Here is a 97611-nt window from a genome sequence, read left to right on the forward strand (position 1 = left end):
CGGTGGTCTTGGCCTGATTGTTTTCTGCAATGTTCAGTACGTCGTCGCCAGCGATAACGCCGATGGTGATGGCCGCTGTGGGCGCCGTGGTGTCAAAGCTGACATCGCGGGTGGCCGTTGCGGAGCCGGGGTTGCCGGCTGCGTCATAGGTCACGACCTTGGCGTCAATGCTTTGGTCGGCGCGCAGATCAGCGGTGTTTACCTGGGTACTATAGCTGAGCGTGCCGCCGGTGTTCACGACCGAGGTGGTGTAGGTGTGGCCGTTGACCGTCAGGGTGACGGTGTCGCCAGCCTTGACGTCGCCGCCTACGGTGCCGCCCACGGTGGTCTTGGTCTGGGCGTTTTCAGCAATGTTGAGCACGTCGTCGCCAGCGATCACACCAATGGTGATGGCCGCAGTGGGCGCCGTGGTGTCAAAATTGACCGTGCGGGTGGCCGTATCGGAACCGGGGTTGCCAGCGTCGTCATAGGTCACGACCTTGGCGTCAATGCTGTGGTCGGCGCGCAGGTCGGCAGTGTCCACCTGGGTGCTGTAGCCGAGCTTGTTGCCGCTAATATTGACAACCGAGGTGGTGTAGGTGTGGCCGTTGACTGTCAGGGTGACGGTGTCGCCCAGCTTGACGTCCTCACCCACGGTGCCGCCCACGGTGGTCTTGGCCTGGGCATTTTCCACAATATTCAGCACGTCGTCACCGGCGATGACGCCGATGGTGATTTCCGCATGGGGCGCGTGGGTGTCAAAGCTCACCGTGCGGCTGGCTGTGGCAAACCCAAGGTTGCCCGCTGCGTCACGAGTTATGACTATGGCGTCAACTTCGTGATCTGCGCGCAGATCGAACGTGTTCACCTCTACCTGATACCCGAGCGTACCATTGGTGCTTACGGCCGTGGTGGTATATTCGTGCCCATTGACCAGCAGGGTAATGGTGTCACCTTCTTTGACATCGCCGCCAACCGTGCCGCCTACCAGGGTTTTGGCCTGATTGTTTTCTGCAATGTTCAGCACGTCGTCACCGGCAATGACGCCGATGGTGATGGCCGCCGCGGGAGGTGTAAGGTCAAAGCTGACCGTACGGCTGGCGGTGGCTTCTGCGGGGTTGCCGGCAGCGTCATAGGTCACGACCTTGGCATCGATGCTGTGGTCGAAGCGCAGGTCGGAGGTTCTTACATAGGTTTCATAACCCAGTACACCGTTGTTGCTGACAACCGTGGTGTTGTAGGTGTGCCCGTTAACGGTAAGGGTAACGGTGTCACCAGCCTTGACGTCGCCGCTCACCGTGCCGCCGACCAAGGTTTTCAAATGCATGTTTTCAACGATGTTGAGTACATCATCGCCCGCGATAACGCCGACAGTGATGCCCGCAGTGGGGGGCGTAGTGTCGACATCAATGGTCCGGCTGGCGCTAGCCTCGGCAGGGTTGCCGGCAGCGTCATAGGTCACGACCTTGGCATCAATGCTGTGGTCGGCCGAAAGATCAGATGTTGCCACCTGAGTCTGGTAGCCGAGCACGCCGTTGGTGCTCACCACGGTCGCGGTGTATTCGTGCCCGTTGACGGTGAGGGTGACGGTGTCGCCAGCCTTGACGTCGCCGCTCACCGTGCCACCCACAAGGGTTGTTGGCTTGCCGCTCTCGGCAATGTTGAGCACGTCGTCGCCCGCGATAACGCCGATGGTAATGCCGGCGGTCGGGGGCGTAGTGTCAACATCAATGGTACGACTGGTGGTGGCTTCGGCAGGGTTGCCAGCGTCGTCATAGGTCACAACCTTGGCATCAATGCTGTGGTCGGCCGAAAGATCAGATGTTGCCACCTGAGTCTGGTAGCCGAGCACGCCGTTGGTGCTCACCACGGTCGCGGTGTATTCGTGCCCGTTGACGGTGAGGGTGACGGTGTCGCCAGCCTTGACGTCGCCGCTCACGGTGCCGCCCACGAGGGTTGTTTCCTTGCCGCTCTCAACAATGTTGAGCACATCGTCGCCAGCGATAACGCCGATGGTAATGCCCGCAGCGGGGGGGGTAACGTCCACGCCGATTCCGCGGGTGGCTGTGGCTACGCCGGGGTTGCCCGCTTCATCATAGGTTACAACCCTGGCGTCAATGGTGTGGTCGCTTATGAGGTCGGCGGAGCTGACACTGGCCTGGTAGCCCAGCACGCCGTTGCCAAGGTCAACCACCTTGGTGGTGTATTCGTGCCCGTTTACTGTCAGGGTGACGGTGTCGCCCACCTTTACATCGCCGCTCACCGTGCCGCTTATAGCGGTGTTGGGCTGCTCGCTTTCTGCCTTGTTCATCACGTCATCGCCAGCGATAACGTTAATGGTAATATTGGCAGCAGGGGCTTCCGTATCCTGGGTGAAGCTGTCATGGGCCTGCGCCGTGGCGGTGTTGCCAGCAGCGTCAGCCACGGTGATGGAAGTGGTCACTTCCTGCACCGTGGAGTTTTTGAACATCGCGCCGTCAACCTCAAGGGTGTAGCTGTAGGTGCCATCTGCATTGTGGGTCAGTGTGGCATTGCCAAGCGTAATGTTGCCAAGCTTCAGTTCAACCGTGTTGGGAATCGACGCAGTGTCGGTACTTACTGTCACAATGCCCGAAAGCGTCACGCTCTTTTCAGAGGCAGCTTCGGCGATGTTCAGAACCTTGTCGCCGTTGGCGGTGGTCAGGTTCAGGGTAATGGCTACCTGCGGGGGAGTGGTGTCAACCGGAGCGGCCGCGGCCAACGGTACCGTAGCCGTGGTAAACTGCGCGCCCTGACCAGCAGCACCGCCATCGAGCTGAAGATCAAGTCCGCCAAGAGAGTTCAGGCCGTCTACAAGCCCTGCATTGGTGTAGTCCTGGTATCCACCACCACGCGTGGGGCCAGCGGCCGGACCAGCCGCAGGGGCAAGGTCGGGACCAAAGGCGTTGAAGAAGTCCGCGCCAGCGATCAGCTGACCGTCAACCTCAAACGAGGGGATGGCTTCCTTGTTGTACTGGGTATAAAAATTTTGCAACTCAATGGACGAGCCATCATCAAACCGGAAGAACAGGCTGTCTGATCCCTGCGGTCTGTCTATGCTGACCTGGTCAGCTGCAAAGTCGAGAACCATGCGGGCATCTGGCGCGCTGGGAACAACAATGTTCTGTCCTGCTGCGGGGCGGGTGAGCTTGATGTCTGCCATGGGATTACCTTCTTTTGGGCGCATGATACAACGCCCGGTTATGCGCACATAACACCATGAATAACACGGCGGGTGCGCTTAACTGATGAGAGACGCCATAGTGCGTCGCAATAGCAGGGAGAAAAAGAAGGGTTGGCCTTCCCGAATAAAAAGGAGCCATCAACGGCAAAGTGCTGCCGGAAGTCCTTTTTACCGATGCACCCAAACCTGAGGCAGGCTCTGGCACATAAGTCAACAGACCTGTGGATGCCTAGGGTCGGCATCCGCCAGATGCCCAAGCAAACAGAAAAAGCTCGCTCAAGTGGCATTCTTATTCTGGCAAATGAACTCTGCTCCGGTTTGGTGTTGGTGTCAAGTTAATCGAATTTAAAATATCCCTGCTCGGAAAGACAGTTTTTGGGCGTTCGAGATTTGCTATAAACTTATGTAAATGCATAATGTTACATGTTGATGAAGATAGCGGGGAATTAGGGTTTATTATATTTTCCCGAGCCTCTTGTCGCTGGCCTCACGGTCGGCTTCAGAGGGTGTGGAGACAGCAAGTGGCATTGTTCTGCTGATGGGGTGGCCGTGATGTTTTAATGGTAGAGGCAGGCGCTATATGGTATGGGCAAGTATGTCTTGCATGGATAACAATCGGCTGAAAAATGCTGTTTGTACTTGTGCCGCCTGCAATAGCCCCCTTTGAGTGGCCAAATTTACTATATTGCTTCTGGCTCGGAGGCCTCCTATGGCTGAGTGCGTGGTAAACGTTACCGTAACTTCATTCAATAGGTGCCAGTCCACCATTAACTGCATCAACGCACTGAAAAAAACAGAATTCAACAGCTGGCATCTGACTGTTGTGGACAATAACAGTGTGGACGGGTCTGTCGATTGCCTCAAGGCTCTGCATACCGAGGGCGTTATTGATACGTTGTTGCTGTGCAGGCGCAATATGGGTGTGGCCGTGGCAGCAAACCTTGGTTGGGCGGCGGTGCCCGCCCAGAATTACGTAAAGCTCGACAACGATGTTGAAGTGCTGCGCGCTGACTGGCTCGAAACCCTGCTGCAAACAGTACAGTATGGCCCCGATATTGGCTGTGCGGGATATTATATTGACGATGCGTGGCTAGGTGTGCCGGAAGGAGCCGCCAGTTTTGCGGTTGAATACAGCGTGGGCTCGTGCATTCTTATTCCGCAGGCCACGCACGAACGCCTGGGATTCTGGAATGAAGACTACGGACTGTATGGCATTGAAGATTCTGATTTCAGCTCACGGCTCAAGGCCGCAGGGCTGAAAAATCTCTACGTGGCCAACAGCGAGCAGTACATACGGCACCAGCACGCATTGTACAGGGAAAACACGCTGCTTGACGACGAGATCCGCAAGACAAACGGCCTTTCTGCCGAATACCGGGGCATGTTTTATTTTCACAACGCCCTTTATTTTTCTGGCGTTCGTCCTTTGCGGGTAGAGCGCAAATTTATGGAGCGCCGCCTCGATAACGGCACCTACGATTTTTATCCCGACCCGGCCTACCTGCGGGCAGAAATGCGCTACGCCGCCGATCGCAAGGATTTTATCCAGCACTATATCGCCGCCGAGCAGGAATCCGAACAGAATAGAGAAGCCTGACCGCTGTCCGTGCACTACAGCACAATACATCAAAAGGCCGCTCTGTGAGAGCGGCCCTTTACATTTCAGGGGGCATCATGGGCCTGCGGCATCCTCACTCTGCCCCAGGCCCGTTGCTGAACGATTTTATCTCATCAGCGGGTTCGTTCGCGCGTTCTTCCTGCTGCTCGCCCTTTTTTAGGGGGGTCAGGCGAAAAAGCTGCCCTCGAGAACCGTTGGCGGTGTATCCCTGAAAAACTCCGCCTACCTTTTGCTGGTTGTTTTTCAGGTCGAGGGCCAGCCCGGTTTCCTGATTTATAAGGCAGTAAAACTCATCTTTGCGTATTACCTGCCACCGTTGGTTTTTTCCCCCATGCCAGGGGAATGTGATGATGGGTACACCGTTGTATTTTTCACTTCTGAATGAATCAAGAACCAGATGATAGCTCTGCTCGGTTACTTTATAATAATCGTTGCCCAGATGTTCAAAACTCCAGATATGTGACGGTGAATACTTTTTCAGGGCCACACGGGGTGGCCTCTCGCCGGTTGAAAAAAACACCGTGTGGGCGCTGTCTGCCATCTGCATCAGATATAATCCATTGGGAATCACCGCGGCCAGCGTCAGCTGGGGTAGCAAAAGGAAGGGCAGGGCCAGTCGCACGACTTTTTTGCTGAGGGCAGCGAGGCCCGGCGTCGCAAATCTGGTGGTCTTCATCACATTCCTCTTGGTGTGGGCCAGTTAACGCGCGCGTTGCGCGATGATGACGCATAGACTTCTGGTTTATATCAGCCGCAAAAGATTGCTGCAAACCACCAGATGTGCAGTAGTATTTGTGCCTTTGGCAGGCTTTGGCCGAGTGTGTCGCTGGGCATGGTTGGTTATGGAGATATTTGCTTGTATATTTATATTTTTTAAATTATCGAATTTTTAAGATCTAGCTTCAATTTTTTTATCTATATAATATATATTAATAAAAATTTATATCGCTAAAAAAATTGATAAAGAATAAATTATTTTTAAAAAACCATAAACAGATAATTATTTGTGACGACAAATATGAATATTGATTTCATGAAATTTAAAACAGCCTTTTCGTTCGTGGGAAATTTACAGCATGGAGGCAACGTATGGTGAAAATTACAACTATGCAGAAGATTTTCGGCCTGTGCTTGATGCTTTCACTTTTTACCGTGGCTGTCGGTTCGTTTGGAGTTGTCGAACTGGGCGGGATCTCTGACGACGTTGATGAACTATACACCATCCATATGAAAGGCCTCGATGTTGCCCGGGATGTCAACATATGTGTGCTGCGCATTGTGCGTGAAGAAAAAGACCTGATTATCAGCACGTCGGAAGAAGAAAACCAGGCGCAGCTGAAAGCTCTGCATGCGGAATATTCCGTTCTGGACAAGTATCTTCATGAATTGCCGGGGTATTTTGTTTCCAAAGAAGGGCAGTATCTGGTTTCGCAGCTTTTGTCGGTAATTAGCGACTGGCGCGATGTGCATAAAAAAATAGTGGAGCTTGGCAGCACTACCGACCCTGCCATGAATGCAAAAGCGCAGCAGGTTTCATCCACCGATGGGCGGCAAAAAGTGCGCAAGCTGGCAGAAACCATCCGGGCTGTGGCGGCGACAAAAATGGACTTTGCCCGTCGCGTCAGCGAGCAGAGCCGCAGTGATTATTTGCTCGCCAGAAATGTCACCGTGCTTGGCGTTGTGGTTTCCGTGTTGCTGGGAGTGTGCATGGGCGGTTGTCTTTCGCGCAACATGCTACGTCAGCTGGGCGACGAGCCTGCTTCGCTTGCGGCTCTGGCGTTACGCATTGCCGGGGGTGACCTGGAAGCGCAGTTTAACCCCGCCAGAAAAGAAACAGGCGTTTTTGGTGCCATGAAGCATATGGTAGAAACCCTCAAAGGCAAGATCGCCGAGGCAGATCAAAAGAGCCGGGAGGCTGCCGAAGAATCGGAAAAAGCCCAGTTGGCCACGGCCGAGGCGCACGAGGCCCGCAAGCAGGCCGAGCGCGCCAAAGCCGAGGGCATGTTGCAGGCAGCCGGAGAGCTTGAAGGTGTGGTGGAAATCGTCACCTCCGCCTCAGAAGAACTTTCTGCTCAGGTGGAGCAATCGAGCCGGGGGGCCGACGAGCAGTCTGCCCGCGTGCGCGAAACAGCCACTGCCATGGAGCAGATGAACGCCACCGTGCTGGAGGTTGCAAAAAATGCCCAACTGGCGGCAGATGTATCGGGCAAAGCCCATAAACAAGCCCTTGAAGGCGCGCAGATTGTAAGCGATGCGGTCAAGGGCATTGAGGATGTGCACACGCAGTCGTTGTCCATAAAAAGGGATATGGACGAGCTGGGCAAACAGGCTGAAGGCATCGGGGAGATTATGAACGTGATCGCCGACATTGCCGATCAGACCAACCTGCTTGCTCTCAACGCGGCCATAGAAGCCGCGCGCGCAGGTGACGCGGGACGCGGTTTTGCCGTTGTCGCAGATGAGGTGCGCAAGCTGGCAGAAAAAACCATGTCTGCGACGCACGAAGTGGGCAACGCCATCAAGGGCATTCAGGAAGGAACCAGCAAGAACATCGCCAACGTGGACAAGGCTGGCGATTCCATAGCGCAGGCCAACAAGCTGTCGATACGCTCTGGTGAATCACTGAAGTTGATTCTTGAGTATGTTCAGGAAGTAAATGAGCAGGTGCAGTCCATCGCCACCGCCAGCGAAGAGCAATCGGCTGCCAGCGAAGAAATCAACCGCTCGGTAGAGCAGGTGGCCACCATCTCTTCTGAAACAGCGCAGGCCATGGAACAGGCAGCGAGGGCTGTGGCCGACCTTGCGCAGCAGTCGCAGGTATTGCGGCGCCTGATTGCCGACATGAAAGACCAGGGCTGATGGGCGATACAGTAAAAAAAGGGCCGTCCTGGTTGGGGCGGCCCTTTGAGGTGAAATATGTGTTGGCGTAGGGCCTACATCATTTCATTAAGGCCCTGCAGGTGCGCTTTTGATCCAGCCACCAGCAGCACGTCGCCTGCCTGCACAACCGTATCTGCACGGGTTTTTTGCAAAATGGAACTTTCCTGATTCTTGATGGCAAGAATGATCACGTCGTGCGTCTTGGTCAGGGCTGCTTCTGCCAGGCTTTTGCCCACCAGAGGGGAGTTGTCGGAGACCAGAAATTCGTCAAGCAGCACTTCGTCATTGGCGTTGCTGCGGTGCAGAAACGATTCGACCAGCGGGCGCTGGATGGCCTGGGCTATGGATTGCCCGCCAATCATGTGCGGCAGTATCACGCGGTTAGCCCCGGCTGTTTTCAGCTTGCTGATGTGGCGGTTGTCGCTGGCACGCGAAACAATATATAGATCGGGGTTCATGGCGCGGGCCGAAAGCACCACGTAGACATTGGCCGGATCGTTGGACATGGACGCAACCAGTGCCTTGGCCCGGCTGAGGCCAACGCGCATCATTACATTGTCCGAGGTGGCGTCTCCCCGCACAAGAAAATAGCCGGCACTTTCAATTTCTTCAGACTTTTTGTCGTCGGTTTCAACCACCACCACATCCACACCATCTGCGGCAAGCTCGGCGGCCACCACTCTTCCCACAAGCCCGAACCCACACAAAACGCAATGGCCAGAAAGGGCCGCGATCGCCTTGTCCACTCTGCGCCTCCGCATCATTTGAAAAACGCGCCCCTCAGATGCCAGCTGAACAAAATAGCCGATGAGAAGGGCAAAATAGACTACGCCAGAAATAATTACACAAGAAGTAAGTACCTTTCCTGCATGGTCCAAGGGGTATACTTCGCCAAACCCAATTGTGGAAAGGGTGATAAGTACCATGTAAAAACCATCAAAAAGCGGCCAGCCTTCGATGTACATGTACCCAAGAGTGCCAAGAACAAATATAATGAAGAGCACTGCACCATTCAGTAGTATGGGCCAGAAAATGCCCATCCTTTGCCTGAAGCGCAACATGCGTAGATAAAGCCGTTTTCTTAAGCTTGTTTTCATCGTTGTGCAGCCTGCCTGTTCTTGGCATGGATGAACACCCTCAAGCGAAGACAAGTTCGGCTGAGGGGAATTTCGTTCAATTTGGTGCGTAAAATGTGGTTTACGAGTGATTTGGCAATATTTCAACAGAATATGCAGCCTGGGAGAAGAATTTTTATGAATATCGGGCATCCATTTCTCTGGGCAAATGCTCCAAACATCTGCCGGTAAAAACTGTTGCGTGCGCATCAATAATGTGTGTGGTTTACCGTAATTGTCATATATAATTTATCTATAGGAATGCATTTATTGCTTTATAAGAAAATAATATACTCAGAGCCAATTGATGTAAAAAAAAATAACGAAGAATGCACTCATATTCCTTGATATGCAAAATTTTGTGCACTTGAATTTTTTATTCCTGATGTAAAAATAAATTCAATTGGTCCGATAGATGTGGTGGCAGTCAAGGGGATTCTGAATGAGTTTTATTGCCCAATGGGCTTGAGCGATTGCTGGAAAAAATTATGGCATGATTTTTTTTGAATACAATCTGACTTTGGTTGAAAAGATCATATGTAGTGTTGAAAATTTGAACTGATTTGTATTAATTCATAATAATTATCTTTGTGAAAAAAATCATACTAAATTGTATTTGCTCTTTGAAACAGGTTGGTGAATCAGTCATTTTTAATCAATTTTTTGGAATCAATATTATGAGTATAAGCAATGATGTAATTCAATAGTGTATATTTATGTCTTTGATTGACTTGAAATGTTAAAACTCTTGAGTTTTTTTCTATATTACTACCTTTTTGGTGAGTTTTTTTGATTTTGAAGTTATTGGGGATGGTATTTGCTGTTTGCAGGCTATAGATATCTCTAGATATGGATAGGGTATTTTTTTAGCCCGTGTATATATTGTTCTCTATACGTTGCAAGAAGGTCTATTTAATTAGGAGCGCTCATCGCTCTAATTGGGTTGACACAAATTGCATTATCGAAATAGTGTTTGTGCTGAAACCTTGTAGTTCAAAAGCTTTTTAACTTAATATATCGCGGAGACGAAATGGACGATTTTTTAAAGGGTGCTTTGGAAATCTCCAAGGCGCAGGCGGGCGTACGTGTTATGAGCGCGGAAGAAATCACGGCCTATGTCCAAAAGGTCGCTGTAAGCATTCGCGCTGTGGCCATGGGCGAAGCTGCTAGTGAGCCTGACTTTGATGGGGTTGTGCTTGAAGCCAGAAAGTCGATCAAGGAAAAAAGCGTTACCTGCCTTGAGTGCGGTAAGAGCTTTAAGATATTGACGAAGCGTCATCTGGCGACCCACGGTCTCACCACCGAGGAATACCTTGAAAAGTGGGGCTTCAAAAAGGGTGCACCCCTGGCCTGCAAGGCTCTGCAGCGTGAACGCCGCAAAAAGATGAATGACATGAAGCTGTGGGAACGCAGGATGACCGCTCAAAAGTAGAGCTTTGCGCATTCTGAGCGTTTTTCTGATTATCGTATGTCCTAAACAGCGCAACGGGAAGCAGACCGGCCCTCTACAGGGCCGTTCCCATAGTGCGGCAGGGATGCCGTCGGGAGGGGAGCGTTTTTGCATTTTTTTGCATTTTCGCACAGAATTGCGCGCAAATACGCTCCACCCAAACCGGGCAAACCTTAAAGGACAGAGTACTCATGAGCATGTCAGACAAGCCGCGCCGTGCCATCTTTCTGGACAGAGACGGCACGCTGAACAGGGATACCGGCTACGTTCACCGCAAGCAAGACTGGCAATGGCTGCCGGGCGTTGTTGAAACGCTCAAGCGATTCCATGCCGTGGGGTATCTGCTTGTGGTGGTGAGCAACCAGTCTGGTCTGGCAAGGGGCATGTTTAGCGAGGATGACCTCCATGCGCTGGAAGCCTGGATACGTGAAGACCTTGCTGCCCAAGATGCCGTGATTGACGCCTGGTATTACTGCCCACACCTGCCTGAAATCACAGGTCCCTGTGACTGTCGCAAGCCTGAACCCGGTTTGATTCTGCGGGCGGCGGCTGATCTGAATATTGATCTTGCGCGTTCATGGATGATAGGCGACCGCGTGCGTGACGTGCAGGCGGGCCTTGCTGCCGGGTGCAGTTGCGTACTTTTGCGCTCCCCCGTGGGTGCGTACGAAGACAACGTGCCTGTGCCCGAGGGAGTCAAGGTTGTGCCGCACCTTCCGGCAGCGGGAGTGCACATACTTGCGCCTGAAATGCGCGCGCACAGACTTACAAAGCTACCAGGCGGCAGTTGTGGCGGTGGGTGTCCTGGCAGGGTCGCCCCGTAGATTAGCGAAAAAATAATCCATAAGCTTTTGGGCCTGCTCAGGCAGCCCTGCGCACAGCAGAACTACAAGATCCCATGCCCGCCGGATGCCGCATATTGCGCGGCTCGGCGGGCATGGGATCTTATGGCTTTCAGCGGGCAGACCCGCAACGCTGTCAGGTGTACTGCGGTTCGTTTTCCTTGATAATCTGAAAGGCCTTCATGGCCTTGATGGTGCCGGGCAGCCCCTGATATTTGGTAACGCCAGCCACCGTGCAATTGAGCATGTCCTCGTGGTCTGTATCGAGCACCAGTATGTCGCCCACCTGCATGCGCAGCAGCTGGTTGCCCGTAATGGTGGTGCGGCCAAAATGCACCTTCATTTCCACAGGGGTTTCCAGCAGGCGTTCCTTGAGGCGGGCCACCCAGGCGTGGTCAACTTCAAGGCGCTCGGTCTGGAAACTGGCATGCAGTTTTGAGCGGATAGGTTCAATGGTGGCGTAGGGCAGGCAGATGATCATGGAACCCAGGGCAGTATCAAGCTCGACTTCAAAGGTGATGACCACCACCACGTCGCTGGGCGGCACAATGGCCGCAAACTGCGGGTTGATTTCGCTGCGCACCAGTTCAAGCTTCACATCGTGCACGGGCCGCCACGATTCTTCCATGTTTTCAAGGGCGATCTTGACGATTTTGTCCACCACGGCCTGTTCGATGCGCGTAAATTCGCGGCCTTCGACCTTGGGCTGCGAACCCGCGCCGCCAAACACGTTTTCGACCAGCGCAAAAACCAGGCGCGAGTCAACAACCATGATGGCATTGCCGCGCAGGGGATCCATCTTGAAAATATTGATGGACGTGGGGACCGGCAGCGAGCGCATGAATTCGCCAAACTTGGTCATGTCGATGGAAATGGGGTTCAACTCCACCCGCTTACGCACAGAATTTGAAAGAGCATTGGTGCAAAGCCGCGAAAAACGGTCATTGACGATTTCAAGCACGGGCATACGCCCGCGGATGATGCGATCCTGATTGGCAAGGTCAAAAGAGACAATGCCGGATTCATCTTCCTGCGTTTCCGTTTCGTTTTCGATTTCCCCGCCGGAAAGGCCGCGCAGCAGGGCATCAACTTCGTCTTGCGCCAGAACTTTATTCATGCCAGCCTCGGAACAGTCGTGAAAAAGTGTGTTGCGGTGCAAAATTTCCGCGCACGACCATGCAGCTGAAATATGCAAGATAAAGGCCAGTTTGACAAGCGGATGCTGCGCCCTCCGCAGGCGGTCCACATGGGACTGGGTATTTACAATACTACTGGCGCGCTTGCCTTTGGCGGAGCCTTAAGGCAGGCTATTTAGATGATAGTGCGTCTTTTACCGGCCAGCGGCCACCCCCTGAAAACCCCGGCAGAACGCGCCTTGCCTGCCCCGGGGCTCACTGTTGCCGCCAGTGCCGGGCAAAGCCTTTCGCATGCAATCTGGCTTTCTGGTCAGGTGTACCCCGTGTCGCTGTGCGGGGGCCTTGGTCACTGTGGGCGTTGCAGGGTGCGCTTTGTGCACAACGCGCCATCGGTTCTGCCAGCAGAAAATGTGGTTTTTACCCCGCAACAGCTGGAGGAAGGCTGGCGGCTGGCCTGCCGCCGTCAAGTACCCGACACTGCGGCCATGCCCTCGGGCGGCCCAAGCGTACTTGAGCTGGAATTGCCGCCAGAAAGCATGGCACCTTTGTTCGATAGCCCGCAAAAGGGTGGGGCGGCCGGGCTGTTTTTGCCGGGGGCCAGAGTTCTGGCCGGGCCAGAGGCCCTGACTCCGGGTCTGCCTCTAGCCGGGTTGCGCGCTCTGGTGCTGGCCGTTGATCTGGGCACAACCTCACTGTGCTGGCGTGCTCTGGATATGCAGGGTGTCCCGATGGCCGAAGGCCGCACTCTCAACCCTCAGGCTGGCGCCGGGGCGGACATAATGTCGCGTCTTGCCGTGGCAAGCACGCCAGAAGGGCGCGATCTGCTGGCCCAGCTGGTGCGGCACGATCTGCAAAGGATTACTGATTCTCTTGTCCGGGCGGGCGTGGGGCGCGTGGAGCACATGTGCCTTGCTGCCAATACTGCCATGACCGATATTTTTCTCAACCGCGATGTTCAGGGCCTGTGCGCCGCTCCGTACAGGCTTGCCCACGGTGGGGACGAAACAGCCTTCGTGCCCGGCTTGCCGCCGGTTTATATTCCGCCCTTGCCCGCGCCCTTTGTGGGCGGAGATATGAGCGCCGGGCTGATGGCCCTGCTTGAGGCTGATATTCCCCGTCCCTTTGTGTTGGCCGATCTTGGCACAAACGGCGAGTTGGCCCTGGTGACGGAAGCTGGCGACCTGTGGTTGACCAGCGTGCCCCTTGGCCCCGCGCTGGAGGGTATTGGGCCCGAATGCGGCCAGCTGGCTGGCCCCGGTGTGGTGACGGGTTTTGCGCTAACGCCCATGGGCTTTGCCGCGCGTTTTTATGAAGGGCCAGAAATCGCGCAGCCGCACGCTCAAGCCGCAGATCAGTCTCCGGTTCATAGCGCCGGAGGCGGAAACTGTCCTTGTCCCGCTTGCCAGCAGGCCGAAAGTGCCGTAGGGCAGGTGCGGCCACATGAACAGAAGAGTGGGGCACGGGGCATCAGCGCCACAGGGTATCTTTCGTTGCTGGCCCTTTTGCTGCGCGCGGGCGTACTGCGCGACGACGGCCAGTTTGTGGCGGCCCCGGCCATGCCTCTGGCCAGAAAACTGGCCGCCGGGCTGGAACTGCCCGAACCCGGCAGCAGGCTCGGCGCGCGTTTGCGCCTGCCGCACGGCTTGTGGCTGGCGGCGGCAGATGTGGAAGAACTGCTGAAGGTCAAAGCGGCCTTTACCCTTGCCCTCTACACCCTGCTGCAGGCAGCGGGCCTGCCTGTGGGCGGCCTTGCAAGCCTGTGCCTGGCCGGTACTCTGGGTGAATATGCCAACCCGGACGACCTCGAAACCGTGGGTTTTGTACCCACAGCCCTGAGCCACCGCATACGCGCCGTGGGCAATACCTCGCTGGACGGAGCAGCCCTGCTGGCCCTCAATGGCGACAAGGCTGCAACCCTGTCCCGCATGTGCCGCGATGCCGTGGTCATTTCTCTTGTAGATCAACCAAATTTTCACACCGAATATCTGCGCCATATGCGCTTTGGAGTTTAAATGTCTGCGAACGATGATTTTTCCCGCAATTCCGGTGGGCGTGGCCGCCCTGGTGACCGTGCCGACGACCGTCGCCCTTCGCGCCCCGCAGAGAGGCGCGATGACCGACGTGATGACCGCCGTAATGATCGACCCGCCGACAGGCCGGGTGACCGCTTTGGCGATCGCCGTCCTTCGCGCCCCGGCGACCGCCGTAATGACCGCGATGGTGGCCGCCCCGGTGACAGGTCGGGCGACCGTCGCCCCTCGCGTCCCGCTGACAGGCGTGATGATCGGCGCGATGACAGGCGCGACGACCGCCGTTCGCCCAATACTCCCAGAGACCGCTACGGCAGGCCCGCCCTGCGCCCAGAAAAGCGCGATGGCGGCAAACGCTTTGCGCCCTCGGCCCAGCGCAATGACGACCGCTCTGGCGAGCACACCACCGAGCGTCCGCGCCATGCGCCGCGTCCTTTTGAAGTAGGGGCGTGGCCTGCGGTCAAGGCACTCTTTCCGCCGCTTTCGGCAGAGGCCACTCGTATTCTCGATATGCTGCCCGAAGCGCTGGCAAAGGTGTGGCCCCTTAACAGCGCGCACCGACGTACCCTGCCCGATGATGTTGCCCAGCTTTCGCGACTGCTCACCACAGAACGCGCGGGTCTTGACCGCCCGTACTGGAGCTCCCCGGCGTCCATCAGCGCCTACCTGTATTATTTTCTGCCATGGAACCTTGTGCGCCTCACGCGGGTTCTTGCCAGCCTGCCCTTGCCCGATCCCCGCAGCGTTGCGCCCCAGGGGGGCGAGGCTCTGCTGGTGGATGTGGGCTCTGGCCCGCTGACCCTGCCGCTGGCGCTCTGGCTGGCGAAGCCCGAGTGGCGCTCTGCGCCCCTGCGCGTGCTGGCGCTCGACACATCTTCGCAGCCGCTTGAATTGGGTAAAACCCTTATGGAAGTGCTGGGCGAGCTCACCGGGCAGCCTGTCTGGCCTGTACGGGTGGTACGCGCCTCTCTCGATCAGGTTGTGCGGCAGGCCGCGCCCCTGCTTTCGGGTGGCAAGGCCCGCCCCTGGCTGATCAGCGCCGCCAACGTGCTCAACGAGCTGCGTTTTGGCAAAAAACGTTCGCGTGGGGCCAGTGCCATTGAGGAAGAAGACGAATTTGATTCGCTGGACAACGATGGCGTGGATTTTGACGGCAACCCGGCTGCGGAAGGCGCAGAGGTGGACAAGCCCGAGGGCTGCCGCGAGGATCGTCTGGACAGTTTTCTCGAATCCCTTTCGCCCCTTTTTGACCATGTGGGAAATGCGGAGGCCGATGCCTCTGCAGCCGCCGGGCCAGCCCTGCTATTTGTGGAGCCGGGTACGCGCCTTGGCGGGTCAACTATCATGCGCCTGCGCCAGCTGGCCGTGGACGGCGGGCTTACAGCCCTTGCCCCCTGCACTCATCAGCTCGATTGCCCGCTGCTGCGCGGGCAGGGTGGCCGCACATGGTGCCACTTTACCTTTGGCAGCGAGGGGGCACCCCAGTGGCTCGAAGACCTTTCGCTGGCCGCTGACCTTGGAAAAAGCAGCCTGAGCCTTTCGCCCCTGCTGCTTGCTGCTCTGCCAGAATCTGAAGCAGCAGCGGGCAATCCCGTGGCCTCCCGTGTGCTTTCTGCGCCCTTTGTGGTTCCCGGCCTTGCGGGCCGGGCGCGCTACGCCTGCTCATGCAAGGGCCTGCTGCTGCTGGAAAATGCCGAGGCTCTGGCCTCTGGTGATGCCCTCGCTGTGAATCTTGCCGCCAGTGTGCAGCGTGACCGCAAAAGCGGAGCCCTGCTGGTGAGCCCCCCGGCTCGCCCCGGTGCTGATGATGTGTTGACCCGCCGCCCGGACAGGGCCTACGGGCAGGACAAGCCCCATGGGCAGGACAGACAAGGCGGGCGTGATGGCCGTGATTTTCGCGATGGCCGTGGCCGTGATGGTGATAACCGCCGCGACAGCCGCGATGGGCGTGAAGGACGTGAAGGGCGTGATAATCGGGATAGCAGGGGCCAAAGGCCCGCTCCCTACCGCAAGGATGGCGACAGGCCCGCAGGCCGCGACCAGTCTGACCGTCCGGCCCGCACCCCACATGGCGACCGCCAGCAGCGCGATGACCGCCCACGGAGGGATGACCGCAATGGCCAGGGCGGGCGGCCTCCGCGTCCGCAGGGTAATGACAGGCCACGTCGTGACGACCGGCAAGACCGTTCAGACCGACAGGATCGTGGTGGTCGGCAAGATCGTAATGACCGCCAGGAACGCAATGGCCGTCAGGACAGGCAGGACAGAAACAACCGTGGCGGCCAGAGCCGTGACGGAGGGCGTGCCCCCAACCGGGACCGAAGCGGTGGGCGTGAAGGCGGCCAGAGCAGACGCTCCGGCCCGCGCGGCGGCAAGCCTTAACCGGGCTGACATGCTGTTACAGCGTCTATGACACAACGCCTGAAATGAATATCGGGGGCGGGCTTTTGCCCGCCCCTTGCCATTGGTGAACCTTTTCAGGCTGGTTGTGTTGTTTACGCCACTGTCTTGCCTACCTAATGTGCGGTCGGTTTTGTGCGCTGTACACATGGTGCAGGTGGATTACCCATTTTAATGAACATGCCGTGTCTGTCGAACGCGGAAAAATTTTGAAAAAGGTCAGGTTCCCAAGCCCGCGCCAATGGCCCAAAATCGAGGAGAGAGCAAAGTTTGAGAGAAATAATCAATACTATTGATTATTTTTATTGTTAATTATTCTATTTATTTTAGTATGTTAATGGAATAATGCGGATATTCGGGGGCTTTTTTTCAGTTCTGTTCCGTGTATACTGCTTCTTTGTCACACGCTCTCAGTGTAGGCCGCCCAGTGCGGCTTCTGTTTGGGGACTACATTTTCTTGCGCGGCAGGCATCATTTCCTCTGCCGTCAGATTTAAAAAAAAGGGTTGTTTTTCATGTTCGCAATGCCCAAGAATTTGCCGCAGCCGCAGCTGAAACCCAACACGGAAGTTGTTCTGCAAAAGCGCTACCTGCGCAAGGATATGACTGGCCGACAAATTGAAACCCCACGCGATCTCTTCTGGCGCGTGGCCGCTTCCATAGCCGCCGAGGAGGCCAAGTACGCACAGTCTACCTGCAAGGGTGAGGATCTGGCGCGCGCCTTTTACAACCTCATGACCACATGGAAGTTTCTGCCCAATTCGCCCACGCTCATGAACGCGGGTACTGATTTGGGTCAGCTTTCGGCCTGTTTTGTACTGCCTGTGGGCGACTCCATCGAAGAAATTTTTGACGCGGTCAAATACGCGGCCATGATCCACAAATCTGGCGGCGGTACGGGCTTTTCCTTTTCGCGCCTGCGCCCCAAGGACAGCCGTGTGGGCTCAACCGGCGGTGTTGCCTCTGGTCCCGTGTCGTTCTTGCGTATTTTCAACACGGCCACAGAGCAGGTAAAGCAGGGCGGAACCCGGCGCGGTGCCAACATGGGCATTCTGCGCGTAGACCACCCCGATATCCTTGAATTTATCCGCGCCAAGGAAAAAGAAGGCGAGTTCAACAACTTCAATCTTTCTGTGGGCCTGACCGAAGTGTTCATGCGTGCCGTTGAAAACGACGAGCACTATGACCTTGTGGCCCCCAATTCTGGCGAAGTGATAAACCGCCTGCGTGCGCGCGAGATTTTTGAGCTGCTGGTCAAAAAGGCTTGGCAGTCGGGCGATCCGGGCATTGTGTTTCTCGATCGCATCAACCGCGACAACCCCACCCCCGACCAGGGCGAGATCGAATCTACCAACCCCTGCGGCGAGCAGCCCCTGCTGCCTTATGAAGCCTGCAACCTGGGGTCCATCAATCTTTCGTGTTTTTATGTCACCGGGCACAACGGGGAAGCCGACCCCGCCCGCGAGGGCATTGACTGGGCCGAACTCAAACGCGTGGTGCACCTTTCTGTGCGCTTTCTCGACAACGTCATCGACGCCTCGCGGTTTCCGCTCGACAGCATCACCGAAACCGTGCGCAAAAACCGCAAGATCGGTCTCGGCGTCATGGGTTTTGCCGATCTGCTCTATCAGCTTGAGGTGGCCTATGATTCGCAGCAGGGCATCGAGCTTGGCGAGCGCATCATGGCCTTTATTCAGGAAGAAGGGCACAATGCTTCGGCTCAGCTGGCCACAGAGCGCGGGGCTTTCCCGGCCTATGCCACCTCGGTATACGGCAAAAAGAAGCTTGGCCCCTACCGCAACGCCACGGTAACCACCATTGCTCCTACGGGTACGCTCTCCATCATCGCGGGCTGCTCTTCGGGTGTGGAACCGCTGTTTGCCCTGTGCTTTACGCGCAATATTCTTGACGGCGAGCGCCTTGTGGAGGTGAATCCCCATTTTGAGGCGGCTCTGGGCGAGGCTGGTCTGTTCAGCCACGAGCTTATGGATGCCGTGGTAGCCAAGGGGTCCATTCAGGAAATGGACTATCTGCCCGCCACCCTGCGCAAGGTTTATGTAACGGCCATGGATATTGCTCCGGTGTGGCATCTGCGCATGCAGGCGGCCTTTCAGCGGCACACCGACAATGCCGTGTCAAAGACTGTAAATCTGTCCAACAGTGCGACAGAGCAGGATATTTTTGATATTTACTGGCTGGCCTATCAGGAAGGCTGCAAGGGCGTAACCGTGTACCGTGACGGCTGCAAGAGTATTCAGGTGCTGGCTACGGGCGAAGGCCAAAAGAAAATGGACGGCGAAACGGGCGCAGCCCCAATGCAGTCTTCTGCGGCGGAGCAGGCCGGTGCTGGCGTGCGCAAGCGCCCCGACATCGTATGGGGCTTTACGCAAAAGGTTCCCACCGGGCTTGGCGTCATGTATCTCACGGTCAACGAGGTGGACGGCAAACCCTTTGAGGTCTTTGCCACCATTGGCAAATCTGGCCGTTCCATCACCGCCAAGGCCGAGGCCATTGGCCGTCTGGTTTCGCTGGCTCTGCGCTCGGGCGTGCATGTGCGCGACGTGGTTGCCCAGATCAAGGGTATAGGCGGCGAGCACCCCGTGTTTCGCGGTAAAGGGCTGCTGCTCTCCATTCCCGATGCCATCGCCTGGGTACTGGAAAAGCGCTACCTCAAGGATGAGCACATCGGCGACGTCAACGACCTGCAAGCCCAGAATTGCCCGGAATGCGGCGAGCCCCTGGTGTTTCAGGAAGGCTGCCTTATCTGCCCGAGCTGCGGTTTTTCGCGCTGCGGGTAAGGCCAGGCATTAACGAATCAGCAAGCGTTTCGGCATGATGACTTGCGGGGAGGAGTGCTCTTTTGTACAAGAGATTCCTTCCCGCATTATTTTTTACAAGACGGTTCACACATGAAATGGATTACGCATCAGGCTACAGCCGTGGCGGCGGCGCTGGCGCTGCACCTGCCTCTTGGAGGCGTTGCGGCTGCCTGCGCAGGGGCCGTGCTGCCCGATGTGCTCGATCAGCGCATGGCCGGGCTTGCGCCCACCCGCAGGGGCCAGCAAAAGATATTCAACGCCATACACAGGGGAACCACCCACTGGTTTGGCTGGTGGCTGGCCATATGCGTGGCGGCTCTGGTGCTGCCCAGCGCCAGTCTTGGTTCGCTGGGGCGTGATGCTCTGGTGGGACTGGGCTTTGGCGGATTGAGCCACGTGCTGCTGGACATGCTGACACCCTCGGGCGTGCCGCTTACGCCGTTTTCGCGCCAGAACAAGATTTCGCTCAAGCTGTGCTCAACTGGCAGCCTTGGGGAATACTGCTTTCTGGCTTGCGTTGTGGGCTTGAGCTGGCTGCTGTACCATGATGACCTGTTGCGGCTCACGCACAAGCTGGCCCGCTCGCACCTCTTTTAACACGTGCGGCACTCCGCCCTGGTGGCGGCGCTTATCGCAGCAACCGGGCGGTTTGCCGATGCTGGTCAAAATCCTTCTCACACCTCTGCTTATCCTGCTTTGCCTGCTGGCGGCCCGCCGCTGGGGGGCCTTTGTGGGCGGGGTCATTGCGGGGTTGCCGCTCATTTCCGGTCCGGTTTCTTTTTTTCTCACGCTGGAGCAGGGCCCGGCCTTTTCAGCCACGGCCTCGTTCAACACACTGCTGGGCGTACTGGCCTGCACGGCAACGGCCCTCATCTATCCGTGGCTGGCGGCCACGGGTTTGCCCTGGTTTGTGGCCCTGCCTGTGGCCCTGTGCGGCTTTTTTGGCGGTGGCTGGAGCGTGCTGCACATGTCCTTTACACCGCTGTGGGCAGTGTTGCTGTCTTCTCTTGCGCCTGCGTTGGTGCTGGTGTGTCTGCCGAGGGTTGTGGCCCGTGTTGAGCACGGCCACGCCATGTCGGCCTATGTGCGGGTGCCGGTGCAGATGGCCTGTGGGGCCACCCTTGTCTTTGCAGTGACGGAAGCCGCCCACTGGCTCGGACCCGGCTGGAGCGGCGTGCTCATGTTTTTTCCCGTTATGGTCTGTTCCATCGTGCCCTTTGCCCACGCCACGCTGGGGGCAGCGGCCGTGGTAAGCATTTTTCGCGGCATCATGGCTGGGTGGTTTGGCTGTATAGCCTTTGCGGTGGTGGTGATGACAGGGGTCGAGCGCCTGCCGTTATGGCTGTGCTACAGCCTTGCGTCGAGCGCGGCCCTGCTGGCGGGGGCGGTGATTTCCCTGCTCGAGCGGCGCTTGCAGCAGTGGCAGGCCGCGCGGCAGGGTAGATAGGGTCTGGCGGGTTGATCAGGCCGCACTGCGCTTGCGCCGCAGGCGTTGCAGCACAGGCTCCAGCGTCTCGGGCGCGCACTGCCAGGCAATGGGCAAAAACAGGGCAGCAAAGGCACATCCGCCAAGCATCAGCACCACGCAGGCCTTGAGAATGGGCGATAGCGCAAAGGTGCGCATGCACACCTCTGAGACCCACCAGCTGGCAGCCGAGGCAGGCAGGCAGCAGAATGTCACCCGCAGGCCCAGCCCGGTCAGCCCCGCAAACGCCCCACTGCCGTGGCGGCGAATCCATATGCCCACCAGCCACAGCACATACAGGCTCACACTCAGGCCCGAAAGGGCGGCGATAGCCCACGCGCCGTGCGGCACGGCCCACCAGTAATAAACCGGTATGCACAGGGCAGTCATGATACTGCCGGTTACCGCCGGGGTAATTGTGTCGCCGTGGGCGTAGTAGGCGCGCACCAGTACCATGTAAATTATCCAGAAGGGTGTGGCGGCCAGCATGATGCGCGTGAGCGGCAGGGTCGCCAGCGTATCCGCAGGGCTGAAGCGCCCGCCCTGAAATATCACGCCCAGAATGGGCCAGCTTGTGGCCGCCATGCAGAAAGCGCAGGGAATGATAAGCGCCACGCTGGCCCGCAGGGCCGTGCGCAGGGTGGTGTTGAAGCTTTCTGTTTCGCCCTGTGCCAGCAGAGCCACCAGAAAGGGATATGAGGCCACGGCGGCTGCCTGCCCCACCAGTCCCACGGGAACCTGGGTTATGCGCCGCGCGTAGTTGAGCAGGCTCACCGCGCCGTCGCCAGCCAGACTGCCAAACACCCGCAAAAACTGTTCGTCCAGCATCATGATGGTCTGCCCCAGCATGAGGGGCAGGGCCGTGAGCATGAATTTGCCCATGAGCTCGTGCCGCCAGACCACGCCCAGTCGCAGACCCTGCTGTGCTGCCACCCGCAGGGGCAGCACAAAGGTGCCAAGAGCCGCGCCTATGGTAACGCCCACACAGTAGCCGGTCATGCCGTCCATGTGGACCAGAAGCCACGGGGGCAGGGCGCTTTGCGCCGTTTGCGTGGTTGCCAGCCAGGGCAGCAGCAGGCCCACGGCAATGATGGCTCCGTTGTAGATGAGCGGGGCCAGCGCCGGAACGCGGAACTGCCGCCGCATGAACAGCAGGGCTGTCACGCACGCGCCGCACAAAAAGAATATCTGGGCGGGCAGAATGATGCGCATGAAAAAGGCCAGCCGCACCCACTGTTCCGGCGTAAAACCGGGGGCCACCAGTCGCGCCAGCCACGGCGCAAAGGCCATGCCGCCGATTGTCAGCATGGTGGAGGCGGCGGCCATCCAGCAGAACACGCACGAAAAAAAATTCCAGGCATCGGCCTCATCCTCCTGAAACCTGCGGGTCAGCAGGGGGATGATGGTGATGGACATAAAGCCGCCAGCCAGCAGGTAGTTGATGATGTCCGGCACCACAAAGGCGGCAAAGTACATGTCTGACTCGCCGCCAGCGCCAAACTGCCACGATATGATCTTGTCGCGCGCAAGACCCATGAGGCGCGAAAGAATCGTGCTGGCCGCCAGTATGAGGGCGGCAGCCCCCATACGTTGCTGGGCTGTGAGCAGCGCCATCAGCGGCCCCGTTTTTTGCCGGTTTGACCGCCAGACCTTTTGGCACCAGAGCTGTTGCCACCAAAGCCGGAACCGCCACCACGGCGGCTGGTTTTGCTTCTGTTTCCGCCCTTGCCGCCACCATTGCCCTTGCTCTGGCCACCGCTCTTTCCGCCTTCGTCACCGGGCGAGGTGATCTTCCAGCCAGAGCGCGAGCCGCCGGGGCGGCTGGTGTGGCCAGGTTTTGCGCCGCCCTTGTGTGCAGACCTGCCAGCGGGTTTGCGGGCAGATTTGCCCCTTCCCCGCCAGTTGCCCTGAGCAGCCTTGGGCAGCTCCAGCGGCATGAGGCGAATCTCCAGCCGGCCAAGGTTCACCTCTGCCAGCGCCACCTCAAGGCTCTGCCCCATGCGCCACATGACGCCAGAACGCTGGCCCACAAGGCTCATGGTGTGCTGATCAAAGTCGTACCAGTCGTCGCCAAGGTCATCGATGCGGATCATGCCCTCCACAGGCATGTTGGCCAGCTCCACAAATATGCCAAAGTCGGTAACACCGGCCACCATGCCCTTGAAGTGCTCGCCCACACGGGGCAGCAGGGCAAGGCAACCCATGCGGCGGTCCATTTCGCGTTCGCAGGCCATGGCCGCGCGCTCGCGCCGGTTGATCTGGTCGCCGATGCGCAGCAGCTTCTGCCCTGCGGGCAGAGCGCCCACACCAATGCCCATCGCGGTTTTGAGGGCGCGGTGGGTCAGCAGGTCGGCGTATCGGCGAATGGGCGAGGTAAAGTGGCAATAGGCCTGCGAGGCAAGGCCAAAGTGTCCCTCGTTAAAGGGCTGATAGCGGGCCTGAGGCATGGCCCGCAGGCAGAGCCGGTTGACCAGAAATTCCTGATCCGTGCCCTGCACGCGGGCAAGTATGCCCTGCATGGCAGCGGCATCGGGCCGGGCTGGCAGATCTTGCATGCCCACGCCCGCAAGGGTGTCAAAAAGACTCTCGAGCCGTTCTGGATCGGGCAGCGGGTGCACACGGTACAGAAAGGGCATGCCCACGTCGCGCAGATAGCGCGCCACGGCTTCGTTGGCCGCGATCATGAATTCTTCAATAAGCCTGTGGGCGTCGTGCCGCTGGCGGTGGCCCATCCAGACCACGCGCCCGGCTTCGTCCAGGCGGCTGTCTGCCTCTGGCAGGTCAAAATCAAGGCTGCCGCGCTGCCTGCGGGCATCGCGCAGGGCCGCGTACAGGGCAAAGGCCCTTTGCAGCATGGTAATGACTTCTTCGCCGCGCGGGTTTTCGCGCAGGTTGGCAATGGCTGCGGTGTCGTTGTCGAGCATGCAGGCCTTGACCTGATTGTAGGTCAGCCGCGCTGCGGAACGCATGACCACCTGCGCAAAGCGCGGTTTGCCGGGTTTGCCCTGTGCGGTAAAAGGAATCTCTGCCATCATGGCCAGCCGGTCCACATCGGGGCGCAGGCTGCACAGCCCGTTGGAAAGCACCTCTGGCAGCATGGGTTCGACCGATTTGGGAAAATACCACGAGTTGCCGCGCGCTAGGGCCTCGGCATCCAGAGCGCCAGTGCTGCCGTTGCCGCGCGGGCGCACGTAGTGGCTCACGTCGGCAATGGCCACGCGCAGCAGCCAGCCGCCGCCCGGGCGGTCCTCCACCTGTACGGCGTCGTCAAAATCGCGGGCATCCGCGCCGTCAATGGTCACAAGGGGCAGACTGCGCACATCTTCGCGGTCACGCATGTCTTCTACCGTGGGGCCGTCGGGCAGCTGCTGGGCTTCTGCCAGCGCGCCAGCGGGAAAGTCGCGCGGCACTTCGTGATTGAGCTTGACCAACTCTTCCTGCACGGCCACGTCATCTTCGCGTCCGTAGTCGCCCACAATGCGGGCTGTCCACAGGTCAGAGGCCAGCCTCTGCTGGGGAGCAAGCAGCACCAGTGTGCCGGGCTGGGGTGGGGTATCGCCCGCAGCCAGCTCCACGCTGAAATTCACGGTGAGACGGGCGTCTGCAGGGCGGCAAAAAAGTGTATTGCCGGTACGGTGGGCTGCATGGGCGGGAATTTCGGCAAGGCCGCGTTCCACCACTTCTATAATGCGGCCTTCGGGCGAGGGGCCGCGGGCTGCGCCGGGGCTGAGGGCCACGCGTACGATATCCTGATGCCATGCCTCGCCGGTCTGCGCGGCGGGAATGTACACGTCGCGCGCGCCGGTAAATTCAAGCCTGCTGTCGCGGTTGTTTTCGCCCTCATTTACGGGGCGCATGGGCGTGACAAAGCCCCCGCCGTCGCGCAGCGCGCTGAAGCGGCCCACAATGTGCTTGAGGGCTTCTGGGCGCGTCCACAGGCCGCCGCGCAGGCGCAAAAGACGGCCCTGCTCGGCAAGGCCGGTCAGCATTGCCTCAAGGTCGCCTTTGGCTCGGCGGGCAAGGCCCAAGACGCGCAAAATGCCGTCCACTCGCATGGGCCGCGACTGGGCCGCAAGTGCGTCCAGCAGCTCTTCACGCGAGGGAAAGCCTGGTTTGTGTGCGAGAGCGCCGGGCGCTCCACGCTGGGATTTTTTCTTTTTCATAGTGTTCCGTAGAGCGAAAGAAGGGGGCAAAAGGCCTGGCCTTTCGCCCCCGATCGCTCAAATTTCAGGCTGCGTTGGCGCAGTACCGCATCACTCGCGGTTGCCGCCGAAGAGGCGCAGCATCATGAGGAAAAGGTTGATGAAATCAAGGTACAGGGTCAGCGCGCCAAGAATGGCGCCACGGCGCACGGCGGTTCCGTCCTCAAGGGGGGCGTTTTCGCCAAACTGGCGCAGCTTCTGGGTGTCATAGGCGGTCAGGCCGGTGAAGATGAGCACGCCCACGCAGCTGATGATAAAGTCCATCATGCTGCTTTTGAGGAAGATGTTCACCAGCGAGGCAATGACAATACCGATGAGGCCCATGAACAGGAAGCTGCCCATGGCCGTAAGGTCACGCTTGGTGACCGTGCCGTAAACCGACATGGCCAGGAATGTGCCCGTGGTGACCAGAAACGCGTTGGCAATGGACGCAATGGGGTAGACCACAAAGATGGACGACAGGGTTGCGCCGGTTACCGCCGAATAGAGCAGGAACAGGCCCGTGGCCGTGCCACCAGACATTTTGTGAACCGCCGCCGAAAGGGCGATGACAAGACCGAATTGGGCCACCAGCATGAGAATGAGCACGATGGTGTTGCCAAAGATGGCAGCCTGTATGGCAGGCGAGCTGGCAACTGCGTAGGCCACCACGGTGGTTACTGCAAGACCTGCGGTCATCCACTGATAAACCTGACGCATGTAAATGGAAACGACGCTACTGGCGGCGCTTTGAGCAACACTGCGGCTATACGACATTATATCCTCCGAAAAGCAGTTGAAGGCGCTCGGCCCGTGGCGGCTGCGGCTCCAAGTCGCAGTGCCGTCGTCGGGCCTGAAGTTTGTCTTCTGCCTTTAAGTATAATAACGCCAGCGCCATTTAGCAAGGGCCGCAGGGGCAAAGTTCGGCTGCAGCCCTGTTGTCGCAGTGTGCTGGTGTGTTTGGGCCCGGGCACGCCCTTGCTGCACGTGAGCCCCCGTGCTACCGTGCGGCCTGCCGGGGCATACCCGGCATACCATACCGTGAGGAGTATACCATGAAATCATTTCGCGTATTTTTTCGTGCGCTTACCTTGACTCTTTGCCTCGGAGCCGCTCTTGCGGTGGCTGGTCAGGCCCGGGCTGCCGATCCCGACCCTGCCGTGAAGCTCGAGACCAACATGGGCGACATTATTGTGCGCCTTGATTCGCGCAAGGCCCCCATCAGCACGGCCAACTTTGTGCAGTATGTCAAATCGGGTTTTTATGACGGCACGGTCTTTCACCGTGTTATCAAAAACTTCATGATTCAGGGCGGCGGCATGACTGCCGACCTCAAGCAGAAGTCGACCCGCGCTTCCATACGCAACGAAGCCGACAACGGTCTGAAGAACAAAAAGTACACCATCGCCATGGCCCGCACCGGCGAGCCGCATTCGGCCTCTTCGCAGTTCTTCATCAACACCAAGGACAACGACTTCCTCGACTTCAAGAGTCAGACTCCCCAGGGCTGGGGCTACGCCGTGTTTGGCAAGGTCATCAAGGGACAGGAAGTGGTAGACAAGATTGCCGCTGTGCAGACCGGCAAAAAGGGCTACTACGACGACGTGCCCATGGAAAATGTGGTCATCAAGAAGGCCGTGATTGTGGAATAGACCGCAACAGATATGACACGTGGTGGCCTTGCCACCCGTGCGCAGGCGGAGGGTTCGTTGAGCCCTCCGCTTTTCTATTGGTCGGCAAGCTCCGGGGCCAGTTCCTGCACCTGATCTGGCGCGTGGTCAGCGCTGCCTGTGACCTGTTCGCGGCTCAGTTCGTACATGTTGCCCCAGGCCCTGAGCGATTCCATGATCGGCACAAGTGATTCACCCAGCGGTGTGAGCGCATAGTCCACCCTAGGTGGAACCGTTCCGTAGACCTTGCGGCTCACCAGACCGTCGTCTTCCAGTTCGCGCAGCTGGCGCACTAGCATGCGCTCGCTGATTTCTGGCAGGGTGCGCCGCAATTGGCCGAAGCGGATGACCTTTTGCAACGACAGAAAATAGATGACCAGCAGCTTCCACTTGCCGCCAATGAGTTGCAGGGTGAGCTCAAAGTGGCAACGGTAATTGCCCATTACAGGCGGGCATTGGGGCATGTTTTCCATGGGGTGACCTGTGCCTTTTACACTATATATTTTGTTAGTACCTACTACAGATGTTACAATATGATTTTTTTTTCAGTACTTCAACTTTTGCAGATTAGGGGTATCATATGCTCAAAACTACCCATCAGGAGATGAACATGAAGGTACTGGCCATAAACGGAAGCCCCAGAAAGAACGGTAATACGGCATTTTTGCTGAGCAGGGCGCTTGAACCCCTGCAAACTGCGGGATGGGAAACAGAACTGGTGCAGCTTGGCGGCAAAAAAATTCAGGGATGCCGGGGCTGTGGTAAATGTGCAGAACTTAAGAATGGCCGCTGTGTTTTTGACAAAGATCTGCTCAACGAGCTGCTGCAAAAAATGCTGGCGGCGGACGCCATGATTCTGGGCACGCCCTGCTATTTCACCGACATGACGGCAGAGTTGAAGGCCTTGGTGGATAGGGCGGGATATGTGGCCTATGTGAACGGCGGGCTGTTTCAGGGCAAGATTGGCGCAGCTGTGGTGGCTGCTGGCAGGGCAGGGGCTACCCACGCCTACGACAGCATCAACCATATGTTTTTGATGTCAAAGATGCTCGTGCCCGGTTCCACATACTGGAACCTCGGCTATGGCGATGCAGAGGGCGATGTGCAGGCCGACAGCTTTGCGCTGAACAACATGCTGCATCTCGGCAGGGCCATAGACTGGCTTGGCAAGGCGGTTGCGCCGCACATGGCAGGCTACCCCTCTGTGTAGGGCAAACGGCGAAAGTGGATTGTGCAGGGGCAGGAGCGGAAAACGAAGCGAAACGGGGAGGCGGCCTACTTGCCCGCCAGTGCGGCAAAGCGGCGTACTGTCAGATGGCACACGGCCACGGCCAACGCGTCCGAGGTGTCCAGCGCCCAGTTGGCGTTTTTGACGTTGAGCAGGCGTTGCACCATAAAGGCAACCTGCTCTTTTTCCGCCCGACCTGTTCCCACAAGGGATTTTTTGACCAGCGTGGGTTCATAATCGCTGATAGAAAGGCCGTGCGCCGCGCAGGCGGCCACGGCCACACCCCGCGCCTGCCCCAGCTTGAGGGCAGAAGCGGCGTTTTTGGCCGTAAATACCTGCTCGATGGCGGCTTCTTCCGGCTTGAGGCGGGCCAGCACGCCCGAAAGCTCGTGGTAGATGCGTGCCAGACGGTCAGAAAATTCCTTGCCCGCAGAGGCAGTGCGCACCACGCCACAGTCCACCAGCTGCAGCACTCCAGAAACCTCGCGCACCACGCCCCAGCCTGTACGCTGCGAGCCGGGGTCTATGCCGATGACAGTTACTGCCTGCATGTCTGGTTAGAGCAGAAACGAGGTAACAATGTAGTCTGCCGCAAGAATCAGCACGCACGAGATAACCACGGCAGAGGTGGTAGCGTTGCCCACGGCCTCGGGCCCAACGCTGTCGCGGCGTTTATTGGTGTAGTAGCCCTGCCGGCAGCAGATGGTGGTAACCAGCAGACCAAACAGCACGGCCTTGATAAAGCCGCCGTTTACGTCGGTGGCGGTAACGGAACTGGTGATGCGATAAAAATACGCGCCCTCGTTGATACCCAGCATGAGTACACCCGTGAGGTAGCCGCCGATGATGCCGATAACGTCAAATACCGCCGTCAACAGCGGAAAGGCGATGAGCGAGGCCAGGAGGCGCGGGCTCACCAGATAGCCCATGGAGTTGATGTCCATGACGTCCAGTGCGTCGATCTGGTCGGTAATGCGCATGACGCCGATCTCTGCCGTCATGGAAGAACCGGCGCGGCCCGTAAGCATAATGGCCGTGAGCACCGGCCCCAGTTCACGGATAAGGGTAAGCGACACCGCCGAGCCCAGCATGCCCACAGAGCCGAATTTCACCAGGGTGTAGTAGCCCTGAAGCCCCAGCACCATGCCGCAGAACACGCCGATAAGCATGATGAGAAACAGCGACTTGGAGCCGATAATGTAGAGCTGTTGCACGGTACGCCGAAAAATCTTGGGGCTGGCAAATATCTGGGCCAGACCCTCAAGCATGAACAGGGCCGTGTTGCCAAGCGCGTCAAGGCCGCGCAGGCAGGGGCCGCCAATCTTGCGCAAGAAATTGCCAATGGATTCTGTTGCGGTCATGTGTGCCTCAACGTCCGGCTTTTTGCGGTTTGGTGGAAACCGGCTTCTGCGAAACCATAATCGGTACGCCCAGCTTCATGTGACGCAGGTCTTCACGCAGGTTGAAGGCGTCGTCTTCGGTGCCGCGTATGCTCACCATAACCAGTACAAGCTTGCCGCTCTTCTGGGTGCGTGTGCGCAGGCCCTTGCCCTCAAGGCGGGTGCGCAACTTGTCCGCGTCTTCGTCCGATTTGAAAGCCGCCACCTGATACACATAGTCAAACTGCGGGCCGGTTTTGGCCAGAGCCGGTTTGGGGGCTTGCGCGCCGTTTTGCGCGCCTGCCTGTGCAGCCTGCTGGTTGGCCCCGGGCTTGATGCCCCAGGCCGCCATGCTGTTGGGCGAAGGCTGCGAAAATGGATAGGCAGGGGCCTGCTGGCCCTGCTGCGCCTGTTGGGTCGGCGGGGCTTGTCCTGCGGCCTTTTGCCCCTTTGGGTCTGCGGGCTTGCCCGCAGCGCCCTGTTGCGGCGCAGCACCTGCGGCATTTTCTCCAGTCGGGGCGGGGTTCTGCCCATCGGCTGTTTCCGCTGTGGCTGCAGCATCGGGGGCGGGCGCTTCCTGCTGAGCGGCCTTGCCCTTGGCTTGCGGGGCATCATTGGAAATAATGCTGGTCATCTGTTCCACGCGGGTTTCAGGATTCTGCCCGCGCCCGACCATAAAGCCCATGAAAAACGACCAGCCCACTGCCACCGCGAGAATTGTCCCCAGCAGGGCGGCCATTGGCCCCGAAAGGCGGATTACAAAACGGCGTTTCTCGCTCGAAGGCTGGGAAGCGGCTGATTTGCGGGGTTTGCGTAAGGGGGCGGCCATTCTGTATCCTCCGTCGTGGGCCAAAAGCTTCTGTATTCTGCCTGCGCAAGGCGCACTCTGTAAAGGTGGCGGGGTATCCACGCCGGGCCTTGCCAAAATGCGCCTTGCAGCAGGTGAAAGCCGTAATGGCTGCACGCCGAATGTTCGACGTTTGTACTGACATGGGGCATGCCCCACCGATTCATTTGCTGGCAGTGCTCTGCCTACATGGTTTCAGGGGCGCTTACGCCAAGCACGTCCAGGCCATTGCGCAGCACCTGACCGATGGAGCGCAACAGGGCAAGGCGGGCCAGGGTGCGCGGCGCGTCGTCGGCCAGCAGCACCTGATGCCTGGCGTAGTAGCTGTGCAGCTGCCCGGCCAGTTCGGTAAGGTAGGTGCTCACATGGTGCACGCCGAGTGATTTGGCGGCAGAGGCCAGCATGTCTTCAAACGTGGCGGCCTTGCGCAGCAGGGCCATGTCCTCGGGCGTGTCGAGCCCTTGCAGCAGATTGGCATCGGCCCTGGCGGGCAACACAAAACCGCGTTCCTCGGCCCTGCGCAGCACGGCGCAGATGCGCGCGTGGGCGTACTGCACGTAGTACACGGGGTTGTCGAGGCTACGCTGCTTGGCAAGCTCAAGGTCAAAGTCGAGCGGGCTGTCGCTCTTGCGCGAAAGAAACATGAAACGCGCCGCGTCCACGCCCACTTCCTTGATAACGTCGGCCAGGGTTTCAAACGTGCCCGCGCGGGTGGACATGCTCACGGGCTGCCCCTCGCGCAGCAGGTTGACCAGCTGGATGAGCACCACGTCAAAGCTGTCCTGGGTTTTGCCCATGGCCGTGATGGCCGCGCGCATACGCGGAATGTAGCCGTGGTGGTCTGCGCCCCAGATGTCGATGAGCCAGTCGTAGCCACGCTGGAATTTGTCGTGGTGGTAGGCGATGTCTGAGGCAAAGTAGGTCAGGCTGCCGTCCGACTTGCGCAGCACTCGGTTTTTGTCGTCGCCCAGATTTTCGGTGGCAAACCAGTAGGCATTGTCTTTTTCGTAGGTATAGCCAGCATTGTCGAGCGCCTTGAAGGCAGCGGCAACGGCTCCGCCTTCCACCAGGGTTTTTTCAGAAAACCAGCGCTGGTGCTCCACGCGAAATTCGTTGAGGTCGTCCTTGATGCCATTGAGAATGTCGTTCATGGCCTTGTCGTAGCACACGTCCTGACCTTCGGCGTCGGGCAGCTGCACAAGGGCGGGGTTGGCATCGAGCATTTCGCGGGCGATGTCGATGATGTAGTCGCCCTTGTAGTAGTCTTCGGGCCAGGTAACGGGCATGCCGGCCAGTTCCTTGGCGCGCAGCCATACGGAAAGGCCCAGCAGGCGCATCTGGCGACCGGCGTCGTTGATGTAATACTCGGTGTTTACATCATAGCCAGCCACGCGCAGCAGACGGGCAAGGCTGTCGCCCACGGCGGCGCCGCGCCCGTGGCCCACATGCAGGGGGCCGGTGGGGTTGGCGGAAACGTATTCCAGCAGCACCTTTTTGCCATCGCCGCCCGTGCTCGTGCCGTATTCAGTGGCGGCAGATTCAATATCCACCACAGTGCTGCGCCAGAAATCCTGCGTGAAGGTCACGTTGCAAAAACCGGGGCCAGCGGCCTCGGCATGGGCCACATTGGGGCAACGCTCCACAAGCTTCTGGGCAAATTTTTGCGCCAGCTCGCGGGGGTTGACCTTGGCTTCCTTGGCAAGCAGCATGGCAGAGTTCACGGAAAGATCGCCGTGCTTGGGGTCGCGGGGCGGCTCAATGACGGTTTTGACGGGCCAGGCAAGGCCTTCTTCTTCAATAATGCCCTTGAGGGCCGTGCGCAGGGTATCAATGGCGCGCATAGTGCTGGTGTCCTTTTATGCAACGGTTGCGGCAAAGTGCCTGTGGTGGCCGGGGCAAAGCCACCGGAAACCCCGTTTCGGGTTCATGCACCGACAGTCTGCGGCCTTTGCCGCCCGGGGCGCATGAAGAAAAATGTTGTCGGAAAATGCGGGAAAGAGCCGCAACAGGCTGCGGCCCCTTCTCAAAAACTGTCCTGCACCAAACTGTGCGGCGCGATGCTATCCCGCAAAGGCCGCGGCGGTTTCGGCATTGTTGACCAGCTCGATGGCGAGATCTTCTGCCGCTGCCGTACCGGCAAGGCACGGAGCCACCATCTTGCCCAGCACGGCCTTGGGGCCCAGTTCTAGCCAGCGGCGCGCGCCGTCGGCATACTGGTTGCGCATGGTGTCTATCCACAGCACGGATGAGGTCATCTGCACAAGCAGACTTTCACGTGCACTTTCGCCGTCGGTCACGGCCTTGCCGTGGGCGTTGCAGTAAACGGGAAACCTGGGTTTGCTCCACACGGCCTTGCGCAGCAGGGGGGCAAGCTCCTTGTTGGCCTCGGCCATCATGGGGCTGTGAAACGCGCCGCTGACCTTGAGCTCAAGCCCGCGGCCCTTGCGTTCCTTGGCCTTCTGGCAGGCCAGGGCCACGGCGGCCTTGGTGCCGCTGATAACAAGCTGGCCGGGGGTGTTGTAGTTGGCCACCAGCAGCAGCTCGCCGCACTGGGCGATGGTCTCGGCCACAATTTCTTCAATGGCGGCCTGGTCAAGCTTGAGCAGGGCAGCCATGCCACCCTTGCCGTCGGGATCGGCCTCGGCCATCAGGCGGCCGCGCAGGGCGGTGAGCTCAAGGGCGCATTCGGCCGGGATCACGCCAGCGGCGGCCATGGCGCTGAACTCGCCAAGGCTGTGGCCAGCGGCGCCGCACACGCCGGCGCGCGCGGCAACGGCGCTCCAGAGGTTCAGGTTCACCACGGTGAGAGCGGGTTGCAGGGCGCGGGTGTCGCTCATGGCGGCATCGTCGCCTTCCCAGTAAATTTCGCGCAGGGGCAGGCCGCTGATGCGCTCGGCCTGCTTCCACAGATTCATGGCATCAGAAGAGGCCTCGGCCAGATCGCGGCCCATGCCCGACTCTTGCGAGCCCTGGCCGGGAAAGAGCAGAACGGCTTGTGTCATGACGGGGGTTATCCTCCAGTGGCGCACACGGGTGCGCATCGGCGTGGCCGGTACCGGCCTTGATGTAGTGGGAAAGCGCGCGCAAACGCGCAAGCCCTCTTTTTTACGTTATCGGCGCGGGGCTTGCAAGTCCCGGTCTGCGGGGATATGACAGTGAACCCGGCAAATACGCCGGAAAAGCCCGCAGAGGGCGTACAAGATCAGGATAAGGAACATGCAGCGACAATCGGTTGACAGAAAGGAACTGGCCCGTCTGGCGGCGGCCTCTGGCGCGGAAGTGCCTCAAACGGCACTGGAACCCCTTGCGGAATATCTTGAAATGCTTTGCCAGTGGAACAAGGCCATGAATCTTGTTGGCCCGCACACCTGGCAGGACATGCTTGTCCGGCTGGCGGTGGACAGTTTTCATCTGGCAACATTTCTGGATACGCTTGACCTGCCCGAAGCTCCCCTGTGCTGGGATCTGGGCGCGGGCGCGGGCCTGCCAGGTATTCCCCTGCGCATGGCATGGACGCGCGGTTCGTACTACATGATAGAAGTGCGCGAAAAGCGCGCCCTGTTCATTTCAAGCGTGCTTTCACGCCTGCAGTTGCCCTCGACTCATATTTTCAGAGGGCCAGTGGAACATTTTTTTCAGGGGCAATATTACAAGGCCGACTGTATCCTGAGCCGGGCCTTTATGCCGTGGAGGCAGCTGCTTGAGCTTGCCGGACCCCGTCTGCACGCCAACGGCGTGCTGGTGATTCTGGCTCTTGAGCCCGCGCCGCGCGATCTGCCCGCTCCCTGGCGCCTGGTTGAGCAGCACCGTTATGTGGCGGCTGGCAATGGCCGCTGGTTTTGGGCGCTTGCACCCAGTGCGGAAAGCGAACGCCTGACCTATGATGCGGCAACGCACAAGGCTGGGTAGTACCGCCTGCCGCGCCTGACGTACAGGCGCAAAGCCCTACGGAGAAAGCCATGCACCCCGCAGACAAAGCAGAAGCCCAAGCCGCACCGCAGGCCGCAGCCAGCACCGCAGCAGACAGACAAGCCCCGCACACCCAGCAGGCCGCATCTGCGGGAGGCAAACTGTTGCCTACAGCGGGTAAAAACCTGCAACCGGGGGGCCGGTCGCTGCCCTCGGGGCGTTACTGGGCCCGTGGGCTGTTCTGGGGGGTGTTGACCCTTGCCCTGGCCTTTGCCCTGCGCATGCTCGAGTGGTCCAGCTGGCAGAATCCGGAATACCGCCTTGGCAGCGAATGGCTGCTGGCTACGCACGATGCCTACACCTGGGTGGCCGGGGCGGAGGATTTCGGCCTTGCCGTGGGGCACCCCATGGCTGTCATGCTCAAGGGCATGGCCGATATGGCGGGAGCCACACCGGCTGCGGTGGCTTTCTGGTTTCCCGCATTGCTGGCAAGCTTTGTGGCCGTTATCGCCTTTGCCTGGGTATGGGCGCTGGGCAGCATCGAGGCGGGCGTTGCCGCCGGTATTCTCACGTCCATTGCGCCGGGCTTTCTGGCGCGTACCCTGCTGGGTTTTTACGATACCGACCTCGTAACCCTGTTCTTTCCCCTGCTCATGACCTTGGCCCCGGCCAGCTGGGCCATGCGCTACATGCTGTTGCCCGGCATGGTGTTGCGGCGTCTTTCCATGTCTACCGGCGTCATGAACCTGCGCCGCATCTTTTCGCGCAAATTGCCCGAAAGTCACTGGGCACCAAGCTTCAAACAGGCCGACCACCTGGGCAATCCCCTGCGCTGGCAGTGGGTTGTGCTGCTGGGTTGCTCTGGTGTCATATCGTGGTGGACGCAGGAATGGCACTCGGTTTTTCCCTATCTGATCCGCTACAATGTGGGCCTGCTGGTCTTTATGAGCATGGTTATGGCACCTCGCGGGCGGCGTGGTCTGCTGCTGCTGGGCAGCATGGCCTATGCCCTGCCTACCCTGGCCGGACCGTGGGGGCTCAGCTTCAGCCTTATGTTGCTGGCGGCGGGCACTAAAACCGGCTTCAGGCTGCGGCGTATCCTGTGCAAACCCTGGCTGCTGGTCGTGCTGCTGGTGGGCGTGGGTTTTCTGATGCTGCAGGGCGAAATTCTCACGTCCATCGTCAACCACGTGAACGCCTATGTGAAGCACTCCGGCGATGTGAAAAGCACGGGCGGGGGGCTTTCGCTGGAATATCCTTCAGTGGCGCAGTCCATCATCGAGGTGCAGGATCTGGGCTTTGCCGAAATTTTTCCCTACTTCCATCCCTGGATGGAAGCTGCCGCCCTTGGCCTGCTGGGCTTTGGGCTGGTTGTTCTGCGCAGGCCAGGAGCGCTCTTTTTGCTGCCGCTGGCGGCACTGGGCATTTTGAGCGTCAAAATGGGCGGCCGCATGGTCATGTTTGGCGCGCCCATCATGGCCATCGGGCTTACCCTGCCGTTTTACTGGCTGCTGCAGCGCCTGCTGCGCGCCGACCTGCGCGGCGCGGTGGCGGGCATGCTGACCAGTGGCCTTTTGCTGGCCCTGCTGGTTGCGCCCTTTGCCGACATGATTCCCGCCATGTCGCAGGGGCCCATCATCAACCGTCGTCATGCAGAAGCCCTTTCGCGCGCCAGGGCCATGACTCCGCCCGACGCCATGCTCTGGCTGTGGTGGGACTGGGGCTACTCGGCCAACCACTTTGCCCGGCGTCAGACCATTGCCGACGGTGCACAGCACGCCGGGCCTTCGCTCTATCTGCCCGCAGCGGTCTTTGCCACCGACAATCCGCGTTTTGCACGCCAGATCATCCGTTATACGGCGCAGTGCGGCAACGAGCCGGGCAACGTCTTTGAAGGGCTCGACGGGCAGGGCGCGCAAGACTTGATGGACAGGCTGCGCTCGCCCGAAACCCCGCTCATTGAGGCCAAGGGCAAGCTGTATGTGGTTGCGAGCTTTGAAATGCTACGGCTCGGCTTCTGGATAAGCAACTTTGGCAACTGGAATTTTGTTACGCGATCGGGCGAGGGTGGGGCTCTTTCCATCGTGCCGCAGGCCCTTGCCTACAAGCTTGATACTGGCGAGGTGCGTCTTGAGGGCAACAGCAGCGCCATTTACGCCTCGTCCATCAGCGTGTTTGAAGAAACGGGCGTGACGCGCCGCAATTATATTCAGGACTGGTTTGACGCGCATCCAAGGGCCACGCCCGAAGAACAGCACGAATTCCTTTCAAAGCGCCGCAATATCAACTTTCTTTTCAACAGGGTAACGGACGAAAAACTGGCCATTGATGCGGGTCTGTACAATTCGCTGATGGTGCAGCTTCTCGTGGGCGATCCGCAGGATCCGCGTATTTCGCCCTATTTCAAGCTGGTGTACGACAATGTGTTCGCCAGAATTTACGAGGTGCTGTAGCCCCCTGCGGCTGTGGATGCTCTCATCTGCGCGCCTCTGGTGGCGGCCCTAATGGTGATAGGGCACCTTGCGCAGGATGCACTCTGCCCGGTAGATTTGCTCAAGCAGTACCACGCGGGCAAGTTCGTGCGGCAGGGTCATGTGCGAAAGGCTGATACAGCGGCTGGCCCGCTGGCGCACGGCCTCGTCCAGTCCCCACGCGCCACCGATGACAAAGCAGGCCCTGCCTCTGGCGTCGTGGTCCATCTGGCGCAGCAGATCGGCCAGTTGGGGCGAGGTAAGGTGCTGGCCGCGTTCGTCGAGCACCAGGGCGATGTCCTGCGGGTCAAGGGCCTCAATGATGCGGCGGCCTTCAAGAGCGTTGCGCTGATCCTGCGGCAGGGCGGAATCACCGTCGCGCACTTCGGTTATGTCCAGCTTGCGCCAGCGGGTAATGCGCGTGGTGTAGTGGGCTGCGGCATCCTTCCAGAACGGCGTTTTCAGCTTGCCCACACTTATGTATTTCAAGGGTTTGCCAGTCATGTCTTCTCGTCTTGTGTTAAATAGCGATATGGCCGCACAGGCTCCGGGCGCGGGCAACGCCGCCGGGGCTCCTGCTGGCATGGATCTGGCCCAGGCGGCCAGATTTTTGCGTGGCGGCGGCGTTATCGTGTTTCCCACCGAAACCTTCTACGGGGTGGGCTGCCTTGCCGCCCATGCAGACGCTGTGGCAAGGGTGTACCAGCTCAAGCGCCGCCCCGTCCACAAACCCTTGCCCCTGCTGGCTGCCAGTACGGCCCAGGTAGACGAAGTGGCAGATCTGGCGGCCATGCCGCAGGGCCTTGTGGCTTTTTGGCCCGGTCCGCTTACGGTGTTGCTGCCCGCCCGTGCCTGCCTGCCACAGGCGCTTGTGAATGCCCAAGGGCTGGTGGCCGTGCGTGTGACCCCGCACCCTCTGGCGGCGCAGCTGGCCATTGAGGCCGGTGGGGCGCTTACTGCCAGCAGCGCCAACCTGAGCGGCGGGGAATCGGTGCGCATACCGCAGCAGCTTGACCCAGCCCTGCTGGATGCCCTGCAGGGTATGGCACGGCAGATGCCGTGGACCAAGGAATGCTCAGGGCAGGCGGAATGCGTGGGAGAGCCACAGACCCAACTGCCATTACTTATTGGCGGGCCACTGCCCGCTGGGGGGCTGCCGTCAACGGTGGTTGAACCCCTAGGCTCTGCCCAGAGGGGGGCAACTGGCGGGCGGGCAGGCAGATCGGCAGGCAGCACTGTTCGGCTGCGAATGGTTCGTGCCGGTGCGGTCAGCGCGGCGGAGCTTGTGGCGGCAGGCTTTTGCGTTGAATAGCCAAAGTCCGCGCAGATTCAGCTGGTAAGGACAATGTATGGGTGGGCTTAGTCGTCCTCTATTTCGGCGGCGTTGAGCCGGTCGCGAATTTCATTCAAAAATCCCACAATGGTCTTTATTTCCTCGGGCGAGCGCGTTGCCATTGTCTCGTCCACCAGTCCATCCAGTTGCGAATGAAAGCCCATGTGGCTGCTGTTTGCGGTCTTGCCTTTTTCCGTCAAAAAAACATTGAGGCGTGTCATCTTGAGCGGGTCCTTGGCCTTGTAGGCCAGCCCCTTGCGTTCGAGTCTGCGTAGCAGTTCTGAAACGCTGCCCTTGGTGACGCCAAGGCAGTCGGCCAGACCGCCCACATGGATGCCCTTGTTGTTGTGTATCGCCATGATGGTGTGGATTTCAGCCATGTGGATGTCCACATCTGTGCCAAACTTGCAGCACTGGCGTTCTATTTCCTGAAAGCGGGTGGCAATGCCCAGCAGGGCGAGGCTTATGGGCGCGCTACGCGGCCCGTGGGCAGCCTCGTGCCCCAGCGTTTTGAGCATGGACTTCTGGATGCGCAGCTCCACTGTATTTTTTTGACCATTTTTTTTCATGCATACTTTGTATGGTATCCATACTTTTTTGTCAATCCGGGTTTTATTGCGTATGCGCGCCAGCAAGGGGTGAATTGTTTCCCGCGCTTGCGACTCGGGTCATGCTGGCTTAGTATGCATCAGTTACGCGCCGTGGCGCGAACCCCAGACGGAGAACGCATGAAACGCCAGGTTATCTGTCCGCACTGCGGCAAAACATATTCAAGCTACAAAAACCCGACGCCCACTGCGGATGTGGTCATTTATGCGCCTGACCGGGGCGTGGTTATCATTCGCCGCGCCAACGAGCCGGTGGGTTTTGCCCTGCCCGGCGGGTTTATTGAAGAGGGCGAATGCGCCGAAACCGCCGCCGTGCGTGAAATGTGCGAGGAAACCGGGCTGGATGTGGAATTGACCGGGCTTTTGGGCGTGTATTCGCGCCCGGATCGCGATCCCCGGCAGCATACCCTGACCGTGGCCTTTGCGGGCAGACCCCTTAACCCTGATGCCCTGCAAGCCGGTGATGATGCAGCCCACGCGGCCTTTTATCCGCTGGACGCCCTGCCGCAGCCTCTTGTTTTTGACCACGCCCAGATTCTGGCCGATTTCAGGGCCGTGCTTGAGGGCAAACGCACCCTGGCGGGCGTGCAACCCCGGTTTGATTCGCCAGCGGCTGCGCCAACCCACGGGGAAGGAGCGTAATGAGCTACCGCAATCTTCAGGAATGCGTGCAGGATCTGGAGGCCAACGGCCATCTGGTGCGCATTGACGCCGAGGTCGACCCGCATCTCGAACTGGCCGCCATCCAGCGGCGCGCCTTCGGGGCCAAGGCTCCGGCCCTGCTGTTCACACGGGTAAAGGGCACACCCTTTCCCATGCTTTCCAATCTTTTTGGCACGCGCGAAAGGCTGCACTTCATTTTTCGCCGCAGTTTGCCCGCCGTGGAGGCCGTGCTGACCGCCAAGGCCGACCCTGCCGCCGCGCTCAAACGCCCCCTGCAGTCGCTCAAAGCCCTGCCCGGTCTGGTAAACATGCTGCCGCAGGTGAGCAGGGTGCGGGCAGAGCAGGCAACTGCCGTGGCCCCGGTGCTGCAATGCCGCTGCAAGCTGAGCGACCTGCCGCAACTGGTCTGCTGGCCCATGGACGGCGGCCCCTTCATAACCCTGCCCCTCGTGTACAGCGAAGACCCCGCCAAACCCGGCGCGGATGCCTCCAACCTTGGCATGTACCGGGTGCAGCTGGGCGGCAACGAATACGCGGCCGACGAGGTGGGGCTGCACTACCAGATTCATCGTGGTATTGGCGCGCACCACGCCCGCGCCCTTGAAATGGGCAAGCCCCTGCCAGTGCATATTTACGTGGGCGGGCCGCCAAGCCTCACCGTGGCCGCCGTCATGCCGCTGCCCGAAGGCCTTTCGGAACTGCGCTTTGCCGGGTTGCTGGGTGGCAGACGCACGGAAATGGCCAGCGTTGCAGGCTTGCCCCTGCCCGTACTGGCTCAGGCCGATTTTTGCATCAGCGGGCATATCATGCCCCAGTGCAAGCCTGAGGGGCCCTTTGGCGATCATGTGGGCTATTACAGTCTTACGCATGATTTTCCCGTGCTCAAGGTGGATGCGGTCTACCACAGGCAGGGGGCCATCTGGCCCTTTACAGCCGTGGGCCGTCCCCCGCAGGAAGACACTGTTTTTGGCGACTTTATCCACGAGCTCACCGGGCCGCTGGTTCCGCAGGTTTTTCAGGGTGTGTGCGATGTGCACGCAGTGGACGCAGCGGGCGTACACCCTCTGCTGCTGGCCGTGGGCAGCGAGCGCTACACCCCGTATGAAGAAGACCGCCGCCCGCGCGAGCTGATCACTGCCGGGCTGCATCTTTTGGGAACCACCCAGACAGCCCTTGCCAAGTACGTGTTTCTGGCAGCGCACGAAGACGCACCCGGTCTTTCGGCCCGCGAGGTGCCCGCCTTTTTGCAGCACCTTCTGGAGCGGGCCGACTTTGCGCGCGACCTGCACTTCATCACCCGCAGCACCAATGATACGCTCGACTACACGGGCGCTGCCCTCAACGAGGGCTCCAAGCTGGTGTGGGCCTCTGCTGGCAAAAAAAGGCGTACACTGGGAACAGAGCTTACCGGTACTGCGGCAGATATGCCGCCCCTGCCAGAGGGCTTTGGCCTCGTACGCGTGTGCGGCCCCGGCCTTGTTGCCATCGGCGGGCCCAAACACCACATGGAACGCAATCAGCCCGACCCGCAGATGGAGGCCCTTGCGCAGGCTCTGGCCCAGTGGCCGGGCCGCGAGGCATTCCCGCTGGTGGTTGTGGCGGATGATGCGGAATTTTGCGCTCAGGCGCTGGACAATTTTTTATGGGTGGCCTTTACCCGGTCAGACCCGGCCACAGACGTGTACGGCGTCAATGCCACCACGCAGGCCCGGCACTGGTCGTGCGAAGCGCCGCTGGTCATCGACGCACGCCTCAAGCCCTTCCATGCCCCCCCACTGGAAGAGGACGCGGCGGTTATTCGCAAGGTGGAAGCCCTGGCAGCGCCGGGCGGCCCCTTACACAACTACTTGTAACATGGGGGAGGCATCGGAATGAAAATCGCCCTATTGCAGTGCAACACCGTTACCGGCGACGTGGCCGGAAACATGGAACGTATCATCAGCACCGCCCGCCAGGCGGGAGCCGCCGGGGCGGACCTGTGCGTAACGCCCGAGCTGGCGCTGTGCGGCGTGGCCCCCGGCCACTACCTGTGCGCCCAGGGCTTTGCCGCGGGTTGCCTCAAGGCCCTGGATGTTCTTGCCGCCGAACTCAAGGACGGCCCATCGCTTCTGGTGGGCGCGCCCGTGCCCAGCGTGTACGCATCCGGTCTGCTTTCCAACGCCGCCGTGCTGGTCGAAAAGGGCGGATGGCAGGTTGTTTCGCGCAAGGTGTACCAGAATCAGGGGCAAAACCCCAGCGTGGCCGAATCTACCGATGAGGATGCCCGATATTTTGACCGTGGCATTTCGTGCGGCATCGTAACCATGGGCGGATGGCGCATTGGCGTTGTGCTGTGTGAAGACGCGCAGAGCGAAGACGGTTCATTCTGGAAAACCCGCTACGCCAGCGGCCACAACCCGCTTATGGAACTGGTGCAGCGCGGCGTGGACGCCCTTGTGCACATGGCGGCGGCCCCCTTCAGCGTGGGCGCGCAGGAAACGGACGAGCACCTGCTTTCGCACGTGGCGGCGCGGCATCACGTACACATGTTTTCGGTCAACATGGTGGGTGGCAACGACAGCCGCGTGTACAACGGGCAGAGCCTCGTGTTTGACCCCACGGGCCAGCTGCTTGCCCGTGGCAAGGCATTTGAGGAAGACGTGCTGGTGGTGGACACCGCCCGCGGGCAGGGCGCGGCAAAAACACCTGAGCCGCTGGCCTCGTGCGTAGAAGAAGACTACTGGCGCGCCCTTGTGCTCGGCACACGCGATTTTGTGTGCAAGTGCGGGGTGAACAAGGGCATTGTGGCCATTTCGGGCGGCATGGATTCTGCCCTTGTGTGCAGCGTGGCCGTGGAGGCTCTGGGCGCGGAAAACGTCACCGGCGTGCTTCTGCCTTCGCCCCACAGCAGTCAGGGCTCGCTGACAGATGCTGACAAGCTGGCAAAAAATCTGGGCATCACCACCGTGACCCTGCCTATCGGCCCGCTCATGGAGGCCTTTGCCACCGCCCTTAAGCCCGGCCTTGATCTGTTTGAAGAAAAGCCGGGCGACGTCACCTTTGAAAACGTGCAGGCCCGCATACGCGGTACGCTCATTACCTCGCTGGCCAACAGGGCCGGTGCGCTGGTGCTCAATACAGGCAACAAGAGCGAGGGGGCCATGGGTTACTGCACACTGTACGGCGATTCTGTGGGCGCGCTGGCGGTTATCGGCGACCTTACCAAAACCCAGGTGTACGCCGTGGGCCGCTGGTACAATGCCCACCGTGGCGCAGAAATCATACCCGACGAAATTTTCACCAAGGCTCCTTCGGCAGAGCTGCGCCCCGGTCAGAAGGATTCGGACAGCCTGCTGCCCTATGAGGATCTTGACCCCATTCTTGAAGATCTGCTGCAGCCCGCAGAGGCCGAATCCGGTCCGCTTTCACCCACCCGAAAGGAAGTGCGCGACAAGCTGTTCCGGGCCGAGTTCAAGCGTCGTCAGGAGCCTCTGGCGATCTATCTGAGCCGTACGCCCTTTGGCGGCGGCTGGCAGACACCCGTGGCGGGGCGTTTCAGCCTGCCCGAAAAATAGGCTGGATGTTGAAAAAGTGACTGACAGGGCGGCGCGGCGTATGTTTTGCCAGCCGCCTGTGGAAAGAGGCGGGGGTTTTTTCTTGAAGCCCGCACCGCACTGGGGTAAGAGCAGTGTGTTGCACAACGCTGATTTGAGTGGAGGATATCATGGCGGAAGCACCGGAGAAAAATCTGGCCCTGGACATTGTTCGCATTACCGAGGCTGCGGCCCTTGCGTCGGCCCGCTGGCTCGGTCGGGGAGACAAGGAAGCCGGAGACGGCGCTGCCGTTGACGCCATGCGCGTCAGCTTCGCCACCCTCAGCATTGACGGCCTGGTCATCATTGGCGAAGGCGAAAAAGACAATGCCCCCATGCTCTACAACGGCGAAAAAGTGGGCAAGGGCAGTGGCCCCAGCCTCGACGTGGCCGTTGACCCCGTGGAAGGCACAAATCTGCTGGCCTATGGCCGCCCCAACGCCATTTCGGTTGTGGGTGTCGCCCCGCGCGGCAGCATGTTCAATCCCGGGCCCAGCTATTACATGCAAAAGCTCGTTGTGGCCCGCGAGGCCCGCAACGTGGTTGATCTCGACGCGCCGGTAAAAGACAATCTGTCCAATGTGGCCAAGGCCATGGGCAAGAGCGTGCAGGACCTTGTGGTCTTTGTGCTCGACAAGCCCCGCCACGAAAAGCTCATTGCAGAAGTTCGCCAGGCAGGGGCGCGCATCCAGCTGCAGACCGACGGCGACGTTGCGGGTGCGCTGATGGCTGTTGATCCCCGCTCTGAAGTTGATATCATGATGGGCACGGGCGGCACGCCTGAAGGCGTACTGGCCGCTTGCGCCATCAAGGGCATGGGCGGGCAGATTCTGGCCCGTCTTGACCCGCAGTCGTATGTGGAAAAAGAGGCCATCACCGAAGCGGGCATTGACGCCCGCGAGGTGCTCACCGTTCATGATCTGGTGCGCAGCGACGACTGCTTCTTCGCGGCCACCGGTATTTCCGGCGGCGATTTCCTGAGGGGCGTGCGCTACAGCGCCAAGCACGCCGTAACGCATTCGCTGGTTTTGCGCGGCAAAACCGGTACCCTGCGGTATGTGGAGTCTTACCATAACATGGACAGACTCGCGAAAATCAGCGCGGTTCGGTATTGAATGAAGAATATTTTATCTCACTCTGGCGTCATTGCGGCGCTTCTATTGGCCCTGCCGCTGGTGGCCTTTGCACCGGCCATTACTGAGGCCGCACAGGCTCCCGCTGCCAAGAAAAAAGCGGAACAACCCGCTGCTGCTGCCACCAGCACAAGCAGCAATGTAAACGTGTACGACAAGCAACCTCCGGTGACGGACAAGGAACTGCTGGACTTTCTCGAGTTGTTGCCCCAGTTCCGTGCCTGGGCCAAGAGCAACAATGAAGAGGCGCACCCTATACTGCGCAACGGCAAGGCAGATTTTCTGTATTCGCCCAATGCCGCAGCTTGGGTGCAGGCGCACAAGTGGAACCCGGTACGTTTTTTCTGCGTAATGGGCCGCATGGCCGCCGCCCTCTCTATTGTTGAGGAAGGCAACGACATGACAGGCGCGCGGTCCAAGGACATGCCCGAGGTTTCAGACGGTGAGCTTGCGCTGGCAAGGCGTCACCTTGGAACCATGCTCAAGGCCGGTGGCGATGCACCGCCCATAAACAAGTAGAAAGTTCTCCGGCCGCGCCACATATCTGACAGGGCGCGACTATCTGACCTGCTGATTTGATTTCAAAGGCTCCGGATCATCCGGGGCCTTTTTATTTTGGATCGGTGAAATCTGCAGCAGGGACACTCCACACGTGACTGTGTGGAAAGCACGGGCAGGAGCGGGCAAGCCTGCCGCAGAACAGGGCCAGCCATTGAGAAAAAACAGCAAGGCCCCTCGAAAGGGGCCTTGCGCGGTCAACCCACCAAGGGGTTGGTATATGCCTGCGGAACAGGTTAGTTGGCCGGAGCCTGGGAAGGAGCCGCTACAGGGGCCGGAGTCTGTTCTGCAGGAGCTGCGGGAGCAGCTTCCTTGACAACGTCCTTGGCCAGTTCTTCGGCCGCGTCGGTAGCCGAGGGGGCAGCAGGCGCTTCAGTGGCCGGGGCTACCGGAGCCGTCGGGGCTGGCGCAGGCTCGGTCGTCTGGGGAGCTGCAGCTTCAGGCTGGGTAGCGGCGGGGGCCGCAGAGGGCTCCTGCACGGGAGCGGCGGGCTTTTCAACAGGGGCCGCCGGAGCAGCTTCGGGCGAAGCCGTAGGTGCCACCGCAGGGGCAGCCGGAGCGGCAGCAGGTGCGGGTGCAACCTCAGCCGGTGCTGCCGGAGCTTCGGGAGTTGCCGGAGCAGCAGGAGCAGGCGCAAGAATGGCGCTCAGGGTCTTTACCTGTGCTTCAGGGGTCTTTTCCAGCTGGGGCATAAGCATGAGCGAAGCAGGCTGGGCCAGCACAATGGCAATGGCCGCGCACATCAGCAGCGAACCACTGGTGCCGCAGCGCGCTGCGGGGCGCACAAGGCGGCCAAGCAGCACTGCAGCCACAATACCAATGCCGCCAAGTACGGGCAGGGCCTTGAGGCCGAGCACGGCAGTGCGCTGGCTGTCGCTGAGGGTCATGTGCAAGAGCTTGCCAAGCGCGTCGAGAGTGTAGCCAAAACCGGCCGCCACCAGAGCAATGCTGGCGAGCAGCACGAGCAGGGTCATGATGATGTAGAACAGCTTTGCACCAGCCGGTGAGAGACGCAGCAGGGCCTTGCCCAGCAGCAGGGCGGCCAGACTGGCGGCGCACACGGCAGCGCCAAACATGTCGGCGGCGGGAATGCAGAGCAGGCAGGCGATAACAAGGGCCATCCACAAAAAGGCCATGCCGGCCTTTTCCTTGCGCGAGGCAGCCAGATCAGCGGGGGCGGTGCGCAGTACGCGGCCCCACGAAACGCCGCAGATTACGGCCAGCCAGGGCAGCAGGCCCAGAGCGGCAAAGGCAAGGGGCTTCCACCATATGGTTTTGTTGATGGGCCAGGTAACAAGGTGTTCGCCAAGATTTTTAAGGTAGCCCTGCGGCTGCTGCCACAGCATGACCACGGCGAGCCAGATGCCCACCAGGACCAGCAGCAGCGCAAAACCCAGCAGGCCGTCAGGCTTCTGCGCACGGCGGAATCCGCAGCGCCAGAACAGGAAGGCGAGGCTGGTCAGCACGGGCAGCAGCATGTAAAAGAGCCCGCCGGTGAGCCCGGCCAGGGCAGCCAGCACAAAACCAAAAGGAACCGTAAGGGTTGTGCCGGGTTTTTGCCAGCCGTGGCACAGGCAGGCCAGCGAAAGCAGCGTGAGTGCGGCGGCCAGGGCTTGCGGCCCCACATAGGTGGAGAGTGGCGCAAAAATGGGCGCGCAGAGCAGCAGCATGCCGCCAGCCAGCGCAGCCTTGCGATCGAGCCCTGCAACACGGCCCAGTACCCACACGGCCACAAGGCTCAGCAGGCAGCCCGCCATGGCGGCAAGGGGAAAAAGCAGGTGGGCAAACTGCGGCGCAAGCTTGGTCAGCAGGGTGTCAATGCCGCGCAAAAACCAGAAAAATACGGGCCACTGGGCAAGGCCGTCGCCAGCAGGGGCAAGCCACATGCCGCTTTGGGTGGTTTGCGCAAAGGTCACAATGCCCGCTGCTTCGCTGGGACAGTATACGCTGTGCCCCATGAGGGCAGGCCAAGCCTGGGCCAGCATGATGAGCAGCAGCATCAGGGGGCCAGCAAGGCTGGCCGCATCAAAAAGACTGTCGCCAAAGCCGGGAGTGGCTGGCTGGGCAGCCTGAGCTGCGGGTTTGGCGGAAGAAGCGGCATTGCCAGACTTGCCGGTGTTGCCGAACATTCCCCTGAAACCCTTGGCCGCAATGGTTACCGGACGTGACGCGCCTGAGCTGGAGTCTTCCGCGTTGGAGCTTTGCTGGCTGGAGGCCGCCTGTGCGGCGGGCTCGGCGGCAGAGGCAGACGGTTGGGAAGCGGCAGCATTTTGCGTAGCGGCGGTGTGTTCACCCTCCGCGCTGGGCTGCTGGCCCCCCGGCTGACAGGCAGCCTGGCCTTCGGGATTCTGGGCGCTGTTCTGGGTCATGGCATCGCTCCTTCATGCGTTTTCGGCTCACCAAGCAGTACATGCCGGGCCTGGCGGGCTTCGAGGTCAATTTCCAAGGCGCGTCCGGCCTTAGACATGCTCTGGCCACTTTGCACGTCGCGTGCAGGGCCTTGCGCGTCTGCGGGCAGGGGGCAGACAATATGTTGCTTTTTATCTGAAAAATTCGCTGCAAGCAGCCAGTATCCGCCACCGGGCAGGGAGCTCAGAGTTGCCACGCAACCCGTGGGACCGGTGGTAACCTGCACCAGCCGCCCTCCCGCCAGACCGGCTGCGCGCCTGCCTTGCAGGATGCGGGCAATCTGGCGCGCAAAACTCGTTTCGCGGCTCCACTGCATATCAAGCGGGCCAAAGGCCAACGGAGCCGGTGCTTGCCCGCCAGCCTGGCCACTGGTGGCCCAAAGGGCCACTCCGCCAGCTTCGGAAGCTCCCTTGCCGGAACCCTGCGGCAGACCAAGCGCGCCTGTTATATCCTGCGGACTCAAAAATGTCAGGCCCGGCAAACCCATGCGCCAGCTGAGCAGCAGCAGGCAGGCCGATTCCATGGCGGGCGTGCTTTCGGGCCGTATGGCCTTTGTGTCGTCGAGGCCCAGCGCCCGCGCAGACAGCTCCGCCTGTGTAACGGGCAGGCCATAAGCATCGGGCGAGCCCTTGGCGAGCTGCTGGGCACGACGCACAAGAGCCTTGCCATCCGGCAGGTCAAGCAGGGGCCGCCAGTCCACATACTGCCTGTCGCGCAAACCGCGCGCAAGGCGGCTGTGATCGACGCCAGTCGCCAGCGAGGCCTTGAGCAGGGCGGCCAGCGGTGCGGCATCGCCGCTCAGCAGGGCGTAGCCAGCCGCTGCAGGGGTGATGCTGTCGCGGCTGAAGTCCACGGCAGTGGCAAGCACAGTGCGTGTCAGCGAGGGAGGCAGAATGTCGTCCTGCACGGCCCACCCGCCATAGCGGTGCACTTCGCCCGCCAGAGATTCAAGGGCCACTATGCCGGGCACAAGCGCGCCCGCATCGCCAACAGTACCGATGCGGCCTTCGGCCTGCGCGTCCAGCCCCATGAGGGGTTCAAGCCTGATACCCGCAAGTGTTTGCTGCTGCAGGCCGGTGTGCTGGATAACCGAGGCAGAGAACACCCGTCGGGCCTGACCCGATGGGTCCTGCCACAGCAGCACGGGGCGCAGGGCATTGCCGCTGTATCGGTACACCCAGCGCCGCACCTGACCATCTGCGCCACGGATTTCGCCGGTCACGGCCCATCCGCCGGGGGTGGCCCAGTCTACGCCATCACGCCGCAGCATGTCGGGAATAATGCCACGCTTGCGCAGCTCCACAAGGGCGGTTTCGCGCAGGGGCAGGCAGTCCCATTCGCCAGCGGTTGTGGGCAGAATGCTCCAGTCTTTTTGCGGCACAGCCATCATGGCATACAGGCCGTCAAAGCGCGAGGCCCGGCGCGCCTGAAGTATGAAATCCGGCCCGAGTCCCGTGGCCGCAGGAGGCAGTTCACCGCCCATCTGCATGTGGGCCTGGTCAAACTTTTCCGCAAGTCGGTTGAAATCGTCGCCAGCGCCCAGAGTGGGATCAATCCGCAGAGAAGTGACGTTGTCACCCGTTTCAGAGGCCGCGTCGGGCTGCGCCGAGGCCGCGTGGGTGCTCCAGATATCGCCCTTCTCACCCGTTGGGGCCAGAAAAAGCCCGCCAAAGCCCACCTGCGTCAGCAGTGTGTCCAGCCCCGGCTGGGCAAGCGCTCGCAGGGCTGGCTGCCCGCCAGCAAGACTGTGGGGATTTACGTCAAACCAGTTTGGCGCGGCAGTGAGCAGCAGGGGCACCCGACGGGCAGAAGCGCTGTTGCGCCAGATAAGGTCTGTGCCGGAAACCTGTCCCGTGAGCTCCTGGGTGGAGCCGAGCATGGACTGTCGCTCAAGCCATTGCAGGTAGCCCGGGTCGGCACGCGGCAGAAGAGCGGCGCTGCCCGATGGCTGCTCGCGTCGAAGCGCGTTTTCGTGCCCACTGCGCCCACTGCGTGAGGTGCAGGCGGCCAGTATAACGCACAGTGCAATGCTCAGGACCATGCACAAGGCAGGCCGCAGCACAAGCGGCAGCAGGGCTGCCAGCCCGCACTTCTGCGGTTGACCGGACCGATGGCAATAAGAACGCTGCATGGGCATGGCCGTTAGGCTTTGGCCGCTTCTTCCTCGGCCTTGGCCGTGTTCCACAGCTCGTCCTTTTCATCAAGGGTGAGGGCTGCAAAATCACGGTTCTGCTCGCGGGCGATTTCTTCCATTCGGGCAAAGCGCTTGAGAAAACGGCGGTTGGCGTAGTCCAGCGCCTCGTTGGCCTTGATACCCTTGCGGCGGCCAAGTTCGGCAATGCTGAACAGCAGGTCGCCCAGCTCGTGTTTCTGGGCTTCCTGATCGGTACCGGCAGAAACGTCGAGCCATTCCAGCCATTCGGCTTCCACCTGCTGTTCAACCTCTTCATCGGCCTCCCAGGTGAAGCCCACACGGGCCGCCTTGGAGTTGATGCGGTAGGCCTTGGCGAGCGGGGGCAGGCTTTCGGGCAGGGTGTCAAAGAGGCCCTTGGGCTTGCCTTCGTCGTCGGCGTGCTCGGCGCGCTTGATTTTTTCCCAAGCCTTGAGCTGTTCGTCCAGACTGTCAAAAACTGTGTTGCTGAACACGTGCGGGTGGCGGCGGATCATCTTGGCGCGGTTGTTGTTGAGGGCGTCGTCAAAGGTGAACTGGCCCTGCTTTTCGTACATGCGCGCCACAAAAAGCAGCAGAAAGGCCACGTCGCCCAGTTCTTCGCGTATTTCGGCCACATCGCCAGAGCGAATGGCGCTCACCAGTTCGTGGCTTTCTTCAATGATATATTCTGTCAGGCTTTCGGGGGTTTGCTCCTTGTCCCAGGGGCAGCCGTCGGGCGCGGTGAGCTTGTCGATAATCAGCTGAAGTTCTTGAAGAGCGGTCTTTTCCATGATGCAAATTTCCTTGGTAATTCGGCAGTTAAATGCCCAGGCGGGCGGTGAGGTCGGGCGGCAGCCAGCCGTGTACCTGGGTCATGAGCGCGTTAAAGTAGGGCAGTGCGCGTGAGTGCTGCATAAAGGGAGCACCCGCGAAAAATTTTTGCAGAAACAGCAGGGCCAGCGAGCACAGCAGTACGCCCTTGGCAAGGCCGAGCATGCCGCCAGCCAGTTTGTCGGCCCATGAAACAAAAGAGAAGGAGAGTATTTTTTGCAGGATGCGGGCAATTATGGCCACAGAAATGATCACACCCAGAAAAATGAGCACGTAGGCGGCGATGATGCGCCACGAAGGGTCGACAATGAGGGTTAGACGTGGGGCGAGCAGACTGTGATAATGGTGCGCGGCCCAGAAACCGCCCAGCAGCGACACCAGGCCGGCCACCTCGCCCACGAAACCGTGAATAAAGCCACGTGTGCCAAAAAAAACCAGTATGAGCACTATGATGAGGTCGAAAATGTCCTGACCCATGCGTTCTCCGTTGCGACTGTGGGAATCCTTGTATGGTTCGCTTCGTGAAGGCTTGTGCGCCGAGGCCTTTGACCTGCGGCGGGGCAGAGCATAGCAGATGCGTGCGCGCGGCACAATGCGCCCTGCGGGCACTTCGGCCCACCCCGCAGTGCTACTGGCTGAGCCCCTGCGGCAGCAGGGGCAGCACCTGTGCCAGAGTCATTGGGGCCAGCAGCAGGGCCACTACACCGGGGTCTGGCTCTGCAAAAATATGGGGATAATCTACCTCGCCAAACTGCGGGTGCACGGTAAAGGCCAGCTGCTCCGGCCCCTGGGGGCAAAATTGCGCGTCCACGCCGGGCTTGTTGCCTCTGGCGTCGAGCCGCCGCCACTGGTGCTGGTCTTTGAGCCACACGGCGTTGAGCCCGTGCAGCACCCGCTTGAGGGTCGTGCTCGTCAGCCAGCCCCAGCAGCTGGTAGCAAAAACCTGTGGCAATGCCATTGGCCCTGAGCAGGGCCGCCAAAAGGTGGGCCTTGGCGTAGCACAGGCCTTCGCCAACGCGCAGTACATCCGAGGCGCGGCAGGTAACTGCCGTGCCGCCGCAGTCTATGGAATGGGCAATGTGATCGCGCACAAAAACATAGGTTGTTTCAATGAGCTCCATTTCTGTTGCACATGCTGCCGCAATGCTGGTGGCCTTGGCCCTCACGGCAGGGCAATGGAAATCGATTATGTCCGATTTGCTCAGGCAGGCTTGCGGTGCTGGGTGGAATTGGTGCATCATTATAAAACTATATCACAGGCACGCGGCATGCGCAAAATTAAGGGCGCGCCCGTGGCGGGAGGCGCATGGAACATTTGCAGGGCCGCGTGGCGGGCGTTGTGCTGGCGGGGGGGCTTTCTACCCGCATGGGGCGCGACAAGGCCCTGATGCGCTTACACGGGCCGGACAGGCCCGACCTTCTGGCGCGCGCACATTCCCTGCTGGCAGAGCTGCTGCCCCGGTGCTGGGTTTCGTGTCGGGCAGATACCCCGCGCAAAGGATACGAGTGCCTTTTTGATGCAAAGCCGGATCAGGGCCCTGCAGCGGGCATACTGGCGGCGCTGCATGCGGCGCAATCGCAAGGCTTTGCTGCAGTGCTGGCTCTTTCGTGTGATATGCCCCTTATGGACGCTGCCACTCTGCGCAGGCTTCTGGCCGCACATGCGGCGGCACCGGCTGGCACACTGGCCACTCTCTATGTTGATGCGGAAAGCGGCAGGCCAGAGGCGCTTGCGGCAGTATACGAAACAGCATCGCTGCCCCTGTTTGAAAAATGGCTTGCCATGCCCGGTGGCCGCCTCAACTGCATTGTGCCGCAGCAGTATCAGCGCTGCCTGCCCTACAGTGTGGAAGAATCACGCCCCTTTGTGAACCTGAACCGCCCGGAAGACGTAAAAACGGTGCTGGATATTCTTGGCGTGTCTCTTTAAAGTTTTTTGGCTCACGGTATCTAATACAAACGTGATAATACGCGACCGCATACTGGCCGCCCGTAATATTTGTCCTCCGGCGCAGCTGCGCGTCTGCCCGGAATGCGGAATGAACAGCGCGCGAACAACTTTGTCGGGGCAGCGCCATTGGGTGCCCTGCGGCAATCTGGAGCAGACATGGATATTGGGGCTTATACGTTTAAGGAATTTCGCCAGCTTGCAGAAAATTTTCATGGTTATGCGGCTCCCGGTCTGCTTGTGGGCGGGTATATGGTTGAACTGGCCAAGCGCCATCTGCCCGAGGGCACACTGTTCGAGGCAGTGGTGGAATCTGGCAAGTGCCTGCCCGATGCCGTGCAGCTGCTCACCCTGTGCAGCATTGGCAACAACTGGATGAAGATTCACAATCTGGGGCGTTACGCGGTTTCGCTGTTTGACAAACACACGGGCGAAGGTGTGCGCGTGAGCCTCGACCCGGTGAAAATGGCCGCGTACCCCGAGCTCAAGGCCTGGTTCTTTAAGGAAAAAGCAAAAAAAGATCAGGATATTGCCCTGCTGGAATCAGAGATTGAAACTGCTGGCGACTCCATCTGCAATGTTGAGCCCATTACCGTGAAGCGTCGTTTTATCGGGCACAAGCACATGACCCGCATACTTTGCTGCCCTGTGTGCGGCGAGGCATATCCGGTGGAGGACGGCCCCGTGTGCCGTGGCTGCCAGGGCGAGGCCCCCTATGTTTCTGCGCGGCGCGAGCTCAAGGAAGACTGTCAGGCTCTTGCCGCAGAGCGCCACAAGGCTGCCGCTGGCGTGCGTGTGGTGCCGGTGGAAGAAGCCGTGGGCAAAACCGTGGCCCATGACATGACGCGCATTGATCCCGGTCAGTTCAAGGGGCCGGAATTCAAGGCCGGGCAGCGCATCTCTGTGGGCGACATATGCCGTTTACAGCAGATGGGCCGTTTTCATGTGGCTGTTACCGATGATACGGCCACGGGAACCGGCTCCTCCAGCCCGGAGGCACTGGTTCACGAAGACGAGGCTGCAGAAATTTTTGCCCGCCGCATGGCAGGCGAGGGCGTGACCTACGAGCTGCCGCCCCACGAAGGCAAGATTGATTTCAAGGCTGCCTGTAATGGTCTTTTCTGCGTGGATGTGGAGCGTATGACGCGCTTCAATCTTGTGCCCGAGGTCATGGTTGCCTCGCGCCAGGACGGCACTCTGGTCAAGGAGGGCGGTGCCCTGTGCGGTACGCGCGCCATCCCGCTGTACATCACCCGCGAGCGCATGTCGCAGGCGCTGGAGGCGCTGGAAGGCGGGCCGCTGTTTCGCGTGCTGCCCCTGCGCAAGGCCCGTGTGGGCATTCTGGTGACCGGCACCGAAGTGTTTCAGGGAATCATTGAAGACAAGTTTATTCCTGTCATCACGGCCAAGGTAACTATGCTCGACTGCAACGTGGTGCGTACCGATATCGTGCCCGACGACAAGGCCATGATGCGCGCCTCTGTGGCCGCCATGCGAGAGGCCGGGGCCGACCTTTTGATTACCACAGGCGGGCTTTCGGTAGACCCGGACGACGTGACCCGGCAGGCCCTGGTTGAGGCGGGCCTTACCGATGTGCTGCACGGCGTGCCGGTGCTGCCCGGAACCATGAGCCTCATGGGCCGCATACCCGGCCCGCAGGGTGACATGCAGGTGCTGGGTGTGCCCGCCTGCGCCCTGTACTACAAAACCACCTTCCTTGATCTGGTGTTGCCGCGCATGCTGGCTGGCCGTGGGCTCACCCGTGCCGAGGCCGCCCGCATGGGCGAGGGCGGCTACTGCCTGTCGTGCCATACCTGCACCTATCCCAAGTGCTGGTTTGGCAAATAACTGCGGTTGCCAGTAGCACCAAAAAGCAACAACGCTGTTTCAGAGGCTCCGGCTCCGGTCGGGGCCTTTTTTATTTTTCTGCAAAATTATTGCCCGTGAGCCCAGTAAATGTGAATGAAAAAGAGTAATGATTTCAGCATTGCTTATTTGGAAATATGTACATTTATTGTGACAATAACACATTACTGTGTTGTCTGTTTGTGCGGCATCAGTCTGAAATGGCAGAAGAATCTATTATATTGAGAAATAGATCACAAATTGGTTAACTTCATTTAAATATCTGTAACTATCTTGCGATATCACGTTTTTTTAAGTATGGTGATAACAAATCTCCATCATTGTTACAGACGCCGCATGCCGGGCGTTGGTTAAGGCTGAATTTCGGCCCTTCCGTTGTGTGACAGGCCAAAAAAAGGAGTATCATCATGAAAAGCACCCGGAGGAGTTTCCTCAAGGGCGTCGGTGCAGGAGTTCTCTGCCTCTCATTGGGGCAGCTGGGCTTCGACCTGGGCGAAGCCCAGGCTTACGCCGTAAAACTCAAAATAGAAGGCGCCAAGGAAGTCATCAGCGTCTGTCCGTTCTGTTCGGTATGCTGCCAGGTCATTGCCTATGTGCGTGACGGCAAGCTTGTTTCGACAGAAGGCGACCCTGATTTCCCCGTCAATGAAGGTGCGCTCTGCGCCAAGGGCGCAGCGCTCTTCAGCATGTACACCAATGATCACCGTCTGAAAAAGCCGCTTTACCGCGCGCCCAACAGCGATCACTGGGTGGAAAAGGACTGGGACTGGACTCTTGCCCAGATCGCCCGCCGGGTGAAAGATACTCGCGACAAGGATTTTATTCTCAAGAATGCAAAGGGGCAGTCGGTTAACCGGCTCGATTCCATCTTCTGGATGGGAACCTCGCACGCTTCCAACGAGGAATGTGCAGTCATTCACCAAGCAATACGCGGCCTGGGTGTTGTCCATATGGACCACCAGGCACGGGTCTGACACAGCCCCACTGTTGCGGCTCTGGCAGAGTCGTTCGGACGCGGTGCTATGACGAACCACTGGATCGATATCAAGAATAGCGATGCAGTGCTTATTATCGGCAGCAATGCCGCTGAACATCATCCTGTCGCCTTCAAGTGGGTTATGCGGGCCAAGGACAACGGGGCCGTGCTCATGCACGTTGACCCCAAGTTCTCGCGCACGTCTGCCCGGTGCGACTTCCATGTGCCTTTGCGCTCGGGAACGGACATTCCTTTCCTTGGCGGTATGGTCAACTACATTCTGGAAAACAAGCTGTACTTCAAGGAATATGTTGAAAAGTACACCCATGCCGGCTTTATTGTTGGCAAGGATTACGCTTTCAGCGATGGCCTTTTCAGTGGCTATGATCCGGTTACGCGCACATACGACAAAAAGACGTGGGCGCTGGAAATGGACGCTGACGGCAAGCCCGTGGTTGATCCCACCTTCCAGAACGAACGTTGCGTCATCAATATGATGCGCCAGCACTATTCCCGCTACACGCTCAAAAATGTTTCCGACATCACGGGCGTTTCGCAGGAAAATCTGCTCAAGGTCTACAAGGCCTTCTGCGCTACGGGCGGCCCCAACAAGGCTGGCACCATCATGTACGCCCTGGGTTGGACACAGCACACCGTGGGCGTGCAGAACATCCGTCTTTCCTCGCTGATCCAGCTTTTGCTGGGCAACATTGGCGTGGCTGGCGGCGGCATCAACGCCCTGCGTGGTGAACCCAATGTGCAGGGCTCCACTGACCACGCCCTGCTGTACAACAACCTGCCCGGCTACCACGGCACCCCGCGGGCCCCGTGGCAGACCCTGGCCGACTACAACAAGGCCAATACGCCGGTGACCAAGCTGCCCAACAGCGCCAACTGGTGGAGCAACCGGCCCAAGTACATTGCCAGCCTGCTCAAGGGCTGGTTTGGCGACGAAGCCACGCCTGAAAACGACTTCTGCTACAGCCTGCTGGCCAAGCTGGAGCCGAACGAAGACTGCTCGTACATGTTTGCCATGGACAAGGTCTATCAGGGCAAGATGCGCGGCGGCTTCATCTTTGGCGTGAACCCCATGAACAGCTTCCCCAATACCAACAAGATGCGCGCCGCTCTGGACAAGCTGGACTGGCTCGTGTGCTCCGAACTGCATAATTCGGAAACCACGGACAACTGGAAGCGTCCGGGCGTGGACCCCAAGGCCTGCAAGACCGAAGTGTTCTTGCTGCCCTCGGCCCACCGCATTGAAAAAGAAGGCACCATCAGCAACAGCGGCCGCTGGTTGCAGTGGTTTGACCAGGGCGTCAAACCCGGCGGCGAGGCCCGTAACTTTGCCGATATCGTGGTGCCCCTGTTCAATAATATCCGTGAACTCTACAAGACCGAAGGCGGCGTGCTGCCCGAGGCCATCCTCAAGATGAACTGGCCCGAAAAGTACGACGCTTCCGACTGGGCGCGCCGTATCAACGGCTTCTTCTGGGCCGATGCCAAGGTGGGCGACAAGCAGTACAAGCGCGGCCAGCTCGTGCCCGTTTTTGCTGCGTTGAAGGACGACGGAACGACCTCGTCTCTCAACTGGATCTACACCGGCAGCTGGACCGAAGAAGAGGGCAACAAGTCCAAACGCCGTAATTCCAGCCAGACACCCATGCAGGCCAACATTGGCCTGTTCCCCAACTGGTCGTGGTGCTGGCCGGTAAACCGCCGCATTCTGTACAACCGCGCTTCTGTGGACGTGAACGGCAAGCCCTTCAATCCCAAGCGCGCTGTTATTGAATGGGACGGCACCAAGTGGGTGGGCGACGTGCCCGACGGCCCCTGGCCGCCCATGGCCAATGAAGGCGGCAAGCTGCCCTTCATCATGGTAAAGGACGGGCATTCCCAGTTCTTTGCCGCTGGCCCTGCCGACGGTCCTTTCCCCGAGCACTACGAGCCCGCGGAAACGCCTCTGGCGAGCCATCCCTTCTCCAAACAGCTGAGCAGCCCGGTGTACAAGTTCCATACCTCTGATATGGACAAGATTGCCGCACCGGCTGACCCCAACTACCCCTATGTGCTGACCACCTACAGCCTCACCGAGCACTGGTGCGGCGGCGGCGAAACGCGCAATGTGCCCAACCTGCTTGAAACAGAACCGCAGCTCTATGTTGAAATGAGCCCGGAACTGGCCAAGGAAAAGGGCATCAAGAACGGCGACGGCGTCCTTCTTGAAAGCATTCGCGGCACATGCGAGGCCATCGCCATGGTGACGGTGCGCATTCGTCCCTTTACGGTTATGGGCAGAACAATCCACCTCGTGGGTATGCCCTTCGCCTTTGGCTGGACCACGCCCAAGTGCGGCGACTCCACCAACAGGCTGACCGTTGGGGCCTATGACCCCAACACCACCATTCCTGAATCCAAGGCCTGCTGCGTCAATCTGCGCAAGGCTGATAAGCTGACCGAAATAGGCTAACACGCCGGGCGCACTCCCAGTGGGAGTGCGCCCGCCAAGGAGCATTGCTATGCCGAAGACTTTTTTGATCGACACCACACGGTGCACGGCATGCCGGGGCTGCCAGTTGGCCTGTAAGGAATGGCATGACCTGCCTGCCAATGAAACCAAGCAGCGCGGCACACATCAGAATCCGCCGGATCTGAACCCCAACAATCTTAAAATTGTTCGTTTTCGCGAGCGCATGAAGCCCGATGGCACGGTTGTGTGGAACTTCTTTCCCGACCAGTGCCGCCACTGCCTCACGCCCGTCTGCAAGGATGTGGCCGATATGGCAGTGCCCGGGGCCATTATCAAGGACGCCAAAACCGGTATGGTCATCGCCACCGACAAAAGCGCCCAGCTGAGCCCGCAGGACGCGCAGGCCGTCATTGACGCCTGCCCCTACAACATTCCCCGTCTCGATCCCAAGACCAAGCGCCTGACCAAGTGCGACATGTGCATTGACCGCGTGACCGCTGGCATGCTGCCCATCTGCGTCAAAACATGCCCCACGGGAACCATGGCCTTTGGCGAAAGGGAAGAAATTCTGCCCATGGCCAAAAAGCGGCTTGAAATTGTCAAAAAGACCTTCCCCAAGGCATTTTTGGCAGATGTTCAGGACGTGAGCGTCATTTACCTGCTGGCAGAAGAAAAAGAACACTACTACGAACACGCGGCCTTTATGTAGGACGAGTGCTGAAGGCTCCCGCAGTCTGACCGCTGCGGGAGCCGGAAAAACCAGAGCGGGGGCTTGGCAAATCTTTCGCTTTAGTTCAACATTTGGGCAAGATCGACAAAGTCGCATGCACGGTGTGCGAAGTATATGTTGCTGGTGTGGCCCGCTGTTTTTTTGCATCACTTGGATAGAGCTTGTTCATATTGGATGACGTTGGTGGCTGTGCGCAGCAACCCCGCGGAGCTCGGACGCTGCGATAGTGCGTTTGCTCCGGGGCAGTCGTCCTGCATGCCTTGAAGGTTGCCCTTCACGGCGAACAGCTCTGGATAGCGGCCGGGGCATCTCCCCGGCAATTGGAGTATTAATGGCTGCTACAAGGCAAACCGTTGCCCAAACCCTTGAAGAAGTTATTACCTGGCGTCCTGTACTTGCACCGGTGCTGCGCTCGTTTGAGCCGCTGCTTACCGCTCAGGAAGAGCTTGTTGGCGAGCTGGCTGAAAACCTGAAAAAACAGGGTGTGAAACTGCCCCAGAGCCAGGCCGAGCGCATGGAACAGGGTGTTTCGCTGCTGGCAGACGCAACCTTTGCCGGGTTTGCCCCGGCAGTGCGCACAAGCGCGGAAAAACTGCTGCCCCTGCTGTGCCGCATGGATGCAGTTGTTCCTTATAAGGCCGCATTTACTGACTTTTTTTTGAAATCTGACAAAACTGAAGCTCAAAAAATTGAAGAACTTGTTGCCGCTGTTGTGTCAGGAAACAAAAAAGAAATTGAGGGGCTGGCCGAAAAAATCGGGGTTGACCCTCTGGTGCTGCATTTTGCGGCAGGGTTTGTTGTCGCTCCGGTTTTGCATGCGCTGACTGTGCTTGTGGCATCAGCTGGCGACGAAGCCCCCTGGGAAGTGGGTGACGTGTGGCGGCAGGGCTATTGCCCCGTGTGTGGTGCTTTGCCCACCATGGGTTGGATGGACAAGCCCTCCATTGATGAAAAAAATGCCTTTCTTGCCGGCGGTGGCGGTAAAAAGCACCTGCACTGCGGCACATGCGGTGCGGACTGGAAGTTCCGCCGCGGCGCATGCCCTGCATGTGGCGAAGAAGGCAGTGGCGTTATGGAGCTGCTGCGTGAAAGCGGCAAGGCAGCCCATGGCGAACGGCTTGACTGGTGCACCAAGTGCAAGTCGTATTGTCCGGGAGTGGATTTGCGCGAGCGAGAATTTGTGCCAAATCTTGATGCCCTTGCTCTCGGCATGATGCATCTGGATATGGTGGCGGCCCGCAGAAAGCTCAAGCCGGTCAAACCGTCGTTCTGGAACATGTTTTAGCCGTTCCACCAGTGATTTTGGAATATTTTTTCATGGTGTGGCACGGCGGCTATGCAATATTTGAACCGGATTGTTGCGCTGTTTAATTGTCTCCAGTATGGATATCTTTAAAGATTGCACATGGGTGGCATTATAGGGTAAAACAACCGGCGTGGTGATTGTGGAGGGTGGTGTTGTGCCGCCAATGGCGAGTCGGGGGCCAGGCTCCTGAGCTGTACGAACCCAGTAGGAGGAATTACTGATGAAATATGTGACCTTGTTGCTGCTTGCGTTGAGCCTGGTGTGGGTTGGCGCGGCGCAGGCGCGTGATATCAAGGAAATGTCGCAGGTCATCAAAAAGCCCATTGAGATTCCTGGTGGCACATCCGCTCGCATGAGCGTCATGTTTCCCCACACGGCTCATAAAGGCATCAACTGCATGCACTGCCACCACGAAATGAGCGGTGACAACCGCTACGTTGCCTGTACCGAATGCCACGTCACCCCCGGCGCGCGTGAACGCGACTCCATGAGCATGTTTATGGCCTTCCACTCCAAGAACGGCGACCGTTCCTGCTACGGCTGTCACTCGCAGAAGGCGCAGGAAAATCCCGCCAAGTACGGCGCCAAGTTCAAGGGCTGCCGCCCCTGCCACATGGCCGCCAGCGCCCGCGAAGCCGCCAAGCAGAAGTAGCGCATATCAACAAGGGGCTCATGCCCTTCAATAATAGACAAGGCCCCTCATTGGGGCCTTGTCTATTATTGAAGGGTACAGCAGCGAGTGAAGCCGTATGGCAGACGCGGGCATGTGCCCGCCAAAAGAAAGCACAGAGAGAGGGAGCCGGCAAAAGAGGGCAGGCCAGAGGTATCAGGGCTATACCTATAAGCCCGCTGAGGTCACAGCCAGCAGCTTCATCCATGCAAAATACCAGGCAGTGAATCAAAAAAAGGGCGTTTTACAACGCCCTTGAATGTGTAGCTGCCAGAGTCGCCAGTGTCGTGTTTACAGCCCCAGCTGGGACAGCATGTCGTCAATGGCTCCCTGCGAAACGCCTGCCTTGTCCGGTCCTTTAAGCTCACTGCGCCCCTGGTTGAATTCCTTCACTGCCTGACGGGCTTCGTCCTGCAGTTCCTGAACATTTTTGGTGGGGTCTTTTTCAGCGGCATCCAGCAGCAGGCCCGACGAAACGTACAGCTCCACAACCATGGCTTCAATCTGGTTCAGGGCAGAAACCACGCGTTTGATGCGTTGGCCCGTGATGTCCTGAAAGCTCAGGGTGGTCATCAGAGTCGTAAGGTCCTTGCCAAGCCGGAAATTGTTTGTCTCAAGCTGTATTATGCGCGCGGGGTCGGCCGCTTCGCTGCGCAGTTCGCTCAGAACCGCGTCATTTTTTTCCTGAAATTCAAGCTGTCTTTCAACGATTTCCATAATGGTCATCGTGGCATTTTCAGTATCTTTCAGCACTTCATCGAGCTGGCTTGAAGCCTCAAGAAAAAGAGCGTCGGGGTTTGGGGGGGGCAGTGGCTGACCTTTCGACGCAGCTGAAACACGCTGAAAAATGTCTTTGAGACCCTGGCGCATTTCAGTGCTGATCTGCTTGTAAACAGCGGCTTCGGGCTTTTCTTCGCTCATGCCCGTCCCCTTTGCGCGCGGCGCGGTTAAGTTGGTATGTATAAATCAGCTCTGCCATGCTGGGCACGGCAGAGCTGATTAACGTTACTTGTTGGTCTTAAGGAAGGTCTTGGCGCGAGCCGCTTCGGGCGAGTTGGGGTATTTCTTGATCAGCTCTTCAAGGCGGGCCTTGGCGGCGGCAGCCTGATTGAGCTTGCTGAAGCTGATGCCCTGCTTGAGGTAGGCACCGGGTGCGCTGGAGGACGAGGGGTACTTCTTGATGACCGCGTCATAAGCCAGCGCCGCGTCGGCAAACTGGTTGCGCTGGAAGTAGCACTCGGCCAGGTAATACTGGGCTTCGGGAGCCTGACTGTGGTCTTTGTAGTTTTTCAGAAAATCAGAAAACGAGCGCTGAGCTTCATCGTACTTTCTGGCATTGTACGAATTTACACCGGCGTCAAAAAGCGCCAGCGAAATGTCTTTTTTGGGAGCCTGAACCTGCGGCTCGGGCTGGGGGCTGGGCTGGCCCCATGTGCTGGAACTGGGGTTGATGACGCCCTGAGGCGGCGTGGAAACCGCGCCCTGGTCGCCCGCGGCAGAAGCCGCCGCATAGCCCGTGGTGCCAGCTGCCAGACCGCCAGCGGCGGCCTGCCCGTAAGAGGGCTGCCCATAGCTGGGCTGGCTGAAAGCGGGCGCAGCCTGAGGAGCAGCCTGAGGAGCCGCCTGGGGCGCAAACTGGGGTGCAGAGCCGGAACCACCGCTGCTCATGGGATCACCCAGATTCAGGTTCAGCGCCATGCTGCGCTCAACCTGACGCAATGCTTCGTCGTGCGCACGCACGCGGGCCACCAGGGCATGTGCGCCACCGGCATTCTGAATGTCGTCAAGCTGCCCCTTGAGCGTGTTTACTTCCTGACGCAAGGTCTGAAGCTGGTTCCAGGCATCGGCCTGAGCCGGTTGCATCTGGCGCAGCTGCATGTCTTGCTGTTGCACCTGCTGTTCCAGTGAAATGCTGCCGTTGCCGCTGCTGGTGCTGCCGCCCATGCAGCCACTGAGGGGCAGAGCCGTGCAGGCCAGGGCCAGAATGTACAGAGAACGGAGTGTGCGCATAGTACCCTCTTTCAATTTTGCACTTTTCCCAGAACTTTTTTACGTCCGGTGAAAATATAGATTATTCCTCCCACAATCGGCAGAAAAACTACCAGCACAAGCCACAGGGCGCGCTGTTGCGGGTTTTCAAACTCGTGTCCCCAGATGTGCAGAATGCTCCACAATGTGGGAATCATGGGGAACATTACCACAAGCACATGCCACCAATGAAAGATCATGCTGTTCCTCCCTTGCCGGGGGTTGGTTTGCCGTCCTTGCGGTCGGCAGCAGCCTGGGGCTTGCGCCAGAGAATCAGGCAGGCGAGCACAGCGCCCACAAATATGGCCGAATCGGCCACGTTAAAGGCAGGCCAGTGCCAGTCGCCCCAATAAACATCCAGAAAGTCCACCACAGCGCGGAAGCGCACGCGGTCAACCAGATTGCCCAGCGCGCCGCCCATCACCAGGCCCAGAGCCGTAAACAGCCAGGGGTCTTCGTCAGAGCTGCGCACAAGCATGATTATGGCCCACACCGCCACAACCGTGGCGACGAGAAACAGCCAGAACTGCCACTCGATGTCAGACCTGTTCAGAAAGCCGAATGCCGCACCCCTGTTGCGGATATTGACCAGGTCAAACAGCCCGGCAATAACCGTAATGGGTCTGTGCTCCGGTATGAACTGCATGACGGCCCACTTGCTTGCCTGGTCGAGAACCATGGCAACAATGGCCGCAATGCCGAGTATTCTATAGCGCCTTGGCATTCGTGTTACGCATCCATGCCCTTGATAACAGCGGCGCAACGCGGGCACAGCGTGGGATGCGCAGCATCCGTGCCAAGCTCGGTGCTGTATATCCAGCAGCGTTCGCACTTTTCGCCGTGGGCCTTCTCCACCCCAATGGCCAGACCGGCGATTTCTTCATCGCGGTAGGCATCCTGCGGGGCGTTTTCAATGGGCTGCAGGGCAATCTGCGAAACAATGCAGAAAGCGCGCAGGTCGGTATTCAGGCTTTCAATACGCTGGCGCAGCTCGTCGGCCACAAAAAGGGTCACACGCGTGTCGAGCGAGTGGCCGATAACGCCATCGCGGCGCATGGGTTCAATGGCCTTGGTGGTAGCGCCACGCACGGCGGTGAGCACTGTCCAGTCGTCGCGCTTGCCTTCTTCAAGCAGGAAGGGAGCGGAATCGACCGGTTGCAGTGCAAATACCGTGGGTTCCGTGCCGCGCAGACCTGCGGGCAGATGGGCGTAGATTTCCTCTGCCGTAAAGGAGAGTACCGGGGCCATGTCGCGCAGCAGCATGCCGAGTATGTGCCACATGGCAGTCTGGGCAGAGCGGCGCTCCACGCTGGTGGGGCCCGAGGCGTAGAGGCGGTCTTTCAGAATATCCAGATACATGGACGAAAGATCCGTCACGCAGTAGTTGTGCAGTGTGTGGTAAACCTTGTGGAAGTCAAAATCCATGTAGGCCTGCTGCACGCGGTCATGCACGCGCGCGGCGGCATCAAGGGCAAAGCGGTCGAGCGGCAGCAGATCGTCCAGCGGCAGCAGATCGTCCTTGCCCAGGCCTTCCAGGTTGCCCAGAATATAGCGGCAGGTATTGCGAATGCGGCGGTAGGCATCCACAAGGCGGCCCAGAATTTCGTCTGAAATGCGGATGTCTTCGCGATATTCCACAGAAGAAACCCACAGGCGCACGATTTCCGCGCCAAACTTTTCAATCAGCTCTTGCGGCGCAATGACGTTGCCAATGGATTTGGACATCTTGCGGCCTTCGCCGTCCACCACGTAGCCGTGGGTAAGCACAGACTTGTAGGGAGCCCGCTTGCGTGTGCCCTCGCTGACCAGCAGCGAGCTGTGGAACCAGCCACGGTGCTGGTCTGAACCTTCAAGGTACAGGTCGGCGGGGTAGGCCAGTTCCGGGCGCTGTTCAAGCACGGCGGCAAAGCTGGTGCCAGAATCAAACCACACGTCCAGAATGTCTGTTTCGCGCTTCCAGTGATTGCCGCCGCAGTGGGGGCAGGCAAGGCCCTGAGGCACTATTTCCGAAAGCTCGGCCTCGTACCAGTAGTCGCAGCCCGTGGGGTGCTTGGCAAACTTGTCGCAGATGTCGCGCATCCACGTGGGGTCGTTCCAGGCTTCGCCGCAGTCTTCGCACAGCAGGGCCATGATGGGCACACCCCACTGCCGCTGACGCGAGATGCACCAGTCGGGCCGGAATTCGATCATGTTGTGGATGCGTTCGCGGCCCCAGGCGGGGATCCAGCGTACCTGCTCGTCGATGGCCTTGAGGGCGCGGCCGCGCAGGTCGTTCTTTTCCATGCTGATAAACCACTGGGTGGTGGCGCGGAAAATGACCGGCTGCTTGCAGCGCCAGCAGTGCGGGTAGGAGTGCTTGATCTTGGCCTGACGCAGCAGGGCGCCGACTTCTTCAAGCTTTTCAATTACCTTGGGGTTGGCTTCAAAAACATTCAGCCCGGCAAAGAACTGCACGGTAGGCAAAAAGCGGCCCGCGTCGTCCATGGGCGAGTAGATTTCAAGGCCGTATTTGAGGCCCACTTCGTAGTCCTCGCGACCATGGCCGGGGGCGGTGTGGACACAGCCCGTGCCAGCCTCGAGGGTAACGTGCTGGCCCAGGATGATGGGTGACACGCGGTCGTAGAAGGGGTGCCGGGCCTTGAGGCCCTCAAGCTGCTCGCCGGTGGCACGGCCAAGAATCTGCGGGTCGCTCCAGCCAAACTGCTCGGCGCACGAGGCCAGCAGCTCTTCGGCCAGCACATACTGGGCGTCGCCAGCCTGTACAAGCACGTAGGTAAATTCGGGGTGCAGGCAGACCGCCATGTTGTCCGGCAGGGTCCAGGGAGTGGTGGTCCAGATGACCACAAAGGCATGGGCGGGGTCGGCTGCGGAAAATACGTTTTTCAGCCCCTCGTCCTTGAGCGGAAAGCGCACAAAGATGGAAGGCGAAGTGTGGTCGTAGTATTCAACCTCGGCTTCGGCAAGGGCGGTGTGGCACGAGCAGCACCAGTAGATGGGCTTTTTGGAGCGCATGACGCCGCCGGTTTCCACAAAGTTGGCAAGTTCGCGAGCGGTGGCGGCCTCGTAGGTGGGGCGCATGCTCATGTAGGGATCTTCCCAGTTGCCAAGCACGCCGAGACGGCGAAATTCCTTGCGCTGCACATCGATCCACTTTGAAGCGTATTCGCGGCAGAGCTTGCGCACCACATGGGCAGGCAGGGTCTTTTTCTTTTCCTTCAGTTCCTGCTCGACCTTGTGTTCGATGGGCAGGCCGTGACAGTCCCAGCCGGGAACATAGCGCGAGGCAAAGCCCGCCATGTTGCGCGATTTGACAATGATGTCCTTGAGAATCTTGTTGAGCGCCGTACCCATGTGGATGTGCCCGTTGGCGTAAGGGGGGCCATCGTGCAGCACATAGGTTCCCTTGCTGCCGGAAGCCTCAACCATGGCCTCGTAGCTGTTGATGGTATCCCACTTTTTCAGGGTTTCCGGCTCACGCTGGGCCAGGTTTGCTTTCATGGGAAAGGCGGTCTGAGGCAGGTTCAATGTTTTCTTATAATCGCTCATGCTGGCTCCCGGCGCAGTTCAACTCAAGGACTTGGCTATATTCGTAAGGTGAAAAAATCGATCTAGTGTGGGCAAATAGCGGGGTAAAGTCAAGAAGAGCAGGACGCAGTGTTCCTGCTGGCGTGGGCTGACGGCGCTCAGGCTATGGTAAAAAAGTTAACTGGCCAGTTTGAAAAATGCTGTCAAACAACTGCATTGCCGCACGGGTGTGCCACAGTGCTATGGTACACAGGTTGGCGGAACAGGCGGGCAAAACTGCATGCCAGAACAGGCAACTGCTGGCTGGCTATCCCGGTCGGAATGCGTTCCAGGCAGGCATGTCATGCCTGCATATGGCACGGGGCATATGCGCCAGTAGCCAGATCCTGTTGTCTCCAAGGGCAACCGGCGTTCCGTGCCCTTGTGCTTGTCTGCCCGCTGCCCGGTCAGAAGTTTGCCGGTGTGCCTTCCAGTGCCTGTGCCAGTTCACGCAGCGCCGCAAGGCTGTCTTCTGCCTCTTTGGGGGTCATGACGTGCAGGGCAAAACCGGCATGTACGATCACGTAATCGCCGACCTTGGGTTCCTCGGGCAGCAGCATGACAGAAGCCGTAAGAAAGGTCTGGCTTTCGCCCACACGCACGCGGGCCATGCCCTCGCCCTGAAGCTCTTCAATTCTGGCTGGTATGGCAAGACACATAATTGTTTCCTCTTGAAAGGCAGATAATCACTCACAGGGCCACGGCAAGGCCATGACTCTTCCACAGACTTTCAGCTTATCAGTGCGGCAGGCTTGACGCAAGGACACATTGGCTGTGTTACGGCAAGGGGCTAAAGTTGTGAGGTTTTATTACCCGTGAATCTTCATTTTTGTGGCTGCCACCCACCAGTCGAACGGCTGTGCTCTTGTGACCCCCGACTGTGAAAATATAAAAAGGCGGTAATCGATGCCGGTTACCGCCTTCTGTTTACCTCTCTGCGGTTCTGCCGCAGCGGGTCCTTCATGCGCCAAGCTCTCTGTACAGTGCCTCGGCATTCTGGATGGAACGGTATGCCCCTTCATTCAGCGGATAGTCCCACGAGCCGCTGCGCAGCTCGATGCGGCCGCCAAAGCCCGCCTTGAATCTGTGCAGCCCGTTAAAAGGGTGCGCGTCGTCTGGAGTGGGCGAAACAGCGCCCATTTCGTAGGTGAGACAGCCGCGCTGCCGCGCAATACGCATGCCTGTCCAGTGCATGAGACTCGAGGCCATGTAGTTTCGCTTTATGTTGCCTGAAGCCCCGTACAGAAAGTTTGCGCACTGTCCCGAAATGCCGATTATGGCGCCGGAGAGAATGTCGCGCCCGTGCCGGGTCAGCAAAAAGATAATATTCGTCCCGTCCTTGTTACCAAACTTGCAGTGGAACATGGCCGAGAACTGCTGCATGCTGCAGGGGATAAATCCGTTTCTTCTGGCAGTCTGCACATACAAACCGTAAAAATCGGCAAGGCTGTCGCTGTCTGCCATATGCACGGTCACGCCCTTGCGCTGGGCCAGCCCGATATTGTAGCGGGTCTTGGGCTTCATTCTGGCCAGTATGTTGTCTTCACTTCCGTCGAGGTCGACAACCAGAGAGCTTGCCACAGTCATGTCTGTGGAAGACTTTTTCAGGTTCCAGTATCTGGTGCCCATGTTCATGCGCATTTCGCGGATGCGCGGCTCGGGAAAGGCAGACCAGCCCTGTTCGTGCATTTCTTCTGCATACAGCGACTTCCACGGCAGGTCGTAGCGTATAAAGGCCACATCCGGTTCCAGCCGGTCAGCCAGTGCAAGGGAGAGGTCTTCCAGATACTGGCCGTACGAATCCTCAGCAGGGGCGTGTTCCGGACCCTGCGGCACAAGGGCAAGCTTGTGCCCGCAGTGGTCTTTTACAAGCACCAGCACGTCGCCCCAGGTTTCGGAAGAAAGGATGTCAAAAGCCATGGGGGCCATGCCCATCTGCGATTTGACCTGCGCCCAGTAGGGTGTCTGAAACAGGATGTCTGTGGGGTTCAGATTGTTGGTCGCCTTGGCGATCACATCCACCATGATACCTCCCTGTGGTTGGTGGGGATAAGGTTTTTACTCTGCAAACGGCGGGGTGCGGTTGCCCGGTGAAGCTACTGGTCGTAGTGCCCAGCACGTTCCGGCTGTTCTTCCACTTCATGTACTATAAGGTGCAGGGTTCCGCCGTTGGGATTGGGCCAGAGAATTTCGTCACCCTCGGCCAGTCCCAACAGGGCGCTGCCCACTGGAGCCAGAATGGAAACCGTGTCGTCGCTGGCGTCTGTTTTGCCAGGGTACACGAGCTTCAGGCGGCGTTCGACACCTGAAGGCAGAACCGCGAAACGCACTGTGGAATTCATGGTCACCACGGTGGGCGGCACTTTTTCGGGGGCCACAACCGTGGCCCGGTAGAGTTCTTCTTCCAGAGCTTTATAGCCGGGAAAACTGCCGGCGGGCAGGCCTTCCAGCAGTGTTTCCAGCCTGGCGGCATCGCGGGTGGTAATAATAATATTGGGGTAATCTTGCATGTTGTCCTCCATGACACTGCACAGAACGATAGTCGTGGCGTAAAAAAAGAGGGCGTAACCTGTACGCCCTCTTTTTTCTGAACTGTAGGTGTGGGGCGTTCTCAGGTTGCAAAAAAACGGCGAAGTTCAACAACTTCGCTGCCAGTATTTCTTGCAGATTGAACGCTGAAAAACATTGTCTTGTCCTGATGAGAAAAAAAGTTTGTACGCAAAAAAATGAAGCTTTCTTTTTTACGGAAAGCTTGCAGGCACGCTTGTTCCGCGTGTTTCAATTTATAATATCTGTAATCAGCTATGTAGGCAAGCTCAAAAGCAAAAATTCATTTCATGTTGTGAATCATCAATTAATATGATGACTACTGATCTTTTACGAGAGAGCCACGCTTGCGGGCGTAAAAAAAGGCGAGGCCTTGCGGCCTCGCCTTTTGATCACATGCTCTAAAGGCCTAGTGCTTGGAGCCCTTGGAGCGGTCTTTTTTGTCAGGGAAAAGGACGAAGTTCCAGTACAGCACGTAAACCGGCAGTACCACAAACATCATCACATAAGCCCAGCTCTTGGTGAAGAGAAAATACTGATAAAAAGTATTGAATTCCATGAGATTCTCCTCCTAAGCGCGGCTTAGTGTTCTTCGCCCTTGAAGTCTGGGTGTTCGTACAGCACCGGCATGTTGTAAACGATGAAGCGGTAAACCGTGACGATCATGGTCACCACAAACATGGAGATGCAGATTTCCCAGATGCTGGGGAAGTAGCGCTCTGCCGAAGGCAGCGTGTAGTTGAAGGCGACCATGGAAACGTTGAAACGGTTCAGCACGATGCCCAACACGGTGTTGGTAGCGCCAATGCGGCACAGGGTCAGGTTGCGATCGCGCGCGCCCTTGGCGTAGATCAGGGCGGGCATGAGCACAAAGCCCAGCATTTCCACCATCCACCACGCGCCGTAGCCCGTGAAGAGGTAGGGGATGTTGGCCTGCACAAGCATGTCGATGAGCTTGAGCATGAAGTAGGCAAACAGGATGAACGAGGCCGCGCGGGAGAAGCTGAAGGTAACATCGTCAGCTTCAGCCAGGTGGGTCTTGTCCATGTAGTGGTGCACGCCACGGTGGGCCAGCATGCCTTCAAAGACAACCATGGACGCGCCAGCGGCCATGGAGCTTACGAAGAAGAACATGGGCATGAAGGGCGAGTACCACAGGGGGAACAGCTTACCAGGAGCGATCAGGTAGAGCGCGCCGAGCGAGGACTGGTGCAGGGTGGACAGGGTCACGCCGAAGATGGTCAGCGGAATGGTGCACTTGATCACGATCTTGCGGATCTTGAGCAACCAGGGGTAGCGGCACGACAGCCATTCCAGCGGTGCAACCGAGAATTCGATGAGCAGCACTGTAACGTAGGTAGCCACGCACAGACCCACTTCAAAGAGAACCGAGGTCGTACCGGGGAAGAAGAACATGAAGGGCAGACGCAGCGGATGACCAAGGTCATACAGCAGGGCGACAACCACGAAACCGTAGCCCAAAAAGGCCGTGGTGATGGCCGGGCGCACGGCAGAGTGGAAGTGCTTCATGCCCATGATGTAGCAGGCCACGGTGGTGAAGTAGCCGCCCGCTGCAAGGCACACGCCGCACAGAAGGTCAAAGCCAATCCACATGCCCCAGGGCTGCACATCGCTGAGGTTGGTTACAGAGCCGATACCCACGGTAAAGCGGATAACGGTGATGATGAAGCCCACCGTCAGAATGATGGCGGAAATGATATTGCCAGGGGTGGGCGTCAGGAATTCGCTGATATTGAACAGCTTGTCCCTGGTGGGAATAACTATGCTGTGATGTGCCATTTACTTATCCTCCCCGTGCCCTTTGCAGCACTCCGCTTCCCGAGCCTTCAAGGCGTCGGTCATAGCGCGGCGGGCTGTGTCGGCAGCACCCGGACCCTGGGTTTCCTCAATCTTGCGCACGGCTGCGTCAACAGCTGCCGCCAGATCGTCCTTGGTCTCCTTGATGTGAGCGTCTTTTTCTGCCTTGTGCATGGCTTCGCGGCGCTTGGTCATGGCGTAGGCGCCACCAAAGAGCACAGGCCAGAAGGCCACGATCATGGGCACAGTACCCAGAGCGCCGTAGGTCAGCTCGCCCATGGGCTGCGTGCCCAGGTGCTTGTCGAGATCAAGCTGCTTGAGTTCGCTGGTGTCGCCGTGGGCGTCATGGCCCTTGGCGTCCTTGGCAGCGGCAGGAGCTTCAACAGCAGGAGCCAGTACCATCCAGGCGGTGCCGCCAGCGTCTTTTTCGCCGTAAACGTAGTTTACGTACTTGCCGGGAGCTTCGTTGAAGCGGGCACGGGCGATCTTGAGCAGGTCGCTGCGGCGGCCAAAGGTCAGAGCGTCCATGGGGCAGGCTTCAACGCAGCCGGGCAGCTTGCCTTCCTTGAGGCGGGGTTCGCAGAAGGTGCACTTTTGCACCAACGGGTCGAACGCTTCGTCGTACTGGAAGCCGGGCACGTAGAAGGGACAGGCAACCATGCAGTACCGGCAACCCACGCACTGCGAACCTTCGTAGGTCACGCTGCCGTCGGGCTGCTTCTGGAAGCATTTGGCAAAACAGGCAGAGGCGCAGGCCGGGTCGTTGCAGTGGAAGCACTGCAGCTTGCGGAACACGTCCTTGCCGTTGACGTTATACTTGTTGACCACGGTCCACTCATAGGCCGAGGTGCGGCGCTTGGTGGATGTAACCGAAAGGTCGGTAAAGGGCTTCTTGGGCTTGGGCAGGTGGTTAACCGCGTTGCAGGCTTCTTCGCAACGGCGGCAGCCGATGCAGCGCGTGGTGTCATGCAGCACGCCGTAGCTTTCTGCATAATAGGGGAAGGTGTGTACCCCGGCGTTGGCCACCTTTGCAGTGCCCAATGCCGAAATCACGCCCGCGCTTCCCATAATGGCCAGGAATTTTCTGCGATTCATATGCGTTTCTCCGTGCAGTTAGGCGCCCTAGGGGCGGGCCTTATGACAAGTGGTGCAGTCTGTGTTCTTAGGACGACCCACGTTCATACCCTGGTGACAACCCATGCACTGCAGGTGATAGGCAGCCTTGAGGTTGGGACGGTTGGGATTCTTGGGGTCGATTTCCTTGGTGTGGCAGCTGCCGCACTTGGGAGGCGTGGCCGAAAGCGGGCTTCTGTGATGGCAGGTAGCGCACAGAATTTCGGGCTTGTTGTGGAAAGCCGCGGCCAGCTTGTCGCCCTTGATGCGCTCCATCAGCGAGGAGACGTGGCGACGGTGCGTGAAGTTGTTCGGCTCGTACTTGTCGGCCAGAGCGTCGATGGTCACCTTGAGGGGACCCTGCATGGCAGAAAGAGGCTGAACAGTCTTCTGCGACTGCACGGTTTCAGCAGCCAGAGCTTCGTTCTGGTCGGCGGGCAGCTTGCCCTTGATGCCGAGCTGCATCTGTTCCGGCGTCATGGAAGACGTAACATTGTGGCAGGTGGCGCACCATGCCTGGTCGCGCTTGGGAGTCACGATGGCGTGGCAGCCCGCGCATTCGCGCCGTTCCTTGGTTTGCTGTTCGTGACAGCTCACGCAGCTCACAGGGGTGTTACCCTTGGCGCGTTTGGCAATATTGGTGGCGTGCATGGCGCGGTCAAGCGTCACGAAGTTTCCTTCAGCCTTGCCTTCAGTCGTGTGGCAAGTGCTACAGGCCACAGGGTCGCCGGTGTGGTGGCATGTTTCGCAGTTGGCAATCTTTTTCTCATGAATGAGATGATTGAAAACCGAGGGTTTCATGGCCGCGCCCTTGGGATTGGGCTTGGCGCTTACCGGAAACATGACAATGGCCGACGGCGCGCCGCTGTCTGTCGGCTCCAAAGCTGCGGCCGTGGCCGATCCAGCTCCGAGCGCCGTCAGACACGCCGCGCCCGCCAGGGCCAGAGCCGCCAGCAAAAGCAGTGATGTGCCGTTCCTCATGTGCTTGTCCTTTTGCAATCAGACATTACCCCAACGCCCGCCGCATACATTGCAGCGGGTTCCTCCGTACCCCCGATCCCTGCGGGGGCGAACACGCAGATATCGAAACGGTATCCCAGGCTGCAAGACACGTCAAGGAGGGGTGGCCGTTGTAATTGCTTCTTATGCCTTGGAAACAGTGAGCTTGGGATATTTTTCGCTAAAAAAGGAGATACGCTGATTGTGCGCGCAGTTGGCGGAAAACACAGGATTTTTGCCTCCAAATGGCCGTTTTGGCCTTTGAAGGTGGCGGGAGACTAGGGGCAGACCACGTTGGCGGAGGTGATAATTGCCCCGGAAAAAGCTGCAAAATGCTTTTGTGCCAGTGGGATAGCAGTGGAAACCGAGTCAGCTCCCGAAAAACCGTAGATAACTGTCAGCAACTGGCGAGGAACCGTATTTTCGGACGTATTTTCAACAATCATGGCGCGTTGCGAATCACTGCAAGGGCAGCCAAAGGGCCCCAGTCCGTCGGCCAGCAGAGGCATGCGGCAGAGGTCGAGCTTGTCCTTGCCAATGCCAGAATACGCCTCGCCCTCACGGCCCAGTCGTAACACCAGATCGCCCTGCAGGCAGGCCAGGTCATATGTGCCCAGCGAAAAGCCCGTTTCGAGCGAAACGAGGTTGTTGGCGTCCACAGCGGTGTTGATGCGGTAGAGATCTTTGCCCTGACGCAGACGGCGATAAAGGGCCTCGGACGAGATGCGCACACGCCCCGGGTCGCGGCCAAATGCCTTGAAAGCCCGTCGCGAGGGGCCGATCTGGGGCATGCCTGCCAGCTCGGTGTCTTCAAGCATCTGTGCCAGCCGGGGCAGGGTGTGGTTGGCAAAATACTGCCACAGCTGCGGTTCCTGCGGCAAAACAGACGCAGTCCAGAATACGCAGCCAAGGGCAGTATCAGGCCAGATGGCGGCAAGTGCGGGGTCTATGCTAACGATGGGGGCGAGATTTTGCACGGGAGCTCCAGGTACGGACCAGTTGGCCGTCAGACAGGCTATGGCTGGCGTACGCTCTGCCAGAAGCGTTGCGCCGTTTCTACAACCGCAGCGGGTTTGTCCGGGGGCAACCACACTGCCTCTGGACGCGCGCGAAACCAGGTAAGCTGGCGCTTGGCGTAGGCCCGCGTGTTGTGCAGCCATAGCTGGCGGCATTCCTGTAAGGTAAGGCGGCCCTGCAAATGGGCGAGGGCTTCTGCGCAGCCAATGCCCGACCAGCCGGGGGCGGCGGGGTCTGCACATTTGCTCATGGCGGCACGGGCCTCGTCCAGCGCGCCGTATTCCAGCATGAGGTCGAGGCGGCGGGCAAGGCGCGGTTCAAGCCATTCAAGCGTGGCATTGAGCGTAAGCAGGGGACCAGCGCACAGGGGGGGACTCATGGAATTGTCATGCCACCAGGTAAAGGGCCGCCCGGTGCTCTGGAATACCTCAAGCGCGCGGATAATACGCTGTCGGTCATTGGGGTGGATTTTGGCGGCATAGACTGGATCGCAGGCTTGCAGCTCGGCGTGCAGCCGGGGGGTACCCTCGGCATCGACCCGTGCGGTGAGCAGGGCTGTGAGCTGCGGGTCAACGGGCGGAATCTGGGCCATGCCCCGCAGCAGCGCCTGAAAATACAGGCCAGTGCCGCCCACCAACAGGGGCGTTTTACCCCGCGCCAGAATATCGCGCACCTGTTCTGCCGCGGTGTCTGCCCAGCGCCCGGCGCTGATCTTGTTTTCAGTGGGCAGAAATCCGTACAGATGGTGCGGGCAGCATGCGCGCTCTTCGGGCGATGGCTGGGCCGTGATGAGAGGAAAATCGGCGTAGACCTGACGCGAGTCAGCGTTGACCACCTCGCCGTCAAGCGCTTTGGCCATGGCAAGAGCCGCTGCCGTTTTGCCCGAACCGGTAGGCCCGGCAAGGCAAATGACCGGCAGCGGCGTACAGGAAGTTTCAGTCATGATCACTTGACGCGGAAGCCGCCAAAGGGCGGTGCAAGGCAGGGCGTACCCTGGCGAACCTCGCCCTTGTGGTATTTGTCCATAAGGGCGGCGCGCACGTTTTCGGGCACAAGACCCTTGATGTCCGCGCCGTGGCTGGCCGCAGCCTTGACGATGGTGGAGCTGATAAACAGCCACTGGTAGTCGGTCATCAAAAAGACCGTCTGGATGTGCCGTTGCAGCCTGCGGTTCATGAGCGCCAGCTGGAACTCGTATTCAAAGTCCGAGGCGGCGCGCAAACCGCGCAGCAGGGCGCAGGCCCCTCGCTGGGCGGCGTATTCCACAGTAAGGCCCGAAAAAGGCTCAACAATGGCGCGGGGCTCGTCTTTCAGCGCCTCGCGGGCCATTTCCACCCGTTCTTCATGGCTGAACAGGGGAAACTTGGGCGTGCTGTCGGCCACAGCCACAACAATTTGGTCAAATACTTCGCAGCCGCGACGTATAAGGCTCAGGTGCCCGTTGGTCAGCGGATCGAAAGTGCCGGGGTAGAGTGCTATTCTCATGGCAGTGTCCAGATGCATATGCGTGTCTGGCCGAACAGGCGCTCGGCTTCAAGTTTCCATTCCGCAGGCGGGTTAACCCGCGCGTCCTTTTCAATTTCTGCCGTCACAAAGGCCCCCGGCGCAAGCCAGCGGCGTGTAACCAGTAACCTGAGAGCCGGGTCGGCCAGGTTTTTGCGATAGGGCGGGTCCATAAAAATCAGCGAATACTGTTCCGCCGGAGGTGTTTTAAGCACCCGCAGCACGTCTTCGCTGACAATGCGGGCTTCGTCCTGCACCCCAAGCGTCTCAATGTTGGCCTTGAGACAGCGCACGGCCTGAGGGGCCATTTCTACCAGCAGAGCGTGCGACGCCCCCCGGCTGATGGCCTCAAAGGCAAGGCTGCCGCTGCCCGCAAACAGGTCGAGAACCCGCGTGCTGTGCCAGTCGATACCGCGAGCGGTGAGCATGGAAAAAAGCGCTTCGCGCGTTTTGCCCATGGCCGGGCGGTAGCCTTCGCCCTCAACAGTTTTCAGGTTGCGTCCGCCAAGACGCCCGGAAATAATGCGCATACTGTCCTACATGCGGGAAAGCAGGCGGGTGAGGGCGTAGTCCATCTTTTCCATCGCCTCCTGCAATTCGGTTTGTTCCACCCATGGGCGGTTTTCAACATCGGCCATCTTGTCCCTGAACATGCCCCACTTGCGTTCCACCTCACTGGTAAGAAACGTCCAGTTGACGCGAGGATGGGCCTGGGTTTCGTGCTGCACGGTTTCGGTAAGCTGCGGCCCTTCAAGCACCATTTCTTCAAGGTAGGTGGCAATGAGAGGGCGCTTGGCGAACCTCTGCTCGATGAGGCCCGCCAGCGTGGTCTGGGCCTTTGTTTCGCCGTGGGTCAGCACCACCTGAGCGCCGTTGCCCGTGAGGGGTTTGAGCCACTCAAGCAGCTGGCTTTGACCGGCATGGCCCGAAAAGCCGTTGATGGTGAAAATACGGGCGGAAACTTCGATGTCTTCGCCAAACAGGGTAATCTTTTTGGCCTTTTCCACCAGCTTGCGGCCAGGTGTGCCCACGCCCTGATAACCTACAAAAACGATGCTCGCGCCGGGTTTCCAGATATTGTGGCGCAGGTGGTGACGCACACGGCCCGCGTTGCACATGCCGCTGGCCGAGATGACAATGGCAGGGCCCCTGAAGTCGTTGATGGCCTGCGATTCTGCGGCAGAAAGCGTGTAGCGCAGGTTGGGCAGCGCAAAGGGATCGTCGCCGCCGTTGAGCATCTTGAGAGCTTCGTCGTCAAAAAGCTCGCGGTTGCGTTCAAAAACCTCGGTGGCGCGGATGGCCAGCGGGCTGTCCACAAATACGGGCATGTCTGCAGGCAGCTTGCCCTGCTTGGCAAGCATGTGCAGGCAGTAGAGCACTTCCTGTGTACGCTCTACGGCAAAGGCGGGAATGATGACCTTTTCACCCTTGCCATAGCTGTAGGCAATGGCCTCGCCCAGTTCGTCAACGCTGAGATTTTCGTCCTTGTGGTCACGGTCGCCGTAGGTGGATTCCATGAACACATAGTCGGCCTTGGGCGGCGTTTCGGGGCTGCGCACGATGAGCGACTGCGGGCGGCCGATGTCGCCAGAAAAGATCAGGCTGGTGGTTTTGCCGTCTTCGTCGGCCTCAAGGCGCAGCGAGCCGGAACCAAGGATGTGCCCCGCGTCAAAATAGGTCACGCGGATGCCGGGCGCGGGCTCGAAAGTTTTGTGGTAGTCAACGGTCTGGAAGAGAGTCACGGCTTTTTGCGCGTCTTCTACCGTGTAGAGGGCAGTGGGGGGATTTTTGATGCCCCGGCGCTGGTACTTGCGCGCTTCCCACTGGGCTTCCATTTCCTGAATATGGGCGCTGTCCTGCAACATGAGGTCAAGCAGCTCGCTGGTGGCCTTGGTGCAGAAGATGGGACCGGCAAAGCCCTCTTTGACGATCTTGGGCAGCAGGCCCGAGTGGTCGATGTGGGCGTGGGTGACAAGAATGAAATCAATGGCCGAAGCCCTGTACAGCTCCGTTTCGCGGTTGCGGGCTTCAATGGCCTTGTTGCCCTGATGCATGCCGCAGTCTATGCAAAACCGCTTGCCCGCCGCTTCAACCATATAGCAAGAACCAGTCACGGTTTGCGCCGCGCCCAGGAATTGTACTTTCATCTGATCCTCCGGTGAGGGTTGGCGGCCACAGGGGCCGCGGGCTTCCTGCTGTGCTGCTGTACAACACGGATAAGACGCAAGAAGACTTTTTTTCATAGCCGCAAGCGCGGCCCAGCGTCAAGCAAGGCCTCAATGGACAGATGCGCATTGCCTTTGCCCGAAGCCCCACATATACTGAAACTTGGGGTCACGCCGGGCGCATTGCGTGGCGGGACCTTCCCCCATACTTCAGGAACAAGGAGCATTCATGCCTGAAATGCAACAGAACATGATTGACGATCTCGCTTCCGTCACTACAGAATCATGGCGTACCTTCCGTATCATGGCGGAAATGGTCGAAGCACTCGATTCTCTCAACGCACTCAAGGTCAAGTGCATATCCCTCTTTGGTACTGCCCGGTGCACACCGGAATCTGCTGAATATAAAGATGCAGAAAAAATTGCGCGCCTGCTGGTGGAAGCAGGTTTTGGCGTTATCAGCGGCGGCGGCCCCGGTATCATGGAAGCCGCAAACAAGGGCGCGTACGAGGCGGGCGGCGTTTCCGTCGGCCTGCATATCCAGCTGCCACATGAACAGGGCTGCAACAAGTATGTGAAAACCCGCTGCAATTTCCGCTACTTTTTTATCCGCAAGTTCATGTTTGTGAAATACGCCATGGCCTATGTGGTCATGCCCGGCGGCATGGGGACCATCGACGAGCTTTCCGAAGCCTTTGTGCTGGCGCAGACTGGCCGCACGCGTCCCTTCCCCATTATCCTGTACGATTCCAGCTATTGGAGCGGCCTGCTGGAATGGATGCGCAAAACCATGAGCGCGCGTGGCTTTATCAAGGAAAGCGAAATAGACAAGCTCATTACCGTGTGCGACACGCCCGAAGAAGTGGTTAATTACCTGTGCAGGGTAGTGGTTGTATAGCTGACTGTATGAATAACAACGCCGTCAACGCGCGGGCCTTTTCTCCCGCAGGGCCGCTTACGCCGCCCCCGCCGGGGCATACCTGGCAGGGGCTCATGCGTATGGCCCTTGAAGAGGCCCGCGCCAGCGGCGCGGCGGGCGAGGTGCCCGTGGGCGCGGTGGTGGTTGCTCCCGATGGCCGCATACTCTCCCGTTGTGGCAATGCCCCGGTGCGCGGCAACGACCCCACCGCCCATGCAGAGGTGCTGGCCCTGCGCGCGGCCGGCGCGGCGCTTGACAATTACCGGCTTAACGAGTGTGTGCTGGTGGTTACCCTTGAGCCCTGCGCCATGTGCGCCGCTGCCCTTATCCATGCTCGGGTGGCTGGCCTTGTGTATGGCGCGGCAGATGCCCTGGCAGGCGCGGTGGTCTCGCGCGCGGAATATTTTGACGCCCAGTGCGCCAACCACCGCGTGTGGCACATGGGCGGCGTGCTGGCCGATAAGTGCGCGGCCCTGCTACACGATTTTTTTGCCCGGCGGCGGGACTGACAGACCCTCCGTATCGGGCCCCCTAACTGCCTAACACAGCCACAGGACAGATATGCTTGAACTAACGGTATTTCTGAGCGGCGCGCTGGTCATGGTGCTTGAAATGGTCGGCGCGCGGGTACTTGCCCCACATGTGGGAACCTCTGCCGTAGTATGGACGAGCCTCATCGGCGTGGTGCTGGCCTGCCTGGCAGTGGGCGCCTGGGCCGGTGGGCGTCTGGCTGACAAAAATCTTTCGCGCCGGGGGCTGGCTTTTGCTCTTGCTGGCGCTGGCCTTGGCAGCGGCCTTACGGCCTTTTGTCATGAGGCAATCGGACAATGGGTAACGTCTGCCGTGGGCAATCTGTATGTGGCGGCAGTGCTGGCGGCGGTGTGCATTTTTGCCCTGCCAGCCTTTTTTTTCGGCATGATCACGCCCTACACCATACGCCTGCGCATTGAGAGTGTGGATTCGTCCGGCGCAACCGTGGGCAGGCTTTACGCACTTTCCACGGCTGGCAGCATTGTGGGAACGTTTCTGGGCGGATTTATTCTGATTTCGTACTGGGGCAGCACCACCATCCTGTGGGGCGTGGCGGCCTGCATGCTGGGGCTTTCGCTGTGCCACGGCGGGGGCAGGCTGCGGCTGCGGGCAGCGCTGCTGGCCCTTTGTGGTCTTATGGCCGTGCTGGCGGCAAGCTATGGGCGCTGGCAGGATGGCCGCGCCATGAGCCACCTGATCGAGAGCCCCTACAACAGCATCCGCGTGTATGAAGGCGTGGATTGGGCGCAGAACGGCAGGGCAGTACGCCTTATGGCCACAGACCCCGGCTACAGCCAGTCGGGCATGTATCTGGAAGCGCCCGACGAACTCTATTTTCGCTACACCCAGTTTTACGCCCTTGGGCCGCACTTTGTGCCCGGGGCAAACCGGGTGCTCATGCTGGGCGGCGGTGGGTATTCCGTACCCAAGTGGCTGCTTTCTGACAAAACGCCGTTGGCACGGCCCGCAGAGGCGCGCGTGACTGTTGTGGAGCTTGATCCGGCCATGACAGATACCGCGCGTCGCTGGTTTGCCCTGCGCGACGATCCGCGCCTGACCGTGCGGCATGAAGATGCCCGGGCCTTTCTGAACCGGCAGCGCGACCAGTATGATCTTGTTTTTGTGGACGTGTTCAATTCGCACTACGCCGTGCCTTTCCAGATGGGCACACGTGAGGCTGCTGCTGCGTTACGCCGCGCGGTGGCCCCGGGGGGCGTGATGCTCATGAACGTTATTTCTGCGGTGGAAGGGCCGGATGGCCGCCTGTTTCAGAGCATTTACAACGCGCTTGAGCAGTCCTTTGCCGAGGTGCGTGTGTACTGCGCTGGCGGTGAAGCGCCAGACAGGCTGCAAAACCTGATGGTGGCGGCTTTTCCCGAGCGGCGTGCAGATACGGAAACGAGCGCAGTGACCACTGCGGAAGCAGACAGTGGCCTGGCAGAAAAAATGCCCGGCGCGGTAAGTCTCCCTGCCATGCTGGCAAGCCGTTATTCGGGGCAGCGTGCATTTGCGACGCCAGCCCTCACAGATGACTTTGCCCCTGTGGAGCGCTATACTCTGGTTTTGTTGCGGCAGTAGGCTGCGGGCGGGACTCTTGCGACTCGCAGCGGAAAAGGCTAGTATTTGGCGCAAGACATGCGAGGAGGCCGCGTATGGAACAAGGCGTACACCCCATTGATGTCAACAGGACCGTGTTGGGAAATTTGGGCCGTAAAATGCAGAGCGGCAGTTCGCTGACAACGGCGGAAAAACTTATGGCTCTCTCTGCGTCTGCGTCCGTTACCGCCGATATGTATGGCCCCGGGCCAGACACCATGGTTGTTAAAACCATGGATCTGCCGGAAAGCGTCAAAGGAATGTTGGTGGAATACGCAGGCTAGCCTGCCGCCTTGCTGCACCTTGCCCGCCGCTGCTGCCAGGTCGGTTCAAAGACCGGCGGCAGCATGGCATTGGTTCGGTGCGTCTAATTTCGCCTATCTGGGGGGCTTTTTTGAACGAAACTATCGATGATCTTACAGTACAATTTGAAGAAAACGGCCAGGTTATTGTTAATGAACTGGACAAGGTTGTACTGAGCAAGGGCGCGTGGACCACCATTCTTTTTCGCTACCAGCAGTGGCAGCCTGAAAAAGACAGCTTTGGGCCAGACATGTATGTGATCCGGCGCTATAAAAAGGCCGGGGGCGAATACCGCCAGCAGTCAAAATTCAATATTTCCAGCGCAGATCAGGCTCGCAAGATTGTTGACGCGCTGAGTTCCTGGATCAACTAGCCAGCCGTGGAAGGGCTGCATGGCCCTGAAATGGCGCGTACGTTTTTGATGCCGGTTGCTTGAAAAAGCACCGGCTTTTTTGCGTCTGTGATCAGCAGAAAAATAGGAAGCGCCCTGACTTATCAGGGCGCTTCGCGCAGGAGGAGGGAAGGGGGAACGCCGATGTGGCAGCACCGACGCGTGTGCAGCTGTGGCTGCTTGGGCAAGGCGCGGCGTATTTAGCGGCAGGACCGCTGCCATTGCTTATGTGAAAACCTACTGCGTGGGGCGTTAGCATTGCGTTAAGGTTTATCGGCAATGCGGATTTGTGGTGCGCATCCATGACTGTCTGCGTCAGGAACCAATTGCAAAAAAAAATTATGACCTGTCTGGGGCAGGCTCGTGCAGCCGTGTCGGTTCACTGACAACACCGTGCTGCGTGTAATTCATATCCGGAGAATATAGTATTATGAATTTTTTTGCCGAACTGGATTGCAAAACTGCGCGTTTCGTCAAAACCACTGTGAACCGGGGAGTTAATGCGCCAAAGTGGATGCTGGAATGTGGTTTTTTGCTTGAAATAAATAATATGTGTTGACATTAAAAATGCCCCAAACTATGTTCGGCCAATCACTGATTGGGTATAGTAAATTTTTTTGCAGAGGCTTTACATGGGTAAGGCTCCAATGCGGAAAGTCTACCTCCCGTAATCTCTGGAGTCCTTATGGCTACTTCTATCTACGTCGGCAATCTGCCCTGGTCCGCCACTCAGGAAGGCGTTGAATCCCTGTTCAGCCCCTACGGCGAAGTGCTTTCCGTGAAGCTCGTTTCCGACCGTGAAACCGGCCGCGCCCGTGGCTTTGGTTTCGTTGAAATGGAAGATGCTGACGCCATCAACGCCATTGCCGCTCTTGACGGCAAGGAATTCGAAGGCCGCGCTCTTCGCATCAACAAGGCCGAGCCCAAAAAGCCCGCCCCCCGTCGCTGGTAAGTCGACCGAATTCGTTTGTAAAAAAGGCCGCGAGCAATCGCGGCCTTTTTTTGCGTACTGCGTAAGCAGCGCGCCGAAAAGCAGGAGCAGGCTGCGGCTTTGCCGCGCCTTTACCCCTCCACCCGACTCATGCGGTAGCCAATGCCCACATGGGTGCGTATGCAAGTGCATTGGGGCGATGCGGCCTCAAGCTTTTTTCGCAGCGTAGCCATAAACACCCGCAATGAGGGCAGAGACTGCGCAAGTGTATTGCCCCACACGGCCTGCAGTATTGCCTTGTGGGTCAGCACCTTGCCCACATTGCTGGCCAGCAGGCACAGCAGCTTGTACTCCATGGGGGCCAGGTGCACCTCCTGCCCTTCAACACTCACGCAGCCAGCCGCAAAATCGATGCGCAGCACGCCGTTTTCAAAAACGCTGCTGCTGACATTTGTATGCCCGCGTTCGTAGCGCACGCGCCGCAGTGTGGCCCGCAAGCGGGCCAGCAGTTCCTCCACACTGAAGGGCTTGGTGAGGTAGTCGTCGGCGCCGGCGTCCAGTGCCGCCACCTTGTCGTCGTCTTCGGTACGGGCGCTGAGCACAATGATGGGCAGCATGGACCACTGCCGCACTGTGCGTATGACCTCCACGCCGTCCATGTCGGGCAGGCCCAGATCAAGCAGCATGATGTCGGGATTAGCGCGTGTGGCCTCCGCAAGGGCGTCGTGCCCGGTGGCCGCCCACAGGTGGGATATGCCGTTGCTTTCAAGGGTGGTGGTCACAAGCGCCCGAATGGCCTTGTCGTCCTCCACCACGAGAACGCGTTCGGCCACGCCCTGCGGGTGCTGCTCTGCTGGTTGGCCCGTCTGGCCTGTTGTGTGTGGCATGGGTGCTCCTTGTTCTCGCTGGTGCCTGTGGGGCGCTACGGGGCAGACAGAATCTGCGTTTCATCATGGCGCGGCAGGGTCAGCGAAAAAACCGCGCCCTGAGGCAGATTGGCGTGCACCTCTATCTGCCCGCCGTGGGCCTGCACAATGCTGCGGCACAGGGCAAGGCCAAGGCCCATACCCCGGCGGCCATCGCCCTTTTTTAAGGCTGCCACATGGAACATGTCAAAGATGCCAGCCTGTTCCTGTTCGCAGATTCCCGGGCCGTTGTCGGCCACTTCAAGCCGCACCCACGGGCCATCTGCCAGCGCCCGCACTCGTATGGATGTTCCCTCTGGCGTGTATTTGACCGCATTGTCCAGCAGGTTGACAAGCACCTGTACCATGAGCCGGGCATCCATGCGAGCCATGAGCAGGGTAGCGGGAATTTCGGCATGCAGGTCATGCCGTGCGGCCCGTCGCTCCATTATCTGCATTGCCTCGCCAATGATATCCTCCAGCAGCTCTGGCTCAAGGCGCAGGGTAAAGTTCTGCTGCTCAAGGCGCGTGAGGGCCAGCAGGTTTTCAACCATGCCCACGAGATAACGGGATTCTTCCTCAATGGTGGCGGCGAGGGCCGCGTTACGCTCTGGCGAACCTGCCCCGTGGGGGCTGGCAAGTATGGCGGCATTGCCGCAAATGCCCGTAAGCGGCGTGCGCAGGTCGTGCGATATGGAGCGCAGCACATCGGCCCGCAGTTTTTCCTGCTGCGCGCGAACGGCAATGCTGGCATTGGCCCTGGTCAGGCGTTCCTTTTCCAGCGCCAGGGCACATTCACCCGCCAGAGCCAGCACAAGGTTCTTGCTGTTGGCGTCGGCCAGGGGGGCATCCTGCCCCGGCAAAACGGCCAGCTCGGCCACGGCCAGCACGTCTGAGCGGCTGCTGATGGGAATAAAGCAGTGCCGGGATCCCGGCAGGGAATCTGTACCCGCGCCTGCGGGCCGGTTGTTTTTGGCAACCCACTGGGCAACCCCCAACTCGTCCCTGGGTGTATCGCCCTGCGCTACTGCGGTTGCCGGTTGCTGCAGAGTGTCGGGCGTGTAGGCAAAGCTGGGCTGCTGCACAAGGCGGCCCTGATGCACCGGATAGATTGTGGCCGCGCAGCCCAGCAGGGTGCCAAGCTGGCGGGCTGCCTCCTGCAAGATGGCAGTTTCGTCGCTGGCTTTTTGCAGCCTGCGGCTGTTGCCCAGCAGCAGTTCTGTGTGCAGCGCCCGCACGGTGCTTTTGTGGGCCTGGGTGCGGGCGCGGCCCGTTATGGCGCTGGTTGCTGTAGAAACCAGCAGCATGGCCGCAAAAAGCCCCACATAGTCCATGTCGTACACGGTAAAACTGAACCGGGGCTCCACAAACAGAAAATCAAACAGGGCCACCCCCGCCACGGAAGCTGTTACTCCGTACCACGGCCCGGCGGTGAGGATGGAAATTCCCAGTACTCCCAGCATATACAGGCCCGCGATGCCACCGTTGGGCATGCCCAGCGAAAACATGAGCAGACCGGCAATGCTGCATACCGTCATGATCGCGATGGTGGCCGCCCACTGTCGCCACGAGCGCGGGGCAGTGCCAAGCAGTGTCCTCAGCATGGCAAGCATGGGCCTTGTCTGGGCTGATGCCCTGCCCGCAGGCGCGGCATCGGGAATGATGTAGGTCTCCATTTCGGGCGCAAGCTCGGCCAGCCGTTCCACCAGTGTCTTGCCCTTGCGGAACAGCCAGCCCCCGGCGGGCGAGCGGCCTATCACAATCTTGCTCACGCCGCTCATGCGGGCGTATTCGGCAATCTGTACGGGAATGTCCTCCCCTTGCAGGGTTACGATAACCGCACCAAGGTCTTCTGCCAGTTTCAGGTTGTCGCGCAGGGTGGTGCTTTTGGCATCTGCCGGGCGCGGGCTGGAATTCTGCACAAACAGGGCGGTAAAATCGGCACGAAATGCCTCCACCATACGAGCGGCGGTGCGTATGACCCGCGCATTGCTGGGCGCGCCAGACAGACAGATGAGAATATGTTCCTTGATCTGCCGTGCAGCCGGGGTTGCGCCGCTGGCGGCGGATGCGGCACGCCGGTTGACGCGGTCGGCCATACGGCGCAGGGCAATCTCGCGCAGGGCGATGAGGTTTGCAGGAACAAAAAAATGTCCCAGTGCCCGCTGTACCTGAGCCTCGCCGTATATCTTGCCTTCGCGAAGGCGGGCCATGAGTTCGTCGGGTTCAAGGTCAACAAGCTCAACCTGATCGGCCCCGTCAAAAACGCTGTCGGGAATGCGCTCGCGCACCACCACGCCGGTGAGGGAGGCCACCACATCGTTGAGGCTTTCCAGATGCTGCACGTTGACCGTCGCCCACACGGATATGCCCGCCTGCAGCAGCTCTTCCACATCCTGATACCGTTTGCGGTTGCGGCAGCCCCCGGCGTTGGAGTGTGCCAGTTCGTCCACCAGGGCAATCTCTGGCGTACGGGCGATCACCGCATCCACGTCCAGCTCGTTGAGGGTGATGCTCCGGTGGCTCAACTGCAGGGGCGGCACAACATCCAGCCCCTGGAGCAGGGCGGCGGTTTCCGGTCTTGGGTGCGGTTCAACATAACCCACAACAATATTGTGTCCCAGCTCACGGGCGGCGTGTGCCGCCCGGAGCATGGAATATGTTTTGCCCACCCCCGCAGCATAGCCAAAGAATATCTTGAGCACGCCGCGCTCCTGCTGGTGCGGCGTGGCAGCGGACGTGCTACCGTAAGCCGCCTGCCGCAGCTGGGCCAGCAGGGCATCGGGAGAAGGTCGGCTGTAGCTGTCTGTCATGATGGTTCCATGGTTATGCGGTGCGCGAACACTCAGCGGGGCTGGGTTGTTGCCGTGTCTGCGGCCTGGTGCGCAGTTCTGCCGTTGGGCAGCAGCCCGTCGAGCGCCAGATTGACCATCAGCACGTTGACGCGGGCCTCGCCCAGCAGGCCAAGAGTGCGCCCTTCGGTGTACATGGCTATGGTACGGCGCACTTCTGCAGACGTAAAGCCGGTGGAGTGGGTCAGCCGCTCTACCTGATATTCCGCTGCGGCGGGTGAAATGTGCGGATCAAGGCCGCTGCCCGATTCTGTCAGCAGGTCAGCGGGTACAGGCTGGCCCGCCTTTTCGGGATGCGCGAGCCGTATCTGTTCAAGGCGCTGCTGCACTGTGGTTGCGTATTCCGGCAATGCCGGGCTTTTGTTGCTGGGGCCAGCGTAAAACAGCGGCTTGCCGTCTTCCGTATAGGTCTCCAGATCAGCGCTTACGGGGCGGCCCCATAGATGGTTTGGCGCGCTGAAGGGCTGGCCCAGCAGTGTGCTGTAGTGCCTGCCGTGCAGGTTCAGGATACTGCCTTGCGCCTGAAAGGGAAACAGCGCATTGCCCGCAAGGCTGAGCACGCCCGTATAGGCACAGGTAAGGGCCGACATGATGCACAGAAAAACCAGCGAACGTCGCAGCAGGGTGATGGTAAGCATGATTATCTCCTAAGCCAGCCCAAGACCCACAAGACAGAGGTCGATGAGCTTGATGGCAACAAAGGGAGCGGCAAGGCCGCCAAGGCCGTAAATAAACAGGTTGCGGCGCAAAAGCTGGCCAGAGCTTTCCTCCCGGTAGGGCACGCCGCGCAGGGCCAGGGGAATAAGGGCCACAATAATGAGGGCATTGTAGATGGTTGCGGCCAGAATGGCGCTTTGCGGGCTGTGCAGGCCCATGATGTTGAGTGCGGCAAGCCCCGGGTACAACCCCATGAACAGGGCCGGAATGATGGCAAAGTACTTGGCCGCGTCGTTTGCCAGCGAAAAGGTGGTGAGGCTGCCGCGCGTCATGAGCAGCTGCTTGCCGATGCGCACTATGTCCAGCAGCTTGGTGGGCGATGAATCGAGGTCAACCATGTTGCCAGCTTCCTTGGCAGCCTGGGTTCCCGTGTTCATGGCTACGGCCACATCGGCCTGCGCGAGAGCCGGGGCGTCGTTGGTGCCGTCGCCGGTCATGGCAACCAGATGCCCTTTGCCTTGGTATTGGCGTATGAGCGCCAGCTTGGTTTCTGGCGTTGCCTCGGCCAGAAAGTCATCCACACCCGCCTCGGTGGCAATGGCTGCGGCGGTGAGCGGGTTGTCGCCCGTGATCATGACAGTCTTGATGCCCATGCGGCGCAGCTCGCCAAACTTTTCGCGCACGCCTTCCTTGATAACGTCCTTGAGGTGTACCACACCGAGCACTGTGGCATTGTGGGCAACCACCAGCGGCGTGCCGCCCTGGCGGGCAATGGTCTGCACCACATCGTCGCACTGCTGGCTCAGGCTGCCGCCCTGCTGCTCCACAAAGGCGCGCACGGCATCAGCCGCGCCCTTGCGGATGCGCGATTCTTCCGTATCCACGCCGCTCATGCGGGTGAGGGCAGAAAAAGGCACAAAGGTCGTGCCGCTGTCGGGCATAGGCTGCTCGCCCTGTGTGCCGCGGGTCTGCGGCAGCAGGCTGTTTGCCAGCTGCACGATGCTGCGGCCCTCTGGGGTTTCGTCTGCCAGCGAGGCAAGGCGGGCGGCTGCGGCCAGCTGTTCCTCATTATGGCCGTCCACGGGCATGAAGCTTACGGCCAGCCGGTTGCCAAGGGTGATGGTTCCGGTCTTGTCGAGCAGCAGCACGTCCACATCGCCAGCCGCTTCAATGGCGCGGCCGCTCATGGCCAGCACGTTGGCCTGGTTGAGGCGGCTCATGCCCGCAATGCCTATGGACGAAAGCAGTGCGCCAATGGTGGTGGGGGCCAGACAGACAAAGAGCGCCACCAGTGAAATGACATCTGCCGGGTTGTCAGCATGGTTCAGCTCTGCGGCAAAGCGCGCAAAGCACCACAGCGTGCCGGTGACCAGCAGAAAGATAATGGTCAGGGCCACCAGAAGAATGTTGAGCGCTATTTCGTTGGGGGTTTTTTGCCGGGCAGCGCCCTCGACCATGGCGATCATCCTGTCCAGAAAACTGTGGCCCACCTCGCTGGTAACGCGCAGCACCAGCCAGTCGGAAAGCACCGTTGTGCCGCCGGTCACGGCGCTGCGGTCGCCGCCGCTTTCGCGAATCACAGGGGCGGATTCGCCCGTGATGGCGCTTTCGTCCACAGATGCCGCGCCCTCGGTAACGTCGCCGTCGGCAGGGATAAGCTCACCGGCCAGCACCAGCACGTGGTCGCCCGGCTTGAGCTCCGTGGAGGGCGTCATGACGTAGTCATCGTGGCGCGCGGGATCGGGCAGCTTGCGGGCGTCCACACTTTTGCGTGACTTGCGCAGGCTGTCGGCCTGAGCCTTGCCACGGCCCTCGGCAATGGCCTCTGCAAAGTTGGCAAAAAGCACCGTGAACCACAGTATTGCTGCAATGGCACAGGCAAAGACGGTCTGGCCCGTACTGGCGGGCATGAGCCCCCATACACCGGCCAGCCACAGACCGGTGGTCATGATGGCCGAAAGGTACACGGTAAACATCACAAAATTGCGGGCCTGAATGTGCGGGGCCAGTTTGGTGAAGGCATCACCAAGCGCCCGCTGGAAAATGCGGCTATCTCGTCCTGCATGCGCGGTTTTGGCTGACATGGCAGTATCCTTGTATTCGGGGCGCGCGGGTTAGCGCGCCATTTGCAGATGTTCGGCCACAGGCCCCAGGGCCAGGGCAGGGAAGAAGCTCAACGCGCCAACCAGCAGCACCACAAAGACCAGCAAAAACACAAACATGCCGTTGCAGGTGGAAAGCGTGCCAGCGCTGGCGGCCACGGTTTTTTTGCCCGCCATGCTCTGCGCGATGACAAGTATGGCGGCAATGGGAACAAAGCGCCCGGCCAGCATGAGCGCGCTGAGCAGCACGTTGATAAACGGCGTGTTGGCATTGAGCCCGCCAAAGGCCGAGCCGTTGTTGGCCCCGGCAGAGGTGGCCGCGTACAGAATTTCGCTGAAACCATGGGGCAGGGCGTTGTTGAGGCTATCAACCACCTGCGGCACAAGACTCATGAGTCCGGCACCCACCAGTATGGCAACGGGCGTGGTAAGGCAGACCACCACGGCCATCTTCATCTCATAAGGTTCCACCTTTTTGCCCAGATATTCCGGGGTGCGGCCCACCATCAGGCCCGCCATGAATACGGTCAGCAGCACAAAGGCCAGCATGCCGTACAGGCCGCTGCCCACGCCGCCAAAAACCACTTCGCCCAGCTGCATGAGCACCATGGGAACCAGTCCACCCAGGGGGGTGAGGCTGTCGTGCATGGCGTTGACCGAACCGTTGGAAGCGGCCGTGGTGGCGGCAGCCCATATGGCGCTGTTTGTTACACCAAAGCGCGTTTCCTTGCCTTCCATATTGCCGCTAGCGTGGGGCAGCGCGCTTGCGCGGGCGGTTACGTCCACTTGCCCGGCCTGCGCCAGTTGCGGCGTGGCGTTTTGTTCTGCCCAGGCCGTAAAGCCGATGGCGGCGGCCAGAAGCAGGGTCATGGCCAGAAAAATTGCCGCCCCCTGGCGCATGTCGCCAATCTGCCTGCCAAAGGTAAAACACAGTCCAGCGGGAATGATCAGCAGAGAGAGCATCTCAAGCAGGTTGGCGAGCGGAGCGGGGTTTTCGTGCGGGTGGGCCGAGTTTGCGCCGTTGTAACCGCCGCCGTTGGTGCCGAGCTGCTTGGGTGCAACCTGCGAGGCTTGCGGCCCCATGGGAACCATCTGTTCGGTGACAGTTGCCCCGTCTTCGGTCTGCATGGGTTCAAGCAGGGCAACTGTCTTGTAAGGCGAAAAATTCTGCGGCACGCCCTGCCAGATGAGCAGCAGTGAGAGCACAAGTGAAAGCGGCACAAGAATGTACAGGGTGGCACGTGTGACATCGGCCCAAAAGTTGCCCAGGCTCGTGCCGTGCCCCGTACTGCGGCCAGACCGCAGACCGCGTATAAAGGCAAACAGTACCGCAATGCCCACGGCGGCGGAAACGAAATTCTGCACCGTAAGCCCTGCCATCTGGGCCAGATAGCTCATGGCATTTTCGCCCGAATAGGACTGCCAGTTTGTGTTGCTGACAAAACTTACAGCCGTGTTCAGGGCCAGATGCCAGCTTGTACCGGCTATGCCCTGTGGATTGAGCGGCAAATTGTGCTGCTCCATGAGCAACATCATCAGGGCCGCAATACTCACAAGGCTGAAGAGCATCACGCAGCCGAGGTAGTGTTTCCAGCTCATCCTTTCTGCCGGGTTAACTCCCATAAGGCGGTAGATGCCGCGCTCGCACGGGGCCAGAATTTTTTGCAGCCACAGCGGTTCGCCGTCCATGACCTTGCCCATGTATATGCCCAGCGGCCACGCCAGCAGAGCGAGCAGTATAATGTAGAGCAGACATTGCCCAACCATGTTTTCCATAACGTCCTCCTGCGGGCTTTAGGTTTTGCCCACGGAAACACGGTATGAAAAAACGCATAAAATGGGTGTTAAACTTTGGGGCGGGATATAAAATCTGTATTAAATCTGGCGCTGTGACTGTGGCTGGCAAGCGACCTGCTTGACATTGTTCAACTGATGTTGAATTGTCGGCCAATGGAAACAAAAAAAGCCACAAAGATCTTTGAGGCTCTGATGTCGGCAGAACGTCTTGGCATCTTTCGCCTGCTGGTAAAGCACGCGCCAGAAGGGCTGGTTGCGGGCGAGCTTTCGCAGTTGACGGGCATTCCCAAGAGCAACCTGTCGTTTCATCTCAAGGCCATTGCCAGCAGCGGGCTGGTAAGCATGGAGCGCGAGGGACGCAACACACGCTACCGCGCAAGCATCCCCCTGATGCTTGAGGTTATCGCCTATCTTACTGCCGAATGCTGCTCTGGCAATCCGGATTATTGCAGGCAGTGCCGCACGGAAAGCAATGTTGAACCCAGCCTGTTGCCAACCTGCCGTGAAGACAGAGAACCATAAAATGGAGATATACCATGAGCACGCCTGAAAAAGGCATAACCGGTGGCCAGGTGAGGGATACTGTACGCGAGGGCTACGCAGCCATCGCCACAGGCCGCAGTACCTGTTGCTGCGGCGGTTCGTGCGAAGCCAGCGACCCCATGCGGCTGGCCGAGTCCATTGGCTACACGGCGCAGAGTCTTGCCAATCTGCCAGATGGGGCCAACATGGGGCTGTCGTGCGGTAACCCCGTGGCCATAGCCGCCCTCAAGGAAGGGCAAGTTGTGCTTGATCTGGGCAGCGGCGGTGGTTTTGACGTGTTTCAGGCGGGTCAGATAGTCAAGACCTCTGGTCGGGTGATAGGGGTGGATATGACCCCGGAAATGCTCGCCAAAGCGCGGAAAAATGTTGATTTTTATCAGCAGAATACGGGTCTGGACAATGTGGAATTTCGCCTTGGCGAGATTGAGCATCTGCCAGTGGCGGATGGAATCGTTGATGTGGTGCTTTCAAACTGCGTCATTAATCTTTCGCCAGACAAACCGCAGGTTTGGCGCGAAGTTTTTCGGGTGTTAAAGCCAGGTGGCAAGGTTTCTGTTTCTGATCTGGCGTTATTGAAACCCCTGCCGGATAATATCAGGGAAATGGCGGCTGCCCTGGTGGGATGCGTGGCCGGTGCGGCTCTGGCAGGAGATACAAGATCAATGCTTGAATCTGCGGGCTTCAAGTCCATCGTTCTTACACCCAAGCCGGACTATGTGCGCAGCATGCAGAGCTGGAATGATCCGCTGTACAGGCAGATTGCCGAGGCTCTGCCCAAGGGAGAAGACCTGGCTGACTATATCGTCAGCCTCTCCATTGAGGCCGCAAAATAGGGGTAGACATGAACATTCTTTTCTTGTGCACCGGCAACTCGTGCCGTTCCATCATTGCCGAGGCCCTGTTTCGGGCCATGGCCCCGGCCGGGGTTACCGCGCAGAGCGCTGGCAGCAAACCTGCGGGTTATGTGCACCCCCGGGCGATTGAAGCTCTGGCCGAGGCCGGTATTGCCGCTCAGGGGCTTGAAAGCAAATCGTGGGACAACCTGCCGCAGAAGCCTGACGTTGTCATAACCCTGTGTGCCGGTGCTGCGGGTGAGGCCTGCCCTGTGTATTTTGGCAATGTGGTGCGCAGCCACTGGGGCATGCCAGACCCGGCGGGCGTGCAGGGTGACGAGGCCACCATCAAGGCCGCCTTTGCCGAAACACTGGCGGTGCTGCGCGGGCGCGTTACTGCGCTTGTGCGGCAGCTCGAGGTCAGCCCCGACATGGGTGCGGACACCCTGAAGGGTATTCTTGACGGCATTGCCGTTCAATAAGGAGCTGAAATCATGAGTCAGTCAACGCTACAGCGACTTTCGTTTCTCGACAGGTTTCTGACCCTCTGGATATTTCTTGCCATGTTCGCGGGGGTGGGCCTGGGCTGGGCCATGCCGGGCGTGAAGAATGTGATCAACTTTTTTCAGGTGGGCACCACCAATATCCCCATTGCCATTGGCCTGATACTCATGATGTACCCGCCGCTTGCCAAGGTGAAATACGAGCAGCTTGGCCGGGTGTTTCGCAATAAAAAGGTATTGCTGCTCTCATTGGTGCAAAACTGGGTAATCGGCCCGGTGCTGATGTTTTTGCTGGCCATTGCCTTTCTCTCTGGCAACAACAGCTATATGGTGGGGCTGATACTGATTGGCCTTGCCCGCTGCATTGCCATGGTCATTGTGTGGAACGATCTTGCAGGGGGCGACAGGGAATACTGCGCGGGGCTGGTGGCCTTTAACGCCATTTTTCAGGTGCTGTTCTTTTCTGTTTATGCCTATGTGTTCATTACGGTGCTGCCGGGCTGGCTTGGGATGTCGGGTGCGGTGGTCAATGTGAGCATGGGGCAGATTGCCGAAAGCGTGTTCATCTATCTTGGCATTCCCTTTATTGGCGGTGTTGTCTCCCGTATTTACGGCCTCAAGGTAAAGGGCATCGACTGGTACGAAAACGTTTTTATTCCCCGCATCAGCCCATGGACGCTGCGGGCGCTGCTGTTTACCATTGTTGTGATGTTTTCTCTCAAGGGCGAATACATTGTGCAGCTGCCCATGGACGTGGTGAAGGTGGCAATTCCGCTGCTGGTGTATTTTCTCATCATGTTTTTGCTGTCGTTCTACCTTTCGTGGCGGGCAGGGGCGAACTACGAGCAGTCTGCCACGTTGTCGTTTACCGCTGCCTCCAACAACTTTGAACTGGCCATTGCCGTGGCCATTGCCGTATTTGGCCTCAATTCGGGCGAGGCCTTTGTGGCTGTTATCGGTCCCCTGGTGGAGGTGCCAGTGCTCATCGCCCTTGTGAATGTGGCGCTGTACATACGCCGCAGGTATTTTTCCGGGCGCGAGACTGCCTGACCGGCTTTATGCCCGCAGCAGGCAGGTACCGGTGAGACCTGTACGGAAGGTATGTCTGCAACTGAAAAGGCCGCCCTTTGGGGCGGCCTTTTCTTGTGTGGTGATGCGATTATCAGTCATCGTAGCGGTGCATTTTTTTTGCCTGACCGGGAGGCATGCCGCCTTTCTTTTCAAGTCCTGGAGGGGTGCCGCCCTTTTTCGCCAATCCTGGGGGGGTGCCGCGCCAATTGTCACGATCGTGGTCGTAGGGTGACCTGCCGTAAAAGCGGTCCGGGTCGATATCGTAACGGCGAGCAATGCTGCCCCAGCTCATGCCGTCCTGCCGCATATTGCGGATACGCGATTCGGATACACCAGCCATCCGCGACATGGTGCGCACGCGCGCGCGTTCAAGATCAGATTCACGCTGGCGCCAGTCCCGCTCATAGCGCCCGTAATCGCGTCCGCCATTCATGGCGTCCAGGTAGTCATCGTGCGCGCGGTCTGCCGACCGCGCCATGTCAGAGAGGTTTCCCAGCATGTCCGAAAAACTGTCCAGACTTCCCGCAAAAGCGGGAGAGGCAGACAGCCAGAACATGGCCATTGCAAGAGCAAGGCAGGCTTTGGGTATACGCATAAAAAATCCTCCTTGAATTGCCTATAGCAACAATTTGCATGAATGCAAGATGTGCCAGAAAAGCGCGCCAGATATGCCATATCTGAGATGAAAAAATTTTTGAGTGGTCTATGGCATGGGTCAAACTGTGCTGAAACATAACCGCTTGGTTTGTATGGCCACTATTGTCAACAAATCATATTTCTATGGATTTAATATCTGGATGCTTTTTCATTAAAAGTAGTAGCGCTGCATAATCATTTGTGCTTTGCGATTTGATTTTCATTTCTACAATAAATAATGCAGGGTTTTGTTGAGATATTTTAGTGTTAATAATTTGATATTTTGAATTGAGTGTTTTTTGAATTGATTCCAGAGCTGCGTTTGACCCAGCAATGGTCAGCTTCAAGTTTATAGTTGGCACTGTGCCAACTCTCAAAAAATGTTTATGAAGTATCATTTGAATAGTATAAATCAGCACTGTGCCAAGGCCTCCGACCCAATAAAGGCCAGAACCAATAGCCATTCCGATTCCAGCGGTGACCCAAATTCCGGCAGCTGTCGTTAATCCGGTAATGGTTTGATTGCGTATGAAAATGATTCCCGCGCCAAGGAATCCTACTCCAGAAACAATACCAGAGGCGACCCGCGAGGGGTCAAGACCAACGCCAGACCTGCCAATCATGTCTTCAAAGCCATATTTTGATATTACTATAAACAACGCTGCCCCCATTGCTACCACAAAATGAGTGCGAATCCCCGCTTCTTTAAATCTATGAGCACGTTCATATCCGATTATCGCACCGCAAAGACCTGCACCCAATAGACGCAACAGTAAACTCATTTCCCACAAAAAATCAGTATCAAAGCTTGTCATAAATGCTGTCATGACATTTCCTCACTTAACTAACCAATTCTAATAGTTTTGAAAGCAACAAGCACATTGCCCAGCTGACTGACAATAAAAAATATGTATGCTGCTTGATCGAAAATTTCAGGGGACAAAACCCGTCAATAGGACGCTTGTTACGGTAATTTGCGTTGTCCTAGTCCTGAGCGGCCAGCCTGCGGGTGCTGCGCACGGGGAAAAATCCATCATCGGCATCTATGGCCCGCCAGTTGGACAGTGCACTCTTTATCCATGAGCATGCCCACGGATGTGACATTGACTGTAGGCAGCGCGACGTGAAGGTCGGTGGGGCATCTTATTGGGTTGGCCAGCGTACTGGCGTTGCGAAACACTTGCCCACAAATTTGAATCAGGGGACAGGCTGTTTCAATGGAAACGGTTTGCTCAATATGGCGCGCGGCATTCATAACGTCGGTGGGCTTAACTTCTGCACTGGATTGGCCCAAAGCATGGGTAAAATCAGGAGGTTAAAAAGGGAGTGTATTTTATGCGGCAGTTGGGGCGTTGGTCCAAAAATTCAGATGTGGCTTGCCGTTGCCCTAAAGCTGCCCCCGAAATTTGCGGCTGTCAACGAACCTCGAGGACCTGAAAAAAGCTGTTTGCACCAATCCGCAAAGCCCGCCGAAGTTGTGCAACTTGGGCGGACTTTGGCTGAGCAATTCCTGGTGTCCCACCACAAATTGAATATTAATATCAACTATAAGTAATAGATAGGGTGGTTTTACTTCAAAAAAGCTGCCCCCAAAGTTGCCCCTAATTTTATTCGGTGCGGAACTGGTGGGGGTATCGTACTGCAGGGAGCATAAAGGTCAGATCGCTTTTTTTTGCTGGCTATCCAGCTGCAACACAGCGGAACGAGTCCCCGCAGTTTTCGGCATCGCTAGCCCGGGTATCTGTGCTGTCAGTCCAGGGTATTTATCTACATCTTTCTGTTTTTGTTATTAAAATACTGGCAGTTGTTTGTCTGTTCATCCACATGCTCTGGAGTTATTCATCAAGAGCTGCTAAACGGATATTCAGCATGTAGCGCTTAAGAAACTCCATGTCTCAAACCTGCTTCAATATGCTGTAATAAGTAGAAATTGCATGATTATTCTTGGAAACAGGAACGTTAAAACGCTTCTCTTGGATCTTGCGCAGCGGCGAGCCGTGGAAGACGTGCTTTCATTGGCGGTCAAATGCCTGGGAACTGCCCGTGATTCTGCATTGGTGCGGATATGGCTTGTCGAGCCAGATAACTCTTGCCCAACGTGCGCAGAGCAATCCACTTGCGCTGGACGTGGGCGTTGCCTGCACCTCAAGGCCAGTTATGGAACGTCGCGCACAGACGGGAGGCACTGGACCAAGACGGAAGGGTCGGGTTTTTATCGTTTCCCCTTGGGCAGCAGAAAGGTTGGTTCCATAGCCTTGACCAATAAACCACTGGAAGTGGCATGTATCAGTGGCTCAGAGGCATGGATTGCCGACCCCGATTGGATCAAGAGCGAAGGCATTGTAAGTTTTGCCGGGCAACCTCTGATTTGCCGAGGAGAAACCCTTGGCGTTATTGCTGTTTTTTCGCGCTGTGTTTTTGAGCAAGGCTCCATGGAGCTTTTGCGCATGGTGGCTGATCACATTGCCTACTCCATTGCCAATGCACGGCTTTTTGAAATAGCTGATGCCCTCAACCAGCAAAAAGAACTGGAAAATGCACACCTGCGCGAAGAACTTTACGAGGCACGCAAATTTACGGGCATTATTGGTGAGAGCTCGGCAATAAAGGAAATACGCGAACAGATTCATATTGTTGGCGGTACGGAAGCCACCGTACTCATTCAAGGAGATTCTGGAACAGGCAAAGAACTTGTTGCTCACGAATTGCACAAGCAAAGTAAAAGAAAAAATAATCCGTTTATAAAAATAAACTGTGCTGCAATTCCACAGCACCTTTTTGAGAGTGAGTTTTTTGGCCATGTCAAAGGAGCCTTTACTGGCGCAATCAACGATCGCATGGGCTTTTTTCAAGTAGCCAATGGTGGAACCCTGTTTCTTGATGAAGTCGCTGAAATTCCGCTAGAGCTGCAAGGCAAGCTGCTGCGGGTTATACAGGATGGAGAATTTAGGCGGGTTGGCGAAGAAAAAATACGCTGCACAAATGTGCGTCTCATTGCCGCTACAAATAAAAACCTGAAAGAAGCAATCCAGCGAAGAACTTTTAGAGACGACCTGTATTACCGCTTGCAGGTTTTTCCCATCGTTATGCCCAGTCTCAAAGAACGGGAAGAAGATATCCCTTTGCTAGTGCGGCATTTTATTGGCGTTTTTTGCAAAAAAAATGGCCGCAGCACGTTTGATCTGTCCGGTGAGCAGATGCACAGGCTGCAACAGTATGACTGGCCCGGCAACATACGGGAGCTGCAAAATTTTGTTGAGCGTATGGTCATTACGGGGCGACCAGAGCAGGCATTGGATTATCTTGCCATTTGCGGCCCAGCCGAGGGAAAGGAAAATGTTTTTGTGCAATCAGCTGGCATTACGCAAAGAATTTTGACTGATGCCCAGATGCGACAAATGGAAAAAGCCAATCTGAAGGCCGCGTTGGAGCGGACAAATTGGCTTGTTTACGGAAACAGGGGGGCAGCGGCCTTACTGGGTATAAAGCCGACAACGCTTATTTCGCGGCTCAAGCGGTTTGGCCTTTATGCGCTTCGCCCAGCTTCCATCGTTCTTGATGAGCAAGAGAGCTTTTCTGATAGAGAGTAATTTTCGCAGCCGTACATGATGGCAAGAGGCGAAGTTTCGGCGGCAATGGCGTGCTCCGAAACTTCGCCTTTTATGTTATCTGCCTGCAGTGCAGATTAGCCTAGCCCGGCCAAAGGAGGGGTGTCGAGGAACGGCGGCCACTATCCCTCGCCTTCGGCCTGGCTTTGCTTTCCTGCCCCCCGAAGGCCGTACATTGTGGTACTGCCAGAGGACCAGAATTCCATTACTTCACTTTGCACCATTGAGGTCAGTATTTTTTTGACTTCTCTGGGGCCTTTTTCCGGAAAAATTTCCAGAAAATCATTAAAGTAGAACTTCGTCTTGTTTTTTGCGCTGATGAAATCCACGACCTTTTGCTGATCCGGTGTCATATAAGCCTCGTTGTCATGGGCATTTCGGCACGCATGCCCATGGTTATTAGAACTTGAACTGTGTGCTCTGACGCCAGGTGTAGTAGGCGGGATCACGGAAGTCGTCGATGAGGTGGTGGGTAAATTCAAGACCGGTCATCTTGAAGAAGGATTCCCAACCGATGCGTTCAGCCCAGTCGCCCAGACGTTCGTACTTGTTGGCGTTGGCCGAGTATACCTCAACAATGTGCTTAATTGTTTTGGTCAGTGTGGGCCAACGGGGCGGTTCGTTGGGTATGTAACCCACAACGACCTTGGAGAACTTGGGCATGCTGATACGGTTGGAAACCTTGCCGCCAACCATGATGGCAACGCCGTCGCCTTCGCCGTCCGAGATGGGCAGCGCGGGGCACATGGTGTAGCAGTTACCGCAGTACATGCAGCGGTCTTCCTTGATGGCGATGGAGTTCACCTTGTTGCCGTTGTATTCCACCTTGGTGGG

At 58.7% G+C, this 97611-nt stretch carries 83 protein-coding genes and 2 pseudogenes; 37 read left to right on the forward strand and 48 right to left on the reverse strand.

Annotated elements, in window-relative coordinates:
* Positions 1-3184 (reverse strand): Ig-like domain-containing protein (locus F8N36_RS00005; RefSeq protein ID WP_291330696.1); only part of this gene is annotated, 3184 nt, incomplete at its 3' end.
* 706 nt (positions 3185-3890) lie between these two features.
* On the opposite strand from F8N36_RS00005, the gene F8N36_RS00010 reads away from it, so the two are divergent.
* Positions 3891-4778, forward strand: coding sequence for a glycosyltransferase (locus F8N36_RS00010; RefSeq protein ID WP_291330697.1), 888 nt, complete (start codon positions 3891-3893; stop codon positions 4776-4778).
* Between the two features lie 94 nt (positions 4779-4872).
* Here F8N36_RS00010 and F8N36_RS00015 read toward each other — a convergent pair whose 3' ends face one another.
* Positions 4873-5475, reverse strand: coding sequence for an RICIN domain-containing protein (locus F8N36_RS00015; protein WP_291330698.1), 603 nt, complete (start codon positions 5473-5475; stop codon positions 4873-4875).
* 413 nt (positions 5476-5888) lie between these two features.
* Here F8N36_RS00015 and F8N36_RS00020 point away from each other — a divergent pair, with 413 nt between their 5' ends.
* A complete protein-coding gene (locus F8N36_RS00020) occupies positions 5889-7658 on the forward strand; it encodes a methyl-accepting chemotaxis protein (RefSeq protein ID WP_291330699.1) in 1770 nt (589 codons plus the stop codon).
* A 74-nt stretch (positions 7659-7732) separates the two neighbouring features.
* On the opposite strand, the gene F8N36_RS00025 is transcribed toward F8N36_RS00020, so the two are convergent.
* On the reverse strand, positions 7733-8425 hold the full coding sequence (locus F8N36_RS00025; RefSeq protein WP_291330700.1) for a TrkA family potassium uptake protein: 693 nt from the start codon (positions 8423-8425) through the stop codon (positions 7733-7735).
* Between the two features lie 51 nt (positions 8426-8476).
* A pseudogene (locus tag F8N36_RS16305) lies at positions 8477-9004 on the reverse strand (potassium channel family protein); the annotation flags it as partial.
* 820 nt (positions 9005-9824) lie between these two features.
* Between F8N36_RS16305 and F8N36_RS00030 the strand changes: the two are divergent.
* A complete protein-coding gene (locus tag F8N36_RS00030) occupies positions 9825-10226 on the forward strand; it encodes a MucR family transcriptional regulator (protein WP_291330701.1) in 402 nt (133 codons plus the stop codon).
* A gap of 209 nt (positions 10227-10435) precedes the next feature.
* Positions 10436-11068 (forward strand): D-glycero-beta-D-manno-heptose 1,7-bisphosphate 7-phosphatase, encoded by a 633-nt coding sequence (gene gmhB / locus F8N36_RS00035; RefSeq protein WP_291330702.1) that lies wholly within the window; start codon positions 10436-10438, stop codon positions 11066-11068.
* A 154-nt stretch (positions 11069-11222) separates the two neighbouring features.
* On the opposite strand, the gene fliM is transcribed toward gmhB, so the two are convergent.
* On the reverse strand, positions 11223-12203 hold the full coding sequence (gene fliM / locus F8N36_RS00040; RefSeq protein WP_291330703.1) for a flagellar motor switch protein FliM: 981 nt from the start codon (positions 12201-12203) through the stop codon (positions 11223-11225).
* Positions 12204-12401: 198 nt separating this feature from the next.
* Between fliM and F8N36_RS00045 the strand changes: the two genes are divergently transcribed.
* The 5 genes from F8N36_RS00045 to F8N36_RS00065 all read left to right on the forward strand — a co-directional run bounded on the left by F8N36_RS00045 (position 12402) and on the right by F8N36_RS00065 (position 20917).
* Positions 12402-14234: an ASKHA domain-containing protein gene (locus tag F8N36_RS00045; protein WP_291330704.1), complete on the forward strand. Its 1833-nt coding sequence runs from the start codon at positions 12402-12404 to the stop codon at positions 14232-14234.
* Positions 14235-16634 carry a small ribosomal subunit Rsm22 family protein gene (locus F8N36_RS00050; protein ID WP_291330705.1) on the forward strand — a complete coding sequence of 800 codons (2400 nt, stop codon included), beginning with the start codon at positions 14235-14237 and terminating at the stop codon, positions 16632-16634.
* 532 nt (positions 16635-17166) lie between these two features.
* The gene (locus F8N36_RS00055) at positions 17167-19449 is read left to right on the forward strand and encodes a vitamin B12-dependent ribonucleotide reductase (protein ID WP_291330706.1); all 2283 of its coding nucleotides are present in this window, start codon (positions 17167-17169) and stop codon (positions 19447-19449) included.
* 111 nt (positions 19450-19560) lie between these two features.
* On the forward strand, positions 19561-20067 hold the full coding sequence (locus F8N36_RS00060) for a metal-dependent hydrolase (RefSeq protein WP_291330707.1): 507 nt from the start codon (positions 19561-19563) through the stop codon (positions 20065-20067).
* 58 nt (positions 20068-20125) lie between these two features.
* A complete protein-coding gene (locus tag F8N36_RS00065) occupies positions 20126-20917 on the forward strand; it encodes a hypothetical protein (protein WP_291330708.1) in 792 nt (263 codons plus the stop codon).
* A gap of 15 nt (positions 20918-20932) precedes the next feature.
* On the opposite strand, the gene murJ is transcribed toward F8N36_RS00065, so the two are convergent.
* From murJ to F8N36_RS00080, 3 genes are all read right to left on the reverse strand, one after another.
* Positions 20933-22549 (reverse strand): murein biosynthesis integral membrane protein MurJ, encoded by a 1617-nt coding sequence (gene murJ, locus F8N36_RS00070; RefSeq protein ID WP_291330709.1) that lies wholly within the window; start codon positions 22547-22549, stop codon positions 20933-20935.
* On the reverse strand, positions 22549-25098 hold the full coding sequence (gene rnr, locus F8N36_RS00075; RefSeq protein ID WP_291330710.1) for a ribonuclease R: 2550 nt from the start codon (positions 25096-25098) through the stop codon (positions 22549-22551). The genes murJ and rnr overlap by 1 nt, the downstream gene beginning before the upstream one ends.
* A 90-nt stretch (positions 25099-25188) precedes the next feature.
* The gene (locus F8N36_RS00080) at positions 25189-25893 is read right to left on the reverse strand and encodes a Bax inhibitor-1/YccA family protein (protein WP_291330711.1); all 705 of its coding nucleotides are present in this window, start codon (positions 25891-25893) and stop codon (positions 25189-25191) included.
* A 278-nt stretch (positions 25894-26171) separates the two neighbouring features.
* Here F8N36_RS00080 and F8N36_RS00085 point away from each other — a divergent pair, with 278 nt between their 5' ends.
* Entirely contained in the window at positions 26172-26768 is a 597-nt protein-coding gene (locus tag F8N36_RS00085; protein WP_291330712.1) for a peptidylprolyl isomerase, read from the forward strand.
* A gap of 74 nt (positions 26769-26842) precedes the next feature.
* Here F8N36_RS00085 and F8N36_RS00090 read toward each other — a convergent pair whose 3' ends face one another.
* Positions 26843-27229 carry a helix-turn-helix domain-containing protein gene (locus F8N36_RS00090; RefSeq protein ID WP_291330713.1) on the reverse strand — a complete coding sequence of 129 codons (387 nt, stop codon included), beginning with the start codon at positions 27227-27229 and terminating at the stop codon, positions 26843-26845.
* A gap of 167 nt (positions 27230-27396) precedes the next feature.
* On the opposite strand from F8N36_RS00090, the gene F8N36_RS00095 reads away from it, so the two are divergent.
* Positions 27397-27996 carry a flavodoxin family protein gene (locus F8N36_RS00095; protein ID WP_291330778.1) on the forward strand — a complete coding sequence of 200 codons (600 nt, stop codon included), beginning with the start codon at positions 27397-27399 and terminating at the stop codon, positions 27994-27996.
* Positions 27997-28061: 65 nt separating this feature from the next.
* Here F8N36_RS00095 and ruvC read toward each other — a convergent pair whose 3' ends face one another.
* The 5 genes from ruvC to F8N36_RS00120 all read right to left on the reverse strand — a co-directional run bounded on the left by ruvC (position 28062) and on the right by F8N36_RS00120 (position 33242).
* Positions 28062-28565 carry a crossover junction endodeoxyribonuclease RuvC gene (gene ruvC / locus F8N36_RS00100; RefSeq protein ID WP_291330714.1) on the reverse strand — a complete coding sequence of 168 codons (504 nt, stop codon included), beginning with the start codon at positions 28563-28565 and terminating at the stop codon, positions 28062-28064.
* Between the two features lie 6 nt (positions 28566-28571).
* Complete coding sequence (locus F8N36_RS00105; protein WP_291330715.1) at positions 28572-29375, reverse strand: ABC transporter permease; 804 nt, start codon at positions 29373-29375, stop codon at positions 28572-28574.
* Positions 29376-29382: 7 nt separating this feature from the next.
* Positions 29383-30222, reverse strand: a complete 840-nt coding sequence (locus F8N36_RS00110; protein WP_291330716.1) for an SPOR domain-containing protein — start codon at positions 30220-30222, stop codon at positions 29383-29385.
* A 203-nt stretch (positions 30223-30425) separates the two neighbouring features.
* Positions 30426-32081 carry an arginine--tRNA ligase gene (gene argS, locus F8N36_RS00115; protein ID WP_291330717.1) on the reverse strand — a complete coding sequence of 552 codons (1656 nt, stop codon included), beginning with the start codon at positions 32079-32081 and terminating at the stop codon, positions 30426-30428.
* A gap of 219 nt (positions 32082-32300) precedes the next feature.
* Positions 32301-33242: an ACP S-malonyltransferase gene (locus F8N36_RS00120; RefSeq protein WP_291330718.1), complete on the reverse strand. Its 942-nt coding sequence runs from the start codon at positions 33240-33242 to the stop codon at positions 32301-32303.
* 214 nt (positions 33243-33456) lie between these two features.
* Here F8N36_RS00120 and F8N36_RS00125 point away from each other — a divergent pair, with 214 nt between their 5' ends.
* A complete protein-coding gene (locus F8N36_RS00125; protein WP_291330719.1) occupies positions 33457-34149 on the forward strand; it encodes an RsmG family class I SAM-dependent methyltransferase in 693 nt (230 codons plus the stop codon).
* Positions 34150-34199: 50 nt separating this feature from the next.
* Positions 34200-36602, forward strand: coding sequence for an STT3 domain-containing protein (locus F8N36_RS00130; protein WP_291330720.1), 2403 nt, complete (start codon positions 34200-34202; stop codon positions 36600-36602).
* A 48-nt stretch (positions 36603-36650) separates the two neighbouring features.
* On the opposite strand, the gene F8N36_RS00135 is transcribed toward F8N36_RS00130, so the two are convergent.
* The gene (locus F8N36_RS00135; protein WP_291330721.1) at positions 36651-37124 is read right to left on the reverse strand and encodes a 23S rRNA (pseudouridine(1915)-N(3))-methyltransferase RlmH; all 474 of its coding nucleotides are present in this window, start codon (positions 37122-37124) and stop codon (positions 36651-36653) included.
* On the opposite strand from F8N36_RS00135, the gene F8N36_RS00140 reads away from it, so the two are divergent.
* Positions 37123-37932, forward strand: a complete 810-nt coding sequence (locus F8N36_RS00140) for an L-threonylcarbamoyladenylate synthase (protein ID WP_291330722.1) — start codon at positions 37123-37125, stop codon at positions 37930-37932. The two genes, F8N36_RS00135 and F8N36_RS00140, sit on opposite strands and share 2 nt — an antisense overlap.
* Positions 37933-37979: 47 nt before the next feature.
* On the opposite strand, the gene F8N36_RS00145 is transcribed toward F8N36_RS00140, so the two are convergent.
* Positions 37980-38522: a MarR family transcriptional regulator gene (locus F8N36_RS00145; protein ID WP_291330723.1), complete on the reverse strand. Its 543-nt coding sequence runs from the start codon at positions 38520-38522 to the stop codon at positions 37980-37982.
* 159 nt (positions 38523-38681) lie between these two features.
* Here F8N36_RS00145 and F8N36_RS00150 point away from each other — a divergent pair, with 159 nt between their 5' ends.
* The 5 genes from F8N36_RS00150 to F8N36_RS00170 all read left to right on the forward strand — a co-directional run bounded on the left by F8N36_RS00150 (position 38682) and on the right by F8N36_RS00170 (position 44448).
* Complete coding sequence (locus tag F8N36_RS00150; protein WP_291330724.1) at positions 38682-39203, forward strand: NUDIX hydrolase; 522 nt, start codon at positions 38682-38684, stop codon at positions 39201-39203.
* On the forward strand, positions 39203-41077 hold the full coding sequence (locus tag F8N36_RS00155) for a UbiD family decarboxylase (RefSeq protein ID WP_291330725.1): 1875 nt from the start codon (positions 39203-39205) through the stop codon (positions 41075-41077). Before F8N36_RS00150 ends, F8N36_RS00155 begins: the two co-directional genes overlap by 1 nt.
* An 18-nt stretch (positions 41078-41095) precedes the next feature.
* A complete protein-coding gene (locus F8N36_RS00160; RefSeq protein WP_291330726.1) occupies positions 41096-42778 on the forward strand; it encodes an NAD+ synthase in 1683 nt (560 codons plus the stop codon).
* Between the two features lie 149 nt (positions 42779-42927).
* Positions 42928-43911, forward strand: a complete 984-nt coding sequence (gene glpX / locus F8N36_RS00165) for a class II fructose-bisphosphatase (RefSeq protein WP_291330727.1) — start codon at positions 42928-42930, stop codon at positions 43909-43911.
* Positions 43912-44448, forward strand: coding sequence for a serine/threonine protein phosphatase (locus F8N36_RS00170; RefSeq protein ID WP_291330728.1), 537 nt, complete (start codon positions 43912-43914; stop codon positions 44446-44448).
* A gap of 275 nt (positions 44449-44723) precedes the next feature.
* Here F8N36_RS00170 and F8N36_RS00175 read toward each other — a convergent pair whose 3' ends face one another.
* From F8N36_RS00175 to F8N36_RS16310, 6 genes and pseudogenes are all read right to left on the reverse strand, one after another.
* Positions 44724-46856, reverse strand: a complete 2133-nt coding sequence (locus F8N36_RS00175; protein ID WP_291330729.1) for a hypothetical protein — start codon at positions 46854-46856, stop codon at positions 44724-44726.
* Complete coding sequence (locus tag F8N36_RS00180; RefSeq protein WP_291330730.1) at positions 46853-49027, reverse strand: hypothetical protein; 2175 nt, start codon at positions 49025-49027, stop codon at positions 46853-46855. The genes F8N36_RS00175 and F8N36_RS00180 overlap by 4 nt, the downstream gene beginning before the upstream one ends.
* Before the next feature lie 11 nt (positions 49028-49038).
* On the reverse strand, positions 49039-49839 hold the full coding sequence (mazG, locus tag F8N36_RS00185; RefSeq protein ID WP_291330731.1) for a nucleoside triphosphate pyrophosphohydrolase: 801 nt from the start codon (positions 49837-49839) through the stop codon (positions 49039-49041).
* Between the two features lie 28 nt (positions 49840-49867).
* Entirely contained in the window at positions 49868-50356 is a 489-nt protein-coding gene (locus F8N36_RS00190; protein WP_291330732.1) for a CvpA family protein, read from the reverse strand.
* Between the two features lie 151 nt (positions 50357-50507).
* The gene (locus F8N36_RS00195) at positions 50508-50837 is read right to left on the reverse strand and encodes a hypothetical protein (RefSeq protein ID WP_291330733.1); all 330 of its coding nucleotides are present in this window, start codon (positions 50835-50837) and stop codon (positions 50508-50510) included.
* 10 nt (positions 50838-50847) lie between these two features.
* Positions 50848-51120 (reverse strand): annotated as a pseudogene (locus F8N36_RS16310) (transglutaminase family protein); the annotation flags it as partial.
* Positions 51121-51185: 65 nt separating this feature from the next.
* On the opposite strand from F8N36_RS16310, the gene F8N36_RS00200 reads away from it, so the two are divergent.
* The 6 genes from F8N36_RS00200 to F8N36_RS00225 all read left to right on the forward strand — a co-directional run bounded on the left by F8N36_RS00200 (position 51186) and on the right by F8N36_RS00225 (position 59827).
* Positions 51186-51809 carry a molybdenum cofactor guanylyltransferase gene (locus F8N36_RS00200; protein WP_291330734.1) on the forward strand — a complete coding sequence of 208 codons (624 nt, stop codon included), beginning with the start codon at positions 51186-51188 and terminating at the stop codon, positions 51807-51809.
* A 177-nt stretch (positions 51810-51986) separates the two neighbouring features.
* Positions 51987-53675 carry an FmdE family protein gene (locus F8N36_RS00205; RefSeq protein WP_291330735.1) on the forward strand — a complete coding sequence of 563 codons (1689 nt, stop codon included), beginning with the start codon at positions 51987-51989 and terminating at the stop codon, positions 53673-53675.
* Between the two features lie 425 nt (positions 53676-54100).
* Positions 54101-57139 carry a formate dehydrogenase-N subunit alpha gene (gene fdnG, locus F8N36_RS00210; protein ID WP_291330736.1) on the forward strand — a complete coding sequence of 1013 codons (3039 nt, stop codon included), beginning with the start codon at positions 54101-54103 and terminating at the stop codon, positions 57137-57139.
* 49 nt (positions 57140-57188) lie between these two features.
* The gene (locus tag F8N36_RS00215; protein ID WP_291330737.1) at positions 57189-57848 is read left to right on the forward strand and encodes a 4Fe-4S dicluster domain-containing protein; all 660 of its coding nucleotides are present in this window, start codon (positions 57189-57191) and stop codon (positions 57846-57848) included.
* A 352-nt stretch (positions 57849-58200) separates the two neighbouring features.
* Positions 58201-59154 carry a formate dehydrogenase accessory protein FdhE gene (locus F8N36_RS00220; protein ID WP_291330738.1) on the forward strand — a complete coding sequence of 318 codons (954 nt, stop codon included), beginning with the start codon at positions 58201-58203 and terminating at the stop codon, positions 59152-59154.
* Between the two features lie 241 nt (positions 59155-59395).
* A complete protein-coding gene (locus tag F8N36_RS00225) occupies positions 59396-59827 on the forward strand; it encodes a cytochrome c3 family protein (protein WP_291330739.1) in 432 nt (143 codons plus the stop codon).
* Between the two features lie 309 nt (positions 59828-60136).
* Here the strand turns inward: F8N36_RS00225 and F8N36_RS00230 are convergent, their stop codons facing one another.
* From F8N36_RS00230 to F8N36_RS00310, 17 genes are all read right to left on the reverse strand, one after another.
* A complete protein-coding gene (locus F8N36_RS00230; protein WP_291330740.1) occupies positions 60137-60766 on the reverse strand; it encodes a protein phosphatase CheZ in 630 nt (209 codons plus the stop codon).
* Between the two features lie 84 nt (positions 60767-60850).
* Positions 60851-61855, reverse strand: a complete 1005-nt coding sequence (gene ybgF, locus F8N36_RS00235; RefSeq protein ID WP_291330741.1) for a tol-pal system protein YbgF — start codon at positions 61853-61855, stop codon at positions 60851-60853.
* A gap of 11 nt (positions 61856-61866) precedes the next feature.
* Complete coding sequence (locus F8N36_RS00240) at positions 61867-62073, reverse strand: PLD nuclease N-terminal domain-containing protein (RefSeq protein ID WP_291330742.1); 207 nt, start codon at positions 62071-62073, stop codon at positions 61867-61869.
* On the reverse strand, positions 62070-62597 hold the full coding sequence (gene lspA / locus F8N36_RS00245; protein WP_291330743.1) for a signal peptidase II: 528 nt from the start codon (positions 62595-62597) through the stop codon (positions 62070-62072). Before lspA ends, F8N36_RS00240 begins: the two co-directional genes overlap by 4 nt.
* Before the next feature lie 5 nt (positions 62598-62602).
* Positions 62603-65419, reverse strand: coding sequence for an isoleucine--tRNA ligase (gene ileS / locus F8N36_RS00250; protein WP_291330744.1), 2817 nt, complete (start codon positions 65417-65419; stop codon positions 62603-62605).
* A 425-nt stretch (positions 65420-65844) separates the two neighbouring features.
* Positions 65845-66096: a HypC/HybG/HupF family hydrogenase formation chaperone gene (locus tag F8N36_RS00255; RefSeq protein ID WP_291330745.1), complete on the reverse strand. Its 252-nt coding sequence runs from the start codon at positions 66094-66096 to the stop codon at positions 65845-65847.
* A gap of 301 nt (positions 66097-66397) precedes the next feature.
* Positions 66398-67462, reverse strand: coding sequence for a peptidoglycan bridge formation glycyltransferase FemA/FemB family protein (locus tag F8N36_RS00260; protein WP_291330746.1), 1065 nt, complete (start codon positions 67460-67462; stop codon positions 66398-66400).
* A 71-nt stretch (positions 67463-67533) separates the two neighbouring features.
* Positions 67534-67947 (reverse strand): nucleoside diphosphate kinase regulator, encoded by a 414-nt coding sequence (gene rnk, locus F8N36_RS00265; protein WP_291330747.1) that lies wholly within the window; start codon positions 67945-67947, stop codon positions 67534-67536.
* 446 nt (positions 67948-68393) lie between these two features.
* Positions 68394-68543: a sulfate respiration complex protein HmcD gene (gene hmcD / locus F8N36_RS00270; protein WP_291330748.1), complete on the reverse strand. Its 150-nt coding sequence runs from the start codon at positions 68541-68543 to the stop codon at positions 68394-68396.
* Positions 68544-68566: 23 nt separating this feature from the next.
* On the reverse strand, positions 68567-69784 hold the full coding sequence (gene hmcC / locus F8N36_RS00275) for a sulfate respiration complex protein HmcC (protein ID WP_291330749.1): 1218 nt from the start codon (positions 69782-69784) through the stop codon (positions 68567-68569).
* On the reverse strand, positions 69785-70897 hold the full coding sequence (locus F8N36_RS00280) for a 4Fe-4S dicluster domain-containing protein (RefSeq protein WP_291330750.1): 1113 nt from the start codon (positions 70895-70897) through the stop codon (positions 69785-69787).
* Positions 70898-70924: 27 nt separating this feature from the next.
* Complete coding sequence (locus F8N36_RS00285) at positions 70925-71896, reverse strand: nine-heme cytochrome c (RefSeq protein ID WP_291330751.1); 972 nt, start codon at positions 71894-71896, stop codon at positions 70925-70927.
* A 296-nt stretch (positions 71897-72192) separates the two neighbouring features.
* Positions 72193-72891: a phenylalanine--tRNA ligase beta subunit-related protein gene (locus F8N36_RS00290; RefSeq protein ID WP_291330752.1), complete on the reverse strand. Its 699-nt coding sequence runs from the start codon at positions 72889-72891 to the stop codon at positions 72193-72195.
* A gap of 38 nt (positions 72892-72929) precedes the next feature.
* Positions 72930-73874, reverse strand: coding sequence for a tRNA (adenosine(37)-N6)-dimethylallyltransferase MiaA (gene miaA, locus F8N36_RS00295; RefSeq protein WP_291330753.1), 945 nt, complete (start codon positions 73872-73874; stop codon positions 72930-72932).
* A 2-nt stretch (positions 73875-73876) separates the two neighbouring features.
* The gene (coaD, locus tag F8N36_RS00300; protein ID WP_291330754.1) at positions 73877-74416 is read right to left on the reverse strand and encodes a pantetheine-phosphate adenylyltransferase; all 540 of its coding nucleotides are present in this window, start codon (positions 74414-74416) and stop codon (positions 73877-73879) included.
* Positions 74413-74964, reverse strand: coding sequence for a 16S rRNA (guanine(966)-N(2))-methyltransferase RsmD (gene rsmD, locus F8N36_RS00305; RefSeq protein ID WP_291330755.1), 552 nt, complete (start codon positions 74962-74964; stop codon positions 74413-74415). The genes coaD and rsmD overlap by 4 nt, the downstream gene beginning before the upstream one ends.
* Positions 74965-74970: 6 nt before the next feature.
* Positions 74971-76581, reverse strand: coding sequence for an MBL fold metallo-hydrolase (locus F8N36_RS00310; protein WP_291330756.1), 1611 nt, complete (start codon positions 76579-76581; stop codon positions 74971-74973).
* Positions 76582-76828: 247 nt separating this feature from the next.
* Here F8N36_RS00310 and F8N36_RS00315 point away from each other — a divergent pair, with 247 nt between their 5' ends.
* The 6 genes from F8N36_RS00315 to F8N36_RS00340 all read left to right on the forward strand — a co-directional run bounded on the left by F8N36_RS00315 (position 76829) and on the right by F8N36_RS00340 (position 81291).
* The gene (locus F8N36_RS00315) at positions 76829-77497 is read left to right on the forward strand and encodes a TIGR00730 family Rossman fold protein (RefSeq protein ID WP_291330757.1); all 669 of its coding nucleotides are present in this window, start codon (positions 76829-76831) and stop codon (positions 77495-77497) included.
* A gap of 8 nt (positions 77498-77505) precedes the next feature.
* Entirely contained in the window at positions 77506-78027 is a 522-nt protein-coding gene (tadA, locus tag F8N36_RS00320; protein WP_291330758.1) for a tRNA adenosine(34) deaminase TadA, read from the forward strand.
* A gap of 52 nt (positions 78028-78079) precedes the next feature.
* On the forward strand, positions 78080-79627 hold the full coding sequence (locus F8N36_RS00325) for a fused MFS/spermidine synthase (protein ID WP_291330759.1): 1548 nt from the start codon (positions 78080-78082) through the stop codon (positions 79625-79627).
* Between the two features lie 74 nt (positions 79628-79701).
* Complete coding sequence (locus tag F8N36_RS00330; protein ID WP_291330760.1) at positions 79702-79929, forward strand: hypothetical protein; 228 nt, start codon at positions 79702-79704, stop codon at positions 79927-79929.
* 110 nt (positions 79930-80039) lie between these two features.
* On the forward strand, positions 80040-80321 hold the full coding sequence (locus F8N36_RS00335; protein ID WP_291330761.1) for a hypothetical protein: 282 nt from the start codon (positions 80040-80042) through the stop codon (positions 80319-80321).
* A 703-nt stretch (positions 80322-81024) separates the two neighbouring features.
* Positions 81025-81291 (forward strand): RNA-binding protein, encoded by a 267-nt coding sequence (locus F8N36_RS00340; RefSeq protein WP_291330762.1) that lies wholly within the window; start codon positions 81025-81027, stop codon positions 81289-81291.
* A 110-nt stretch (positions 81292-81401) separates the two neighbouring features.
* Here F8N36_RS00340 and F8N36_RS00345 read toward each other — a convergent pair whose 3' ends face one another.
* Genes F8N36_RS00345 through kdpA form a run of 5 tightly spaced genes read right to left on the reverse strand, consistent with a single transcriptional unit; the run spans position 81402 to position 89562 of the window.
* Positions 81402-82157 carry a response regulator transcription factor gene (locus F8N36_RS00345; protein WP_291330763.1) on the reverse strand — a complete coding sequence of 252 codons (756 nt, stop codon included), beginning with the start codon at positions 82155-82157 and terminating at the stop codon, positions 81402-81404.
* A gap of 35 nt (positions 82158-82192) precedes the next feature.
* Positions 82193-84988 carry a sensor histidine kinase KdpD gene (locus tag F8N36_RS00350; protein WP_291330764.1) on the reverse strand — a complete coding sequence of 932 codons (2796 nt, stop codon included), beginning with the start codon at positions 84986-84988 and terminating at the stop codon, positions 82193-82195.
* 32 nt (positions 84989-85020) lie between these two features.
* Positions 85021-85665 carry a potassium-transporting ATPase subunit C gene (locus F8N36_RS00355; protein ID WP_291330765.1) on the reverse strand — a complete coding sequence of 215 codons (645 nt, stop codon included), beginning with the start codon at positions 85663-85665 and terminating at the stop codon, positions 85021-85023.
* 9 nt (positions 85666-85674) lie between these two features.
* A complete protein-coding gene (gene kdpB / locus F8N36_RS00360; RefSeq protein ID WP_291330766.1) occupies positions 85675-87768 on the reverse strand; it encodes a potassium-transporting ATPase subunit KdpB in 2094 nt (697 codons plus the stop codon).
* Positions 87769-87798: 30 nt separating this feature from the next.
* Entirely contained in the window at positions 87799-89562 is a 1764-nt protein-coding gene (gene kdpA / locus F8N36_RS00365; RefSeq protein ID WP_291330767.1) for a potassium-transporting ATPase subunit KdpA, read from the reverse strand.
* Between the two features lie 174 nt (positions 89563-89736).
* Between kdpA and F8N36_RS00370 the strand changes: the two genes are divergently transcribed.
* The 4 genes from F8N36_RS00370 to arsB are packed head-to-tail and all read left to right on the forward strand — an operon-like array spanning position 89737 to position 92512.
* Positions 89737-90105 carry a helix-turn-helix domain-containing protein gene (locus F8N36_RS00370; protein ID WP_291330768.1) on the forward strand — a complete coding sequence of 123 codons (369 nt, stop codon included), beginning with the start codon at positions 89737-89739 and terminating at the stop codon, positions 90103-90105.
* A 14-nt stretch (positions 90106-90119) separates the two neighbouring features.
* Positions 90120-90959 carry an arsenite methyltransferase gene (gene arsM, locus F8N36_RS00375; RefSeq protein ID WP_291330769.1) on the forward strand — a complete coding sequence of 280 codons (840 nt, stop codon included), beginning with the start codon at positions 90120-90122 and terminating at the stop codon, positions 90957-90959.
* Positions 90960-90967: 8 nt separating this feature from the next.
* The gene (locus F8N36_RS00380) at positions 90968-91441 is read left to right on the forward strand and encodes an arsenate reductase ArsC (RefSeq protein WP_291330770.1); all 474 of its coding nucleotides are present in this window, start codon (positions 90968-90970) and stop codon (positions 91439-91441) included.
* A gap of 12 nt (positions 91442-91453) precedes the next feature.
* Entirely contained in the window at positions 91454-92512 is a 1059-nt protein-coding gene (arsB, locus tag F8N36_RS00385; protein ID WP_291330771.1) for an ACR3 family arsenite efflux transporter, read from the forward strand.
* Positions 92513-92624: 112 nt separating this feature from the next.
* On the opposite strand, the gene F8N36_RS00390 is transcribed toward arsB, so the two are convergent.
* Positions 92625-93128 (reverse strand): hypothetical protein, encoded by a 504-nt coding sequence (locus F8N36_RS00390; protein WP_291330772.1) that lies wholly within the window; start codon positions 93126-93128, stop codon positions 92625-92627.
* Positions 93129-93303: 175 nt separating this feature from the next.
* A complete protein-coding gene (locus F8N36_RS00395) occupies positions 93304-93996 on the reverse strand; it encodes an MgtC/SapB family protein (RefSeq protein ID WP_291330773.1) in 693 nt (230 codons plus the stop codon).
* A 410-nt stretch (positions 93997-94406) separates the two neighbouring features.
* On the opposite strand from F8N36_RS00395, the gene F8N36_RS00400 reads away from it, so the two are divergent.
* Positions 94407-94724, forward strand: a complete 318-nt coding sequence (locus F8N36_RS00400) for a hypothetical protein (protein WP_291330774.1) — start codon at positions 94407-94409, stop codon at positions 94722-94724.
* 418 nt (positions 94725-95142) lie between these two features.
* The gene (locus F8N36_RS00405) at positions 95143-96759 is read left to right on the forward strand and encodes a sigma 54-interacting transcriptional regulator (protein ID WP_291330775.1); all 1617 of its coding nucleotides are present in this window, start codon (positions 95143-95145) and stop codon (positions 96757-96759) included.
* 140 nt (positions 96760-96899) lie between these two features.
* Here the strand turns inward: F8N36_RS00405 and F8N36_RS00410 are convergent, their stop codons facing one another.
* Together F8N36_RS00410 and F8N36_RS00415 are read right to left on the reverse strand one after the other, a co-directional pair.
* Positions 96900-97130, reverse strand: a complete 231-nt coding sequence (locus F8N36_RS00410; protein WP_291330776.1) for a dissimilatory sulfite reductase D family protein — start codon at positions 97128-97130, stop codon at positions 96900-96902.
* Positions 97131-97176: 46 nt separating this feature from the next.
* Positions 97177-97611, reverse strand: a 435-nt coding sequence (locus F8N36_RS00415; RefSeq protein WP_291330777.1) for a 4Fe-4S binding protein, incomplete at its 5' end; no start/stop codon positions are given.

Origin of the sequence: Desulfovibrio sp., from assembly GCF_009712225.1 — a bacterium.
In the GTDB taxonomy this organism is placed as follows: domain Bacteria; phylum Desulfobacterota; class Desulfovibrionia; order Desulfovibrionales; family Desulfovibrionaceae; genus Desulfovibrio.

Excerpts from the sequence above, each read along its gene's own strand:
- F8N36_RS00315 (WP_291330757.1), top strand. The coding sequence starts at position 76,829 with ATGCCTGAAATGCAACAGAACATGATTGACGATCTCGCTTCCGTCACT.
- F8N36_RS00195 (WP_291330733.1), bottom strand. The coding sequence starts at position 50,837 with ATGGCATTGCCACAGGTTTTTGCTACCAGCTGCTGGGGCTGGCTGACG.
- F8N36_RS00410 (WP_291330776.1), bottom strand. The coding sequence starts at position 97,130 with ATGACACCGGATCAGCAAAAGGTCGTGGATTTCATCAGCGCAAAAAAC.
- F8N36_RS00255 (WP_291330745.1), bottom strand. The coding sequence starts at position 66,096 with ATGTGTCTTGCCATACCAGCCAGAATTGAAGAGCTTCAGGGCGAGGGC.
- F8N36_RS00105 (WP_291330715.1), bottom strand. The coding sequence starts at position 29,375 with ATGACCGCAACAGAATCCATTGGCAATTTCTTGCGCAAGATTGGCGGC.
- F8N36_RS00380 (WP_291330770.1), top strand. The coding sequence starts at position 90,968 with ATGAACATTCTTTTCTTGTGCACCGGCAACTCGTGCCGTTCCATCATT.
- ruvC (WP_291330714.1), bottom strand. The coding sequence starts at position 28,565 with ATGCAGGCAGTAACTGTCATCGGCATAGACCCCGGCTCGCAGCGTACA.
- F8N36_RS00395 (WP_291330773.1), bottom strand. The coding sequence starts at position 93,996 with ATGACAGCATTTATGACAAGCTTTGATACTGATTTTTTGTGGGAAATG.
- kdpA (WP_291330767.1), bottom strand. The coding sequence starts at position 89,562 with ATGGAAAACATGGTTGGGCAATGTCTGCTCTACATTATACTGCTCGCT.
- F8N36_RS00050 (WP_291330705.1), top strand. The coding sequence starts at position 14,235 with ATGTCTGCGAACGATGATTTTTCCCGCAATTCCGGTGGGCGTGGCCGC.
- arsB (WP_291330771.1), top strand. The coding sequence starts at position 91,454 with ATGAGTCAGTCAACGCTACAGCGACTTTCGTTTCTCGACAGGTTTCTG.
- F8N36_RS00180 (WP_291330730.1), bottom strand. The coding sequence starts at position 49,027 with ATGCAGCGTTCTTATTGCCATCGGTCCGGTCAACCGCAGAAGTGCGGG.
- F8N36_RS00220 (WP_291330738.1), top strand. The coding sequence starts at position 58,201 with ATGGCTGCTACAAGGCAAACCGTTGCCCAAACCCTTGAAGAAGTTATT.
- F8N36_RS00285 (WP_291330751.1), bottom strand. The coding sequence starts at position 71,896 with ATGAGGAACGGCACATCACTGCTTTTGCTGGCGGCTCTGGCCCTGGCG.
- F8N36_RS00400 (WP_291330774.1), top strand. The coding sequence starts at position 94,407 with ATGGCGCGCGGCATTCATAACGTCGGTGGGCTTAACTTCTGCACTGGA.
- F8N36_RS00330 (WP_291330760.1), top strand. The coding sequence starts at position 79,702 with ATGGAACAAGGCGTACACCCCATTGATGTCAACAGGACCGTGTTGGGA.
- F8N36_RS00030 (WP_291330701.1), top strand. The coding sequence starts at position 9,825 with ATGGACGATTTTTTAAAGGGTGCTTTGGAAATCTCCAAGGCGCAGGCG.
- F8N36_RS00390 (WP_291330772.1), bottom strand. The coding sequence starts at position 93,128 with ATGCGTATACCCAAAGCCTGCCTTGCTCTTGCAATGGCCATGTTCTGG.
- F8N36_RS00280 (WP_291330750.1), bottom strand. The coding sequence starts at position 70,897 with ATGAATCGCAGAAAATTCCTGGCCATTATGGGAAGCGCGGGCGTGATT.
- F8N36_RS00370 (WP_291330768.1), top strand. The coding sequence starts at position 89,737 with ATGGAAACAAAAAAAGCCACAAAGATCTTTGAGGCTCTGATGTCGGCA.
- ileS (WP_291330744.1), bottom strand. The coding sequence starts at position 65,419 with ATGAGCGATTATAAGAAAACATTGAACCTGCCTCAGACCGCCTTTCCC.
- F8N36_RS00130 (WP_291330720.1), top strand. The coding sequence starts at position 34,200 with ATGCACCCCGCAGACAAAGCAGAAGCCCAAGCCGCACCGCAGGCCGCA.
- F8N36_RS00110 (WP_291330716.1), bottom strand. The coding sequence starts at position 30,222 with ATGGCCGCCCCCTTACGCAAACCCCGCAAATCAGCCGCTTCCCAGCCT.
- hmcC (WP_291330749.1), bottom strand. The coding sequence starts at position 69,784 with ATGGCACATCACAGCATAGTTATTCCCACCAGGGACAAGCTGTTCAAT.
- tadA (WP_291330758.1), top strand. The coding sequence starts at position 77,506 with ATGAATAACAACGCCGTCAACGCGCGGGCCTTTTCTCCCGCAGGGCCG.
- F8N36_RS00120 (WP_291330718.1), bottom strand. The coding sequence starts at position 33,242 with ATGACACAAGCCGTTCTGCTCTTTCCCGGCCAGGGCTCGCAAGAGTCG.
- F8N36_RS00325 (WP_291330759.1), top strand. The coding sequence starts at position 78,080 with ATGCTTGAACTAACGGTATTTCTGAGCGGCGCGCTGGTCATGGTGCTT.
- F8N36_RS00260 (WP_291330746.1), bottom strand. The coding sequence starts at position 67,462 with ATGGTGGATGTGATCGCCAAGGCGACCAACAATCTGAACCCCACAGAC.
- lspA (WP_291330743.1), bottom strand. The coding sequence starts at position 62,597 with ATGCCAAGGCGCTATAGAATACTCGGCATTGCGGCCATTGTTGCCATG.
- F8N36_RS00190 (WP_291330732.1), bottom strand. The coding sequence starts at position 50,356 with ATGGGTCAGGACATTTTCGACCTCATCATAGTGCTCATACTGGTTTTT.
- rnk (WP_291330747.1), bottom strand. The coding sequence starts at position 67,947 with ATGCAAGATTACCCCAATATTATTATTACCACCCGCGATGCCGCCAGG.
- F8N36_RS00240 (WP_291330742.1), bottom strand. The coding sequence starts at position 62,073 with ATGATCTTTCATTGGTGGCATGTGCTTGTGGTAATGTTCCCCATGATT.
- F8N36_RS00060 (WP_291330707.1), top strand. The coding sequence starts at position 19,561 with ATGAAATGGATTACGCATCAGGCTACAGCCGTGGCGGCGGCGCTGGCG.
- F8N36_RS00345 (WP_291330763.1), bottom strand. The coding sequence starts at position 82,157 with ATGCCACACACAACAGGCCAGACGGGCCAACCAGCAGAGCAGCACCCG.
- F8N36_RS00355 (WP_291330765.1), bottom strand. The coding sequence starts at position 85,665 with ATGCTTACCATCACCCTGCTGCGACGTTCGCTGGTTTTTCTGTGCATC.
- argS (WP_291330717.1), bottom strand. The coding sequence starts at position 32,081 with ATGCGCGCCATTGATACCCTGCGCACGGCCCTCAAGGGCATTATTGAA.
- kdpB (WP_291330766.1), bottom strand. The coding sequence starts at position 87,768 with ATGTCAGCCAAAACCGCGCATGCAGGACGAGATAGCCGCATTTTCCAG.
- mazG (WP_291330731.1), bottom strand. The coding sequence starts at position 49,839 with ATGGAAAAGACCGCTCTTCAAGAACTTCAGCTGATTATCGACAAGCTC.
- F8N36_RS00125 (WP_291330719.1), top strand. The coding sequence starts at position 33,457 with ATGCAGCGACAATCGGTTGACAGAAAGGAACTGGCCCGTCTGGCGGCG.
- F8N36_RS00150 (WP_291330724.1), top strand. The coding sequence starts at position 38,682 with ATGAAACGCCAGGTTATCTGTCCGCACTGCGGCAAAACATATTCAAGC.
- F8N36_RS00135 (WP_291330721.1), bottom strand. The coding sequence starts at position 37,124 with ATGACTGGCAAACCCTTGAAATACATAAGTGTGGGCAAGCTGAAAACG.
- F8N36_RS00200 (WP_291330734.1), top strand. The coding sequence starts at position 51,186 with ATGGAACATTTGCAGGGCCGCGTGGCGGGCGTTGTGCTGGCGGGGGGG.
- F8N36_RS00145 (WP_291330723.1), bottom strand. The coding sequence starts at position 38,522 with ATGAAAAAAAATGGTCAAAAAAATACAGTGGAGCTGCGCATCCAGAAG.
- F8N36_RS00175 (WP_291330729.1), bottom strand. The coding sequence starts at position 46,856 with ATGACCCAGAACAGCGCCCAGAATCCCGAAGGCCAGGCTGCCTGTCAG.
- glpX (WP_291330727.1), top strand. The coding sequence starts at position 42,928 with ATGGCGGAAGCACCGGAGAAAAATCTGGCCCTGGACATTGTTCGCATT.
- miaA (WP_291330753.1), bottom strand. The coding sequence starts at position 73,874 with ATGACTGAAACTTCCTGTACGCCGCTGCCGGTCATTTGCCTTGCCGGG.
- F8N36_RS00045 (WP_291330704.1), top strand. The coding sequence starts at position 12,402 with ATGATAGTGCGTCTTTTACCGGCCAGCGGCCACCCCCTGAAAACCCCG.
- F8N36_RS00205 (WP_291330735.1), top strand. The coding sequence starts at position 51,987 with ATGGATATTGGGGCTTATACGTTTAAGGAATTTCGCCAGCTTGCAGAA.
- rnr (WP_291330710.1), bottom strand. The coding sequence starts at position 25,098 with ATGAAAAAGAAAAAATCCCAGCGTGGAGCGCCCGGCGCTCTCGCACAC.
- fliM (WP_291330703.1), bottom strand. The coding sequence starts at position 12,203 with ATGAATAAAGTTCTGGCGCAAGACGAAGTTGATGCCCTGCTGCGCGGC.
- F8N36_RS00010 (WP_291330697.1), top strand. The coding sequence starts at position 3,891 with ATGGCTGAGTGCGTGGTAAACGTTACCGTAACTTCATTCAATAGGTGC.
- F8N36_RS00160 (WP_291330726.1), top strand. The coding sequence starts at position 41,096 with ATGAAAATCGCCCTATTGCAGTGCAACACCGTTACCGGCGACGTGGCC.
- F8N36_RS00080 (WP_291330711.1), bottom strand. The coding sequence starts at position 25,893 with ATGTCGTATAGCCGCAGTGTTGCTCAAAGCGCCGCCAGTAGCGTCGTT.
- rsmD (WP_291330755.1), bottom strand. The coding sequence starts at position 74,964 with ATGCGCATTATTTCCGGGCGTCTTGGCGGACGCAACCTGAAAACTGTT.
- hmcD (WP_291330748.1), bottom strand. The coding sequence starts at position 68,543 with ATGGAATTCAATACTTTTTATCAGTATTTTCTCTTCACCAAGAGCTGG.
- F8N36_RS00215 (WP_291330737.1), top strand. The coding sequence starts at position 57,189 with ATGCCGAAGACTTTTTTGATCGACACCACACGGTGCACGGCATGCCGG.
- F8N36_RS00065 (WP_291330708.1), top strand. The coding sequence starts at position 20,126 with ATGCTGGTCAAAATCCTTCTCACACCTCTGCTTATCCTGCTTTGCCTG.
- arsM (WP_291330769.1), top strand. The coding sequence starts at position 90,120 with ATGAGCACGCCTGAAAAAGGCATAACCGGTGGCCAGGTGAGGGATACT.
- gmhB (WP_291330702.1), top strand. The coding sequence starts at position 10,436 with ATGAGCATGTCAGACAAGCCGCGCCGTGCCATCTTTCTGGACAGAGAC.
- F8N36_RS00055 (WP_291330706.1), top strand. The coding sequence starts at position 17,167 with ATGTTCGCAATGCCCAAGAATTTGCCGCAGCCGCAGCTGAAACCCAAC.
- F8N36_RS00020 (WP_291330699.1), top strand. The coding sequence starts at position 5,889 with ATGGTGAAAATTACAACTATGCAGAAGATTTTCGGCCTGTGCTTGATG.
- F8N36_RS00085 (WP_291330712.1), top strand. The coding sequence starts at position 26,172 with ATGAAATCATTTCGCGTATTTTTTCGTGCGCTTACCTTGACTCTTTGC.
- F8N36_RS00310 (WP_291330756.1), bottom strand. The coding sequence starts at position 76,581 with ATGAAAGTACAATTCCTGGGCGCGGCGCAAACCGTGACTGGTTCTTGC.
- F8N36_RS00090 (WP_291330713.1), bottom strand. The coding sequence starts at position 27,229 with ATGGGCAATTACCGTTGCCACTTTGAGCTCACCCTGCAACTCATTGGC.
- coaD (WP_291330754.1), bottom strand. The coding sequence starts at position 74,416 with ATGAGAATAGCACTCTACCCCGGCACTTTCGATCCGCTGACCAACGGG.
- F8N36_RS00340 (WP_291330762.1), top strand. The coding sequence starts at position 81,025 with ATGGCTACTTCTATCTACGTCGGCAATCTGCCCTGGTCCGCCACTCAG.
- ybgF (WP_291330741.1), bottom strand. The coding sequence starts at position 61,855 with ATGCGCACACTCCGTTCTCTGTACATTCTGGCCCTGGCCTGCACGGCT.
- F8N36_RS00140 (WP_291330722.1), top strand. The coding sequence starts at position 37,123 with ATGTCTTCTCGTCTTGTGTTAAATAGCGATATGGCCGCACAGGCTCCG.
- F8N36_RS00095 (WP_291330778.1), top strand. The coding sequence starts at position 27,397 with ATGAAGGTACTGGCCATAAACGGAAGCCCCAGAAAGAACGGTAATACG.
- F8N36_RS00230 (WP_291330740.1), bottom strand. The coding sequence starts at position 60,766 with ATGAGCGAAGAAAAGCCCGAAGCCGCTGTTTACAAGCAGATCAGCACT.
- F8N36_RS00225 (WP_291330739.1), top strand. The coding sequence starts at position 59,396 with ATGAAATATGTGACCTTGTTGCTGCTTGCGTTGAGCCTGGTGTGGGTT.
- F8N36_RS00350 (WP_291330764.1), bottom strand. The coding sequence starts at position 84,988 with ATGACAGACAGCTACAGCCGACCTTCTCCCGATGCCCTGCTGGCCCAG.
- murJ (WP_291330709.1), bottom strand. The coding sequence starts at position 22,549 with ATGGCGCTGCTCACAGCCCAGCAACGTATGGGGGCTGCCGCCCTCATA.
- F8N36_RS00015 (WP_291330698.1), bottom strand. The coding sequence starts at position 5,475 with ATGAAGACCACCAGATTTGCGACGCCGGGCCTCGCTGCCCTCAGCAAA.
- F8N36_RS00155 (WP_291330725.1), top strand. The coding sequence starts at position 39,203 with ATGAGCTACCGCAATCTTCAGGAATGCGTGCAGGATCTGGAGGCCAAC.
- F8N36_RS00170 (WP_291330728.1), top strand. The coding sequence starts at position 43,912 with ATGAAGAATATTTTATCTCACTCTGGCGTCATTGCGGCGCTTCTATTG.